General features: G+C 71.2%; 101 protein-coding genes, 9 tRNA genes and 1 other RNA gene. 77 read left to right on the plus strand and 34 right to left on the minus strand.

Features of this window, described 5'->3' with window-relative positions:
• Positions 1-147 precede the first annotated feature (147 nt).
• From CSC64_RS02540 to CSC64_RS02560, 5 genes are all read right to left on the minus strand, one after another.
• Positions 148-233, minus strand: a tRNA-Leu gene (locus tag CSC64_RS02540).
• A 64-nt stretch (positions 234-297) separates the two neighbouring features.
• Positions 298-373 (minus strand) — tRNA-Lys (locus CSC64_RS02545).
• Positions 374-448: 75 nt separating this feature from the next.
• Positions 449-525: transfer RNA gene (locus CSC64_RS02550), tRNA-His, on the minus strand.
• 33 nt (positions 526-558) lie between these two features.
• Positions 559-635 (minus strand) — tRNA-Arg (locus CSC64_RS02555).
• 37 nt (positions 636-672) lie between these two features.
• A tRNA-Pro gene (locus tag CSC64_RS02560) sits at positions 673-749 on the minus strand.
• Positions 750-1,014: 265 nt separating this feature from the next.
• Here CSC64_RS02560 and tig point away from each other — a divergent pair.
• The 8 genes from tig to CSC64_RS02600 all read left to right on the plus strand — a co-directional run bounded on the left by tig (position 1,015) and on the right by CSC64_RS02600 (position 10,032).
• Positions 1,015-2,310, plus strand: coding sequence for a trigger factor (tig, locus tag CSC64_RS02565; protein ID WP_162433768.1), 1,296 nt, complete (start codon positions 1,015-1,017; stop codon positions 2,308-2,310).
• A gap of 117 nt (positions 2,311-2,427) precedes the next feature.
• Positions 2,428-3,051 carry an ATP-dependent Clp endopeptidase proteolytic subunit ClpP gene (clpP, locus tag CSC64_RS02570; RefSeq protein WP_425501656.1) on the plus strand — a complete coding sequence of 208 codons (624 nt, stop codon included), beginning with the start codon at positions 2,428-2,430 and terminating at the stop codon, positions 3,049-3,051.
• A gap of 163 nt (positions 3,052-3,214) precedes the next feature.
• Complete coding sequence (gene clpX / locus CSC64_RS02575) at positions 3,215-4,501, plus strand: ATP-dependent Clp protease ATP-binding subunit ClpX (RefSeq protein WP_162433770.1); 1,287 nt, start codon at positions 3,215-3,217, stop codon at positions 4,499-4,501.
• A 169-nt stretch (positions 4,502-4,670) separates the two neighbouring features.
• Positions 4,671-7,151: an endopeptidase La gene (gene lon, locus CSC64_RS02580; RefSeq protein ID WP_162433771.1), complete on the plus strand. Its 2,481-nt coding sequence runs from the start codon at positions 4,671-4,673 to the stop codon at positions 7,149-7,151.
• Positions 7,152-7,179: 28 nt separating this feature from the next.
• Positions 7,180-7,641 (plus strand): HU family DNA-binding protein, encoded by a 462-nt coding sequence (locus tag CSC64_RS14010; RefSeq protein ID WP_274381616.1) that lies wholly within the window; start codon positions 7,180-7,182, stop codon positions 7,639-7,641.
• A gap of 34 nt (positions 7,642-7,675) precedes the next feature.
• Positions 7,676-7,750: transfer RNA gene (locus CSC64_RS02590), tRNA-Val, on the plus strand.
• 73 nt (positions 7,751-7,823) lie between these two features.
• Positions 7,824-7,900 (plus strand) — tRNA-Asp (locus CSC64_RS02595).
• A 155-nt stretch (positions 7,901-8,055) separates the two neighbouring features.
• Complete coding sequence (locus CSC64_RS02600) at positions 8,056-10,032, plus strand: peptidyl-prolyl cis-trans isomerase (RefSeq protein ID WP_162433773.1); 1,977 nt, start codon at positions 8,056-8,058, stop codon at positions 10,030-10,032.
• 86 nt (positions 10,033-10,118) lie between these two features.
• On the opposite strand, the gene CSC64_RS02605 is transcribed toward CSC64_RS02600, so the two are convergent.
• Together CSC64_RS02605 and gloB are read right to left on the minus strand one after the other, a co-directional pair.
• The gene (locus CSC64_RS02605; RefSeq protein WP_162433774.1) at positions 10,119-11,339 is read right to left on the minus strand and encodes a lytic transglycosylase domain-containing protein; all 1,221 of its coding nucleotides are present in this window, start codon (positions 11,337-11,339) and stop codon (positions 10,119-10,121) included.
• The gene (gloB, locus tag CSC64_RS02610; protein WP_162433775.1) at positions 11,336-12,097 is read right to left on the minus strand and encodes a hydroxyacylglutathione hydrolase; all 762 of its coding nucleotides are present in this window, start codon (positions 12,095-12,097) and stop codon (positions 11,336-11,338) included. Before gloB ends, CSC64_RS02605 begins: the two co-directional genes overlap by 4 nt.
• A 12-nt stretch (positions 12,098-12,109) precedes the next feature.
• On the opposite strand from gloB, the gene CSC64_RS02615 reads away from it, so the two are divergent.
• The 3 genes from CSC64_RS02615 to dnaQ all read left to right on the plus strand — a co-directional run bounded on the left by CSC64_RS02615 (position 12,110) and on the right by dnaQ (position 14,046).
• Positions 12,110-12,751, plus strand: coding sequence for a hypothetical protein (locus CSC64_RS02615; protein WP_238389725.1), 642 nt, complete (start codon positions 12,110-12,112; stop codon positions 12,749-12,751).
• 85 nt (positions 12,752-12,836) lie between these two features.
• On the plus strand, positions 12,837-13,289 hold the full coding sequence (gene rnhA, locus CSC64_RS02620; RefSeq protein WP_162433776.1) for a ribonuclease HI: 453 nt from the start codon (positions 12,837-12,839) through the stop codon (positions 13,287-13,289).
• Between the two features lie 7 nt (positions 13,290-13,296).
• Entirely contained in the window at positions 13,297-14,046 is a 750-nt protein-coding gene (dnaQ, locus tag CSC64_RS02625) for a DNA polymerase III subunit epsilon (RefSeq protein WP_162433777.1), read from the plus strand.
• 30 nt (positions 14,047-14,076) lie between these two features.
• Here dnaQ and CSC64_RS02630 read toward each other — a convergent pair whose 3' ends face one another.
• Positions 14,077-14,781, minus strand: coding sequence for a PP2C family protein-serine/threonine phosphatase (locus tag CSC64_RS02630; RefSeq protein WP_162433778.1), 705 nt, complete (start codon positions 14,779-14,781; stop codon positions 14,077-14,079).
• A 174-nt stretch (positions 14,782-14,955) separates the two neighbouring features.
• On the opposite strand from CSC64_RS02630, the gene CSC64_RS02635 reads away from it, so the two are divergent.
• A tRNA-Ser gene (locus CSC64_RS02635) sits at positions 14,956-15,046 on the plus strand.
• 170 nt (positions 15,047-15,216) lie between these two features.
• The gene (locus CSC64_RS02640) at positions 15,217-15,624 is read left to right on the plus strand and encodes a DUF6165 family protein (RefSeq protein WP_162433779.1); all 408 of its coding nucleotides are present in this window, start codon (positions 15,217-15,219) and stop codon (positions 15,622-15,624) included.
• On the opposite strand, the gene CSC64_RS02645 is transcribed toward CSC64_RS02640, so the two are convergent.
• Together CSC64_RS02645 and CSC64_RS02650 are read right to left on the minus strand one after the other, a co-directional pair.
• Complete coding sequence (locus tag CSC64_RS02645; protein ID WP_162433780.1) at positions 15,600-18,755, minus strand: spermine/spermidine synthase domain-containing protein; 3,156 nt, start codon at positions 18,753-18,755, stop codon at positions 15,600-15,602. The genes CSC64_RS02640 and CSC64_RS02645 overlap by 25 nt on opposite strands.
• Before the next feature lie 27 nt (positions 18,756-18,782).
• Positions 18,783-19,823: a glycosyltransferase family 9 protein gene (locus CSC64_RS02650; protein ID WP_162433781.1), complete on the minus strand. Its 1,041-nt coding sequence runs from the start codon at positions 19,821-19,823 to the stop codon at positions 18,783-18,785.
• 29 nt (positions 19,824-19,852) lie between these two features.
• On the opposite strand from CSC64_RS02650, the gene CSC64_RS02655 reads away from it, so the two are divergent.
• The 8 genes from CSC64_RS02655 to CSC64_RS02690 all read left to right on the plus strand — a co-directional run bounded on the left by CSC64_RS02655 (position 19,853) and on the right by CSC64_RS02690 (position 25,439).
• Positions 19,853-20,602 (plus strand): 3-deoxy-D-manno-octulosonic acid kinase, encoded by a 750-nt coding sequence (locus CSC64_RS02655; RefSeq protein WP_162433782.1) that lies wholly within the window; start codon positions 19,853-19,855, stop codon positions 20,600-20,602.
• Positions 20,602-21,360, plus strand: coding sequence for an MBL fold metallo-hydrolase (locus CSC64_RS02660; RefSeq protein WP_162433783.1), 759 nt, complete (start codon positions 20,602-20,604; stop codon positions 21,358-21,360). The genes CSC64_RS02655 and CSC64_RS02660 overlap by 1 nt, the downstream gene beginning before the upstream one ends.
• Before the next feature lie 23 nt (positions 21,361-21,383).
• On the plus strand, positions 21,384-22,406 hold the full coding sequence (moaA, locus tag CSC64_RS02665; protein WP_162433854.1) for a GTP 3',8-cyclase MoaA: 1,023 nt from the start codon (positions 21,384-21,386) through the stop codon (positions 22,404-22,406).
• Positions 22,407-22,907: a cyclic pyranopterin monophosphate synthase MoaC gene (moaC, locus tag CSC64_RS02670; RefSeq protein ID WP_162433784.1), complete on the plus strand. Its 501-nt coding sequence runs from the start codon at positions 22,407-22,409 to the stop codon at positions 22,905-22,907.
• Entirely contained in the window at positions 22,907-23,149 is a 243-nt protein-coding gene (locus tag CSC64_RS02675; protein WP_162433785.1) for a MoaD/ThiS family protein, read from the plus strand. The genes moaC and CSC64_RS02675 overlap by 1 nt, the downstream gene beginning before the upstream one ends.
• A gap of 1 nt (position 23,150) precedes the next feature.
• Complete coding sequence (locus tag CSC64_RS02680) at positions 23,151-23,645, plus strand: molybdenum cofactor biosynthesis protein MoaE (protein WP_238389726.1); 495 nt, start codon at positions 23,151-23,153, stop codon at positions 23,643-23,645.
• Positions 23,645-24,652, plus strand: coding sequence for a Vgb family protein (locus CSC64_RS02685; RefSeq protein WP_238389727.1), 1,008 nt, complete (start codon positions 23,645-23,647; stop codon positions 24,650-24,652). The genes CSC64_RS02680 and CSC64_RS02685 overlap by 1 nt, the downstream gene beginning before the upstream one ends.
• Before the next feature lie 73 nt (positions 24,653-24,725).
• Entirely contained in the window at positions 24,726-25,439 is a 714-nt protein-coding gene (locus tag CSC64_RS02690) for a hypothetical protein (RefSeq protein WP_162433786.1), read from the plus strand.
• A gap of 76 nt (positions 25,440-25,515) precedes the next feature.
• On the opposite strand, the gene ffs is transcribed toward CSC64_RS02690, so the two are convergent.
• Positions 25,516-25,612: signal recognition particle sRNA small type (ffs, locus tag CSC64_RS02695), an RNA gene on the minus strand.
• Positions 25,613-25,841: 229 nt separating this feature from the next.
• On the opposite strand from ffs, the gene CSC64_RS02700 reads away from it, so the two are divergent.
• The 3 genes from CSC64_RS02700 to CSC64_RS02710 all read left to right on the plus strand — a co-directional run bounded on the left by CSC64_RS02700 (position 25,842) and on the right by CSC64_RS02710 (position 27,298).
• On the plus strand, positions 25,842-26,372 hold the full coding sequence (locus tag CSC64_RS02700; RefSeq protein ID WP_162433787.1) for a helix-turn-helix transcriptional regulator: 531 nt from the start codon (positions 25,842-25,844) through the stop codon (positions 26,370-26,372).
• A 170-nt stretch (positions 26,373-26,542) separates the two neighbouring features.
• Entirely contained in the window at positions 26,543-26,806 is a 264-nt protein-coding gene (locus tag CSC64_RS02705) for a type II toxin-antitoxin system TacA family antitoxin (protein WP_162433788.1), read from the plus strand.
• A gap of 3 nt (positions 26,807-26,809) precedes the next feature.
• Positions 26,810-27,298, plus strand: coding sequence for a GNAT family N-acetyltransferase (locus CSC64_RS02710; RefSeq protein ID WP_162433789.1), 489 nt, complete (start codon positions 26,810-26,812; stop codon positions 27,296-27,298).
• A 397-nt stretch (positions 27,299-27,695) separates the two neighbouring features.
• On the opposite strand, the gene CSC64_RS02715 is transcribed toward CSC64_RS02710, so the two are convergent.
• Positions 27,696-27,788 (minus strand) — tRNA-Ser (locus tag CSC64_RS02715).
• Positions 27,789-27,944: 156 nt separating this feature from the next.
• Here CSC64_RS02715 and dnaX point away from each other — a divergent pair.
• From dnaX to CSC64_RS02735, 4 genes are all read left to right on the plus strand, one after another.
• On the plus strand, positions 27,945-29,834 hold the full coding sequence (gene dnaX / locus CSC64_RS02720) for a DNA polymerase III subunit gamma/tau (RefSeq protein ID WP_162433790.1): 1,890 nt from the start codon (positions 27,945-27,947) through the stop codon (positions 29,832-29,834).
• Position 29,835: 1 nt separating this feature from the next.
• Positions 29,836-30,156 carry a YbaB/EbfC family nucleoid-associated protein gene (locus tag CSC64_RS02725; protein ID WP_162433791.1) on the plus strand — a complete coding sequence of 107 codons (321 nt, stop codon included), beginning with the start codon at positions 29,836-29,838 and terminating at the stop codon, positions 30,154-30,156.
• 19 nt (positions 30,157-30,175) lie between these two features.
• Positions 30,176-30,775 carry a recombination mediator RecR gene (recR, locus tag CSC64_RS02730; protein WP_162433792.1) on the plus strand — a complete coding sequence of 200 codons (600 nt, stop codon included), beginning with the start codon at positions 30,176-30,178 and terminating at the stop codon, positions 30,773-30,775.
• A gap of 188 nt (positions 30,776-30,963) precedes the next feature.
• On the plus strand, positions 30,964-31,314 hold the full coding sequence (locus tag CSC64_RS02735; protein WP_162433793.1) for a histidine triad nucleotide-binding protein: 351 nt from the start codon (positions 30,964-30,966) through the stop codon (positions 31,312-31,314).
• Between the two features lie 126 nt (positions 31,315-31,440).
• Here CSC64_RS02735 and CSC64_RS02740 read toward each other — a convergent pair whose 3' ends face one another.
• Genes CSC64_RS02740 through CSC64_RS02755 form a run of 4 tightly spaced genes read right to left on the minus strand, consistent with a single transcriptional unit; the run spans position 31,441 to position 35,866 of the window.
• The gene (locus CSC64_RS02740; protein WP_162433794.1) at positions 31,441-31,977 is read right to left on the minus strand and encodes a Slp family lipoprotein; all 537 of its coding nucleotides are present in this window, start codon (positions 31,975-31,977) and stop codon (positions 31,441-31,443) included.
• Positions 31,978-31,995: 18 nt separating this feature from the next.
• Entirely contained in the window at positions 31,996-33,960 is a 1,965-nt protein-coding gene (locus tag CSC64_RS02745; protein ID WP_162433795.1) for a transglutaminase TgpA family protein, read from the minus strand.
• A complete protein-coding gene (locus CSC64_RS02750; RefSeq protein WP_162433796.1) occupies positions 33,957-34,913 on the minus strand; it encodes a DUF58 domain-containing protein in 957 nt (318 codons plus the stop codon). The genes CSC64_RS02745 and CSC64_RS02750 overlap by 4 nt, the downstream gene beginning before the upstream one ends.
• Positions 34,913-35,866, minus strand: coding sequence for an AAA family ATPase (locus CSC64_RS02755; RefSeq protein WP_162433797.1), 954 nt, complete (start codon positions 35,864-35,866; stop codon positions 34,913-34,915). The genes CSC64_RS02750 and CSC64_RS02755 overlap by 1 nt, the downstream gene beginning before the upstream one ends.
• A 42-nt stretch (positions 35,867-35,908) precedes the next feature.
• Here CSC64_RS02755 and CSC64_RS02760 point away from each other — a divergent pair, with 42 nt between their 5' ends.
• Genes CSC64_RS02760 through CSC64_RS02770 form a run of 3 tightly spaced genes read left to right on the plus strand, consistent with a single transcriptional unit; the run spans position 35,909 to position 40,716 of the window.
• Positions 35,909-37,768, plus strand: coding sequence for an ArnT family glycosyltransferase (locus CSC64_RS02760; RefSeq protein ID WP_162433798.1), 1,860 nt, complete (start codon positions 35,909-35,911; stop codon positions 37,766-37,768).
• 46 nt (positions 37,769-37,814) lie between these two features.
• On the plus strand, positions 37,815-38,864 hold the full coding sequence (locus CSC64_RS02765) for a glycosyltransferase family 2 protein (protein ID WP_162433799.1): 1,050 nt from the start codon (positions 37,815-37,817) through the stop codon (positions 38,862-38,864).
• Positions 38,854-40,716 (plus strand): glycosyltransferase 87 family protein, encoded by a 1,863-nt coding sequence (locus tag CSC64_RS02770; protein WP_238389728.1) that lies wholly within the window; start codon positions 38,854-38,856, stop codon positions 40,714-40,716. Before CSC64_RS02765 ends, CSC64_RS02770 begins: the two co-directional genes overlap by 11 nt.
• A 21-nt stretch (positions 40,717-40,737) precedes the next feature.
• Here the strand turns inward: CSC64_RS02770 and CSC64_RS02775 are convergent, their stop codons facing one another.
• Complete coding sequence (locus CSC64_RS02775; protein ID WP_162433800.1) at positions 40,738-41,304, minus strand: Maf family protein; 567 nt, start codon at positions 41,302-41,304, stop codon at positions 40,738-40,740.
• Between the two features lie 119 nt (positions 41,305-41,423).
• On the opposite strand from CSC64_RS02775, the gene CSC64_RS02780 reads away from it, so the two are divergent.
• The 13 genes from CSC64_RS02780 (at position 41,424) to CSC64_RS02840 (ending at position 53,124) form a co-directional block, all read left to right on the plus strand.
• Positions 41,424-41,945: a YceD family protein gene (locus CSC64_RS02780; protein ID WP_162433801.1), complete on the plus strand. Its 522-nt coding sequence runs from the start codon at positions 41,424-41,426 to the stop codon at positions 41,943-41,945.
• A gap of 112 nt (positions 41,946-42,057) precedes the next feature.
• Positions 42,058-42,252, plus strand: a complete 195-nt coding sequence (rpmF, locus tag CSC64_RS02785; RefSeq protein ID WP_024869578.1) for a 50S ribosomal protein L32 — start codon at positions 42,058-42,060, stop codon at positions 42,250-42,252.
• Between the two features lie 90 nt (positions 42,253-42,342).
• On the plus strand, positions 42,343-43,323 hold the full coding sequence (locus CSC64_RS02790; protein ID WP_162433802.1) for a beta-ketoacyl-ACP synthase III: 981 nt from the start codon (positions 42,343-42,345) through the stop codon (positions 43,321-43,323).
• Between the two features lie 104 nt (positions 43,324-43,427).
• On the plus strand, positions 43,428-44,369 hold the full coding sequence (fabD, locus tag CSC64_RS02795; RefSeq protein ID WP_162433803.1) for an ACP S-malonyltransferase: 942 nt from the start codon (positions 43,428-43,430) through the stop codon (positions 44,367-44,369).
• A gap of 64 nt (positions 44,370-44,433) precedes the next feature.
• Positions 44,434-45,195 (plus strand): 3-oxoacyl-ACP reductase FabG, encoded by a 762-nt coding sequence (gene fabG / locus CSC64_RS02800; RefSeq protein WP_162433804.1) that lies wholly within the window; start codon positions 44,434-44,436, stop codon positions 45,193-45,195.
• A 197-nt stretch (positions 45,196-45,392) separates the two neighbouring features.
• Positions 45,393-45,632 (plus strand): acyl carrier protein, encoded by a 240-nt coding sequence (acpP, locus tag CSC64_RS02805; protein ID WP_162433805.1) that lies wholly within the window; start codon positions 45,393-45,395, stop codon positions 45,630-45,632.
• Positions 45,633-45,768: 136 nt separating this feature from the next.
• Entirely contained in the window at positions 45,769-47,007 is a 1,239-nt protein-coding gene (fabF, locus tag CSC64_RS02810) for a beta-ketoacyl-ACP synthase II (protein ID WP_162433806.1), read from the plus strand.
• A gap of 162 nt (positions 47,008-47,169) precedes the next feature.
• Positions 47,170-48,525, plus strand: a complete 1,356-nt coding sequence (locus CSC64_RS02815; RefSeq protein WP_162433807.1) for an aminodeoxychorismate synthase component I — start codon at positions 47,170-47,172, stop codon at positions 48,523-48,525.
• A 247-nt stretch (positions 48,526-48,772) separates the two neighbouring features.
• Positions 48,773-49,909 carry an endolytic transglycosylase MltG gene (mltG, locus tag CSC64_RS02820; RefSeq protein ID WP_162433808.1) on the plus strand — a complete coding sequence of 379 codons (1,137 nt, stop codon included), beginning with the start codon at positions 48,773-48,775 and terminating at the stop codon, positions 49,907-49,909.
• Positions 49,906-50,595 carry a dTMP kinase gene (tmk, locus tag CSC64_RS02825; protein ID WP_162433809.1) on the plus strand — a complete coding sequence of 230 codons (690 nt, stop codon included), beginning with the start codon at positions 49,906-49,908 and terminating at the stop codon, positions 50,593-50,595. The genes mltG and tmk overlap by 4 nt, the downstream gene beginning before the upstream one ends.
• Positions 50,592-51,650, plus strand: coding sequence for a DNA polymerase III subunit delta' (locus CSC64_RS02830; RefSeq protein ID WP_162433810.1), 1,059 nt, complete (start codon positions 50,592-50,594; stop codon positions 51,648-51,650). Before tmk ends, CSC64_RS02830 begins: the two co-directional genes overlap by 4 nt.
• Positions 51,647-52,000 carry a PilZ domain-containing protein gene (locus tag CSC64_RS02835; protein ID WP_162433811.1) on the plus strand — a complete coding sequence of 118 codons (354 nt, stop codon included), beginning with the start codon at positions 51,647-51,649 and terminating at the stop codon, positions 51,998-52,000. The genes CSC64_RS02830 and CSC64_RS02835 overlap by 4 nt, the downstream gene beginning before the upstream one ends.
• Before the next feature lie 62 nt (positions 52,001-52,062).
• Positions 52,063-53,124, plus strand: a complete 1,062-nt coding sequence (locus CSC64_RS02840) for a DUF4380 domain-containing protein (RefSeq protein WP_162433812.1) — start codon at positions 52,063-52,065, stop codon at positions 53,122-53,124.
• A gap of 31 nt (positions 53,125-53,155) precedes the next feature.
• On the opposite strand, the gene CSC64_RS02845 is transcribed toward CSC64_RS02840, so the two are convergent.
• Positions 53,156-55,231 carry a 3-hydroxyacyl-CoA dehydrogenase NAD-binding domain-containing protein gene (locus CSC64_RS02845; protein ID WP_162433813.1) on the minus strand — a complete coding sequence of 692 codons (2,076 nt, stop codon included), beginning with the start codon at positions 55,229-55,231 and terminating at the stop codon, positions 53,156-53,158.
• A gap of 298 nt (positions 55,232-55,529) precedes the next feature.
• Between CSC64_RS02845 and rpoE the strand changes: the two genes are divergently transcribed.
• The 11 genes from rpoE to CSC64_RS02900 all read left to right on the plus strand — a co-directional run bounded on the left by rpoE (position 55,530) and on the right by CSC64_RS02900 (position 66,173).
• Positions 55,530-56,159: an RNA polymerase sigma factor RpoE gene (gene rpoE / locus CSC64_RS02850; protein ID WP_162433814.1), complete on the plus strand. Its 630-nt coding sequence runs from the start codon at positions 55,530-55,532 to the stop codon at positions 56,157-56,159.
• Positions 56,160-56,164: 5 nt separating this feature from the next.
• Positions 56,165-57,088, plus strand: coding sequence for a sigma-E factor negative regulatory protein (locus CSC64_RS02855; protein ID WP_162433815.1), 924 nt, complete (start codon positions 56,165-56,167; stop codon positions 57,086-57,088).
• Positions 57,089-57,225: 137 nt separating this feature from the next.
• Positions 57,226-58,770 (plus strand): DegQ family serine endoprotease, encoded by a 1,545-nt coding sequence (locus tag CSC64_RS02860; RefSeq protein WP_162433816.1) that lies wholly within the window; start codon positions 57,226-57,228, stop codon positions 58,768-58,770.
• A 223-nt stretch (positions 58,771-58,993) separates the two neighbouring features.
• Complete coding sequence (lepA, locus tag CSC64_RS02865) at positions 58,994-60,787, plus strand: translation elongation factor 4 (protein ID WP_162433817.1); 1,794 nt, start codon at positions 58,994-58,996, stop codon at positions 60,785-60,787.
• Positions 60,788-60,896: 109 nt separating this feature from the next.
• On the plus strand, positions 60,897-61,697 hold the full coding sequence (gene lepB / locus CSC64_RS02870) for a signal peptidase I (protein WP_162433818.1): 801 nt from the start codon (positions 60,897-60,899) through the stop codon (positions 61,695-61,697).
• A 64-nt stretch (positions 61,698-61,761) separates the two neighbouring features.
• Positions 61,762-62,142: a DUF4845 domain-containing protein gene (locus tag CSC64_RS02875; RefSeq protein ID WP_162433819.1), complete on the plus strand. Its 381-nt coding sequence runs from the start codon at positions 61,762-61,764 to the stop codon at positions 62,140-62,142.
• A 7-nt stretch (positions 62,143-62,149) separates the two neighbouring features.
• Positions 62,150-62,821, plus strand: a complete 672-nt coding sequence (gene rnc / locus CSC64_RS02880) for a ribonuclease III (protein WP_162433857.1) — start codon at positions 62,150-62,152, stop codon at positions 62,819-62,821.
• Between the two features lie 25 nt (positions 62,822-62,846).
• Positions 62,847-63,764, plus strand: a complete 918-nt coding sequence (gene era / locus CSC64_RS02885) for a GTPase Era (protein WP_162433820.1) — start codon at positions 62,847-62,849, stop codon at positions 63,762-63,764.
• A gap of 17 nt (positions 63,765-63,781) precedes the next feature.
• On the plus strand, positions 63,782-64,513 hold the full coding sequence (gene recO / locus CSC64_RS02890; RefSeq protein WP_162433858.1) for a DNA repair protein RecO: 732 nt from the start codon (positions 63,782-63,784) through the stop codon (positions 64,511-64,513).
• A gap of 173 nt (positions 64,514-64,686) precedes the next feature.
• The gene (locus tag CSC64_RS02895; protein ID WP_162433821.1) at positions 64,687-65,295 is read left to right on the plus strand and encodes a GNAT family N-acetyltransferase; all 609 of its coding nucleotides are present in this window, start codon (positions 64,687-64,689) and stop codon (positions 65,293-65,295) included.
• A complete protein-coding gene (locus CSC64_RS02900; protein ID WP_162433822.1) occupies positions 65,292-66,173 on the plus strand; it encodes a carbon-nitrogen hydrolase family protein in 882 nt (293 codons plus the stop codon). Before CSC64_RS02895 ends, CSC64_RS02900 begins: the two co-directional genes overlap by 4 nt.
• Positions 66,174-66,294: 121 nt before the next feature.
• On the opposite strand, the gene CSC64_RS02905 is transcribed toward CSC64_RS02900, so the two are convergent.
• The 4 genes from CSC64_RS02905 to queG all read right to left on the minus strand — a co-directional run bounded on the left by CSC64_RS02905 (position 66,295) and on the right by queG (position 70,997).
• Complete coding sequence (locus tag CSC64_RS02905; protein WP_162433823.1) at positions 66,295-66,888, minus strand: phosphatase PAP2 family protein; 594 nt, start codon at positions 66,886-66,888, stop codon at positions 66,295-66,297.
• On the minus strand, positions 66,869-68,023 hold the full coding sequence (locus tag CSC64_RS02910) for a glycosyltransferase family 4 protein (RefSeq protein ID WP_162433824.1): 1,155 nt from the start codon (positions 68,021-68,023) through the stop codon (positions 66,869-66,871). Before CSC64_RS02910 ends, CSC64_RS02905 begins: the two co-directional genes overlap by 20 nt.
• A gap of 276 nt (positions 68,024-68,299) precedes the next feature.
• A complete protein-coding gene (xseA, locus tag CSC64_RS02915; RefSeq protein ID WP_162433825.1) occupies positions 68,300-69,655 on the minus strand; it encodes an exodeoxyribonuclease VII large subunit in 1,356 nt (451 codons plus the stop codon).
• A gap of 235 nt (positions 69,656-69,890) precedes the next feature.
• Positions 69,891-70,997, minus strand: coding sequence for a tRNA epoxyqueuosine(34) reductase QueG (queG, locus tag CSC64_RS02920; protein ID WP_162433826.1), 1,107 nt, complete (start codon positions 70,995-70,997; stop codon positions 69,891-69,893).
• Positions 70,998-71,113: 116 nt separating this feature from the next.
• Between queG and CSC64_RS02925 the strand changes: the two genes are divergently transcribed.
• The 6 genes from CSC64_RS02925 to CSC64_RS02950 all read left to right on the plus strand — a co-directional run bounded on the left by CSC64_RS02925 (position 71,114) and on the right by CSC64_RS02950 (position 78,692).
• Positions 71,114-72,598 carry an NAD(P)H-hydrate dehydratase gene (locus CSC64_RS02925; RefSeq protein WP_162433827.1) on the plus strand — a complete coding sequence of 495 codons (1,485 nt, stop codon included), beginning with the start codon at positions 71,114-71,116 and terminating at the stop codon, positions 72,596-72,598.
• Positions 72,598-73,074 (plus strand): tRNA (adenosine(37)-N6)-threonylcarbamoyltransferase complex ATPase subunit type 1 TsaE, encoded by a 477-nt coding sequence (gene tsaE, locus CSC64_RS02930; protein WP_202922302.1) that lies wholly within the window; start codon positions 72,598-72,600, stop codon positions 73,072-73,074. The genes CSC64_RS02925 and tsaE overlap by 1 nt, the downstream gene beginning before the upstream one ends.
• Before the next feature lie 81 nt (positions 73,075-73,155).
• A complete protein-coding gene (locus tag CSC64_RS02935; protein WP_162433828.1) occupies positions 73,156-74,808 on the plus strand; it encodes an N-acetylmuramoyl-L-alanine amidase in 1,653 nt (550 codons plus the stop codon).
• 118 nt (positions 74,809-74,926) lie between these two features.
• Entirely contained in the window at positions 74,927-76,762 is a 1,836-nt protein-coding gene (gene mutL / locus CSC64_RS02940; RefSeq protein WP_162433860.1) for a DNA mismatch repair endonuclease MutL, read from the plus strand.
• Positions 76,759-77,715, plus strand: coding sequence for a DUF1684 domain-containing protein (locus CSC64_RS02945; protein WP_162433829.1), 957 nt, complete (start codon positions 76,759-76,761; stop codon positions 77,713-77,715). The genes mutL and CSC64_RS02945 overlap by 4 nt, the downstream gene beginning before the upstream one ends.
• A 68-nt stretch (positions 77,716-77,783) precedes the next feature.
• Positions 77,784-78,692, plus strand: a complete 909-nt coding sequence (locus CSC64_RS02950; RefSeq protein WP_162433830.1) for a TraB/GumN family protein — start codon at positions 77,784-77,786, stop codon at positions 78,690-78,692.
• 141 nt (positions 78,693-78,833) lie between these two features.
• Here CSC64_RS02950 and rnfB read toward each other — a convergent pair whose 3' ends face one another.
• From rnfB to CSC64_RS02965, 3 genes are all read right to left on the minus strand, one after another.
• Positions 78,834-79,265, minus strand: coding sequence for an Rnf electron transport complex subunit RnfB (rnfB, locus tag CSC64_RS02955; protein WP_162433831.1), 432 nt, complete (start codon positions 79,263-79,265; stop codon positions 78,834-78,836).
• 38 nt (positions 79,266-79,303) lie between these two features.
• Positions 79,304-81,469 (minus strand): methionine--tRNA ligase, encoded by a 2,166-nt coding sequence (gene metG, locus CSC64_RS02960; protein WP_162433832.1) that lies wholly within the window; start codon positions 81,467-81,469, stop codon positions 79,304-79,306.
• A 95-nt stretch (positions 81,470-81,564) separates the two neighbouring features.
• Positions 81,565-82,017 (minus strand): DUF2147 domain-containing protein, encoded by a 453-nt coding sequence (locus CSC64_RS02965; protein WP_238389730.1) that lies wholly within the window; start codon positions 82,015-82,017, stop codon positions 81,565-81,567.
• 148 nt (positions 82,018-82,165) lie between these two features.
• On the opposite strand from CSC64_RS02965, the gene CSC64_RS02970 reads away from it, so the two are divergent.
• On the plus strand, positions 82,166-83,740 hold the full coding sequence (locus tag CSC64_RS02970; RefSeq protein ID WP_162433833.1) for a tetratricopeptide repeat-containing sulfotransferase family protein: 1,575 nt from the start codon (positions 82,166-82,168) through the stop codon (positions 83,738-83,740).
• Between the two features lie 117 nt (positions 83,741-83,857).
• Here CSC64_RS02970 and CSC64_RS02975 read toward each other — a convergent pair whose 3' ends face one another.
• On the minus strand, positions 83,858-87,028 hold the full coding sequence (locus CSC64_RS02975) for a TonB-dependent receptor plug domain-containing protein (RefSeq protein ID WP_162433834.1): 3,171 nt from the start codon (positions 87,026-87,028) through the stop codon (positions 83,858-83,860).
• Positions 87,029-87,246: 218 nt separating this feature from the next.
• Between CSC64_RS02975 and apbC the strand changes: the two genes are divergently transcribed.
• Together apbC and dcd are read left to right on the plus strand one after the other, a co-directional pair.
• The gene (gene apbC / locus CSC64_RS02980) at positions 87,247-88,260 is read left to right on the plus strand and encodes an iron-sulfur cluster carrier protein ApbC (protein ID WP_238389734.1); all 1,014 of its coding nucleotides are present in this window, start codon (positions 87,247-87,249) and stop codon (positions 88,258-88,260) included.
• 162 nt (positions 88,261-88,422) lie between these two features.
• The gene (dcd, locus tag CSC64_RS02985; RefSeq protein WP_162377256.1) at positions 88,423-88,998 is read left to right on the plus strand and encodes a dCTP deaminase; all 576 of its coding nucleotides are present in this window, start codon (positions 88,423-88,425) and stop codon (positions 88,996-88,998) included.
• A gap of 80 nt (positions 88,999-89,078) precedes the next feature.
• Here dcd and CSC64_RS13865 read toward each other — a convergent pair whose 3' ends face one another.
• Genes CSC64_RS13865 through CSC64_RS02995 form a run of 3 tightly spaced genes read right to left on the minus strand, consistent with a single transcriptional unit; the run spans position 89,079 to position 90,380 of the window.
• Positions 89,079-89,243 (minus strand): LiaI-LiaF-like domain-containing protein, encoded by a 165-nt coding sequence (locus tag CSC64_RS13865; protein ID WP_202922303.1) that lies wholly within the window; start codon positions 89,241-89,243, stop codon positions 89,079-89,081.
• Between the two features lie 31 nt (positions 89,244-89,274).
• Complete coding sequence (locus CSC64_RS02990; RefSeq protein ID WP_162433835.1) at positions 89,275-89,685, minus strand: HIT family protein; 411 nt, start codon at positions 89,683-89,685, stop codon at positions 89,275-89,277.
• Complete coding sequence (locus tag CSC64_RS02995; RefSeq protein ID WP_162433863.1) at positions 89,682-90,380, minus strand: dienelactone hydrolase family protein; 699 nt, start codon at positions 90,378-90,380, stop codon at positions 89,682-89,684. Before CSC64_RS02995 ends, CSC64_RS02990 begins: the two co-directional genes overlap by 4 nt.
• 227 nt (positions 90,381-90,607) lie before the next feature.
• On the opposite strand from CSC64_RS02995, the gene rimO reads away from it, so the two are divergent.
• Positions 90,608-91,978 carry a 30S ribosomal protein S12 methylthiotransferase RimO gene (gene rimO / locus CSC64_RS03000; protein ID WP_162433836.1) on the plus strand — a complete coding sequence of 457 codons (1,371 nt, stop codon included), beginning with the start codon at positions 90,608-90,610 and terminating at the stop codon, positions 91,976-91,978.
• Positions 91,979-92,139: 161 nt separating this feature from the next.
• Here the strand turns inward: rimO and greB are convergent, their stop codons facing one another.
• Both greB and CSC64_RS03010 read right to left on the minus strand, forming a co-directional pair.
• The gene (gene greB, locus CSC64_RS03005) at positions 92,140-92,649 is read right to left on the minus strand and encodes a transcription elongation factor GreB (RefSeq protein ID WP_162433837.1); all 510 of its coding nucleotides are present in this window, start codon (positions 92,647-92,649) and stop codon (positions 92,140-92,142) included.
• An 8-nt stretch (positions 92,650-92,657) separates the two neighbouring features.
• The gene (locus tag CSC64_RS03010) at positions 92,658-94,181 is read right to left on the minus strand and encodes a helicase HerA-like domain-containing protein (protein WP_162433838.1); all 1,524 of its coding nucleotides are present in this window, start codon (positions 94,179-94,181) and stop codon (positions 92,658-92,660) included.
• Between the two features lie 135 nt (positions 94,182-94,316).
• Here CSC64_RS03010 and CSC64_RS03015 point away from each other — a divergent pair, with 135 nt between their 5' ends.
• A complete protein-coding gene (locus tag CSC64_RS03015) occupies positions 94,317-95,858 on the plus strand; it encodes a transglycosylase SLT domain-containing protein (protein ID WP_162433839.1) in 1,542 nt (513 codons plus the stop codon).
• 719 nt (positions 95,859-96,577) lie between these two features.
• On the opposite strand, the gene asd is transcribed toward CSC64_RS03015, so the two are convergent.
• Together asd and CSC64_RS03025 are read right to left on the minus strand one after the other, a co-directional pair.
• Positions 96,578-97,426 carry an archaetidylserine decarboxylase gene (gene asd / locus CSC64_RS03020; protein WP_162433840.1) on the minus strand — a complete coding sequence of 283 codons (849 nt, stop codon included), beginning with the start codon at positions 97,424-97,426 and terminating at the stop codon, positions 96,578-96,580.
• The gene (locus CSC64_RS03025; RefSeq protein ID WP_162433864.1) at positions 97,423-98,076 is read right to left on the minus strand and encodes an SCO family protein; all 654 of its coding nucleotides are present in this window, start codon (positions 98,074-98,076) and stop codon (positions 97,423-97,425) included. The genes asd and CSC64_RS03025 overlap by 4 nt, the downstream gene beginning before the upstream one ends.
• 183 nt (positions 98,077-98,259) lie before the next feature.
• Between CSC64_RS03025 and prmB the strand changes: the two genes are divergently transcribed.
• The 9 genes from prmB (at position 98,260) to CSC64_RS03070 (ending at position 108,733) form a co-directional block, all read left to right on the plus strand.
• Positions 98,260-99,189: a 50S ribosomal protein L3 N(5)-glutamine methyltransferase gene (prmB, locus tag CSC64_RS03030; protein WP_162433841.1), complete on the plus strand. Its 930-nt coding sequence runs from the start codon at positions 98,260-98,262 to the stop codon at positions 99,187-99,189.
• Positions 99,190-99,313: 124 nt separating this feature from the next.
• Entirely contained in the window at positions 99,314-100,453 is a 1,140-nt protein-coding gene (gene aroC, locus CSC64_RS03035) for a chorismate synthase (protein ID WP_162433842.1), read from the plus strand.
• Positions 100,454-100,461: 8 nt separating this feature from the next.
• The gene (locus tag CSC64_RS03040) at positions 100,462-101,538 is read left to right on the plus strand and encodes a 2-hydroxyacid dehydrogenase (protein ID WP_162433843.1); all 1,077 of its coding nucleotides are present in this window, start codon (positions 100,462-100,464) and stop codon (positions 101,536-101,538) included.
• Positions 101,539-101,653: 115 nt separating this feature from the next.
• Positions 101,654-102,679, plus strand: a complete 1,026-nt coding sequence (locus CSC64_RS03045) for an aspartate-semialdehyde dehydrogenase (protein WP_162433844.1) — start codon at positions 101,654-101,656, stop codon at positions 102,677-102,679.
• A gap of 248 nt (positions 102,680-102,927) precedes the next feature.
• Positions 102,928-104,682, plus strand: a complete 1,755-nt coding sequence (locus CSC64_RS03050; RefSeq protein ID WP_162433845.1) for a FimV/HubP family polar landmark protein — start codon at positions 102,928-102,930, stop codon at positions 104,680-104,682.
• Between the two features lie 17 nt (positions 104,683-104,699).
• Complete coding sequence (gene truA, locus CSC64_RS03055) at positions 104,700-105,473, plus strand: tRNA pseudouridine(38-40) synthase TruA (RefSeq protein WP_162433846.1); 774 nt, start codon at positions 104,700-104,702, stop codon at positions 105,471-105,473.
• Positions 105,470-106,123, plus strand: a complete 654-nt coding sequence (locus CSC64_RS03060) for a phosphoribosylanthranilate isomerase (protein WP_162433847.1) — start codon at positions 105,470-105,472, stop codon at positions 106,121-106,123. Before truA ends, CSC64_RS03060 begins: the two co-directional genes overlap by 4 nt.
• A gap of 57 nt (positions 106,124-106,180) precedes the next feature.
• The gene (locus CSC64_RS03065; RefSeq protein WP_162433848.1) at positions 106,181-107,275 is read left to right on the plus strand and encodes a patatin-like phospholipase family protein; all 1,095 of its coding nucleotides are present in this window, start codon (positions 106,181-106,183) and stop codon (positions 107,273-107,275) included.
• A gap of 3 nt (positions 107,276-107,278) precedes the next feature.
• Positions 107,279-108,733: a GntP family permease gene (locus CSC64_RS03070; protein ID WP_162433849.1), complete on the plus strand. Its 1,455-nt coding sequence runs from the start codon at positions 107,279-107,281 to the stop codon at positions 108,731-108,733.
• A gap of 72 nt (positions 108,734-108,805) precedes the next feature.
• Here the strand turns inward: CSC64_RS03070 and CSC64_RS03075 are convergent, their stop codons facing one another.
• Positions 108,806-109,186: a helix-turn-helix transcriptional regulator gene (locus tag CSC64_RS03075; protein WP_162433850.1), complete on the minus strand. Its 381-nt coding sequence runs from the start codon at positions 109,184-109,186 to the stop codon at positions 108,806-108,808.
• A 292-nt stretch (positions 109,187-109,478) separates the two neighbouring features.
• On the opposite strand from CSC64_RS03075, the gene CSC64_RS03080 reads away from it, so the two are divergent.
• Both CSC64_RS03080 and CSC64_RS03085 read left to right on the plus strand, forming a co-directional pair.
• Entirely contained in the window at positions 109,479-110,714 is a 1,236-nt protein-coding gene (locus tag CSC64_RS03080) for an HlyD family secretion protein (RefSeq protein ID WP_162433851.1), read from the plus strand.
• 87 nt (positions 110,715-110,801) lie between these two features.
• Positions 110,802-110,963 (plus strand): hypothetical protein, encoded by a 162-nt coding sequence (locus tag CSC64_RS03085; protein ID WP_162433852.1) that lies wholly within the window; start codon positions 110,802-110,804, stop codon positions 110,961-110,963.
• The last annotated feature ends 157 nt before the right edge of the window (positions 110,964-111,120 follow it).

A 111,120-nucleotide genomic window follows, 5' to 3' on the forward strand; every position in this document is an offset into this window, starting at 1 on the left:
GGGTGGGAGCATCGTGCTTCGGGCGCGCAACCCGCGACGGCCCGTTTGTGGCCGGGAGGGGGGGCGCAGGCAAAACATTCGCGCTTTGGGGGGCGCAACTCGCGACGGCTCGTTCTTCGTGGCCGCGGCTGCCGGGCATTCCCGGCGTGGTGCGAAAGGAGGGACTCGAACCCTCACGGGGGTTACCCGCTGGAACCTAAATCCAGTGCGTCTACCAGTTCCGCCACTTTCGCGATGCGGCGCATTGTAGCGGTGGAAAACGAAAAAGCCCGGCCAGGCCGGGCTTTTTCTTCGGGATGGTGGGCCGTCAAGGATTCGAACCTTGGACCTACTGATTAAGAGTCAGCTGCTCTACCAACTGAGCTAACGGCCCCGAAAACTGAGTTGCGCATTCTAGCGGAATCCGCCGTCCTGGCAACTCCCGCGGCTTGCGCCGCGCTGGAACAGGTGGGGTGGCTGAGGGGATTCGAACCCCCGACCACTGGAATCACAATCCAGTACTCTAACCAACTGAGCTACAGCCACCACATGAAAAACCCATCCGCCGGCCGCCCTGGATGGCGCGCCCGGCAGGACTCGAACCTGCAACCGCCGGCTTAGAAGGCCGGTGCTCTATCCGGTTGAGCTACGGGCGCACAACTCGGTGTCGCTACGGCCGTCCCGGCGTCGGGATGGTCGGGGTAGAGGGATTCGAACCCCCGACATCCTGCTCCCAAAGCAGGCGCGCTACCAGACTGCGCTATACCCCGGTGTGCTGGGTCGGTCCGGCTTCGCCACTGCCTCGAGGCTCGCCGAGCCCGGCTTCCCGATGCCCGAAGGCCTCCGGAAGGCCGGCCATTGTCCGGAACCCGCGCCATGGCTGTCAATGCCGCACCTGTTCCGGGCTGGCGCAGGCACCGCGGATGGGGGAAACTAGCGCGTTCCGTCGGGCCGGGAGGGCCGCCGGTGCCGGAACCCCACCAGACCATCGATTTTCCGCCGTGGCAGGAGCTGCGGCCGCAGGAGCCAGAACACATGCAAGTTTCCGTCGAATCCACCGGCAACCTCGAACGCCGCATGAACTTCAGCCTGCCGGCGGAGCAGCTGGAGTCCGGCGTCAGCGGGCGCCTGCGCGAGATCGCGCGCACCGCGAAGATGAAGGGTTTCCGTCCCGGCAAGATCCCGGCCAAGGTGATCGAGCAGCGCTTCGGCGACCAGGTCAAGGCCGAAGTGCTCGGCGGCCTGGTCCGCCAGACCTTCGATTCGGCCGTGCGCGAGCATGACCTGCGCCTGGCCGGCAACCCGCGCATCGACCGCGCCGGCGAGGGCGAGCTGGACTTCGTCGCCACCTTCGAGGTGGTGCCGGACTTCGGCGACGTCGATGTCGCCAAGCTCACCGTCGTGCGCCACACCGCCGAAGTGACCGACGCCGACATCGACCAGATGATCGAGAACCTGCGCCTGCAGCGCCGCACCTGGAACAAGGTCGAGCGCGCGGCGAAGCAGGGCGACCTGGTCGCGGGCGCGCTGTGGACGCAGGCCGGCGACTTCCGCCAGCCGGCCGAGGGTGCCGAGCAGTTCAACACCGTGATCGGCTCCGGCCAGCTGCTGCCGGCGCTGGAGAACGCGCTGGCCGGCCTCGAGGCGGGCGTGGAGACGGTGCTCGACGTGGCCTTCCCGGAGGGCTGGCGCCAGCCGCAGCTGGCCGGCAAAACCGCGCAGGTGCACGTGACCCTGGCCCAGGTTTCCGAGCCGGTGCTGCCGGAGGTCGACGCTGGCTTCATCCGCAGCTTCGGTGTCAAGAGCGGCGACATGGACAAGTTCCGCGAGGACATCCGCAGCAACCTGGCGCGCGAGCTCAAGGGCGCACTGATGAACCGCCTGCGCCGCGAAGTGGGCGAGCAGCTGACCGCCACCTGGGCCCATGTCGAGCTGCCGCCGCGCCTGGTCGAGAACGAGGCCCGCGGCATGCTTGCCCAGCAGGTCGAGCAGGTCCGCCGCAGCGGCCGCGACCCGGGCCAGCCCCCGGCCGACGCCCACCAGGCGTTCATGGAGCCGGCGCGCAAGCGCGTGCTGGCCGGCCTGCTGGTCGGCGAGGTGGCCCGCCGCCACGACCTGCGCCTGGATCCCAAGCGCGTGAACGAGACCCTGCGCCTGATCGCCTCGACCTACGAGCAGCCCGAGCAGGTCATTGAGATGTACCGCAACGACCCCCAGATGATGCAGGGACTGCAGAACCGGGTGATGGAAGAGCAGGTGATCGACTGGATCGCCGAGCGCGCCCAGCACACCGAGACGCCGCTGTCGTTCCAGGACGCGATCCGGGGATGATGCCGGCGGCGGGTGCGGCACGGTCGCCGCGCCCGCTATGCTGACCAAGGGCGCCCGGACTGCCGGGTGCCCGACCCCGAACGCAGGCACGCACCAGGAGCGCACGCAACGATGAGCATGATCCCGACCAAAGCCCTGAACCTGGTCCCGATGGTGGTCGAGCAGACCAGCCGCGGCGAGCGCGCGTACGACATCTATTCGCGCCTGCTCAAGGAGCGGGTGATCTTCCTGGTCGGCCCGGTCGAGGACCACGTCGCCAACGTGATCATCGCGCAGATGCTGTTCCTCGAGGCCGAGAACCCCGAGAAGGACATCAGTCTCTATATCAATTCGCCTGGTGGCCTGGTCACGGCCGGCATGGCGATCTACGACACCATGCAGTACATCAAGCCGGACGTGAGCACGATCTGCGTCGGCCAGGCCGCCTCGATGGGCGCGGTGCTGCTGGCCGCCGGCGCCGCCGGCAAGCGTTACGCGCTGCCGAATTCGCGGGTGATGATCCACCAGCCGCTGGGCGGCTTCCAGGGCCAGGCCACCGACATCGACATCCACGCCCGCGAGATCCTCAGCATGCGCGCGCGCCTGAACGAGATCCTGGCCCAGCACACCGGCCAGTCGATCGAGACCATCGGCCGCGACACCGAGCGCGACAACTTCAAGAGCGCGGCCGAGGCCAAGGCCTACGGCCTGGTCGACCAGGTCCTGGAGCGCCGTCCGGACGACTCGATCCAGGCCGGCTGACCCCTGCCCGCGAACGCCCCGCGCCGCCCGCGAAAGCAGGCCGGCCCGGGGCCTGCAAGCCCCCGAAAGCCCGGCCCGGCGCGCCTCTGGCGCGGTTCCGGCCCTGTGCTATTCTCGCCCCAAACCCCGCCGCGGCGGGCTGGAACACTGGAAAAAGCAAAGCATGAGCGAAGACCGGCAAGGCCGTTCCGGCGACAGCAACAAGATCCTGTACTGCTCGTTCTGCGGCAAGAGCCAGCACGAGGTGCGCAAGCTGATCGCCGGCCCGAGCGTGTTCATCTGCGATGAATGCGTGGAGCTCTGCAACGACATCATCCGCGAGGAACTGGAGGAGAAGGCCCAGTCCGCGCGCAGCTCGCTGCCCAAGCCGCGCGAGATCCTCGAGGTCCTGGACCAGTACGTGATCGGCCAGCAGCGGGCGAAGAAGACCCTCGCCGTGGCCGTGTACAACCACTACAAGCGGATCGAGAGCCGCCAGCGCAACGAGGACGTGGAGCTGGCCAAGTCCAACATCCTGCTGGTCGGCCCGACCGGTTCGGGCAAGACCCTGCTGGCCGAGACCCTGGCGCGCCTGCTCAACGTCCCGTTCACCATTGCCGATGCGACCACGCTGACCGAGGCCGGCTACGTCGGCGAGGACGTGGAGAACATCATCCAGAAGCTGCTGCAGAAGTGCGACTACGACGTCGACAAGGCGCAGCAGGGCATCGTCTACATCGACGAGATCGACAAGATCTCGCGCAAGAGCGAGAACCCGTCGATCACCCGCGACGTGTCCGGCGAGGGCGTGCAGCAGGCGCTGCTGAAGCTGATCGAAGGCACCGTGGCCAGCGTGCCGCCGCAGGGCGGGCGCAAGCATCCGCAGCAGGAATTCCTGCAGGTGGACACCAAGAACATCCTGTTCATCGTCGGCGGCGCGTTCGCCGGGCTGGACAAGATCATCCAGCAGCGCAGCACCGAGGCCGGCGGCATTGGTTTCGGCGCCAAGGTGAAGAGCAGTTCGCGCAAGGCCGACACCGGCAAGCTGCTGGCCGAGGTCGAGCCGGAGGACCTGATCAAGTTCGGCCTGATCCCGGAGTTCGTCGGCCGCCTGCCGGTGGTGGCGACCCTGGAGGAGCTGGACGAGCCGGCCCTGGTCAAGATCCTGACCGAACCGAAGAACGCCATCACCAAGCAGTTCAAGAAGCTGTTCGAGATGGAGGGCGTGGAGCTGGAGTTCCGCCCCGACGCGCTGGCGGCGATCGCGCGCAAGGCGCTCAAGCGCAAGACCGGCGCCCGCGGCCTGCGCACGATCGTCGAATCGGTGCTGCTGGACACCATGTACGACCTGCCGTCGGCCGAGAACGTCAGCAAGGTGGTGGTGGACGAGTCGGTGATCGACCACAGGACCGAGCCGTACCTGATCTACCAGACCCCGCCGGCGGCGCCGAAGGTGGCCTCCGCCGAGTGATCGCCGGGCGATCGTCCAGCGCGTCAAGGAAGCCCCGGCCGCGTCCGGGGCTTCCTGCATCTGCTTGACCGCAAAGGGGTTTTGCCAGGGTTCTTGCAACACTGAGGGGCAGACCCCATAACGGGGGCAGGACGGCACGAGCCGTCATCCCCGCATCCCCGGAGCCTGCATGTCCCGCACCCGATCCGACGCCCTGGAACTGCCCGTCCTGCCCCTGCGCGACGTGGTCGTGTTCCCGCACATGGTCATCTCGCTGTTCGTCGGCCGGGACAAGTCCATGCGCGCGCTGGAACAGGCGATGGAGGCCGACAAGCAGATCCTGCTGGTCGCGCAGAAGTCCGCCGAGACCGACGACCCCGATGCCGGCGACCTCTACGCCATCGGCACCCTGGCCCAGGTCCTGCAGCTGCTGAAGCTGCCGGACGGCACCATCAAGGTGCTGGTCGAAGGCACCGCGCGCGTGCACGTGGACCGCATCGCCGAGCGCGACGGGGCCCTGCACGGCCGCGGCGAGCTGGTCGAGGCCGGCAGCGGCCGCAGCGAGCGCGAGGTCGAGGCGGTCGCGCGCACCCTGACCAGCCAGTTCGAGCAGTACGTCAAGACCAACCGCAAGCTGCCGCCGGAACTGCTGCAGACGCTGTCGGGCATCGACGACCCCGGCCGCCTGGCCGACACCATCTCCGCGCACATCGGCGTGCGCCTGGCCGACAAGCAGCGGCTGCTGGAAAGTGCCGACGTCGGCGAGCGGCTGGAACTGCTGGTCGGCCTGGTCGAGGGCGAGATCGACGTGCAGCAGATGGAGAAGCGCATCCGCGGCCGGGTCAAGTCGCAGATGGAGCGCAGCCAGCGCGAGTACTACCTCAACGAGCAGATGAAGGCGATCCAGAAGGAGCTGGGCGACCTGGACGATTCGCCCGGCGAGATGGACGAGCTGGTGCGCCGCGTCGCCGAGGCCGGCATGCCCAAGGCAGTGGAGGCCAAGGCCCGCGCGGAACTGAACAAGCTCAAGCAGATGTCGCCGATGTCGGCCGAGGCCGCGGTGGTGCGCAACTACCTGGACTGGCTGCTGGGCGTGCCGTGGAAGAAGCGCAGCAAGGTGCGCAAGGACCTGGCCGCCGCGCAGGAAACGCTCGACGCCGACCACTATGGCCTGGACAAGGTCAAGGAGCGCATCCTCGAATACCTCGCGGTGCAGTCGCGGGTGAAGCAGATGAAGGGCCCGATCCTGTGCCTGGTCGGCCCTCCGGGCGTGGGCAAGACCTCGCTGGGACAGTCGATCGCCAAGGCGACCAACCGCAAGTTCGTGCGCATGTCGCTGGGCGGCGTGCGCGACGAGGCCGAAATCCGCGGCCACCGCCGCACCTACGTCGGCTCGATGCCGGGCCGGATCGTGCAGAACCTCAACAAGGTCGGCACGAAGAACCCGCTGTTCGTGCTCGACGAGATCGACAAGATGTCGATGGACTTCCGCGGCGACCCGTCCTCGGCGCTGCTGGAAGTGCTCGATCCGGAGCAGAACCACTCGTTCAACGACCACTACCTGGAGGTCGACCTGGACCTGTCCGAGGTGATGTTCGTGGCGACCTCCAACTCGCTGCGCATCCCCGGCCCGCTGCTGGACCGCATGGAGGTGATCCGCATCCCCGGCTACACCGAGGACGAGAAGCTCAGCATCGCCCTGCGCTACCTGGTGCCCAAGCAGCTCAAGGCCAATGGCCTCAAGCCCGAGGAACTGGCCATCGCCGAGGACGCGGTGCGCGACATCGTGCGCTATTACACGCGCGAGTCGGGCGTGCGCAACCTGGAGCGCGAGATCGCCAAGATCTGCCGCAAGGTGGTCAAGGAGATCGCCCTGCGCGGCCCGCAGCCGGCGAAGAAGGCGGCCAAGGCCGCAACGAAGAAGGCCGCCGCGCGCAAGCCGAAGTCCGCGCTGGTCAAGGTCGATGCGAAGAACCTGGACAAGTACCTGGGCGTGCGCCGCTTCGACTACGGCCGCGCCGAGGAGCAGAACGAGATCGGCCTGGTCACCGGCCTGGCCTGGACCGAGGTCGGCGGCGACCTGCTGCAGATCGAGGCCACCCTGGTGCCGGGCAAGGGCCAGCTGATCCTCACCGGCCAGCTCGGCGACGTGATGAAGGAATCGGCCTCGGCGGCGCTGTCGGTGGTGCGCGCGCGCGCCGAGGCGCTCGGCATCGAGACCGACTTCCTGCAGAAGCAGGACGTGCACCTGCACGTGCCCGACGGCGCCACGCCCAAGGACGGTCCCAGCGCCGGCATCGCCATGGTCACCGCGCTGGTATCCACCCTGACCAAGGTGCCGGTGCGCGCCGACATCGCCATGACCGGCGAGATCACCCTGCGCGGCAAGGTCACCGCGATCGGCGGGCTCAAGGAGAAGCTCTTGGCCGCGCTGCGCGGCGGCATCCGCACCGTGGTGATCCCGGAGGAGAACCGCAAGGACCTGGCCGACATCCCGGCCAACGTCACCGCCGGGATGAAGATCGTGCCGGTGCGCTGGATCGACGAGGTGCTCGACCTGGCGCTGGAGCGGCCGCTGCGGCCCGCCGCCGCCGACAAGCCCGCCGGCAGCGGGAAGGGCGTGCGCCGGCGCCAGCGCGCCGGCCAGGACACGAACGACGTCAAGCACTGACGCGGCTGCCGACGGGGCGGACAAGGCGATGGCGCGGGTGGCAAACACCCGCGCCATTGCTGCATTTCCGGGTTGCGGCAAGGGGGCGGCGCCCTGTATAACGAGCGCACCCGCCGGCGGCCATGACCGCGTGGCGGAACCGGACCAGGGGACACGCCGGATCAGCGCGGATCCCCACCACTCATTCGCGGCGAGGCCGCACAGGGAGCAATCAAGCATGAACAAAACCGATCTGATCGACGCCGTCGCCAACGAGGCCGAAGTCACCAAGGCCGAGGCCGCCCGCGCCGTCGATGCGGTGGTCAATTCCATCACCAGCGCGCTGAAGAAGGGCGACGCGGTGACCCTCGTGGGCTTCGGCACGTTCCAGGTGCGCAAGCGCGCCGCGCGCACCGGCCGCAACCCGAAGACCGGCGAAACCATCAAGATCAAGGCTTCGAAGAACCCGGCGTTCAAGGCTGGCAAGGCCCTGAAGGACGCTGTAAACTGATCGACCCCGCTGCCAGGGCAGGGTGCATGCACCCGGGTGCTTAGCTCAGCGGTAGAGCGTCGCCCTTACAAGGCGAGGGTCGGGGGTTCGAAACCCTCAGCACCCACCAGCCTGGGCGGCGCGGCAACACGAAACAGCTTGTAGGGCGGATGCGAATCGTCCTACAATGTCCGTCTCGACGCGGAGTGGTAGTTCAGTCGGTTAGAATGCTGGCCTGTCACGCCGGAGGTCGCGGGTTCGAGTCCCGTCCACTCCGCCACTATCCGGAAAGGCCCCTGGGAAACCAGGGGCCTTTTCTTTTCCGGCCTTTGCCCGGCTTCCGCCCGCTGCGCCGTCGCCCGTGCCGCCCCGGGCGCCCGCGACAGGTTAAACTCGCGCGCTAACTTCCGCCGTCAATCGATTGGGCTGGCAACAATGCTGCAGAAACTCCGCGACCGGTCGTCCGGCTGGGTGGCCACGGTCATCATCGGCCTGCTGATGATCCCGTTCCTGTTCGTCGTCGACCAGAGCTACCTCGGTGGCGTGGGCGCCAACAACGTCGCCCAGGTCAAGGCGCCGCCCACCTGGTGGCAGGGCGCGCCGAAATGGTGGCCGGCCTCGATGCTGTGGGAACACCGCGAAGTGGGCGTGGACGAATTCCGCCAGCGGTTCGAGCAGGAGCGCATGCGCCAGCGCGAAGAGCAGGGCGATGCGTTCGATCCGCGCGCCTTCGAGACCCTGGAGAACAAGCGCAAGGTGCTGGAAAGCCTGCTCGACGAGAAGGCGCTGCAGCTGGCCGCCGAGCGCTCCGGCGTGGTCGTCGGCGATGCCGCCGTGCGCGAGTACATCGCGACGATCCCGGCGTTCCAGGTCGACGGCCGTTTCGACGAGAACCGCTACCGGCTGGCGCTGGCGGCGCAGGTGCCGGCGCGCACGCCGGCGCAGTTCGAGGCGCTGGTGCGCGAGTCGCTGCAGCAGTCGCTGATCCCGCTGGCCGTGGGCACTTCCGCGTTCCTCACCGACGCCGAGCTGGACCGCATCCTGCGCCTGTCCGGCGAGACCCGCGACATCGAGATCGCGCTGCTGCCGCTGGCGGCCGAAGACACCGCGCCGGTCGGCGACGACGAGATCGAGGCCTGGTACAAGGCCAATCCGTCCGACTTCGTCCGCCCCGAGGCGGTGACCCTGGAATACATCGAAGTCCTCGGCGCGAACCTGCCGGCACCGGCTCCCGCCGACGAGGCCACGCTGCGCAAGCGCTTCGAGGAAGAGAAGGCGCGCTTCGTCGAACCGGAGCAGCGGCTGGCTTCGCACATCCTGGTCCGGGTCGACGCCGATGCCGACGAGGCCACGCGCAAGGCGGCGCAGGAGAAGGCGCAGCGCCTGGCCGACGAAGCGCGGGCGGCGGGCGCGGATTTCGCCGCGCTGGCGAAGGCCAACTCGGAAGACCCCGGCTCGCGCGACAGCGGCGGCGACCTGGGCTGGGTCGAGCGCGGGATGATGGTCGGTCCGTTCGACGACGCGTTGTTCACGATGCAGGCTGGCGAAGTGCGCGGGCCGGTACAGACCGACTTCGGCTACCACGTGCTGCAGCTGCGCGAGCTCAAGCAGGGCGCGCAGGTCGAGTTCGAGCAGGTGCGCGAGGAACTGGCCCGCGAGCAGGCCCAGGCCGACCGCGAGCGCGGTTTCAGCGACCAGGTCGGGCAACTGACCGACCTGGTCTACCAGAACCCCTCGTCGCTGGCCCCGGCTGCCGAAAAGCTCGGCCTGCAGGTGCGCACGCTGGGTCCGTTCACGCGCGAAGAGACGGTCGGCATTGGTGCGGCGCCGGAAGTGAAGAAGCTGGCCTTCTCCGAGGCGATGATCGAGGACGGCACTGCCAGCGATCCGATCCAGCTCGGGCCGGAGCACAGCGTGGTGATCCGTGTGGTGGAGCACGCGCCCGAACAGCCGCGGCCGCTGGCCGAGGTGCGCGAACAGGTGGTTGCCGCGGTCCGCGCCGATCGCCGCGAGAAGGCCGCGATCGCCGCCGCCGATGCGCTGGTCGAGCGCCTGCGCAAGGGCGAGGCGATCGCCGCGGTGGCCGCGGAGGCCGGTGCCGAGCTGGCGCCGCTCCCGGGCCTGCCGCGTGGCGTGCCGGCGCCTTCGCCGGAGGGCAACCGCGCCATCTTCGCCGTCGCCGCTCCCGCGGAGGGCAAGCCGGCCGCGGGTCGTTTCGAACTGCAGGGCGGTCGCCAGGCCGTGTTCGTGGTCAATGCGGTGCATCCGGGCAAGCCGGAGGAACTGCAGGCCGAGCAGCGCAAGTCGCTGCGCGCGCAGCTCGAGCAGATCGACGGCAGCATCGCCGCCGAGGCCTACGTGGCCGCGATCCGCAAGGGCTTCGACGTGGTGGTCGAGGAAAGCCAGCTGTAGCCACTGGACGGAATTGCCAGGCTCGTACGAAGGAAGGGCGCGGTGGACCACCGCGCCCTTCCTATTTGCGGCACACCTGTTGCAACTCAGTCCAGCCGCAGCACCATGCCGGGCCGGAGCACGCTCTTCGCGTGCAGTCCGTTCAGGTCGAGCAGGCGCTGCGTGCTCACGCCATGTCGCCTGGCGATGGTCGAGGCCGAATCGCCGCGGCGCACGGTGTAGGTCGCCGCGGCGGCATCGGCCTGTGCGACGACCGGCGATGCCGCGGCGGACGCGGTGCCTGCCGTGCCGGCGCCTGTCGCTGGCACCAGCGCCAGTGGCGTGCCGCGGCTGGGCCAGTGGCCGGCCAGCGCCGGGTTGAGCCGGCGCAGCGTCGCCGCGTCCTGGCCGTTGCGCGCGGCCCATTGTTCGAGCGAGCGGGCGTCGTCCAGCGGTTGCGCGCGCAGCGGCGTCACCGGGCGATCCAGGGCTGCACGCCACTGCGGCTGCGTGCCGGCCTGTTCGAGCAGGCAGGCCAGTGCGTGCAGCTTCTCGACGTAGGCGTAGGTGATCTGCGGCAGTCCGCCGACGTTTTGTGGCGCGGCGCTGGCGACCTCGCCGCCGCTGCGCCGCAGTGCCTGCAGCACGCGGAATTCGCCGGCGTTGTAAGCCATGACGGTGAGGCGCCAGTTGCCATCGAAGCGGCGGTACAGGGCTTCCAGGTAGCTCACCGCCGCTCGGGTCGACTCGGCCGGCGACAGGCGCGCGTCGTAGCCCTTCTCGATGCGCAGGCCGTGGCTGCGCCCGGTGATGGTGATGAACTGCCACAGTCCCGCCGGCCCCGACCGGCTGCGCGCGCCCGGTGCGTAGCCGCTTTCGACGAAGGGGATCAGCGCGAACTCGGTGGGCAGGTCGGCCGCGCGCAGCGATTCGACGACGTGGCCGAACAGCGCCAGCGTGTCTCCCCCGGGAGCGCCCAGGCGCTGTGGCGCATGCGCGAAGTGCTTGCGCCAGCGTGGCTCTGCATCGCGGCATTGCGGCTCGGCCAGGCCATCGCGGAAGGATTCGAAGATCGCCAGGCCCGTGGTGGGCGCGGCGACGGGCGTGTCGCTGCCTTCGGCAGGCATCGCCGCCGGAGCCGCGGGTTGCGGCGGCGTGGCCGCCGCCCCGTCCACCTGCGCCCCGTCCACCGGCTCCGCGGCCGCTGGCACGACGGTGGTGGTTTCGTCCGCCTGCACCTGTCCCCGGCCCGTCGTCGGCGAGGTCGCGCACGCGGACAGCGCGAGCACGGCCAGCGGCCAGCAGCGGGCGAGGATGCGGTTGGTCATGCGCGGAACGTGTCCTTCCAGGCGCGGAGCGTGGCGAACGCCTCGACCGCATCGGCCGGTGTGTGGCCGAGCCGGCGACCGACCGAAGAGAGCACTTCCTGCGCGTCGCAGCGCAGGAACGGATTGCAGTCGCGCTCGCTGGCGATGGTGGAGGGCAGGGTGGCTTCGCCGGCGGCGCGCAGCCGCGCCACTTCCGCGCCGCGTGCGGCCAGCGCGGCGTTGCCCGGTTCCACTTCGCGGGCGAAGGCGGCGTTGGCCAGGGTGTATTCGTGGCCGCAGCAGACCCGGGTCTGGCCGGGCAGTGCGGCCAGCCGCTGCAGCGAGTGCAGCATCTGCTCCGGCGTGCCTTCGAACATGCGCCCGCAGCCGAGGCTGAACAGCGTGTCGCCGCAGAACAGGTGGTCCTCGACGACATAGGCGAGGTGGTTGCTGGTGTGCCCGGGCACCGCGAGCACCTGCACGTCACGGTCGAGCAGCCGCAACCGGTCGCCGTCGCCGACCCGCTCGCAGTCCAGTGCGATGCGCGCGTCGTCCGGCGCGAACACCGGCAGCCCGGGCCAGCGCCGCAGCAGTTCCGGGACGCCGCCGACATGGTCGGGGTGGTGGTGGGTGAGCAGGATCGCCGACGGCACCAGGCCGGCGTCGGCGGCCGCCAGCACCGGCGCGGCCTCGCCCGGGTCGACCAGCAACGACCGGTTCGCGTCGCGCAGGACCCAGATGAAGTTGTCCTCGAATGCGGGCAGCGCGCTCAGTCGCATAGAATCGCGACCATGCCCGCCGCCGCGTCCAGCCGTCAACCCGGCGCCCCGCTCCGGTTCAGGAGAGCGGAGGCCGACTGGCTGCTGGCGGAGGAGCGCGCATGGCTGTCGGCGCAACTGGCCGCGCGCCCGGCGCGGCCATGGCTGTGGCTGGCGCCGCCGGCGTCGATGCCGCGCGACTGGCCGCTGCCGCCGCCACGCGGCGTGCTGCTGTGCGCGCAGGGCGACGGCTACACCGGCACCGTGCGCTGCAGCGCCTCGCTGCCCCTGGCCAACGAATGCCTGGGCGACGTGGTGCTGCAGCATCCGGGCCGTGATGCCGGCGCGCTTCTGGCCGAGTGCGAGCGGGTGCTGGTGGAAGGCGGGCGGTTGTGGCTGTTCACGCTCAATCCGTGGAGCCCGTACCGCTGGCGCACGGCCGGTGACCTCCCGGTCGTCGCGCCCGGCAAGTGGCTGCAGCGACTGCGTACGCTGGGGCTGCAGCTGGATGCGCCGCACTACATCGGTCCCTGCTGGCGCATGGGCCATGCCGGTGCGGCCGCGCGGATCGCGCCGCTGCGCGCCAGCTGTGTGTGGGTGGCGGAGAAGCGCGGGCTGGCGCCGGTCGCGCCGCTGCCGGTCGCATGGCGCGGCGGTGCCGCGCCGGCCGCCTGAACGCAAGCAAGGCAGGCCGCCGCCACGGGCCGGCAAGAACGATGACACGGACAACCGACTGGAACGAACGACACGAAGCATGGGGATGAAGAAGATCGAGATCCACACCGACGGCGCCTGCCTCGGCAATCCGGGGCCGGGTGGCTGGGGCGCGCTGCTGCGCTACAACGCGCACGAACGCGAACTGGCGGGCGGCGAGCCCGACAGCACCAACAACCGCATGGAACTGATGGCGGCGATCATGGCCCTGGAAACCCTGAGCGAGCCATGCGAGGTGGTGCTGCACACCGATTCGCAGTACGTCCGCCAGGGCATCACCGAGTGGATGTCCAACTGGGTGCGGCGCGGCTGGAAGACCGCCGGCGGCGACCCGGTCAAGAACCGCGACCTGTGGGAGCGCCTGCACGCCGCCGCCGGCCGCCATCGCGTCGACTGGCGCTGGGTCAAGGGCCACAACGGCGACCCGGACAACGAGCGCGTGGACGTGCTCGCGCGCACCGCCGCGCAGCAGGTTCGCGACAGCGGCAAGGTACACTGAGCGCCGCATGCGCCAGATCATCCTCGATACCGAGACCACCGGCCTGGAGTGGAAGAAGGGCAACCGCGTCGTCGAGATCGGTTGCGTGGAACTGCTCGAGCGCCGGCCCAGCGGCCGCACCTTCCACCGCTACCTCAGGCCCGACTGCCCGTTCGAGCCCGGGGCGCAGGAAGTCACCGGCCTGACCCTGGAGTTCCTCGCCGACAAGCCGGGCTTCGAGGAGGTGGCCGAAGAGTTCCTCGAATTCGTCGACGGCGCCGAACTGGTCATCCACAACGCGGCCTTCGACCTGGGCTTCCTCGACTCCGAACTGTCGCGGCTGGGCGAGCGCTACGGGCGCATGGCCGACCGCACCACCACGGTGGACACCCTGCTGCTGGCGCGCGAACGCTTCCCCGGCCAGCGCAATTCGCTGGACGCGCTGTGCAAGCGGCTGGGCGTGGACAACTCGCACCGGCAGCTGCACGGCGCGTTGCTCGACGCGCAGATCCTTGCCGATGTGTATATCGCCCTGACTTCCGGCCAGGAGGAGATCGGCTTCGGCGACGCGGGGGCGGAGGCGGTGCGCCGGCCGGCCGCGGTGGCCAGCTTCGCGCCGGCCGCCGGCGAACGGCCGCGCATCGGCGTGCTGGCGGAAGAGGAAGTGGCGCACCTGCGCCGCCTGGAAACCCTGCGCAAGAAAGCGGGCCGCGCGCTCTGGGACGAAGTGGCCGGGACCGACGAGGCGGCGCAGGCTCCGGCGGCGGCGACGGCCTGAAGCCCCGCTCCCGCCGGGAGTGGGGGAAAGCTACTGGCAGCGGACCAGGACGGCGGTGACGTTGTCCGAGCCGCCGCCGTCCAGCGCCGCGGCCACCAGGCTGTCCACGCATTCCTGCGCGCTGCAGTCCTGCTCGCCGAGGGTGTCGGCGATGCGGCGGTCTTCCACTTCCTCGGTCAGGCCGTCGCTGCACAGCAGCAACTGCATGCCCGGGCGCAGGTCGCCGGCCATGGTCGACACGTTCAGGTGGTTCGGGTCGGTCACGCCCAGCGCCTGGGTGACGACGTTGCGGTGCGGATGCGAACGGGCCTGTTCCGGGGTGAGGCTGCCCTGCTCGATCAGGTCCTGGACGTAACTGTGGTCCTGGCTGAGCTGGGCCAGATTGCCGTCGCGCCACAGGTAGGCGCGACTGTCGCCGACCCAGGCCACCTCGAAGCGCTGGCCCTGCACGCGCGCGGCGACCACGGTGGTCCCCATGGGCAGGGCATCGTTGCGCCGGCGCGAGACGCGGATGATCTCCTCGTCGGCGATGCGGATGGCCTGGGCCAGGGGGGTGCCGCTGCGGATCTCGCGGACGATGGTCTCGCGGGCCAGGGCGCTGGCCACCTCGCCGCATGCGTGGCCGCCCATGCCGTCGGCCACCAGCCACAGGCCCAGCTCGCTGTCGCCGTAATAGGTGTCTTCGTTGAGCTGGCGGCGCAGGCCGACGTGGGTCAGGTGTCCGAATTCGATCATGGGGTCGGCGCGAGGTGTTGCTCAAGGATGCATACGCAATGATCCGTGCGGACAGGCCAGCGGGCAAGGCGATGGCGGATGGGGCGGGCTGCGGCGCGCGCAGCGCCAGACCCGACTTGTCGCGCAGGGGCCGGGCCCGTATCATTCACCGCCCCGGCCGCGCCGGGGACCGCTGGAGAGGTGGCAGAGCGGTTGAATGTACCTGACTCGAAATCAGGCAGGCGTTTATAGCGCCTCGAGGGTTCGAATCCCTCCCTCTCCGCCAACGAACACACGGGGGCTGCGCCAACAGGCGCAGCCCTTTCGTTTGTGGCCAGAGTAAAAGGGGACGGAGGCAATTGAGCACATGTGCTTAATTGCCTCCGTCCCCTTTTTACGCCCATCGCGCTTGCCGGGGGCGGTAGACTGGCCGCACTCCCTCCGCGTGACCCGACCATGTCCGAAATCCTCGTCCCCGTGTCCTTCGGCGAACTGCTCGACAAGATCGCGATCCTGCAGATCAAGTCCGAACGCATGACCGATCCGGCCAAGCTGGCCAACGTGCGCAAGGAGCTCTCCGCGCTCGAGCACACCTGGCTGCAGCACCCCGCCGCCGGCGGCGACATCACCCACCTGCGCGCGCAGCTCAAGGCGGTGAACGAGCGCCTGTGGGAGATCGAGGACGACATCCGGGTCAAGGAGAAGGCGCAGGAGTTCGACGCGGACTTCGTGCGCCTGGCGCGCAGCGTCTACTTCGAGAACGACGAGCGCGCGCGGGTGAAGAAGGAAATCAACCTGGCGCTGGGCTCGGCCTACGTCGAGGAGAAGTCCTACCAGGACTACCGCGCCGGCGCCGCGCCCTGAGCCACGCCGGGCGCCGGCCGTGATGCCGGTGCCGCGCCTTCCGCCAGTTCCAGTGCGCGGATCCTGGCCATGTGGCGGACCATGCGCAGCCGCGGGCCGTGCGGGATCGCCACGCCGTAGCCCTGGTGCAGCCGCTCCACGTCGCGCGGATCGCCCAGGCCGATCGCGCCGAGCTGGGCGACCAGCAGCGCCTGCTCCTGCACCTCCATCGGCAAGGCCTGCGGCAGCTGCAGCACGGCTTCGCCGCTGGCGCGCATGGCCGCGGGGTCGCGCGCGGCGGCGGCGGCGTAGAGCGCCAGCACCCGCTGCACCGGTTCGGGCTGCAGGGCCGGGTCGATCCAGGCAGGCGCTATCCAGGCGCCCTGCAGGTCCGGCGCCGGCAGGTGGCCGATCGTGGCCATGGCCACTTCCGATGCCGCTTCGATCCACGTGGCCGGGTCGGCGACGGCGCCGTGCGACAGCCCCAGCAGCGCCTGCAACGGTGCTTCGGCCACGGGCAGGTCGGCCGCGCGCCGGCCGAGGCTGCTGGCGTGCGTGCCTTCGCGCAGCGCACGCGCCAGGACCAGGGCGCGCTGCCGGCCCAGCAGCAGGCTGTGGCCTGCCAGCGCGGGCAGGTCGGCCGAAGCCGGCGGCGGCTGCCGGCCTTCGAGCAGGTCCAGCACCGGCAGCCCGTTGTCGGCCAGGCGCTGCAGGGTGTCGGCGCGGTCGGCGCGGAAGCGCGTGCGTGGCCCCTGCAGCGCGACCACCGGATGGAAATCGCTGTGCGGCGGCGCGCGCAGGGCGCGGACGTAGGTGTCCAGCAGCGCGGCGCCGCCGATGCGGCGCAGGTCCAGCGCCGCGTCGCTGGACAGCCCCACGCGCGCGGTCTCGCGCGCCAGCGCCGCGGTGTCGCGCAGCCGCGCGGCATCGTGCGCCGGGCAGCGGCGGCGGCAGGCGACCACGACCAGGTCGTTGTCCTGGGCCAGGTACACCGCCGCATCGGGAAACTGCGTGCGCAGCGCGGCGACGATCCGCGCCAGCAGCGCATCGTCGATCTCGTAGGTCTGCAGCCACTGCACCAGCACGCCGTCGTCGGCCAGGTGCTCGTGCAGGAAGCGGTAGAACTCGGCGGTGAACAGCCCGGCCACGCCGCTGACCCAGGGATTGGACGGCTCGGACACGATCACGTCGTAGCGCCGCCGGCCGCTGGCGTAGAAGCGGCGCGCGTCATCGAAGTGGACCCGTGAACGCGGGTCGTGCAGGGCGCGGTCGATACGCGCGGCGAACAGGCGCGCGCCGGCGGCATGCACCACCGGTTCGATTTCCACCGTCTCCACCCGCCGCACCCGGTCGCTGCCGAGCAGGGTGTGGGTGGACAGGCCCAGGCCCCAGCCGATCACCCCGACCTGGCGCGGCTGCGGATGCAGCGCCAGCGGCAGCGCGCCGAGGCTGACCATGGTCAGTTCGTCGCCGCCTGGAGGACCGTCGACGCTGGCCGCCATCGCCCCGTCGGACTTGCCGTTGGTCAGCAGCGACACGGTGCCGTGCATCGGCGAGCGGGCGACGCCTATCGTCGCGGTCTTGCCGTCGCGCAGGAACGGCACCTCCAGCGACGGATCCAGCCGGGCGAAGCCGGTGCGGAACGCGCCGGACAGCTGCGCGCGCGGATCCGGCCGTCCCCATTCGATGGACACCGCCAGCGCGCCGGTCGCGCCCAGCACCAGCAGCGCCACCCGCAGCGGCGACAGTTCCCCGCGCGCATGCGCCAGCAGCCAGAAGCCGAGCGCGACGTCGCCGGTGGCGGCCAGCAGCAACCCGCCGCGCACGCTGAGCAGCGGCACCAGCACGTGCATCATCAGCAGCACGCCGGCGATCGCGCCGACCGTGTTGGCCGCGTACAGGCGCCCGATCGCCGCCTCGCCGCTGCCGGCTCGGAGCAGGGCCAGGGTGAACAGCGGCAGGGTCATGCCGGCGAAGAACGCGGCCGGCAGCATCACCGCCAGGGCGATGCCGGCGCTGCCGAGCAGGAACAGCCGGTAGCCGCCGTCGGTGCGCGCCAGCGACTGCACCAGCGCGGCGGTCCAGTCGAACGAGTGGGCGAAGGCCAGCAGCGACAGCATCGCCATCACCCCCATCGCCACCTGCGCCAGCGCCGCGGTGCGCAACGGATCCACCAGCCGCGCCGCGCGCCGGTGCACCCACGCGCCGCCGAAGGCCAGGCCCAACAGGAACGCGGCCAGCATCAGCTCGAAGCTGTGCACCGTGGTGCCCAGGGCCTGGTGGAGCAGGCGGATCCAGCCGATCTCGTAGACGAAGGAGCAGGCGCCGGAGAGCAGTGCGATCCAAAGCACGGCGTGCGCCAGCCCGGGATGCGCGTGGTTGGCGGCGGTACCGGTGGCGACGGGCGTCGGGCCCGAGGTCTCCGCCGCGATTCCGCGCGATGGCACCTCGTTCGCGTGCGCGGGCGTGGACGTGGACGACACCACCGGCCGCTCATGCCGCCATGCCAGCCCCCCCGCCGCGGCCGCCACCACCAGGTTCACCACCGCCGCCACCGCCATCGCCCCGGGCATGCCCAGTCGTGGCAGCAGCAGGAAGGTCGCGCCCAGCGCGCCGAAGGCCGCGCCCAGGCTGTTGGCGAAATACAGCCCGCCGAGCACGCGCGCGTCCTGGTCGGGCGCCGCGCGCAGCCAGCCGGCGCTGAGCAGCGGGAAGGTCGCGCCCAGCAGCAGGCAGGCCGGCAGGATCAGCAGCGCGCCACTGAGCCAGGGATAGAGCTGCCCGGCCGCGCCGCCGCCCAGCACCGGCAGCACCGCTTCGGACAGCTGCATGTAGCCGCTGAACAGCGGATGGAACGCCAGCCCGAGCAGGCCGATCGCCGCCTCGGCCAGCGCATACGCACGCAGCAGGCGCCGCCAGCGCAGGCCCATGCGCGCCGCCAGCCAGGCGCCGCCGGCCATGCCGCCCATGAAGATCGCCAGCACCAGGCTCTGCGCATAGGCGGCGTGGCCCAGCACCAGCCCCAGGTAGTGCGACCACAGCGACTGGTAGACCAGCCCGGCGAATCCGGACAGCACGAACAGGAACAGGACCGCGGCGCCGGGCAGGGGCCGGATGCCGGCCCGCGTCGACAGCGGCTCTGCGCCAGTCATGCCACCGGCCGTCGCGCGCGGCGCCGCTCAGCCATCATGCGCGATGCGGTAACGCTCGAAGGCATCGATCGCATCGTCCACCGTGACCAGGTCCATCACCCCGTCGTGCTCGATCTTGGTGCCCCACTTGAGCGCGCTGGCGGGCTTGCCGAGGTAGCGGCGCGCCGCATCGTCGTAGCGGTCCACGCAGTAGCGCCGGTCCGAGTAGGGGCCGCTGCGCGCCGGGTTGCTGGCCGCGTGCAGGCCCAGCACCCTGGTGCCCATCGCGTTGGCGATGTGCATCGGGCCGGAGTCGGGGGTGACCAGCAGGCTGGCGCGTTCGAGCAGGGCCGGCAGCTGCTTGAGCGTGTCCTTGCCGACCAGGTCCAGTGCCGGCGCGCGCATCGCCGCCACGATCGCATCGGCGGTGCTGCGCTCCAGTTCGCGGCGCCCGCCACACAGCACCACCCGCCAGCCACGGCCGGCGGCATGGTCGGCCAGGGCCGCGTAGCGGTCGGGGTACCAGTTGCGGCGCACGTGGCTGGAGCAGGGCGAGACCATCAGCACCGGGGTGCCGTCATCGGGCCACTGCGCCTGCGCCCATTCCCGCGCCTCGTCCGGGACCGGCAGGTCCCAGGCCACCTGGTCCTGGACCAGGCCCAGCGGCTCGCAGAAGCTGCCGATCGCGTCGAGCACGTGGATGCCGGGGCGGTCGGCGATGCGCTCGTTGATGAAGAGGCCGTGCAGGTCCTTCGAACGCGAGCGGTCGTAGCCGATCCGGCGCCGCGCCGGGATGAAGGCCGAGAGCAGGTTGGCGCGGGCGGCGACCTGCATCTGCAGCAGCACCTCGAAGCCGCCGGCGGGCAGTTCGCGCCGCAGCGCGCGCATCCCGGCCAGGCCGCTGCGCTTGTCGTAGACGTGGAAAACCACTCCTTCCAGGCCGTCCAGCAGGCGCCGGCCGGCCGGGTCGATCACCCAGTGCAGCGGCGGTGCGTCCGGCCAGGCGCGCTGCAAGGTGCGCACCAGGGGAACGACGTGGGTCACGTCGCCGAGCGCGGACAGGCGGAGCAGGCAGAGGGGTGGGCGCATCGCTTGCGGCTGTTGTTAGACTCGTGCGGATGGTCGCCTTCGACGCCAGTGAAGCCCTGACGCCGTACCGCGCCGAGCGCGGATACGGGGCCATTCTGTTCGACCGCGAACGGCTGCGGCAAGCCGGCGCCGAACTGTTCTCCCCGGCGGCCTGGGGCGAGCGCGCGCGGCCGGTGGGCTCCGGCGGGCGTGGGGGGGCCTGGTTCGTGGACGCGCCGTCCGGGCCGTGCGTGCTGCGCCACTACCTGCCCGGCGGCATGGCCGCGCGCTTCAGCCGGGACCGCTACCTGTGGCGCGGGGCCTCGCACACGCGCAGCTTTGCCGAGTTCCGGCTGATGCGCGAACTGCTCGGCCGCGGCCTGCCGGTGCCGCGGCCGCTGGCCGCCAGCTATGAGCGCGATGGCGTCGGCTACCGCGCGGCGATCCTGCTGGAGCGGCTGACGGAGGTGCGCTCGCTCGCCGACCGCGCCCTGGTCGCCGGCAACGGTGCGCCCTGGGAGGAAGCGGGGCGGCTGATCGCGCGCTTCCACCGCGAGGGCCTGGACCACGCCGACCTCAACGCGCACAACCTGCTGTTCGACGGCAACGGCCGCGGCTGGATGATCGATTTCGACCGCTGCCGCCTGCGCATCCCCGCTACCCACTGGCGCGAGGGGAACCTGCGCCGGCTGCTGCGCTCGCTGGTCAAGCTGCGCGGCGAGCGCGCGTCGGGCGAGGTCGAAGCCGACTTCGCCCGCCTGCACCGCGCCTACGACCTGGTCTGGAAGCGGGGCTGCTGATGGCCGACTGGTCGCTGCGGCTGCACGGGGTCGGCAACGCGTCGGCGGTGGAGCTGGGCTCGGCCATGGCCAGCATCGAGCGCGACGGCCGGCCGGGGCTGACCATCGACTGCGGCGCCGAGGGACTGACCGCGCACGAGGCGCTCTACGGCGGCCCGCCCGACGCGGTGTTCGTCACCCACGTGCACCTGGACCACGTGGCCGGTTTCGAGCGGCTGTTCGTCTCCACCTATTTCGATCCGCACCGGCGTGGCAAGGTGCGGCTGTACGTGCCGGCGCCGGTGGTGCCGCTGCTGCAGCGGCGGGTCGGCGACTATCCCAACGTGCTGGCCGAGGGCGGGGCCAACTTCTGGGACGCGTTCCAGCTGGTCCCGGTGAGCGACGCGTTCTGGCACGACGGGCTGCGCCTGGAAGTGTTCCCGGTGCGCCACCACTGGCCCGACACCGCCTTCGGCCTGCGCCTGCGCGGCAGCGTGGTCTGGAGCGGCGACACCCGGCCGGTCCCGGAGATGCTGGCCCGGCACGCCGACGCCGGCGAACTGGTCGCCCACGACTGCGCGCTGCACGGCAATCCCTCGCATACCGGGCTGGACGACCTGGAGCGCGAATATCCCGATGCGCTGCGCAAGCGCATGCTGCTGTACCACTACGCCGGCCATGCCGACGCGGCGGCGATGGTCGCCCGCGGCTACCGGGTGGCGCGGCCCGGCGAAGCCTGGCCGCTGGCGGCGCCGACCGCGATGCAGGCAGCGCCATGAGCGCGCACGAGGCAGGTGCCGGGATGGACGCGGTGCAGCCGCTGCCCGCGCTGGCGCAGGACCGCCTCGGACGTCCGTTGCACGACCTGCGGCTGTCGGTGATCGACGCCTGCAATTTCCGCTGCGGCTACTGCATGCCGGCCGACCGCATCCCCGACGACCACGGCCTGGATGCCGCCGGGCGGCTGTCGTTCGACCAGATCGAGACGCTGGTGCGCGGCTTCGCCGCCGTCGGCGTGCGCAAGCTGCGCCTGACCGGTGGCGAACCGCTGCTGCGCAAGCGCCTGCCGGAACTGGTCGCGCGCCTGGCGCGCGTGCCCGGCATCGACGACCTGGCCCTGACCACCAACGCCTCGCTGCTGGCCGCGCAGGCGCGCGCGCTGCGCGAGGCGGGGCTGCGGCGGATCACGGTGAGCCTGGACGCGCTGGACCCGGCGGTGTTCGGCGCGATGTCCGGCGGCCGCGGCGAGGTCGGCACGGTGCTGCGCGGGATCGCCGCCGCGGAGGAGGCCGGCTTCGACGCGCTCAAGATCAACTGCGTGGTCCAGCGCGGCGTCAACGAAGACCAGGTGCTGCCGCTGCTGCAGCACTTCCGCGGCAGCGGGCACGTGGTCCGCTTCATCGAATACATGGATGTGGGCACCTGCAACGGCTGGGCGCCGGCGCAGGTGGTGCCCTCGGCCGAGTTGCGCGCGCGCATCGATGCGCACTGGCCGCTGCGGCCGCTGCAGTCGCAGTACACTGGCGAGGTGGCCGAGCGCCATGCCTTCGTCGACGGTGGTGGCGAAGTCGGCTTCGTCAGTTCGGTCAGCGCGCCGTTCTGCGGCGACTGCCACCGCGCGCGGGTCTCGGCCGACGGCCGCCTCTATACCTGCCTGTTCGCCGCCCATGGCCATGACCTGAAGCCGGCGCTGGCGCATGGCGGCGAGGCGCTGGCCGCCGAAGTGGCCACGCTGTGGTCGCGGCGCAGCGACCGCTACAGCGAGATCCGCGGCAACCCGCGCGCGCCGCGCAAGCACATCGAGATGTACCTGATCGGAGGTTGAGTGGCCACGCGAAAATCCCCCCCCGGCAAGCTGACCCACCTGGATGCCGCCGGCCGCCCGGCGATGGTCGACGTCTCCGCCAAGCAGGTGGGCGCACGCAGCGCCACCGCCGAGTGCCGGGTGAAGTTTCCCGCCGCCGTGGCCGCGCAGCTGCGCGCCAGCGGCCTGCGCGGGCCCAAGGGCGGGATCGTCGAGACCGCGGTGATCGCCGGGACGATGGCGGCCAAGCGCACCCACGAACTGGTCCCGTTCTGCCACGCGCTGGCGCTGGACGGCGTGCGCATCGGCATCGACTGGCACGGCGACCGCGAACTGCGGATCGAATGCACCGCGCGCACCACCGCGCGCACCGGGGTGGAGATGGAAGCACTGACCGGGGCCACGGTGGCCGCGCTGACCGTGTACGACATGAGCAAGGCGCTCTCGCACGCGATCGTGCTGGGCCCGGCGAAACTGCTGGGCAAGCGCGGCGGCAAGCGCGATTTCGGGAAGACGGACTGATGGCACGGGTACGCCTGCTGTATTTCGCCAGCCTGCGCGAGGCGGCCGGGCGCGAAGGCGAGGAGGTGGAGAGCACTGCGGCCGACCTGGCCGGGCTCTACGCCGAGACCGCCGCGCGCCACGGCCTGCAATGGCCGCGCGAACGGCTGCGGGTGGCGGTGGACGGCGCCTTCGCGCGCTGGGACGACGCGCTGCGCGACGGCAGCGAGGTCGCCTTCATCCCGCCGGTGTCGGGAGGCTGAGATGGAACGCGAAGTACAGGACGGCGCCATGGCGCAGCCCGGACCGGCATGTTTCGAACTGGCCGACGCCGCGTTCGCCATCGAGCCGCTGCGCGCGCAGCTGCTGCGCGCCGAAGCCGGCGCCTACGCCAGCTTCGAAGGCTGGGTGCGCGACCACAACGACGGCCGCCCGGTGCTGGGGCTGCACTACGAGGCCTATGCCACGCTGGCGGGCGCCGAGGGCCAGCGCATCGTCGAAGAGGCGATGGCGCGCTTCGCCATCGCCGGCGTGCACTGCGTGCACCGCACCGGCGAGCTGGCGATCGGCGACCTGGCGGTGTGGGTCGGCGTGAGCGCGGCGCACCGCGACGCGGCGTTCGCCGCCTGCCGCTTCGTGATCGACGAGGTCAAGGCGCGGGTGCCGATCTGGAAGCGCGAGCGCTATGCCGACGGCGGCCCGCAGTGGCTGCATCCGGAGCCGGCCGGGGCTGGTGCGGCGCAGCAGGAGGAGCCGTGATGAAACGCATCCATCTCCATGCCGGCCTGGCGCTGGCGTTGCTCGGCGTGCAGGCGCCCGTGGCGGCCGGCGAACTGCTGGTAGGCAACAAGTCCGCCGACACGCTGTGGCGGCTGTCGCTGGAGGACGGGCGCAAGCTCGGCGAGGCGCCTACCGCGCCCGGCCCGCACGAGATCGCGGTGAGCCCCGACGGCACGCTGGCGGTGGTCAGCGAGTACGGACGACAGGCGCCGGGCCACACCCTGGGCGTGTACGGCACGGACACCGGGACCTTGCTGCGCCGGATCGATCTTGGCGTGCACGGCCGCCCGCACGGCATGCGCTTCGAGGCCGACGGCCGCCACCTGCTCGCCACCACCGAGGCCAGCGACGCATTGCTGCGGGTGGACCTGGACGGCAAGGTCGAGCGCGTGTTCGACCTGGGGCCGGGCAAGGGCCATATGGTCGCGCTCTCGGCCGATGGCGCGACCGCTTACGTGAGCAAGGTCGGCGCCGGCACCGTGGTGCGCGTGGACCTGGCCGACGGCGCGGTGCTGGAAAAACCCGCCGGCGCCGGCGCCGAAGGCATCGGCATCGCCCCGGATGGCACGGTGTGGGTGAGCAACCGCGAGGCCGGCACGGTGACCGTGCACGACCCGGCCACGCTGGACGCGCTCGACACCCTGGACAGCGCCGGCTTCCCGATCCGGGTCGGCTTCACTCCCAGCGGCCGGCACGCGCTGGTGACCAACGCGCGTGCGGCGACTCTGGCGGTGTTCGACACGGTCTCGCGCAAGCCGGTGGCGCGGGTCGAACTGGCGCGCCCGGGCGTGGAATACCGCGAAACCATGCCCGGCCGCGCCGCGCTGCCGATCGGTGCCATCGCCGATCCGTCCGGTCAGCGCGTCTACGTCGCCATCAGCGGCGGCAACGAGATCGCCGTGGTCGACACCGCGAGCTGGAAAGTGGTGGAACGCTGGCCGACCGGCGACGAGCCGGATGCGCTGGGGATCGTGCCGTCCCGCTGACCGCCGTGGTGCACTATGTGAAACGGCGTCCCGGAGGGCCGGAACTATGCCGGGGCCGGGACGAGGGATGCGCATGGATTTCCTGAAAATCCTCAAGTCGTTCGAAGAGTTCGTCTACGAAGCGCTGACCTGGCTGGTGCTGCTGCCGCGCACCTTGTGGCGCATCGTCGTCTCGCCAAGGCGGATGACCGGTTATGCCGGCACGCAGCTGGCCTCACAGGACGAGAGCCGCTTCAGCGATGCGATCAGCCCGCCGTTGCTGCTGATCCTGTGCGTGCTGATCTCGCACTTCATCGACCTGGCCATGCGCCATCCGGCCCCGGAAGAGAACGCCGGCCTGGGCGCCGTGGTGCTGTCGTCGGAGCAGAACCTGCTGCTCTACCGGACCATCGCCTTCGGCGTGTGGTCGCTGGCGGGTGCGGTCTACCTGCTTGTACGCACCCGCCGGCCCGTGGACCGGGAGACGTTGCGGGCGCCGTTCTACGAACAGTGCTACCTGGTCGCACCCTTCGCTTTCACCATCTCGGTGTCGCTGACGCTGATGGCGCTGGACCGTCCGTGGCTGGTGCAGATCGCCGCATGCATGTTCCTGGCAGCGACCGGCTGGTTCTGGCTGGTGCAGGCGGCGTGGTTCCGCTCGCGCGCTTCGCTGGGCCTGTGGCGCAGCCTGTTGGCGGCCGCGCTGGTGCTGGTCGTCGGATCCGTCGTCAATGCAGGCGTGGGGCGTGTGCTGAGTGCCAGCGGCCACGCTTCGGCAACGGCGGCCGAAGATCCGGCGTCGCCTTGAGAAGAGCAGGGCTGGTGCGCCGGTATGGCGCCCCTGGCTTTAGGACGTTGATTTTCCGGTGCGCGAAAAGGTGGCGGCCCCGCCGGCTTGCCTCGGCGCCCGCGTCGATCGATACCGTTGCTGCCTTCCGGCCCTGGCGGGATTTTCGATCTAGCGTCGCGAGGGGCCGACGGGGCCACCATGGGACTGGAGCGCGCGGGCGGTCCAGGGTTCCGGCAGGCGGGGCGGGCGGTTGAAGCGGCCGCCGCGCGAGCGGGGAGGCGAATTCTAGCCGATCCGTGCGACGGGCCGCCATGGCGGGGCGTGTCGGGGTGGACCAAAACCGGTTCACTTTACAAGCAGGTTGTCATATGACAACCTGCTTGGTGTCACTGGATTCCTTGGCGTAATCGACAACACTCAATGAGTGAGTACGAATTCACCTTGAAGTTCCGATTGCCGGACGTCGACGCTGATCCGGAGCAGTTCATCGACGCGCTGGCCGAGGCCGGATGCGATGACGCGACTGTGGGTATCGGCCAGCAAGGCCGCATCGCCCTGGACTTTACCCGCGAGGCTGCCGATGCCCTGGAGGCCATCGTTTCGGCGGTGCAGGCGGTCAAGGGTGCGATCCCCGGTGCGGAGCTGATCGAAGCATCGCCGGATTTCGTGGGACTGACGGATGTGGCGGACCTGGTCGGTTGTTCGCGCCAGAACATCCGCAAGCTGATGATCAGTAATCCAGAGACCTTCCCGGCTGCGGTGCATGAGGGCTCACAGGCGTTCTGGCACCTGCGCCCGGTGTTGGTCTGGTTTTCCGAGACCCAGAAGCGGCCGATCGATCGCTCGCTGATCGAGGTTTCCGAAGTGACCATGAAGGTCAACATCGCAAAAGAGACGCGCCGCATGTCCGGCGTGGGGCTCCTCAAAGAGCTCGAAACGCTCTTCGCTTGAGGCGCTGGTTCAGCAGTACTGGCGGGTGGGTTCCGGCGAAGCGCGGGGGTATGGGGCCTCCTGGGGGGGGCGAGACCAGAAGCTTCCGCTTGCCGGGTGCCTGTCCGGCGGGGAGTTGCGATAGCACTCGGAACAGTTGTACGGTATTCTTCCGTACAAGGAGGTCCGCCATGACCAACGCCGCTGCCCGTCTCGACCTGCGCCTGAGCCCTGCGGACAAGGCGCGCATTGCCCGCGCCGCCGACCTGCGCGGCGTGCCGCTGTCCGCATTCGTGCGCGATGCGGTACTGCGCGAAGCCGAAAGCATCATGGCTGCCGAACTGACCGTCACCCTGTCGGTGGAAGAGTCCCGGCGCCTCCTCGAGGCGCTGGATGCTCCCTTCCAGCCCAATGCCAGGCTCAAGAAGGCCCTCGTCCGCGTCACGCAGGCCTGATGCGTGCTCGTTGTCGAGCAACTCAAGCCCAGGCGACATGACCGCGAGGGATTCACTTGCGGTGAGCCGACGCTGGATGCCTACCTGCGCCATCAGGCCGCCCAACACCATCGCGACGGCATAAGCACCGCACATGTCCTGGTGGATGACGCCGATCCGGCCCGCATCCTCGGCTACTACAGCCTGTCCGCTGCCCAGCTTCTGCTGACCGACCTGCAGGAGGCCGATCGCAAGCGCCTGCCCGGCTACCCGGTACCGGCTATCCGGATGGGACGGCTGGCCGTCGCGGCCAGCGAGCAGGGCAAGGGACATGGCGATTACCTGCTGGCGCATGCCGTGGCGCGCAGCCTGGGGCTGCGCGAGCAGCTCGGAGTGCGCGTGTTGCTGGTAGATGCACTGCACGAGACAGCGGCCCGCTTCTATCGCGCCTATGGCTTCCGCGAAGCCACGGCGAACTCACGGACGTTGTATCTGCCGTTGGGGGATGTCTGAGCAGAAGAAGGAATGAGGGTCGGCGAGAAGCGCGGGTCAGAGTGCACTTTCCGGAGTTGGCCCAGGCTGGGTGTCGTCGCGGATCAGCACCCAGGGAAAGTGCACTCTGCCCCCTGTTTCGCTGTTTCGCCGTCCATGAAACGTGAAGGGCCCCTTGCGTGCGCCCTCGCCGAATCAGCTAAAGTGAATCCCGAGCCAAGTCAGACCGCTACTGAAAGCGGGGGGACGTCGGGGCGAGAGGGGGATGCACTGCGGTGCTTCGCGCCTTGCCCCTTCGGGGCGACGGCTTCGCCGTCGTGTCCACCCGCTGCGCGGGTGGTCGAACCTGGGGTTCGAATCAAGCTCACCTCTCTCCGCCAGATACGCAAAAGCCCCCTTGCGGGGGCTTGTGCGTATCTGGCGGAGAGAGGGGGATTCGAACCCCCGAAGCGCGGTTTAGACGCTTACACACTTTCCAGGCGTGCTCCTTCAACCACTCGGACACCTCTCCGGAACCTGCCTGGCGCCCCGTGGGGCCCCTGTCAGGGCCGCGAATTCTAGCGCTCGCGGGCACCTGCCACAAGCGCGGGCGCGGTCCTGGGGCGGGGTTGGGCCGGGGTTCGCGGCGGCCATGGCACAATGCCGGCTCCGGTCGAAACGGTGTCCGATGTCCTATCTCGTCCTGGCCCGAAAGTGGCGCCCGAAGCGGTTTTCCGAGCTGGTCGGGCAGGAGCATGTCGTGCGCGCGCTGGGCAATGCCCTGGATACCGGGCGGGTCCACCACGCCTTCCTGTTCACCGGCACCCGCGGGGTGGGCAAGACCACCATCGCCCGGATCTTCGCCAAGTCGCTGAACTGCGAGAAGGGCACCAGCGCCGAGCCGTGCGGGGTCTGCGCGGCCTGCACCGACATCGATTCGGGCCGCTACATCGACCTGCTGGAGATCGACGCGGCCTCCAACACCGGCGTGGACGACGTCCGCGAGGTGATCGAGAACGCGCAGTACATGCCCTCGCGCGGGCAGTACAAGGTCTACCTGATCGACGAAGTGCACATGCTGTCCAAGGCGGCGTTCAACGCGCTGCTCAAGACCCTGGAGGAACCGCCGGGGCACGTGAAGTTCCTGCTCGCCACCACCGACCCGCAGAAGCTGCCGGTGACGGTGCTGTCGCGCTGCCTGCAGTTCAACCTCAAGCGGCTGGACGAGGGCCAGATCGAAGGCCAGATGACGAAGATCCTGGCCGCCGAGCAGATCGAGGCCGATGCCGGTGCGATCCGCCAGCTGGCCCGCGCCGCCGACGGCAGCCTGCGCGATGGCCTGTCGCTGCTGGACCAGGCGATCGCCTATGCCGGCGGCGCGCTGGGCGAGGACACGGTGCGGGCCATGCTCGGCAGCGTCGACCGCACCCAGGTCGCCGCGCTGCTGGACGCGCTGGCCGATGGCGACGGCGCCCGGCTGCTGGCCACGGTCGACACGGTGGCCGGTTTCGCCCCGGACTGGGGCAACGTGCTGGAGGCGCTGGCCGAAGCGTTGCACCGGATCCAGGTGCGGCAGCTGGTGCCGGGCGCGGCGCGCGAGGACGAAGGCCTGGCCGTGGACGGCTACGCGGAGCGGCTGCGGCCGGAAGTGGTCCAGCTCTGGTACCAGATGGCGGTCAACGGTCGCCGCGACCTGGAGCTGGCGCCGGCGCCGCGGGTGGGCTTCGAGATGAGCGTGCTGCGCATGCTCGCGTTCCGGCCCGAGGCCGACGCTGGCCCGCTGCCGGCGGCAGGGCAGGGGCAGGGTGCCGGCGCTGCGTCGCGTGCGCCCGGGTCGGCGCCGGTTTCCGCCGCGGGCGATGGCGCGATGAAGGACGCGAGGGGTTCCAGCACGGTGCCGCCCGCGGCGCAGCGTTCGCCTGCGCCGGAACCGGCGCGCGCGGTACCGGAGCCTGCTTCGGATGATCCGGCGCCGCCCTGGGCGCAGGACGATGCCCACGCTCCCACGCGGCGGCCGGCCGTCACCGGCGCGGTTGCGCCCGCGGCCGCGGCGACACTGGATCCGGGCATCCTGATGCCGGCCAACACGCCGCCGGCCACCAGCACCACTGCACCGGCTGCGCCCACGCCTCCCACGACGACGGGCGCTGCGCCTGCCGCCTCCGCCGGCACCACCATCCTCGACGCCGAGGACTGGCTGCGCCACGTCGCCGGCTGCGACCTCAAGGGCCCGGCGCGCGAACTGGCTGCGCACACCGCCTTCGTCGGCCATGCCGGCGGCGTGCTGACGCTGGCGCTGGCGCCGGGCTTCGAATACCTGAGCACCTCGATGTCCACCCGCGCGCTGTCCGAAGCGCTGGCGCCCGTGCTCGGCGCCGCGCCGCGGATCGCGATCCAGAGCGGGGCGGGCGGCCAGGTGGCGGCCGAGACGCTCAACGACCGCCGCGACCGCGAGCGCGATTCGCGGCAGAGCGCGGCCGAGGAAACCTTCCTCAACGATCCGGGCGTGCGTCGCCTGATCGAGCAGCACGGCGCCCGCGTGGTGCCCGATTCCATCCGACCTTCAGAAGAGAACTGAGATGCGCGGCAATATCGCCCAGCTGATGCAACAGGCGCAGAAGATGCAGGAGAACCTGCAGCGTGCCCAGGAAGAACTGGCCAAGCTCGAAGTCACCGGCAGCGCCGGCGGCGGCATGGTCAGCGTGACCCTCACCGGGACCAAGGAATGCCGCAAGGTGCGGATCGATCCTTCGGTGCTGTCCGATCCGGAGATGGCCGAGGACCTGGTCGCGGCGGCGTTCAACGATGCCGCCAACAAGGTCGATGCCGAGTCCAAGGCGAAGATGGGTGCCGCGTCCGCCGGCATGCAGCTGCCGCCGGGGATGAAGCTGCCGTTCTGACTGCACGCGCCGCCCTGCCATGAGTTCGCCGCTGCTGGAGCAGCTGATCGAGGCGCTGCGCGTGCTGCCCGGCGTCGGCCGCAAGACCGCCCAGCGCATGGCCTACCACGTGCTCGAGCGCGGGCGCGACGGCGGCCGCCACCTGGCCGAAGTGCTGGCCGAGGCGGTGGCGCGGGTGGGCCACTGCAGCCAGTGCCGCGACTTCAGCGAGGCCGAGGTCTGCGCCACCTGCGCCAGCGCCGGCCGCGACCGCCAGCTGCTGTGCGTGGTGGAATCGCCGGCCGACCGCCTGGCGATCGAGACCGCGACCGGTTATCGCGGCCTGTACTACGTGCTGCAGGGCCGGCTTTCGCCGCTGGACGGCATCGGCCCGCGCGAGCTGGGCCTGGATGCGCTGGCCGCGCGCCTGTCCGCGGGCGAGGTGGCCGAGCTGATCGTGGCCACCAGCGCCACGGTGGAAGGGGAGGCGACCGCACATTACCTGGCGCAGCTGGCGCGCCAGCACGGAGCGCGCCCGAGCCGGCTGGCGCAGGGCCTGCCGCTGGGCGGCGAGCTGGAATACGTCGACCGCGGCACCCTCTCGCACGCCTTCGGCACCCGCGGCGAAATGCCGTTGTAGGAGCCCACTTCAGGGGGCGACCCGAGGCGGTCGGGCGGGGTTGCGCTGAACGCGGCATCTCCAGAAGGGGCGCGTTGAGCGCGGCGTTTCCAGGCGGCATCGGGTCGCCCCCTGAAGTGGGCTCCTACAAAGGGCGGTGGGATCCGGACTAAGCTTCGGGTTCGTTCCCCTACATCCGGAATCCCCCCATGGGCGACACCATCTTCGGAAAGATCATCCGCCGCGAGATCCCGGCCACGATCGTCTACGAGGACGAGGAGATCCTCGGCTTCCGCGATATCGCGCCGCAGGCGCCGGTGCACGTGCTGTTCATCCCCAAGCACCGGCCGATCCCGACCCTGGACGACGCCACTGCCGCCGACGCCGAACTGCTCGGCCGGCTGATGCTGGCCGCGGCCAGGCATGCGCGCGAGGCGGGCCTGGCCGAGGATGGCTACCGGGTGGTGATGAACTGCCGCGAGCATGCCGGGCAGACCGTGTTCCACGTGCACCTGCACCTGCTCGCCGGGGCGCCGCTGGGCCACTTCGGCACGCCCTGAGCGCGGCGCCGGCGCCGCCAAGCGGAACGCCCCCAACAAGCAGAACGCCGCCCGGAGGCGGCGTTCGTGCTTCATGCATTGCAGTGGAACCGGGCAGGCCGGTTCGCGGGTGCTACCGGGGCCGCGCTACCACCAGCCCCACGGCCCCCACGGACCGCCCCACGGGCCCCAGTAGGGACCCCAGTACGGGTAGTAGGGCGTGATCACGTCGACCTCGCGCACTTCCGGCCACAGGTAGACCACGTCGGCGGCGACCAGCGGCAACGGGTAGTCGTAGTCGCCGATGCGCACCGTGTCGGTGCCGCCGATCCTGCCGACGAAGGTGACCTCACGTCCGGCGGTGAACACGGCCGGGTCGTAGAAGCCGGCGCGGCAGGCCAGGAAGCGGCCCTGGGTCATGTCGGCCGAATCGCTGTCGGGGCGGCCGGTCGAGGTCAGCGGCATCGACACCACCTGGAAGCAGGTGTGGTCCTGCTTGGGCTGGGTCTCGATGATGCGGCCGCCCCAGCGCACCGTGGGGCCGGTCTGCGGGTTGCCCACCGACTGCTGCGGGGTGACCGCGGGAAAGGTGCCCTGCAGCGGTTCGGGAGCGGTGGCGCAGGCGCCGAGCACGAGGGCCGCGCAGGCAACGAGGGCGATGCGGAACGGAATGCGGACAGTCATGGCGGCCTCCGGAAAAGTTCAGGGGCGGTGCCGCGCCAGATCGTCCAGCAGCCGGCGCATTCCCCCATGGCCGCGAGCGTAGCGCGCTTCGGCGAAACGGTGGCTGAGCGCGAGCAGGTCGGGGCCGCGGGCCGGGTGCGCGGCGGCCACGCGCCGCGCCCATTCCAGTGCCGGTTCGTGCGCGGCGCGGCCCAGGCCCAGGCGGGCGTAGCGGTGGCCCAGCCGATGCCAGGCGCGCAGCAGCGGGTCGCGCTCGCGTTCGCCGCGCGCCAGCAGCCAGATCATCCCGGCCAGGGCCAGCGCGGCCAGGGCGACGAACATGGCCAGCAATTGCGCCGGTTCCAGCCGTTGCAGCCCCAGCGGGCGCAGCAGCGACTGCTGGCGCTGCGCGTCGAAGCCCAGCACCAGGTCGTTCCAGCCGCGCCGCAGCCAGTCGGTGAGGTTGCCCAGGTTGCCCAGGCGCAGCATCTCCAGCCCGGCCACGCCGCCGGTCGCGGCGCGTTGTTCGAGCGTGTCGTAGATGCGCTCGGGCGCCACCGCCGCGGTCGGGTCGACCCGGACCCAGCCGCGACCGTCCAGCCACACCTCGGTCCAGGCGTGGGCGTCCATCCGTCGCACGATCCAGTAGCCGCCGCCGAACGGATTGCGGACGCCGCCGGTGTAGCCGGTCACCACGCGCGCGGGGATGCCGGCCGAGCGCATCAGCACGGTGAAGGCGGAGCTGAAGTGTTCGCAGAAGCCGGCGCGCTGCTCGAACAGGAATTCGTCCACGGCGTGGCGGCCGGGCAGCGGCGTGTCCAGGGTGTAGGCGAACTCGGCGTGGATCCAGCGCAGCGCGCGGTCGACGATGGCCTGGTCGTCATTGCCGGCTTCCGCGCGCCATTGCCGGCCCAGCGCGCGGGTGCGCGGGTCGTAGCCTTCCGGCAGCGCCAGTGCGCGCTGGCGCAGGATCGCCCGCAGTTCCGGATCGAACGCCTCCGGCGGCGACGACTGCAGTTGCCAGCGGCTGGGCGAGGACAGCGGGCGCAGGGTTTCCAGCGAGAAGTCGTGGCGCATGTGCGCGCCTTCGGGAGTGGCGGTGGGCAGGTCCAGCGCAGGCAGGTCGCGGCGGTCGCTGGCTTCGATCTCCAGCCGGTAGTTCCAGCGCGCGGCCGCGCGGCGCACCTGCGGCTGCGGCAGCGCCTCCAGCCAGCGCGAACGGGTCCAGGTGCGGCCGTCGTAGTCGAGCAGCACCGGGCCGCGCCAGTACATCTCCTGCACCGGCGGCTCGGCGCCGTCGAACTGCGCGCGCATCGCCGGCGCGTCGTCGGCCATCAGGTCCAGCCAGGTGCCCGGGCTCATGGTGTCGGACAGCCCCGGGCGCGCGATCGCCCGTTCCGGCACGCCCCACAGCGGCGTGGCCATGCGCGGGAACAGCCAGAACGCGACCAGCGCCAGCGGCAGCCCGATCGCCACCAGCCGGCCCATCGTGCCCAGCCGCTGGCGCAGCGGCGGCGGTGGCACGCCGGCTTCCAGGTCGGCCAGGCGCTGCAGGGTGAGCAGGCCGGCGAGCACGGCCGCCACCGCGCAGGCCATCACCAGCGGGCCCTGGTCGAGCAGGAACGCGGCGAACGGCGCGAACAGGGCGAAGGCCACCAGGCTGCGCGCATCGCGCAGGCTGCGCAGTTCGCTCGGCTTGATCGCCAGCATCGCCGCCAGCAGCGCGCAGCCGGTATCGCGGCCGAAGCGCGTGCCCATCACCGCCAGCACCGCGGCGACCATGGCCAGGGTCAGCAGCGCGCGCAGCCAGCCGGGCAGGACCTGTTTCCAGGCCAACAAGGCGATCGCCGGCGCGGTGATGGCAAAACCAATCCCCAGCGGCGGCGGCAGGTTGAGCAGCAGCGGCAGCAGCGCCAGCGCGGCGGCGGACAGGGCCCAGGCGCGGCTGCCGGCGTCGAGCAGCACCGGTTCGTCGGCAGCGGTGGCGGGCAGCGTCGCGCTCATTCCCATGGCAACAGCGCCAGCGCGCGCAGGCAGGCGTGGTGGTGCCCGGGGCCGCGGCCCGGGCCCAGTTCCGGTTGCCCCGGCAGGCGCAGGCGGTAGCGGCGGCCGTCGCGCTCGGCCAGGTCGACCCAGGCGGCCAGGCGCGCGATGCGCGGCTCGCGCGGCATGCCGCGCAGCAGCTCCCAGTCCAGGCGCAGGTCCTGCGGCTGCGCGCGCTCGTATTCGCGCACCACCAGGCTGTCGCGGCGCGCGCTGTGCTTCCAGGCGATCGCGCGCGGCGCGTCGCCGGGGCGGTAGGCGCGCAGCTGGTGCGGTTCGTCGCCGAGCGGATGCACGCGGCTGTGCTGGCCGTCGCCGCCGGATTCGGGCAGCGGCGGCGGATTGGCTTCCGCGCGCGGGTAGACCAGCAGCGGCTGCCGCGGCCACAGCCGCGACCAGGCCCGCGCCAGTCCCAGCGGCTGGGTGGTGGAGAGGCGGATCCGCCCGGGGTGCAGCCAGCCGCGGCGACGGGTGGGCAGCGGCAGCGACAGTTCGGCATTGCCGTCGGCACCGGTGCCGGTCCAGCCGATCGCGCCGCCGAGGTCGCCGCGCAGCCCGCGCCGGCGGCGGCCGTCATGGCTGGACAGCGCCAGCCGCAGCCGCAGGGTGTCGCCGGCGGCCACCGGTTCGGCCGAGACCGTGTCCAGCTGCAGGCCCGACAGCTGCAGGTGCGCGGCGATCAGGCTGGCCAGCCCGGCCGCGCCCAGCAGCAGCGCCAGCAGCAGCGCCGGATTGTTGTTGTAGTTCAGCGCGCCCAGCGCCATCGCCGCCACCAGCAGCGCGTAGAACAGGCCGAACGGCGTGGGCAGCACGTAGATGCGGCGGCGGTCGATCCGCACCGGCAGCGCCTCCGGCGCGCGCGGGCGTTCGAAGCGTTGCAGGCGCGCGCGCAGCCCGTGCAGGGCGGCGCGCATCAGTCCACCGGCACCGCGTGCAGCACCGCCTTGGCCAGCGCCGCGCCGCTGCCCGCTTCGGCTTCGCCGACCAGGCGGTGGCCGGCAACCGCGATGAACAGCGCCTGCACGTCCTCCGGCAGCACGTGGCTGCGGCCGAGCAGCAGCGCATACGCGCGCGCGGCGCGCAGCAGCGCCAGGCCGGCGCGCGGCGACAGGCCCACGCGTACGCCCGGCTGCTGCCGGCTGCGCGCCAGCAGCGCCTGCACGTAGCCGACCAGCGCCTCGCTGGCATGCACCTGCTCGGCGGCGCGGCGCAGCGCCTGCACGTCGCCGTCGCCCAGCACCGGCGGCGCCTGCGCGATCAGTTCGCGGCGGTCGGCGCCGGTGAGCAGGGCGCGCTCGGATTCGGCGTTGGGATAGCCCAGCGAGAAGCGCAGCAGGAAGCGGTCCAGCTGCGAATCCGGCAGCGGGAAGGTACCCGACAGGTCCACCGGGTTCTGCGTGGCGATGACGAAGAACGGATCGGGCAGCGGATGGGTGGTGCCGTCCACGGTGACCTGCTGCTCGGCCATCGCTTCCAGCAGCGCGCTCTGGGTGCGCGGCGGGGCGCGGTTGATCTCGTCGGCCAGCAGCACCTGGGCGAACACCGGGCCGGGGTGGAACTGGAACTGGCGCGAACCGGCCTCGTACACCGACACGCCGAGCACGTCGGCCGGCAGCAGGTCGGAGGTGAACTGGATGCGCTGGAAGGCCAGGCCCACGGTCGCGGCGAGCGCGTGCGCCAGCGTGGTCTTGCCCAGCCCGGGCAGGTCCTCGATCAGCACGTGACCACCGGCGAGCAGGGCGACGAAGGCCAGCCGCACTTCCTGCGGCTTGCCCAGGACCAGGCCATTGACCTGGCGTTGCGCCAGCGCGAGCGCATCGCGCAGGGCGTCGGTTAGGATGGAGTCCAGCTCCGCGGTCCGCGTCATCGTCTTCCTGCACCGTGGGATCGGAAAGGAGTGTAGCGGCAGATGGAGGCGGAACTGCGCGCGCGCCGCGCTTTCATCGCATGCTGGATCGCGGCCTGCGTGCTCAAGCTGGTGGTCGCCGCGCGGCTGCCGCTGTTCGTCGACGAAGCGTTCTACTGGCAGGAAGGCCGGCACCTGGCGTCGGCGTACTCCGACCTGCCGGGGATGAGCGCCTGGCTGGCGCGGCTGGGCACCGGGCTGGGCGGCGAACATACGCTGGCCCTGCGCCTGCCGTTCCTGGCGATGGGCGCGCTGCTGCCGTGGTGGGCGGCGCGGATCGGCCGGCGCTGGTTCGGCGCGATCCATGGCTGGCGCGCCGGCACCCTGGCGGTGCTGCTGCCGTTGCTGGGCATGCTCGGGATCCTGGCGCTGCCGGACGTGCCGATGGCGCTGGCCACGGTGCTGTGCCTGCACGCCGGTGCGCGCCTGCTGCACGAGGTCACGCCGCTGGCGGCGCTGGAACTGGCGCTGGGGCTGGCACTGGGTGCGTTGAGCCACTACCGCTTCGCCGGCGTGATTGTGGTCGGCGCGGCGGTGATGCTGTGGCTGCCGCAGGGCCGGCGCCTGCTGCGCGACCCGCGCATGCTGCTCGCGCTGGCGGTCGGTGCGCTGGCCTGGCTGCCGCTGCTGCTGTGGAACCTGGAGAACGGCGAGGCCGGGTTGCGCTTCCAGCTGGTGGAACGGCATCCCTGGGCATTGCATGCCGGCGGCTTGGCCTTCATCCCGTTGCAGGTGCTGCTGGTGACACCGCTGCTGGGCTGGGCGCTGCTGCAGGCGGCGTGGACCACCGGCTGGAAGCGGCGGCCGGCGCGGCCGCAGTGGCGGTTCCTGGCGCTGTTCGGTTCGATCGTGCTGGGCGGGATCTTTTTGCTGGGTTTCTTCACCGACAACCAGCGGGTGAGCTTCCACTGGCCGGTGCCGGCCTACCTGGCGCTGCTGCCGGCGGCGGCCATGCTGCTGGACGGCTGGTCGCGGCCGTGGCGGCGGCTGGCGTGGGCGCTGGCCGGGGCAGGGATGCTGGCGGTGCTGGCGTGGCACCTGGCGGTGGCTTCGCCGGCGTTGCGCGCGCACAGCGCAGGCTCCAAGCACTACCCGCGCAACTTCACCGGCTGGGAGCCGCTGGCCGCGGCGGTACGCGCGGAACTGGCGCAGATGCCGGCGGGTACGCGGGTGCTGGCGGAGGACTTCAAGGTCGGCGCCGAACTGGGTTTCGCCCTGGGCGATCCACGCATCGCGGTGCTGGACCATCCGCTCAACCACGCACACGGCCGTGCACCGCAGTTGAAGCTATGGGGCCTGCAGGCCGACGCCGCGCCCGATGCGCCGACGCTGCTGGTGCTGGCGCCGGGCGACCTGCCTTTCAGGCAGTGGCTGCAGCGCTACCGCGAACTGTGCGCGCGGCTGGGGCCGCTGCCGCCGGCGCGCAGCGTGGCGGTGGACCATGGCAACCAGCGCTTCCTGCTGCTGCGCCTGCAGCCCGGCGCGCAGCCCGTGCCCGGTGCCTGCGTCGCGCCGGCGCTGGCCTGGATCGATGCGCCCGCGCCCGGTTCGAGCGTGCCGCCGAGGTTCGAGGTAAGCGGCTGGGCGTTCAAGGAGGGCGTGGGGCTGTCGCGGGTGGAAGTGCTGCTCGACGATGCGGTGGTGGCGCGGGCCGACTACGGCAGCGAGTTCGACGTGGCAAGCCACTTCCCCGGCTCGGCCGATCCGAACCAGCCGCGGGTCGGGTTCCATGCCGTGGTCGACCTGCCTGCCAGTGTGGCGGGGCGGCGCTGGCTGGGGCTGCGCCTGCACGGCGCCGACGGCAGCGTCGAAGACTGGCTGCAGCAGCCGCTGCGGATCGTCGCCGCGGACCACGACCGGTAACATGCGCGCCGGCCCGGGTGGCCGATGCAGAGGAGCAGGGGAAGCGATGCACAGCCACGACAGTGACGCGCAGGCGCATGGCGCGGGCGGGGACGAAGCCGGGCCGCGGATCGCGCTGCTGGTCCCCTGTCGCAACGAGGCGGCGACCGTGGCCGCGGGGGTGGAAGCATTCCGCGCCAGCCTGCCGTCGGCCACCTGCCACGTGTTCGACAACCTTTCCAGCGACGCCACCGCGGAGCTGGCCCGCGCCGCCGGCGCGGTGGTGCATCGGGTGGGGCTGCGCGGCAAGGGCAACGTCGTCCGCCGTGCCTTCGCCGACATCGAGGCCGACGTCTACGTGATGGTCGACGGCGACGCCACCTACGACGCGGCGGCCGCGCCGGTACTGGTGCGGCGGCTGCTCGACGAAGGCCTGGACATGGTCGTGGGCGCGCGCGTGGACCGCGAGCGCGCCGCCTACCGCGCCGGCCACCGCTTCGGCAACCGCCTGCTGACCCGCTGCGTGGGGGTGCTGTTCGGCGACAGCTTCGAGGACATGCTGTCCGGCTACCGGGTGTTCTCGCGGCGCTACGTGAAGTCGTTCCCGGCGCACGCGTCCGGGTTCGAGATCGAGACCGAACTGGCGGTGCACGCGTTGCAGCTGCGCATGCCGGTGGCCGAGGTGGCCACCGCCTACGGCGCGCGGCCGCAGGGTTCCACCAGCAAGCTCAACACCTGGCGCGACGGCGCGCGCATCCTCGGCACCATCGCGCGGCTGTTCAAGGCCGAGCGGCCGCTGCTGTTCTTCTCCACCGGCGCAGTGGCCAGCACGCTGCTGGCGGTGGTGCTGGCGGTGCCGCTGTTCGTCACCTACGTGGAAACCGGGCTGGTGCCGCGCTTCCCGACCGCGATCCTGTGCTCGGCGCTGGTCCTGCTGGCGGCGGTGCTGCTGGCCTGCGGCCTGATCCTGGACACGGTCACCCGCGGGCGGACCGAGGCCAAGCGCCTGGCCTACCTGGCGATCCCGGCGACCCGCGGGGAACTGCCGCGCGCGCACGGTGCCGCGGCCCCGCGCAGCGCGCCGGAGGGCGCCGGAGCGGCCACCCGTGCCGGCTGAAGCGGGGGCGCGCGCCAGCCTGGCCGCGCGCCTGCGCATGTGCCTGGCGCGTCCGTTGGCGGCGCTGGCGCGGACCTTCGGTTTCGGCACCCGGCGCGGGATCGCCCGTGCCACGGTCGCCGTATCGGTGCTGTGCGCACTGGCCTCGCTGCTGCGCGGCCAGGACGCGAACTGGGACCTGCGCAACTACCACGTCTACAACGCCTGGGCCGTGCTGGAAGGTCGCCTGGGCATCGACCTGGCGCCGGCGCAGATGCAGAGCTATTTCGTGCCGTTGCTGGACGTGCCGTACTTCCTGCTGGTGCAGCACGCACCGGCGCCGCTGGCCGCCGTGCTGCTCGGCCTGCTGCACGGGCTGGCGTTCCTGCCGCTGGCATGGATCGCATGGCGTGCGCTGGAAGACGACGTGCGCCGCGACTGGCTGGCGCCGCTGCTCGGCATCGCCGGGTTGGCCAGCGCGGCGTTCCTGTCCGAACTGGGCAACACCATGGGCGATGCCAGCACTGCGCCACTCGTGCTCGGGGCGCTGGCGCTGTCGCTGCCGGGCACCGATGACCGTTGGTCGGCGCGGCGCCTGGCACTGGCCGGTGTGCTGCTGGGCCTGGCGGTGGCGTTCAAGCTGACCAATGCGATGTATGCCGTCGCGCTGGGCCTGGCGGTGCTGGCCGCACCGTTGCCGTGGCGCGCACGGATCTTCGCCGGGTCCTGGCTGGCCCTGGTCGCGCTGGCGGTGTTCGCGCTGCTGGCGGGGCCGTGGCTGTACGCGGTGTGGTCGACGTTTGGCAACCCGCTGTTCCCGCAGTTCAATGCCTGGTTCCAGGCGCCGCTGGCGCCGCCGCTGACGGTGGGCGACCAGCGTTGGCTGCCGCGCAGCTTCGGCGAGGCGCTGCTGCGCCCGCTGACGTCCACCGCCAACCCCTACCTGGTCAGCGAGATCGCGTTGCTGCAGGTCACCTGGGCGCTGCTCTACGTGGCCGCGATCATCGCGCTGCTGGCATGGATCGCGCGCCGGCTGGGGTGGATGCAGGGCACCGGCGTGGCGCCGGCAGCAGCGGGCGTGCGCCGGATGCCGGGTGTGTTCTTCGTCGCCGGCTACGCCATCTGGCTGGCGATGTTCAGCATCCACCGCTACCTGGTCGTGCTGGAACTGCTGGCGCCGTTGCTGCTGTGGTTGCTGCTGCACTGGCTGCTCAGGCCGCGGCTGGCGGGGCGCGTCGCTACCGTGGCGATCGCGCTCGCGGCGCTGGTGGCGCTGGCGGGCTGGAACAGCTGGGGGCACGCGGGCTGGTCGCAACGCGCGTTCCGGGTCGAGGCGCCGCGCTTGATGCCGCCCACGGTGCTGCTGGTCGGCAATGAGCCGCAGGCGTGGCGACTGCCGTTCCTGCCCGAAGGGCCGGTCTACGCCTCGGTGGGGTCCAACTTCCCCGAATCGGAAGCGTACGTGGCGCGGGTGCGGGCGATGGTGGCCGCCGGCGGCGGCGAAGCCGGCGCGATCGTGCCGGCGGCGGTGGACCGGCGCGCCGAGAGCATCGAGCGGCGCAACCGCTGGGCGGCGTGGCTGCGGCTCGACACCGGGGACTGCCGCCTGTTGCGCTGGCTGGCCGGCCGCAGCCGCAGCGTGGAGCTGGTCGCCGCCGCACAGTCGCCGGACGGACGCTGCCACCTGCGCCCGGCCGCCGCACGCCTGCTGGCCACCGGCGACGCCAACCGCGAGCTGCTGGACGGCGCCGATGTGGTGCTGGCCCGCTATGGCTTCAGGCTGGATGCGGCCAGTTGCGAGGTCCTGGACAGCCGGATCGGCCGGCAGCCGCATCCCTGGCACTGGTGCCGCGTCGTGGCCGCCGGAGACTGAAGGCGAGGGGCTGCGGCCGGCTCAGGGCACGGCGTATCCGGCCTCGCGCAACAGCCCGGACAGGGCGATCAGCGGCAGGCCGACCAGCGCGGTGGGGTCGTGCGACTCGATCGCCTCGAACAGCGAGATGCCCAGGCCCTCGCACTTGAAGCTGCCGGCGCAGTCGAACGGCTGCTCGGCGTCGACGTAGCGTTCGATCTCGGCGGCGGCCAGGGCGCGGAAGCGGACCCGGGTCAGGTCCACCGCGGCCAGGGCATGCTGGCCGCGACGCAGCGCCACGGCGGTATGGAAGTTCACGGTGCGCCCCGACATCGCCGCCAGCTGGGCGACGGCCGCGCCGCGGCCGCCGGGCTTGCCCAGGATGCGGCCGTCCAGGTCCGCGGCCTGGTCCGAGCCGATCACCCACGCCCCGGGGTGGGCCGCGGTCACCGCGCCGGCCTTGGCGTGGGCCAGGCGGCGGACCAGTTCCCCGGGGCTTTCCCCGTCCAGCGGCGTTTCCTCGACCTCCGGGCGGGCGCAGTCGAACGGCAACCGCAGGCGCTGCAGCAGTTCGCGGCGGTAGGGAGAGGTCGAGGCGAGGATCAGCATGGCCGGTCCGTGGCGGGGGCAGGCCAGTGTCGGCGCCCGGCAGCGGCGGGGCAATGCTGTACGGCGGGGCAGGTCCGGGTTTGACAGGCGGCGGCACGGTCCTTAACATTCAGCGGCTTATGTCCGCAGGTGCGCCCGTCGTGCAGGTTCCCGAGACACTGGATGCCTGGAGGATGGTCGCCGCGAGGCGGCAGTTCGAAGGGCGCCTGCCGCTGTCGGCCCTGCCGCGCCTGCGTGGCAGCCTCGCCGATGTCGAGGGCGAATGCGGCTTCACGCTGGAATTCGGCCAGGACACGCTGCAGGTGCCCTACATCGAGCTGTCGATCGACGCGGGCCTGCCGCTGCTCTGCCAGCGCAGCCTGGAGCGGTTCGTGTTCCCGGTGCGGTCGGTGCTGCGGCTGGGCCTGATCCGCGACGAGGCCGACGAGGCCGCGCTGCCGGAGGGGTACGAGCCGCTGCTGGTGCCGGAAGACGGCCTGGTGCGGCCGGCCGAACTGGTCGAGGACGAGCTGGTGCTCGCCCTGCCGGTGGTGCCGCTGGCGCCGGGCAGCGAGCCCATCGACCGGACCTGGTCGGCGGGCGAAGAGGAATTGCAGGCGGCCAGCCCGTTCGCGGCGCTGGCCTCGCTGAAGAAGAAGTAAGGCAAACCAGAGATTCACGGCCGCGCCGCCGCCGAAGGCGCCCTGGAACGGCACCGGCGGGTGGCTTGCAGGTCCCACAAGAAACGCACTACAACGAGTTTGGAGCAATCCCATGGCTGTGCAGAAATCCCGAGTCACTCCGTCCCGCCGCGGCCAGCGCCGTTCCCACGATGCGCTGACGGCCAAGCAGCTGGCGACCGACCCGACCACGGGCGAGACCCACCTGCGCCATCACGTCACCGCCGACGGCTACTACCGCGGCAAGAAGGTCATCGCGACCAAGACCTCGGTCGTCGAAGAAGACTGAGTCTGACCCCTGGCGCGCGTCGTCCGCGCGCGCCAGGACCGTGGTGAACGACGTCCTGGCTCCCCGCGGGAGCCGCAAGCGGGAATACGCATGAGCGAGCGGATCTATTCGCGCATCGCCGGAACCGGCAGCTACCTGCCGGAGAAGGTGGTGACCAACGACGACCTGGCCAAGGTGGTCGACACCAGCGATGAATGGATCCACTCGCGCACCGGCATCCGCGAACGACGCGTGGTCGCCGAAGGGCAGACCAGCAGCGACCTGGGCTACCAGGCCGCGCTGAAGGCGATCGAGGCGGCCGGCATCGCCGCCGACGAGATCGACCTGATCGTGGTCGGCACGACCACGCCCGACTTCATATTCCCGTCCACCGCCTGCCTGATCCAGCAGAAGCTGGGCGTGGCCGGCTGCCCGGCGTTCGATGTCAACGCGGCGTGCTCGGGCTTCGTGTTCGCGCTGAGCGTGGCCGACAAGTTCGTGCGCACCGGCGCGGCGAAGACCGCGCTGGTGATCGGGGTCGAGACGCTGACCCGGATGGTGGACTGGACCGACCGCACCACCTGCGTGCTGTTCGGCGACGGCGCTGGCGCGGTGGTGCTCAGGGCCGACGCCGAAACCGGCATCCTGTCCACGCACCTGCATGCCGACGGCAGCAAGAGGGACCTGCTGCGCTGCCCCGTGGGCGTGTCGGCCGGCTTCAGCGGGAACGAGCACAACGCCGGCGTGCGCATCCAGATGGCCGGCAACGAGGTGTTCAAGCACGCGGTCAAGGCGCTGGACTCGGTGGTCGACGAGACCCTGGAAGCCAATGGCCTGGACAAGCACGACCTGGACTGGCTGATCCCGCACCAGGCCAACCTGCGCATCATCGAGGCCACCGCCAAGCGACTGGACATGCCGATGGAGCGGGTGATCGTCACCGTCGATCGCCACGGCAATACCTCCTCCGCGTCGGTGCCGCTGGCGCTGGACGAGGCGGTGCGCTCGGGCCGCGTGCAGCGCGGCCAGTTGTTGCTGCTGGAAGCCTTCGGCGGCGGCTTCACCTGGGGCTCGGCGCTGCTGCGGTATTGAGGCGGGGCGGGGGCGACATAGCGGTTTCCACATACGCGGTCGTACAGACAATCCCGCGGGATCGCCCGTATCATCGCCGCTCTTTTCTCGACCTTCCCCCGCGCGTGACCGACCAGACGCTCGCTTTCGTTTTCCCCGGACAGGGTTCCCAGTCCGTGGGCATGCTCTCCGAACTGGCGGAACTGCATCCGCAGGTCCGCGCCGCCTTCGCCGAGGCTTCCGAGGGTGCCGGCGTCGACCTGTGGGCGCTCTCGCAGGGCGGTCCGGAGGAGATGCTCAACCGCACCGAATACACCCAGCCGGCGCTGCTGGCCGCGGGCATCGCGGTGTGGCGCGCGTGGCAGGCGCAGGACGGCGCCCGGCCGGCACTGCTCGCCGGCCACAGCCTGGGCGAATACACCGCGCTGGTCGCCGCCGGCGCGCTGTCGCTGCGCGACGGCGCGCACTTGGTGCGCCTGCGCGGCCAGCTGATGCAGGATGCCGCGCCCGCCGGCACCGGCGCGATGGCCGCCGTGCTCGGCGCCGAGGACGCGCTGGTGCACGAGGTCTGCACCCAGGCCTCCACCAGCCAGGTCGTGGTCCCCGCCAACTACAACTCACCCGGGCAGATCGTGATCGGCGGCGATGCGGTTGCGGTGGACCGCGCGCTGGCATTGCTGGCCGAGCGCGGCGTGCGCAAGGCGGTGAAGCGGGCGGTGAGCGTGCCTTCGCACACCCCGCTGATGCGCGAGGCCGCCAACCGCCTGGCCGAGGCGATGGCAGGCATGGCCTGGCAGGCACCGTCGCTGCCGGTGGTGCAGAACGTGGACGCGCAGGCGCATGCCGGCGTCGACGCCATCCGCGACGCGCTGGTGCGCCAGCTCTACCTGCCGGTGCAGTGGACCGGCTGCGTGCAGGCCCTGGCCGCGCGCGGCGCCACCCGGGTGGCCGAGTGCGGCCCGGGCAAGGTCCTGGCCGGGCTGGCCAAGCGCATCGACAAGTCGCTGGATGCGCGCGCGATCGGCGCGGTCGGCGATTTCGAATCGGCGCTGGCCGACTGGCGCTGATACCTTTGCGGCGCGGTCGCGTGCAGTCGCGACCCGCCACCACGAACGAACGACGAGGTCCACGATGACGAACCAGTCCGCAAGCAGCCTGCCCCTTGCCGGCGAGATCGCGCTGGTCACCGGTGCCAGCCGCGGCATCGGCGCGGCGATCGCCGACGAGCTGGCCGCCCGCGGCGCTACCGTGATCGGCACCGCCACCAGCGATGGCGGCGCCGATGCGATCGGCGCGCGCCTGGCTGGCAAGGGCGGCCACGGCCGCAAGCTGGACGTCACCGACGCGGCCGCGGTGGAAGCGCTGATCGAGGGCATCGCCAAGGAGTTCGGCCCGGTCTCGATCCTGGTCAACAACGCCGGCATCACCCGCGACAACCTGCTGATGCGGATGAAGGACGAGGACTGGCAGGCGATCATCGATACCAACCTGACCAGCGTCTACCGCACCTCCAAGGCGGTGATGCGCGGGATGATGAAGGCGCGCAAGGGCCGCATCGTCAACATCGCTTCGGTGATCGGTGCCACCGGCAACGCCGGCCAGGCGAACTACGCCGCGGCCAAGGCCGGGATCATCGCGTTCTCGAAGTCGCTGGCGCGGGAGATCGGCAGCCGCGGCGTGACCGTGAATGTCGTGGCGCCCGGCTTCATCGACACCGACATGACCCGCGAGCTGCCGGAGGACGCGAAGAACGCGATGCTCGGCCAGATCGCGCTGGGCCGGCTCGGCGAGCCGGCCGACATCGCCCGCGCGGTGGCGTTCCTGGCCGGGCCCGATGCCGGCTACATCACCGGCGAGACCCTGCATGTCAACGGTGGCATGTACATGGCCTGAGCCCGCCCGCGGGCAAGCGATGCCAAGAAGAAGGATTTCAAAGGCCTTGTAAGCTTTTGATCCGGCTGCGGTTGCAGGCCAGTGCCAGCGGCCGCGGCTTTTGACTACACTATCCGCCTTGTGGACAGTGACCCCAGTACCGCCGCCGCCCGGCGACGGTCCTAATCGACAACCACTCCGCCTGGAGCAGCAAACCCATGAGCACCATCGAAGAACGCGTCAAGAAAATCGTCATCGAACAGCTTGGCGTCAAGGAAGATGAGGTGACCAACAGCGCCTCGTTCGTCGACGACCTGGGCGCCGACTCGCTCGACACCGTCGAGCTGGTGATGGCCCTCGAGGAAGAGTTCGAGTGCGAGATCCCTGACGAAGAGGCCGAGAAGATCACCTCGGTCCAGCAGGCGATCGACTACATCAAGGCGCACGTCAAGAGCTGATGCGTGCCGTGACCGCGGGCCGCGCTGTGGCCCGCGGTGCAACGCCAAAACCGGGGCCGCTGACTGCGGCCCCGTGCGTGTCTGGCGCCGTGCGTGCCGGGCGCGATCCCGACAAGCAGCACAGCAGGAGCCATCCATGAGCCACCGTCGAGTCGTCGTCACCGGCATGGGCGCGGTCACGCCGCTGGGCAACGACCTGGCCAGCACCTGGGACGGCATCGTCAACGGCCGCTCGGGCATCGGCCCGGTCACCCACTTCGATGCGTCCGCGTTCACCACCCGGATTGCCGGCGAGATCCGCGATTTCGATCCCACCGTCTTCGTGCCGCCCAAGGACGCGAAGAAGATGGAGCCGTTCATCCACTACGGGCTGGCGGCCTCGTTCATGGCCCTGGACGACTCCGGGCTGGCGATCGACGAGTCCAACGCCGAGCGCGTGGGCGCGATCCTCGGTTCGGGCATCGGCGGCATCCTCGGCATCGAGGAGCAGACCGCCAAGTATCTCGAGGGCGGCCCGCGCAAGATTTCGCCGTTCTACGTGCCCAGCACCATCATCAACATGCTGCCGGGGCAGCTGAGCATCATCCGCGGGCTGAAGGGGCCGAACTTCTCGGCCGTGTCCGCCTGCGCGACTTCCAACCATTCCATCGGCACCGCGCTGCGCATGATCCAGCACGGCGACGCCGACGTGATGGTCGCCGGCGGCGCCGAACGCGGCTCCTCGCCGACCTCGATGGGCGGCTTCTGCTCGATGAAGGCGATGTCCACCCGCAACGACGACCCCACCGCCGCCTCGCGGCCGTGGGACGCCGGGCGCGACGGCTTCGTCCTGGGCGACGGCGCCGGCGTGCTGGTGCTGGAGGAGTACGAGCATGCGAAGGCCCGCGGCGCGCGGATCTACGCCGAGCTGGTCGGCTTCGGCGCCAGCGCCGACGCCAGCCACATGACTGCGCCCAGCGAGGACGGCGACGGCGCCGCGCGCTGCATGGCCGCCGCGCTGCGCGACGCGAAGCTCGATCCGTCCGCGGTCGACTACCTCAACGCGCACGGCACCTCCACGCCGCTGGGCGACCTGGCCGAGACCCTGGCGATGAAACGCGCCTTCGGCGAGCACGCCTACCGGATGATGGTCAGCTCGACCAAGTCGATGACCGGGCACCTGCTCGGCGCGGCCGGTGGCGTCGAGGCGATCTTCTCGGTGCTGGCGATCCACCACGGCATCGTCCCGCCGACCATCAACCTGGAGAACCCGGGCGAAGGCTGCGACCTGGATTACGTGCCGAACGTGGCGCGCCAGGCGAAGGTCGACGTGGCCATGTCCAACGGCTTCGGCTTCGGCGGCACCAACGGCACGCTGGTGTTCCGCAGGATCTGAGTCGACGCCGACGGCAGCGCCGGTGGTACCGGCGCGACCGTGACCCGGGGCCGGGCCGTCCCGCGCCGCGCGACTGCGCGCCGCCGGGAAGCGGTGCCGGCCCCGCGCCTTCCCGCAGCGGGCCGCTGCACCGTCGGCCGCGCCGGCCCATCGAAGGACTCCATGCTCCGCACCCATCCGCTCCCCGCCGACACCGATCTGCTCGCGCTGCACCGGTTGGCGCCGGCGCGCTGGCCGCTGCTGCTGGAGTCGGTGGCCTCCGGTACGGTGCACGGGCGCTGGGACCTGCTGCTGCGCACCGAGGGCAGCGGGCTGCGGCTGGATGCGGACGGCGTCACCCGCGACCTGGACGGCGCGTTGCAGGCGGGGAGCTTCCTCGACGCACTCGATACGCGTTGGCGGCAGGCGCGCATCGACGTCGAAGAGCCGCGCTGGCCGTTCCGTGGCGGCTGGGCGCTGCTGCTGGACTACGAACTGGCGATGCAGGTCGAGCCGGTGCTGCGGCTGCCGCTGCGCGCTGGTGGCCGCCCGCAGGCGCTGGCGCTGCGCTGCCCGGCGGCGGTGCTGCGCGACCGCGCGAGCGGCGAATGCGGGGCCCTGGCCGAGGACGGACACGCGCACCTGCTGCCGGCGATCCTCGACGACATCGCCGCATCGCGGACATTGCCGCCGCTGCCGGCGTGGCAGCCGCCACGCGCGGTCGAGGAGGACGAACCGCAGCGCTTCCTCGATGGCGTGGAACGCATCCTCGATTACCTGCGCGCCGGCGACGTGTTCCAGGTCAACCTCTCGCGCGCCTGGCGCGCGCGCTTCGACGCGCCGCTGGATCCGGCCGCGCTGTACGCACGCCTGCGCCAGGCCAACCCGGCGCCGTTCGCGGGCCTGTTCGCCGGCGACGGCTGGGCGGTGGCCAGTTCCTCGCCGGAGCGGCTGGTCTCGGTGCGCGGACGCGTCGCCGAGACCCGGCCGATCGCCGGCACCCGCCCGCGCTTCGAAGGCGACGACGACGCGGCGCGGATCCGCGAGCTGGTCGGCCATCCCAAGGAGCGCGCCGAGCACGTGATGCTGATCGACCTGGAGCGCAACGACCTGGGCCGGGTCTGCGCGCCGGGCAGCGTGCAGGTCGACGAGCTGATGACGGTGGAAAGCTATGCCCACGTCCACCACATCGTCAGCAACGTGCGCGGGATCCTGCGCGCGGACGCCACGCCGGGGCAGGTGATCGCCGCGGTATACCCGGGCGGGACCATCACCGGCTGCCCGAAGGTGCGCTGCATGCAGATCATCGCCGAGCTGGAGAACGTGCCGCGCGGCGCCTACACCGGCGCGATCGGCTGGCTCAACCGCGACGGCGACCTGGACCTGAACATCCTGATCCGCAGCGCGGAGGTGCAGGGCGACGAAGCCGTGTTCCGCACCGGCGCCGGGATCGTCGTCGACTCGGTGCCGGAACGCGAGCTGGACGAAACCCGCGCCAAGGCCCGCGGCCTGCTGCGCGCGCTGGAACGGCCGGCGTGAGCCCCGCACCGCCCCCGTCGCTGCGATGCAGGCCCCCACTGTAGGAGCCCACTTCAGGGGGCGACCCGGAAGCATCCGCACACAGGTGCGTTCAACGCGGCCGATCCGGAGATTCCGCGTTGGGCGCGGCATGACCAGGCGCTTTCGGGTCGCCCCCTGAAGTGGGCTCCTACAATTGCTGGCCATAACATGGCCGCGCGCCGCGGGGACGCGCCTACGGGGCGCAGGACGCCCGCCCCGCCGCGGTATGCTGGGCGGCAACGTATTCGAAGAGGTGGTCGTGGTTGCAGGACACAAGGGCGCATTGCGCCGGGTACTGGTGGCGCTGTGCCTGCTGCTGCTCGCCGCGGCGGTGCTGGCGGGCTGGGGCTGGTCGCGCTACCAGCGCTTCGCCGATGCGCCGCTGGCCAGCGGCGCGACCGCCGACAGCGTGCGGATCGAGCGTGGCGACGGCTTCGCCGGCGTGCTCGGCCGCCTGCGCGCGGCCGGCGTCGATGCCGGCCACGACCTGGAGTGGCGCCTGCTGGCGCGGCAGATGGACGCCGCCGGCCGGCTCAAGGTCGGCGAGTACGCACTGTCACCGGAGCTGACCCCGCGCGAACTGCTGCAGCGCATGCGCGACGGACGCGTGCTCCAGTACCGGGTGACCCTGGTCGAGGGCTGGAACATCCGCCAGTTGCGCGCCGCGCTGGCCGCGGCCGACCCGCTTGAACACGAGACCGGCGACATGGACGACGCGGCGCTGATGGCCGCGCTCGGCCACCCGGGCCAGCACCCGGAAGGCCGCTTCCTGCCCGAGACCTACCTGTACCAGCGCGGCGACAGCGACCTGGACATCCTGCGCCGCGCCCACGCGGCGATGGAGCAGGCGCTGGCCCAGGCCTGGGAGGCGCGCGCGGCCGACGTGCCGTTGAAGTCGCCCGAGGAAGCACTGGTGCTGGCCTCGATCGTGGAGAAGGAAACCGGCCAGGCGCACGAGCGCGCGCAGATCGCCGGCGTGTTCGCCCGCCGCCTGCAGAAGGGCATGCTGCTGCAGACCGACCCGACCGTGATCTACGGCATGGGCAGCGCCTACGCCGGCAACATCCGCAAGCGCGACCTGACCACCGACACCCCGTACAACACCTACACCCGTGCCGGCCTGCCGCCCACGCCCATCGCCATGCCCGGCCGCGACGCGCTGCGCGCGGCGGTGGACCCGGCGCCGGGCGACGCGCTGTACTTCGTCTCGCGCAACGACGGCAGCCACGTGTTCTCGGCCACCTACGCCGAGCACAACGCCGCGGTCGACTGCCACCAGCGCCGGCGCAACTGCCCGCCGGGCATGCAGGCGAAGCCTGCGGCCGCCGCCAGGCGCGACGGCGAAGCGGAGGCACCGCGATGAGCGCCGCGATCCTGGCCCACCCGCGTTTCATCAGCCTGGAAGGCGGCGAGGGCGCCGGCAAGAGCACCGCGATCGCCTCGCTGCGCGACACCCTGCAGCGGCGCGGCCACGAAGTGGTGCTGACCCGCGACCCCGGCGGCACGCCGCTGGCCGAGAAGATCCGCGCGCTGATCCTCGACAACCGCCAGACCCTGCGCGGCGAGGGCGCCGAGGACGAACCGCTGTCGGCCGAGGCCGAGCTGCTGCTGGTGTTCGCCGCGCGCGCCCAACACGTGCGCGAAGTGGTGCGCCCGGCGCTGCAGCGCGGCGCCTTCGTGGTCAGCGACCGCTTCACCGATTCGAGCTACGCCTACCAGGGCGATGGCCGCGGCCTGGATCCGGCCTGGATCGCCGAGCTGGAACGGCGCGCGGTCGGCCTGCGCCCGGGCCTGACCCTGCTGCTGGACCTGGACGTGCGCGAAGGCCGCGCCCGCACCAGCGGCCGCGACCTGGGGCCGGACCGGATCGAAAGCGAGCAGGACGAGTTCTTCGAGCGCGTGCGCGCCGGTTTCCGCCGCCGCGCCGCGGCCGAGCCGGAACGCTTCCGCGTGATCGACGCCGCGCGCCCGCCGGGCGAGGTGGGCGCGGCGGTCGCCGCCGCGCTGGAAGCCTGGCTGGACGCGGCGTGCCGGGAGCCGGCGCGGTGACCACCGTGCTGGCGCCGTGGCAGCAGCGGGTGTTCGAGCAGGCGGTGGCCGCGCTGGATGCCGGCCGCATGGGCCACGCGCTGCTGTTCTGCGGCCCGGCCGGGCTGGGCAAGCGCGCCGTGGCCGAGGCCCTGGCCGGCTATGTCCTGTGCCAGGCGCCGGCGGCACCGGGGCAGCGCTGCGGCCAGTGCCGCAGTTGCCAGTTGTTCGCCGCGCGCTCGCAGCGCGAGCCGCTGGAAACCCGGCCGGACGGTTCGCCGGCCCAGCCGGAGGGCCACAGCGCGCACCCGGACCTGCTGCTGGTCGGCTACGAATGGCGGCTCAGGCCCGGCCCGCCGCGGATGCGCACCGAGATCGTGATCGACCAGATCCGCGAACTGTCCGAACGGCTGGAGATGTCGGCGGAATTCGGCCGGCGCGTGGCCCTGGTCGAGCCGGCCGACGCGGTGAACAACGCCGCCTGGAACGCGGTCCTCAAGACCCTGGAGGAGCCACTGCCGGGGCGCTACCTGTGGCTGGTCGCCTCGCAGCCGGCACGCCTGCCGGCGACCATCCGCAGCCGCTGCCAGCGGCTGGAGTTCCGCCTGCCGCCGCGCGCCGAGGCGCCGGCCTGGCTGCAGGCGCGCGGGCCCGCGGCCGCCGCCGCGGAGGAAGCGCTGGACGCGGCGCGCGGCAACCCCGGCCTGGCCGCGGAATGGCTGCGCGGCGAAGGCCTGGCCCTGCACCGCGAGGTCGCCGCCGACCTGGAGGCGCTCGAGTCCGGCCGCGCCGATCCGCTGGAGGCGGCGCTGCGCTGGGCCGGCGACGAACAGGCCAGCGAGCGCCTGCGCCATGCCGCCGAACATGCGATCGAACGCGCGCGTGCGCTGGCCGGGGCGGCCGGCTTGACCGATCCGGAGCGATTGCACAAGCTGGCGGCCTGGTTCGACGCCGCCAACCGTGCCCGCGAGCTGCTGCGCAGCACGGTGCGCGCCGACCTGGTGATGGCGGACCTCCTGCTGGCCTGGCGCGACGACGCGCGGGCGCAGGTGGCGGGCAAAAGGGAGAACCGATGAGTGCTGCGAGCGGACGCCAGGGCATCCTGTCACTGGCGGTGAAGGACAAGGCGGCGCTGTACAACGCGTACATGCCGTATATCCGCCACGGCGGCATCTTCGTGCCGACGCCCAAGCGCTATTTCCTCGGCGACGAGGTGTTCCTGCTGCTGACCCTGCCCGATTCCAGCGACCGCCTGCCGATCGCCGGCAAGGTGGTGTGGGTGACCCCGGCCGGCGCGCAGGGCAACCGCAACGCCGGCATCGGCGTGCAGTTCCCCGAGGGGGCCGAGGGCGAGATGGTCAAGGGCCGGATCGAGACCCTGCTGGCCGGCACCCTCAACGCCGACAAGCCGACCCAGACCATGTGAGTGCCAATGCCGGCCGCGGCCGGCATGGCAGACTTGGCCCGGACGATTCCGGGAGGGGCGCGATGCGGATTCCGAGCTTGCTGCCCGGCCTGTTGGCCGCGGCGTTCGCCTGCACGGCGGTCGCCGCCGCGCCGCTGGCCGCGAGCGGCGACGTGCCGTCGCGGCTGCGGCTGGAGAGCGCGAAGCTGCAGCTGGAGGTTTCGCCGCGGCTGGGCGGACGCGTGCTGCATTTCTCGCTGCCCGGCGCGCCCAATCTGCTGCGCACCGGCGAGGCGCTGCATTCGCAGCCGGAGCCTGCGGTGGAAGCGGATGGCGCGAACATCGGCTACCTGGGCCACGAGACCTGGGTCGGCCCGCAGTCGGCGTGGTGGAGCGACCAGGCGGTCAACCCGGCGCGACGCAAGGCCGCCGCGCCGTGGCCGCCGGACCCGTGGCTGGCGCACGCGCCGGCGAAGGTGCTCGCGCACGACGGCAGCCGGCTGCTGCTGCAGGGCGCGGCCAGCCCGGTCAGCGGCGTCCAGCTGACCCAGTCCTTCGCGATCGCGCCCGACCGCCCCGGCACCGCCGAGCTGGCGGTGGAGATGCGCAACATCCGCAAGCGGCCGGTATCGCACGACATCTGGTTCAACACCCGGGTCGCGCCGGAGACGCGCGTCTACGTGCCGGTGGCCGCCGATGGCAGCGGGGTGCGGGTGCGTTCGGACACCGGTGACGGCTTCGACGGACTGATCAGCAGCACCGCCGACGGCCTGTTCTCGCTGGAACTGCTGCCGCCGGGCGAGGGCCTGCACGGCCGCCGCGGCAAGGTGTTCATCCAGCCGCGCGCCGGCTGGATCGCCGGCTTCGCCGCCGGGCAGGCGTTCGTGATCCACTTCGAACCCCAGGCGGCGGAGGCGATCCACCCCGAGCACGGCCAGGTGGAGCTGTACCTGGCCTGGCGCCCACGCGAGGCGGACACCGGCGTGCTCGAGCTGGAGGTGCACGCGCCGTACCTGACGCTGGCGCCGGGCGAGGCGGCGACCGCGCGCGAATGGTGGGTGGTGCGCCGCTACGACGGCCCCGACCGGCGCGACGCGCAGGTGGCCTTCCTGCAGCGGATGCTGGCGGAGGCGGGCGTCGAGTAGAGCGGGGTGCCGTTCCGCGGTGGGACGGGGATTACTCCGGCGGCTGGCGCAGCAGCGGGTTGTCCCAGCCCGGGCGCGGGGCGAAGCGGTCGCCGTGTCGGACCTGCAGCGCCTTCAGCCGTTCAAGCAGCGCGTCGGCGCCGGTGGCGCGGATGTGCTGGATCGGGCCGCCGCGGAACGGGGCGAAGCCGGTGCCGAAGATCACCCCGGCATCGAGCAGGTCGGCGTCGGCGACCACGCCGTCGTGCAGGCACGCCACCGCCTCGTTGAGCAGCGGCAGGACCAGGCGGTCCTCCAGGTCGGATGGCGCCTGGTAGCCGGCGGGCGCTTCGGGCTTGACCGGGCGGCTGCCCTTTTCGCCCTGTTCCCACTTGTACAGGCCCTGGCCGTCCTTCTTGCCGCGCTTGCCGGGTTCCACCGAGGCCAGCGCCGCCGGCACCTGCAGGCCCAGGAAGGGCGACAGTTCGGCGCCCACGCCCTGGGCCACGTCCAGGCCGACGGTGTCGATCAGTTCGATCGGGCCCATCGGCATGCCGAACTTCACCGCGGCCTTGTCGATCACCACGCCCGGCACGCCCTCGGCGTACACGGTCGCCGCCTCGAGCATGTACGGGAACAGCACGCGGTTGACCAGGAAGCCGGGGGTGCCGGCGACCGGCACCGGGAACTTGTCCAGCGCCTTGCAGAACGCGGCCAGGCGGCGCACCGCCTCCGGGTCGAGGCGGTCGTGCTGGACGATCTCCACCAGCGGCATCAGCGCCACCGGGTTGAAGTAGTGCAGGCCGGCGAACCGCGCCGGCCGGGCGATGTGCTCGCGCAGTTCGTCCAGCGGGATCGAGGAAGTGTTGCTGGTGAGCAGCGCGTCGTCCTTCAGCCGCGGCTCGACCAGGTGGTAGAGGTCGCGCTTGGCTTCCGGGTTCTCGATGATCGCTTCGATCACCAGGTCCGCTTCGGCCACGCCGGTGCCGGCGAGGTCGCCCTTCAGGCGCGCGGCCACGGCGGGGCGCTTGCCCTCGTCGCGGACCTTCTTCGCGAACAGCTCCTGCGCGCGGCCAAGCGCTCCGTCGATGAAGCGCTGCTCGCGGTCCTGCAGGGTCACCTCGAAGCCCTTGTAGGCCGACCATGCGGCGATGTCGCCGCCCATCACCCCGGCACCGACCACGTGCACGTGGCGGATGCCATGCTCCTTGCCGGCCAGGCCCTTGAGCCGCTCGGTGAGGAAGAAGATCCGGATCAGGTTGCGCGCGGTCGGCGTGCCGGCGAGCTTGACCACCGCGCGGCGCTCGGCGTCCAGCCGCGCCTGGATGCCGGCGCCGCCTGCGCGCTCCCAGGTCGAGACCAGCGCGAACGGGGCAGGGTACTGGTCCTTCTTCGCCTTGCGCGCGACCTGCCTGGCCATCTGCGGGGCGAGGATCTTCCGCGCCAGCCAGGTGTTGGTCGCCCAGCCCATGAAGCGCTGCCGGAAGGGCCGTTGCGTACCCTTCAGCGCGAGCGCGGCGGCCGCGTCCTCCAGCAGCGCCGGCTCGACCACCTTGTCGACCAGGCCGATGCCGCGCGCGGCCGATGCCGACAGCGTGCGCCCGGTCAGCATCATGTCCATCGCCGCCGGCGCGCCGACCAGGCGCGGCAGGCGCGCGCTGCCGCCCCAGCCCGGGAAGATGCCCAGCTTCACCTCGGGCAGGCCGATGCGGGTGGAAGGATCGCTGCTCGCGACCCGATAGTCGCAGGCCAGCGACAGCTCGGTGCCGCCGCCCATGCAGAAGCCGTGGATCGCCGACACCGTGCGGCAGGGCAGTTCGGCCACCTTCTGGAACACGGCCTGGCCGCGGCGGATGGCGTCGTTGACCGTGCCCTTGCGGTCGAATTCCTGGAATTCCTTCAGGTCCGCGCCGGCGATGAAGCCCGACGCCTTGGCCGAACGGAACACCACGCCCTTCGGCGGGTCGATCGCCAGCCGTTCGACGATGTCGCCCAGCTCGATCAGCACGTCCTGGGACAGTGCGTTGACCGGCGCGCCCTGGCGGTCCAGCGCCAGCACCACCACGCCGTCATCGCGCTGCGTGGCTTGCCAGTGGCTGAATCGCAGTCCGTCGAACCCTGGGAGCATGGCCTGACCATCCGGTTGTGTATGGAAGGACCGCTATCATCCCGAGGTTGTTTCCGCGGCGTCAAATCCCATGGAAGGACTCATGGCGGTCGCGGACGGCGGCAGGGCCGACCATACTGGGTACGCGTTAAGGTCCTGCATGGCGCCTGCGGCCTTGCGGAGCCGGCGCCCCGGTGCCGCGGATCCGCCGCCAGCGACGCATCCCGTACAGCGGCGTTCCGCCCGCCGCTGAACTTTCCCGGGCAACGGCGGTCACAAGGGTCCGGAAACACCGGGCCGACATGGAGCAAGGCCCGGCATGGCCGAAGGAACGCCGAAGGATCCGACCCAGGAGCTGGACCTCGAGCTGGTCCGCCGCGTGCAGCGTGGCGACAGCGCGGCCTTCGACCTGCTGGTGCGCAAGTACCAGCACCGGGTCACCGCGCTGATCGGGCGTTATGTCGCCGACTGGAGCGAGTGCCAGGACGTGGCGCAGGAAACGTTCCTGCGCGCGTACCGTGCCCTGGGCAATTTCCGCGGCGATGCCCAGTTCTATACCTGGTTGCACCGGATCGCAGTGAATACCGCCACGAACCACCTGGTCGCCCACAACCGCCGTCCGCCCACGGACGACATCGACGCCAGCGACGCCGAGCAGTACGACCTCGGCGCGCGCCTGCGCGACACCGACACGCCCGAGCGCGAGGCCATGCGCGAAGAGCTCGAACGCACGGTGATGAAGGCGGTGGACGCGCTGCCGGAAGAACTGCGGACCGCCATCACCCTGCGCGAGGTGGACGGCCTGAGCTACGACGAGATCGCGCAGAAGATGGATTGCCCGATCGGAACGGTGCGTTCGCGCATCTTCCGTGCCCGCGAAGCGATCGATGCGGAACTCCGTCCGCTGCTCGATGTCCAAAGTGCGACCCGCGAACGAAACCGTCCATGAGCCACATGAGCCAGGATCCCCGCCAACCCGTGAATCCGTCCTCCGGCGACCCCGCCGGCGACAAGTTCGAACTGCATTACCGGCAGCAGCTGTCGGCCCTGGTCGACGGCGAACTGGCGCCGGACGAGGCGCGCTTCCTGCTGCGCCGGCTGGAGCACGACGGCGAACTGGCCGGCCGGCGCGAGCGCTGGCAGCTGTGCGGCGACGTGCTGCGCGGCCAGGTCCGGCGCGCGGCCGATCCGGCCCTGGCAGGCCGCGTGGCCGCGGCGATCGCCGCGGCGCCCGCGCTGGAAGCATCGCAACCGCGCGTGGCCAACGCCGGCCGCAGCCCGTCCTGGATCCGCTGGGGCGGTGGCGGTGCGGCCCTGGCCGCATCGGTGGCGGTGGTGGCCATGCTGGTCGGCCGCCAGGACATCGCCGACCCGGTCCCGGTGCCGGCGGTCGTGCAGCAGCAGGTCCTCCCGGCCACCGAGGCGGTGCTGGCGGCGGCTTCGCCCGTGGCGGCGCCGGCACCGGTCGTCACGTCGCCGGCACCGCGCAGTGCGCCGCGCCAGGTCGCGGTGGCGGCCACCCCCCGGGCCGTGCGCGCGCCGGTGCGCCGCGCCGAAGCGCGCGAGCTCCCCGACGTTGCCCAGATCCACGCCGCGTCGCTGGCCGATGCCGCCAGCGCCGTGCCCGCCGCGGCCGTCGACACCGATCCGTTCGCGTCCTCCCATCCGCTGCAGGCGCGCCCCTGGCCGCGCGCGGTGCTGCCGGGCACGTCCGCCGGCGGTTACGCCGCCAGCCTGGGCAGCCTGCAGGGCACCGGCGGGCACGCCGCGCAGGCGCAGGAGCCGGTGGGTGCGTTCTACCCGTTCGATCCGCGCCTGCCCGCGCAGGTGTCCGCGCCCGACGGCACCGGCCTGCCCGTACCGCCGGACGGCGACTGACCGTCGCCACCCGGGCCGGATGCCGCGCCTCCCCACGCATTCCCGCGTTGTCGCTGCGTAGTCCGTGTCCCACGGTCCGCTGGACCGTGGCCACTCTTCCACTGCCCCGAAGGCATGAAACCGAAGGCATGAAACCGATGAATTCCCGTGTCCGTCCCAGTCTCCTCGCCGCCCTGGTCCTGACCGCGCCGCTGATGGCCTGCGCGCGCTCGCCCGAGGCCGCCGCCCCGGTCGCGGTGCAGTCCGCGCCCGCCGTGGCCGCGCCCGCGGCGCCGTCGGCCCCGCTCGTGACCGGCCTGCCCGATTTCACCCGCCTGGTCGAACAGGTCGGCCCGGGCGTGGTCAACATCGAGGCCCGCATCGGCAGCCCGCGTGGCGCGGCGCGTGCCCGCGGCGGCATGCCTGACGACGAGCAGATCCCGGAGATTTTCCGCCGCTTCTTCGGCCCGGATTTCCCCGGCATGCCGGGGATGCCCGGCGGCCCTGGCCAGGACGCGCCCTCGGGGCGTTCGGTCGGCTCGGGCTTCATCATCTCGCCCGACGGCTACATCCTCACCAACCACCACGTGGTCGACGGCGCCGAGAGCATCACCGTGCGCCTGTCCGACCGCCGCGAGCTGACCGCCCGGCTGGTGGGCAGCGACGAGACCTACGACGTGGCCCTGCTCAAGGTCGACGGCAAGGGCCTGCCGAGCCTGCGCCAGGGTGGCTCGTCCGCGATCAAGCCCGGCCAGTGGGTGGTGGCGATCGGTTCGCCGCGGGGCCTGGACCAGTCGGTCACCGCCGGCATCGTCAGCGCGGTCGGCCGCACCGGCGGCCCGGGTCAGCAGTACGTGCCCTTCATCCAGACCGACGTGGCGATCAACCGCGGCAACTCCGGTGGCCCGCTGCTCAATACGTCCGGCGAAGTGGTCGGGATCAACTCGCAGATCCTGAGCAACTCCGGCGGCTACATGGGCGTGAGCTTCGCCATCCCGATGGACCTGGCGATGCGCGCGGTGGAGCAGATCAAGAAGACCGGCAAGGTCAGCCGCGGCATGCTCGGCGTGCAGATCCAGGGCCTGGACGCGACCCGCGCCCGCGCCATGGGCCTGCCCGACAGCAACGGCGCGCTGGTCAACAGCGTCGAGCCGGATAGCGCCGCGGAAAAGGGTGGCATCGAGATCGGCGACGTGATCGTCTCGGTCAACGGCCAGGCCGTGGCCACCAGCGCCGACCTGCCGCCGATGGTCGGCATGCTGCCGCCGGGCACCAAGGCGAAGATCGGCGTGATCCGCGACGGCAAGCCGCGCGAGATCGGGGTGACCCTGGGCGAGCTGGCCAGCGACGCGCAGCGCGCCGCCAGCGGCCCGGACGATGGCGGCGCGGCGGCGCCGCCGGCTTCTGCGGTGGCCAGGCTGGGCCTGCGCGTGGCCGAACTGGACGCCGCTACGCGGGGCCGCCTCGGCCTCAAGGCCGGCGAGGGCGTGGCCGTGGCCGGCGTGGACGGCCGCGAGGCACGCGAAGCCGGGCTGCAGCCGGGCATGGCGATCCTGCGCGTGGGCCGCACTCCCGTCGGCAGCGTGGCCGAGCTGGAGCGCCAGCTGCGCGGGGTCGACGACGGCGACGCGGTGATGCTGCTGGTGCGCACCCCCGGCGGCACCACCAGCTTCATCGCCCTGACCGCCGGTTCGCAGGACTGACCGGCCGGCCGGGCGCGGCGCCGCTTGGGCGGCTGCCGCGGCTGGCCGGCCCCCGCCCGGCACCGGTTGAACCCCCGGCTGCCGGTGCGGCCGGGCGGGGGCGGGGCCGATGCCGTGCGCAGCCGGGCCAGTGGCCCCGGAGTGTGGGCCACCCGCGGCGTGCGATAATCCGCCGTTGTCCGACGACGGCGCAGACCGCCGCCCCCCAATGTCCCCAGATTCGATGCGGTTCATCCGCAACTTTTCCATCATCGCCCACGTCGACCACGGCAAGTCGACCCTCGCCGACCGCATCATCCAGCTGTGCGGCGGGCTGGAGGCGCGCGAGATGGAAGCGCAGGTGCTCGACTCCAACCCGATCGAGCGCGAGCGCGGCATCACCATCAAGGCCCAGTCCGTCTCGCTGCCGTACAAGGCAAAGGACGGCAACACCTATTTCCTGAACTTCATCGACACCCCCGGCCACGTCGACTTCTCCTACGAGGTCAGCCGCTCGCTGGCCGCCTGCGAAGGCGCGCTGCTGGTGGTCGACGCCGCCCAGGGCGTGGAGGCGCAGTCGGTCGCCAACTGCTACACCGCGGTGGAGCAGGGCCTGGAAGTGGTGCCGGTGCTGAACAAGATCGACCTGCCCACCGCCGACATCGAGCGGGCCAAGGCCGAGATCGAGGCGGTGATCGGCATCGATGCCGAAGACGCGGTCGCGGTCAGTGCCAAGACCGGGCTGAACGTGGGCGATGTGCTGGAGGCGATCGTCCAGCGCATCCCGCCGCCGGTGCCGCGCGATACCGACAAGCTGCAGGCGCTGATCATCGACTCCTGGTTCGACAACTACCTGGGCGTGGTCTCGCTGGTGCGGGTCATGCAGGGCGAGATCAAGGCCAAGAGCAAGCTCCTGGTGATGTCCACCGGCCGCACCCACGAGGTCGACAAGGTCGGCGTGTTCACCCCCAAGCGCAAGGAAACTGCGGCGCTGCGCGCCGGCGAGGTCGGCTGGATCACCGCCTCGATCAAGGACGTGCACGGCGCGCCGGTGGGCGACACGCTCACCCTGGCCGGCGACCCGGCGCCGAAGCCGCTGCCGGGCTTCCAGGAAATGCAGCCGCGCGTGTTCGCCGGCCTGTTCCCGGTCAACGCCGAGGACTACCCGGACCTGCGCGAGGCGCTGGACAAGCTGCGCCTGAACGACGCGGCGCTGCGCTTCGAGCCGGAGAGTTCCGAGGCGATGGGCTTCGGCTTCCGCTGCGGCTTCCTCGGCATGCTGCACATGGAGATCGTGCAGGAGCGGCTGGAGCGCGAATACGACCTGGACCTGATCAGCACCGCGCCGACCGTGGTCTACGAGGTGCTGAAGACCGACGGCAGCGTGGTGCCGCTGGACAACCCGGCCAAGCTGCCGCAGGCCAACCTGGTGCAGGAAGTGCGCGAGCCGATCATCCGCGCCAACATCCTTACCCCCGAGGCCTACATCGGCGCGATCATCAAGCTGTGCGAGGACAAGCGCGGCGTGCAGATCGGCATCACCTACATGGCCAGCCAGGTGCAGATCAGCTACGAGCTGCCGATGGCCGAGGTGGTGCTGGACTTCTTCGACAAGCTCAAGTCGGTCAGCCGCGGCTACGCCTCGCTGGACTACCACTTCCTGCGCTTCGACGCCGGCCCGTTCGTGCGCGTGGACACGCTGATCAACGGCGACCGGGTCGACGCGCTGTCGATCATCGTCCACCGCAGCCATGCCGACCGCCGCGGCCGCGAGCTGACCGAGAAGATGAAGGAGCTGATCCCGCGGCAGCAGTTCGACGTGGCCATCCAGGCCGCGGTCGGTTCGCAGATCATCGCCCGCACCACGGTCAAGGCGCTGCGCAAGAACGTGCTGGCCAAGTGCTACGGCGGCGACATCTCGCGCAAGAAGAAGCTGCTGGAGAAGCAGAAGGAAGGCAAGAAGCGGATGAAGCAGGTCGGCCGCGTCGAGATCCCGCAGGAAGCCTTCCTCGCCGTGCTGCAGGTGGACAGCAAGTGACCTGTGCCGGCCGCAGCGTGCGTTCTCTTCCGCGCGCCCTGCATGACACCTGCCGCTCCCCCGTGACGTCCCCCGTTGATGCCCCCGTTTCCGTCGCCAAGGATCCCGCATGAAATGGTTTGAACTCGGCCTGGTCGTGCTCACCTTCGCCACCGGCCTGGTCTGGCTGCTCGACCGGCTGTTCCTGGCGAAGCGCCGCGCCGCCCGCGACGGCCTGCTGGCCGAAGAACCGGTGGTGGTGGACTACTCGCGCGCGTTCTTCCCGGTGCTGGCGCTGGTGCTGGTGCTGCGCAGCTTCGTCGCCGAGCCGTACAAGATCCCGTCCAGCTCGATGATGCCGAACCTGCTGATCGGCGATTTCATCCTGGTCAACAAGTTCACCTACGGCCTGCGGCTGCCGGTGAACAACCACAAGTTCCTGGCGCTGGGCGAGCCGCAGCGTGGCGAGGTGGTGGTGTTCAAGCCGCCGCACGCGCCGGACCAGAACTGGATCAAGCGGGTGATCGGCCTGCCGGGCGACACCATCGGTTTCCATGGCGACACCCTGTTCGTCAACGGCGAGGCCGTGCAGTACCAGGAGCTGGGCGAGTTCACCGGCCAGGGCCGCGGCGCGGAGATGAACGGGGCGAGCCTGCTGCTGGAGAAGCTGCCCGGGCGCGAGCACCAGGTGCTGGAATGGGTCGGCCGCGCCAACCCGGCCGGGCAGGGCGAGTGGACGGTCCCGGCCGGCCACTATTTCGTAATGGGCGACAATCGTGATAATAGCGAGGACAGCCGGTTCTGGACCCAGACCCACTTCCTGCCCGAGGAGAACCTGCGGGGCAGGGCGTTCCTGATCTGGCTCAATTGCGAAGGGTGGTTCTGCAAGGGGAGTTTCGATCCTTCGCGGATCGGGACGAAGATCAAGTAACGCGCAGCCGGTTCCGGGTACAAAGGGCCGGGGCGCACGGGCGCAAGTTCATGGGGGATTGGCAATGAAGCGCAAGCAGAGCGGTCTGAGCCTGATCGGGTTCCTGGTGGTGCTGGCGGTGGTCGGCTTCGCCGCGTACGTGGGCATGAAGCTGTTCCCGATGTACCAGGAGTACTACTCGGTCACCTCGGCGATGAAGGGCCTGGCCAACGAGCCGGGCGTGGCGGACATGGACCCGGCCAAGGTCCAGGACCTGTTCTTCCGCCGCCTGTACATCAACTACTCCGAGAACGTGAAGCCGCAGAACGTGAAGTTCGAGCGCACCGACGGCGGCTGGAAGATGCGGGTCAACTACGAGGTGCGCCGCCCGCTGGTCGGCAACCTGGACGTGGTGGGCAAGTTCGACCGCACCCAGGAACTCACCCGGCGTGGCGGTGGCGACTGAGCGCACGATGATGCGCGACCGGATCGGGCACGCCTTCGCCGATCCGTCGCTGCTGGCGCAGGCGCTGACCCATCGCAGCGCCGGCAGCCCGCACAACGAACGCCTGGAATTCCTCGGCGACGGGGTGGTGAACCTGATCGCCGCCGAGGCGCTGTACGCGCGCTGGCCCGGCGCCGACGAGGGCGTGCTCACCCGCGCCCGCGCCGAACTGGTGCGCGAGGCCGCGCTGGCGGTGATCGCGCGCGGGCTGGAACTGGGCGAGCGCCTGACCCTGGGCCCGGGCGAGCTGAAGTCCGGCGGCTTCCGCCGCGATTCGATCCTGGCCGACGCGCTGGAGGCGGTGGTCGCGGCGATCTACCTGGACGCCGGCTACGAGGCCTGCCGCGCCGTGGTCCTGCCCTGGTTCGAGCCGGCCCCGGCCCCGCTGCCGGCCGGCCGGCCGGAGAAGGACGCCAAGACCCGCCTGCAGGAATGGCTGCAGGCGCGGCAGCGGCCGCTGCCGGCGTACGAACTGGTCTCCGAGAGCGGCGAGGAACACGCCAAGGTCTTCCTCTGCCGGTGTACCCTGAGCGAGCCCGCGGTCAGCGCCGAAGGGCAGGGCACCTCGCGCCGGCTGGCCGAACAGGCGGCGGCAGCGGCGGTGCTGGACCGGCTGGAGCCCCCGCTCCGGCATCCATGAGCTTCCCCGCCAGTTTCAGGTCAACGTGAACTCCGAACACTCTGAAGATTCCCATCGCTGCGGCAGCGTTGCGGTGATCGGCCGGCCCAACGTCGGCAAGTCGACCCTGGTCAATGCCATGGTCGGCGCCAAGGTCAGCATCGTTTCCAACCGGCCGCAGACCACCCGCCACCGGCTGCTGGGCATCGCCACGGTCGAGGGTGGGCAGCTGCTGCTGGTCGACACTCCCGGCCTGCACCGCGAACAGGGCCGGTTCAAGGCCTCGGCGATGAGCCGGGTGATGAACCGCGCCGCGCGCGGCGCGGTCGAGGACGTCGACGCGGCGCTGATGGTGGTCGAGGCCGGGCGCTGGGACGAGGAGGACACCCTGGTGTTCAACGTCCTGCGCGACGGCGGCATCCCGGTGGTGCTGGCGGTGAACAAGGTCGACCGGCTCAAGGACAAGAGCGCGCTGCTGCCGTTCCTGGGCCAGGTCAGCGAAGGCCGCGACTTCGCCGCCATCCACCCGGTCTCCGCGCTCAAGCGCAAGGGCCTGGAGGCGCTGGTGCGCGACCTGCTCAAGCTGGTGCCCGAGGCGCCGCCGGCGTACGAGGAAGACGAGATCACCGACCGCAGCCAGCGCTTCCTCGCCGGCGAGCTGGTCCGCGAGCAGCTGATGCGCCAGCTCGGCGACGAACTGCCGTACGCGACCACGGTGGAGATCGAGCGCTTCGCCGAGGATGGCGAGCTGCTGCGCATTGGCGCGGTGATCTGGGTCGAGCGCGAAGGCCAGAAGCCGATCGTGATCGGCAAGGCCGGCACGCGCCTGCGCGACATCGGCAGCAAGGCGCGCCAGCACATGGAGCGGCTGTTCGGGCGCAAGGTGTTCCTGGAGACCTGGGTGCGCGTGCGCGAAGGCTGGTCCGACGACGAAGCGGCGCTGAAGGCCTTCGGCTACGACTGAGGGGCGTGGGCCAACCCATGCGCATCGAAGGCGAGACCGGTTTCGTCCTGCACGCGCGGCCCTGGCGCGAGACCAGCCTGCTGGTGGAGGTGCTGAGCGCCGGCCATGGCCGCATCGGCCTGGTCGCGCGCGGGGTGCAGTCGCCGAAGCGGCAGGTGCTGCGCGCGGCGCTGCAGCCGCTGCAGCACATCCGCTTCGACGCGGTACTGGCCGGCGAGCTGGCGCAGCTGCGTGCGGCCGAGGCGCTGGACGCGGCGCCGCAGCTGGCCGGCGAGGCGCTGCTGGCCGCGTTCTACCTCAACGAACTGGTGCTGCGCCTGGCGCCGCGCCAGGACCCGCTGCCCGAACTCGACGCGGCCTATGCGCGCACTCGCGAGCGGTTGCGCGGCGGCGAGGCGCTGGCGTGGACGCTGCGGCGCTTCGAGCGCGACCTGCTCGACGCGCTGGGCGTGGGCTTCGAACTGCACTGCGACGGCGACGGCACGCCGCTCGATCCGGCCGCGCGCTACCTGCTCGATCCCGAACACGGCCCGCGCCGGCTGCTGAGCGACCGCGGCCAGGCCGAGCGCGGTGCCGCGGCCACCGGGCGCGCACTGCTCGCGCTGGCCGCCGACGCGCGTCCCGACGCGGCCGACCTGGCCAGCCTGCGCCTGCCGCTGCGCGCGGTGCTGGCGCACCATCTCGGTCCGCGCGGGCTGAAGTCGTGGGAAATGGCCGCGTCCCTGTCGCGCCTCTCCACCCCCCGCTGACCTGCTTCTTGTAGGAGCCCACTTCAGGGGGCGACCCGATTGCGCTGGCCGCAGCTTCGTTCAACGCGGCTCATCCGGAAGCGACGCGTTGAACGTGATGTCTTGGTCGCCCCCTGAAGTGGGCTCCTACAGGGGGTCACGTGGCGCCGGAAGGCGCCGGATACAATGCGCCCATGCCCGCCACGCCCGAGATCCGCCAGTTCCGCGGCCGCGACATCGCGCCCTGGCTCGACGACGTCGCACGCCTGCGCATCGCCGTGTTCCGCGCCTGGCCGTACCTCTACGAAGGCGATGCCGGCTACGAACGCGACTACCTGTCCGCCTATGCACGCTCGCCCGACAGCGTGTTCGTGCTGGCGCTGGACGGCGACCAGGTCGTCGGCGCCTCCACCGGCCTGCCGCTGGCCGACGACCAGCCGGCCTTCTCCGCGCCGTTCCGCAACGCGGGCCTGCCGGTGGCGCAGGTGTTCTACTTCGGCGAGTCGGTGCTGCTGCCGCAGTATCGCGGGCTGGGCGTGGGCCATGCCTTCTTCGACCGGCGCGAGGCGCATGCGCGCGCGCTCGGCCGCTTCCGCTGGACCGCGTTCTGCGCGGTCGACCGCGACGGCGACGATCCACGCAGGCCATCCGGCCACCGCGACAACGACGCGTTCTGGCGCGGACGTGGCTACACGCGTCAGCCGGGCATGGCGATGCAGCTGGACTGGAACGAGGCGGGCCGCGGCGAGGTCGGGCACGCGCTGACCTTCTGGCTGCGCGACTGGCAGGAGGGCGGGGCATGAAGGTGGCAGCATGCAGGTACCCGGTCGGAAGGCCGGCGGATTTCGCGGAGTTCGCGGCCCGGCAACGCGCCCTGCTCGGCGAGGCCGCCGCCCGCGGCGCGCGCCTGGCAGTGCTGCCGGAGTACCTGTCGCTGGAACTGGCGGCGATGTTCCCGCCGGCGGTGCAGGGCGACCTGCATGCCTCGCTGGCCGCGATCCAGCCGTTGCGTGCGGCGTGGCTGCAGCTGTTCGCCGACCTGGCGCGCGAGACCGGCATGTTCGTGCTCGCCGGCAGTTTCCTGCTGGCCGATGGTGCCGACCGCCATCGCAACCGCAGCGACCTGTTCGCACCCGGTGGCGGCCATTTCTGGCAGGACAAGCTGCAGCTCACCGGCTTCGAGAAGGCCACCGGCGTGATCGCCCCCGGCGATGCGCTGAAGGTGGTGGAGATCGAAGGCGTGCGTACCGGCATCGCGGTCTGCTACGACAGCGAATTCCCGCTGCCGGTGCGCGCGCAGTACGAGGCCGGCGCGCGCCTGCTGCTGGTGCCCAGCTGCACCGATACCGCCGCCGGTGCCACCCGGGTCCAGGTCGGTTGCCTGGCGCGCGCACTGGAGAACCGCATCTTCGTCGCCCAGGCGGTCACCGCGGGGCAGGCGCCGTGGAGCCCGGCGCTGGACGAGAACACTGGCGAGGCCACGCTCTACGCGCCGATGGACGCCGGCTTCCCCGCCGACGGCATCCTCGCCCGCACCCGCGACGGCGAAGTCTGGGCGGTGGCCGAACTGGACTTCGCGCTGCTGGAAGGCACCCGCGGCCGCGCCCAGGTGGCCAACGACCGCGACTGGCCGGCGCAGCACGCCCCCGCCATCACCCGCGCCCGCCTGGAACCCCTGTAGGAGCCCACTTCAGGGGGCGACCCGATTCCGTTGGAAAGCGCTGCGTTCAACGCGTCGCTTCCGGAGCGTCCGCGTTGAACGCGGCTGCGGCCAGTGCCGGGTCGCCCCCTGAAGTGGGCTCCTACAACAGCACGGTTGCGAGGGCGAGGGAGATGGAGGCGAGCAGGGCGCCGATGCCGGTGGCGGCGAGCACGTCGCTGGGATAGTGCAGGCCCAGCACCACCCGCGACACCGCCACCGAGGCGGTGAACGGCACCAGCAGCAAAGCCAGCCACGGATACCAGGCCAGCGCCACGATGGTGAACGACACCGCGTGCAGCGTATGCCCCGACGGGAAGCTGAACTCGTCCAGCGGCGCAACCCAGGCCCGGATGCGGCCGTCGGCGGCGAACGGTCGCGGCCGCTTCGTCCAGTGCTTCAGCCGTTTGTACAGCAGCAGCGCGACCACGCCGGTGGCGGCCATGTGCGCCGAGGCGGCCAGTCCCCGCATGCCGTCGAGCAGCACCAGCATGCCCATCAGCGCATACCAGAACACGCCATCGCCGAGGCGGCTGATCGCGGCGAAGTAGCGCCGCACCCGCTCGCGCGTGGCCCAGCGGTTGGCGCGCACGCACCAGCCGCGGTCGCGGGCGCGCAGGCGCGCGGCGCGGCGCGTGCGCCGCGGCCGGGGGATCGATGGCGTGGCCAGGAACCGGTCAGGCGGCGAGGGCTGCATCGCGTTCTCCACGGCGGGCCAGTCCCGCCAGCAGGGCATCGAAATCGGCGGCCACCTGTTCCGGGCGCAAGCGGATCACTGCGGCGCGCGCGGCGGCGCCCGCCGCGCGCAGCATCGCGTCGTCGCCTGCAAGGCGCACGGCGGCCGCGATGAAGCCCGCGTCGTCGGCGACCCGCGCGCCGTGCTCGCCGTTGCGCAGGTGCTCGCGCGCGGCGCCGGAATCGAAGGCGACCGTGGCCAGGCCGCTGGCCATCGCCTCCAGGGTCACGTTGCCGAAGGTCTCGCTGCGGCTCGGGAACAGGAACAGGTCGCCGCTCGCGAAATGCCGCGCCAGTTGCTCGCCGCGCTGCACGCCGCAGAACACGAAGTCGGGGTTGTCGCGCGCGAGCTCTCCACGGGATGGGCCGTCGCCGACCCAGACGAAGCGTGCGTCCGGGCGCCGTGCCTGGAGCGCGCGGAAGGCGCGCACGGCCAGGTCCAGGTTCTTCTCCGGCGCGATGCGGCCGACATGGATCGCGACCATGGCATTGGCGTCCACGCCCCAGCCCGCGCGCAGCGACGGATCGCGCAGCGACGGCGACAGCTGCACCGTATCCACCGCGCGTGCCAGCCGCACCACCCGCCGGAAGCCGCGCGCCTGCAGCAGTTCCTGCAGTTCGCGGGTCGGCACCAGGGTGGCGTCGGCGCGGTTGTGGAAACGCCGCATCCAGGCCAGCGCCGTCCCTTCCAGCCACGGCATGCCGTAGTCGTGCATGTAGTGGTCGAAGCGGGTGTGGAAGCCGGAGGCGACCGGAACCCCGAGCTTCGCCGCGGCGCGCAGCGCCGACCAGCCCAGCGGGCCTTCGGTGGCGATGTAGACCGCGTCGGGCGGCGCCTGGCGCCAGTGCTTCAGCAGCTGGCCGGCCGCCGGCAGGCCGAAGCGCAGGCCCGGGTAGCGGGGCAGGCCGGCGCCGCGCATGAGCAGGGTCGCGATCGCATCTTCGGCGGTGTCGCCCGCGTCATCGGCCGCCTGCCGCGGACGCACCACCTCGACCGCATGGCCGCGTGCAGACAGGCCGCGGGCCAGGCCCTGCACGGTGAGGGCGACACCGTTGACCTCCGGCGGCCAGGTTTCGGTGACGAGGGCGTAGCGCATGCGCAGGCTCCGGGTTTTGCCCATCCTGCGCCGCGCCGGTGCAAGCGCGATGACCACGCCGTGACCGCGCGATGACGTCGCACGCTCCTTCGCTCCGCCCCGCTTACACCTCCGCTCGGCCCCCCTTCCGCCACCGCTCCGCCCCCTGTAGGAGCCCACTTCAGGGGGCGACCCCGCGGCGTTGGACCGCAGCGGCGTTCAACGCGCCCACTCCGGAGGCTGCGCGTTGAACGCGGCGTGTCCTGGCGGCGTCGGGTCGCCCCCTGAAGTGGGCTCCTACAACGGCTTTTCGCTAGGGGACACCGCGTCGACGGTGAGCGACAGCACGCCATCGCGCACGCGCGCCTGCAGGCGGTCCCCGGGCGCGGCCTGCGCGGTCGACTGCACCAGCCTGCCGTCATCGGCGCGGCTGAGGATCGAATATCCGCGCGCCACCGTGGCCAGCGGGCTGCACGCCTCCAGCGAGCGTGCCAGCGCGCGCAGCTGCAGCCGGTCGCGCTGCAGTACGCGCGTGATCGCCACCTGCGGGCGCGCCTGCACCCGCTGCAAGCGCGCCTGCAACTGCTGCAGCCGCCGCGCCGGGTGGTGCGCGCGCAGCACCGCCGCGGCATGGCGCAGCTGCGCCTGCCGCTGCTGCAGGCGTTCGCGCCATTGCCCCTGCAGCCGGCGCAGCAGCGCGTCCTGGCGTTGCCGCAGCAGCCGCAGCCGTGCCTGCGGCGATTGCGCCTGCAGCCGCAGCGCGGCGCGGTCGGCGCGCTGCATCGCCTGGACCAGGCGCTGGCGCTGCAGCGATCCGGCGCGCGCCTGCAGCGTGCGCAGCCGCGCCTGCAGGTCGCGGCGGTCGGGCACCAGCAGTTCGGCGGCCACCGACGGCGTCGGCGCGCGCACGTCGGCGACGAAATCGGCCAGGGTGAAGTCGGTCTCGTGCCCCACCGCGGACACCACCGGCACCGGCGAGGCGGCGATCGCGCGCACCAGGCGCTCGTCGTTGAACGCCCACAGGTCTTCCAGCGAGCCGCCGCCACGGGCCAGCAGCACTGCGTCGTAGCGACCGCTGGCGCCGGCGCGGCGCAGCAGGTCGGCGATCTGCGCGGCGGCGGTTTCGCCCTGGACCAGGCTGGGCAGCACGTCCACGTCGAGCAGAGGCAACCGCCGCGCCAGCACGCTGAGCACGTCGCGCACGGCCGCGCCGTTGGGCGAGGTGATCACCGCCAGCCGGCGCACGTAGGCCGGCAGCGCGCGCTTGCGGCCCGGATCGAACAGGCCTTCGGCTTCGAGCCTGGCCTTGAGCGCTTCGAACGCGCGGCGCAGGGCGCCTTCGCCGGCTTCCTCGAGGTGGTCGAAGACGAGCTGATAGTCGCCGCGGGCTTCGTACAGGGTCAGGCGCCCGCGGCCGAGCACCTTCAGGCCTTCGCGCGGGACGAACTTCAGCCACTGGCTCTTGGGCTTGAACATGGCGCAGCGCACCTGGGCGCGCGCGTCCTTCAGGGTGAAGTACAGGTGCCCGGAGCCGGGGCGGGTGATGTTGCCCAGCTCGCCTTCGACCCAGACCAGCGGGAATGCGCTTTCCAGCAGGTCGCGCGCCAGGGTGTTGAGCTGGCTCGGGGTCAGGACGGGATTCTGCTCTGGCATCGTGGCGCGGCAGGCGGCGGGACAGGATAGCGCGGCAGGGAAGGGTGCGTTCGCCGGCCCCGCTTCCTGTAGGAGCCCACTTCAGGGGGCGACCTGGCGAGGTCGGAACGTGGGCGTGTTCAACGCGGCCGCTCCGGGGAGGGGGCGTGGTATCGCGTCGTGGTTTCCGGCGCCGTCGGGCCGCCCCCTGAAGTGGGCTCCTACAGAAAAGCTGCTCGCCGGGGTGCTGCTTTTCTCAACCGCGAGCGCAGGAAAGGCGCGAGTCGTGTTGCGCCAGCGCCCAGGCCACGTGTTCGCGCACCACCGGCGAGGGATGGTCGCGGCGAGATGCCAGTGCAGTCAGGACCGCGGGCGAGGACGGCGCGTTGCCCAGCGCCACGGCGATGTTGCGCAGCCAGCGTTCGTGGCCGCTGCGGCGGATCGGGCTGCCCTCGGTGCGGCGCAGGAACTCGTCCTCGTCCCAGGCGAACAGCTGCGGCAGCGTCGCGGTATCCAGGTCGTTGCGTGCGCGGAAATCAGGTTCGTCGGTGCGCTGCGCGAACTTGTTCCATGGGCACACCAGCTGGCAGTCGTCGCAACCGAAGATCCGGTTGCCGATCGCCGGGCGCAGTTCCTCCGGGATCGCGCCCTCGTGCTCGATGGTCAGGTAGGAAATGCAACGCCGCGCGTCCAGCCGGTAGGGCGCGACGATCGCCTGCGTCGGGCAGACCTCGATGCAGCGCACGCAGGTGCCGCAGTGCGCACTGGCCGGCGGGTCCACCGGCAGCGGCAGGTCGACGTAGATCTCGCCGAGGAAGAACCACGAGCCGCCGTCGCGGTCGATCAGGCAGGTGTGCTTGCCGATCCAGCCCAGCCCGGCGTTGCGCGCCAGCGCCCGCTCCAGCACCGGCGCCGAATCGACGAACACCCGGTGGCCGAACGGGCCGATCTCTTCCTGCACGCGCTCGGCCAGCTTCTGCAGGCGGTTGCGCATCAGCTTGTGGTAGTCGCGGCCCAGCGCATAGCGCGCCACGTAGGCGCGTTCGCGGTCGGCGAGCGTGCGCCAGGCTTCGCCGCCATCGTCGCGGCCGTAGTCCAGGCCGACCGAGATCACCCGCAGCGTGCCGGGAACCAGCTCGCGCGGCCGGCTGCGCTTGTCGCCATGGCGCGCCATCCATTCCATGGTCCCGTACAGGCCCCGCGCCAGCCAGTCGCGCAGGTGGTCCTCGTCCTCGCCCAGTTCCACCCCGGAGATGCCGCAGCGCTGGAAGCCGGATTCGCGCGCCAGTTCGCGCACGCGCCGCGCCACCGCCGCGGGATTGGCGCAGCCGTGGGAGGCGACGGTGGGCGGGACATCGGACATGGCGGAATTATAGGCAGGGGCGCCCTTGCCGCCCCGGCCGACGGGCGCGGACGGACGTGGAGACCGGCGAATGCGCCCTGCCGCTTTCCCGCGACCGCGAACGCTAGAATCGCCATGTGCCCGCCACCTTCGCCCTCCACGATTCCGCCGCTGCGCGCAGCGTCGACCGGCTCGCCACCGCGGCGCTGGGTGGCGATGGCTACGTGCTGATGCAGCGCGCCGGGCAGGCCGCCTGGCGGGTGCTGCTGCAGCGCTGGCCGCAGGCGCAGCGGATCGTGGTCGCCTGCGGTGGCGGTAACAACGGCGGCGACGGCTACGTGCTGGCGCGGCTGGCGCTGCAGTCCGGGCGCCGGGTGCGGGTAGTGCATCCGGCCGATGGCGGTCCGCGCACGGAGCTGGCGCAGCGGGCCTGCACCGCGTACCTGGCCGCCGGCGGGCATGTCGACCTGTTCCCCTGCGCGCTGGACGATGCGGACGTGCTGGTCGATGCGCTGTGCGGGATCGGCCTGGAGCAGGCGCCGCGCGCGGACCTGGCCGTGCTCATCCAGGCACTCGACCGCGCATCGGCACCGGTGTTCGCGCTCGACGTGCCCAGCGGCATCGATGCCGACCGCGGCAGTGCGCCGGGCGCGGCAGTGCACGCGCAATGCACGCTGCAGTTCATCGTCGCGCACGCGGGCCTGCGTACCGGCGCCGCGCTCGACCATGGCGGCGAACGGCTGCTGGACACGCTGGACGTGGATGCGGCGGCCTACGCCGGCGAGGCGCCGCCAAGGGCGCAGCTGCTCGTGGCGCCGGCGCTGCGGCGCTGGCTGCCGCCGCGCCGGCGCGACACGCACAAGGGCGCCTCGGGGCGCGCGCTCTGCATCGGCGGCGACCACGGCGGCGGTGGCGCGATCGTGCTCTGCGCCGAAGCCGCGCTGCGTGCCGGCGCCGGCCTGGTGAGCGTGGCCACGCGCGCCGTGCACGGGCCGGCACTGCTGGCGCGCCGCCCCGAAGCGATGGTGCATGCGCTCGAGGACGAAGCCGCGCTGGCGCCGCTGCTGGACGCAGCGAGCGTCATTGCCTGCGGTCCGGGGCTTGGACGCGCCGCGTGGGGCGAACGGCTGTACCGCCGCGCGCTCGCTGCCGGCAAGCCACTGGGGCTCGACGCCGACGCATTGAACCTGCTCGCCTCCACACCCGGCAGGCCCGCCGAAGCCATCCTCCCCCCGCATCCGGGCGAAGCCGCGCGCCTGCTCGGCTGCGATACCGCCGCCATCCAGCACGACCGCCTCGCCGCCGCCGCGGCGCTGGCCGACCGCTACCGCTGCGCCGTCGTGCTGAAGGGCGCCGGCACGATCGTGGCCGCACCCGGGCGCATCTCCTGCGTGCTCGCCGCGGGCAATCCCGGCATGGCCACCGGCGGCATGGGCGACCTGCTCACCGGCACCATCGCGGCGATGCGCGCGCAGGGCCTGGAAGCGTTCGATGCCGCCTGCGCCGGCGCGCTGCTGCATTCGCTGGCCGGCGACGCCGCCGCGCGCGACGGCCAGCGCGGCATGCTGCCGTCGGACCTGCTGCCGTGGCTGCGCCGACTTGCCAACCCGGAATCCGACTGATGCGCATCGCACTGCCCGACAGCGAGGCCACCGAAGCGCTCGGCCGCGCGCTCGCATCCACGCGGCCGCAGCCCGCGGTGGTGCACCTGCAGGGCGATCTGGGCGCCGGCAAGTCCACGCTCGCCCGCGCGCTGCTGCGCGAGCTCGGCGTGCAGGGGCCGGTCCGCAGCCCGACCTACACCCTGGTCGAACGCTATCCGGTGCCCGGCGGCGAAGCCTGGCATCTGGACCTGTACCGGATCGGCGACGCCGGCGAGCTGGATTTCCTCGGCCTGGACGGCGACGAGGCGACCCTGTGGCTGGTGGAATGGCCCGAACGTGGCGCCAAGTCGCTTCCCGCGGCCGACCTGCGGGTCGCGCTGGCCCAGGACGGCAGCGGGCGCCTGGCCGGACTGGAGGCGGGCACCCCGGCCGGTGCCGCCTGGCTGGCCGCCCTGGCCGACAGTGTCCGTTTGCGGGGCCTTTCTCCCGAGTGACCCTAGGAAGGTCTCCCAGGCCGCGGATTATTAAAGGAAAAGTTCTTGCATTCCCCGGGGCATGGTGCTTGAATCCCGGCCATGCGCCAAGGGATTGCCCGGTTCGATCGATGGGGGGTGGGCTTCGTGCTCGCCGCGCTTGCGTTCGCCGGCAGCGCCTGGGCCGGCGAGGTGGGGTCGGTCAGCCTGGAACAGGGCGCCACCGGCACCCGTGCCGAAGTCCGCCTGTCCGGCGCCGGCGAGTACCGGACCCTGTTCCTGGCCGAGCCGCACCGCCTGGTGTTGGACCTGCCCGACTCGCATGCCGCACGCGGCCTGAAGCTGCCGGCGCCCGCCGGCGTGGTCGCGGCGGTGCGCACCGGCCAGCCGGTGCCCGGCACGCTGCGCATCGTCTTCGAACTGGCTGCCCCGGTGGCGGCGCTGCCGTTGCGCGTGCAGCCGTCGCGTGACGGTGCGCGCCTGCTGATCGAATGGCCGGGCGACGGTCCGGTCGCGGCGGTGGCCGCGACGGGTTCGCTGCCGGGCGCGAACGGTGCCGCGCCTGCGACGACGCAAGCTGCGACCCATGCGGCGGCAACCCCGTCGCCGGCAGTGGCTGCGCCTGTTCCGTCTCCGCCCGCGTCCCTTGCCGTCGCGCCTGGTTCGCCACCGGCCACGCCCGCGCTGGATCCGCGCGCCGAAGCGGCACGCGCCACCGCCCTGCTCACCGCCCGGACCGCGCAGGCGGCGGCGCAGGGCACGGGCGCAGCGGCATCGCCGGCCTCCGTTTCGCCGCGGGAAATCCTCGAAGGCCGCAACCCGGCCGCCGCCGTGGTGGCCACCAGCACGCCGGGCCCGGCCACGGGCATCGCGCAGGGCGTGCAGTCGTCGATCGCGACTCCGCCCGGCGCCGTGGCGACCGCCACCGCGCCGCCTGCCCCCGCGGTGGTGCCGACCCCGGCTCCGGTGCGTCCGGCGTTCTCCACCGCCGGCACGCGCACCCTGGTCGTGGCCATCGATGCCGGCCACGGCGGCCAGGACCCGGGCGCGATCGGCCCCACCGGCAAGCGCGAGAAGGACGTGACCCTGGCCATGGCCCGCGAGCTGGCCCGGCAGGTCAACGCCATTCCCGGCCTGAAGGCGTTCCTGGTCCGCGACTCGGACGTGTTCATCCCGCTGCCGATGCGCGCCCAGCGCGCGCGCGCGGCCAAGGCCGACATCTTCGTCTCGCTGCACGCCGACGCGGCCGAGAACCGCAGCGCGCGCGGCTCCTCGGTGTACGTGCTTTCGACCAAGGGCGCGTCCTCGCAGCGCGCGCGCTGGCTGGCCGACAAGGAGAACGCCGCGGACCTGGTCGGCGGCGTGCGCCTGCAGCAGACCGAGAACATCCTCGCCGGCGTGCTGCTGGACCTGGCCCAGAGCGGGCACATGCGCGCTTCCGAGGATGCGGCCAACCACGTGCTCGGCGGGCTCAAGCGCGTCGGCAACAACCACAAGCCGAACATCGAGCGCGCCAACTTCGCCGTGCTGCGCACCTCGGACATGCCGGCGATGCTGGTGGAGACGGCCTTCATCTCCAACGCCGAGGAAGAGAAGCGCCTGGTCGACCCGGCCTACCAGCGCAAGGTCGCCGGCGCGGTGGTCGATGGGATCAACACCTACTTCACCCGGCAGCCGCCGCCGGGCACGCTGTTCGCCGCGCGCGCCGAGGCCGAGACCGTGGCCATGGCCGGCGGCGCCGGCGGCACGCCCTGATCCTGGCGTCGCCGGCGCGTTCGCGCGCCGGCGGAACCCCCGGCAGCGGCCCCTTTCACGCGTCCCCGCGGCTATCATGGCCACTGTCTTCCATGCCGGCGCCCGCCGCCGAGACGCCGTGCCGATCCGACCGCTTCCGGACACCCTGATCAACCAGATCGCCGCGGGCGAAGTCGTGGAACGCCCGGCTTCCGTGGTCAAGGAACTGGTCGAGAACGCGCTGGACGCCGGCGCGCGCCGGGTCGACATCGACCTGGAAGAGGGCGGCATCCGCCTGATCCGGATCCGCGACGATGGCGGCGGCATCGCGCCGGAGGAGCTGCCGCTGGCGGTGTCGCGGCATGCGACCAGCAAGATCGCCTCGCTCGACGACCTGGAAGCGGTGGCCACGCTGGGCTTCCGCGGCGAGGCGCTGCCTTCGATCGCCTCGGTCAGCCGTTTCCAGCTGTCCTCGCGCCGGCCCGGCGACGAGCACGGCGCGGCGCTGCAGGTCGATGGCGGCCGGGTCGGCGAGGTCGCGCCGAAGGCGCACGCGCCCGGCACCACGGTGGAAGTGCGCGACCTGTTCTTCAACGTACCGGCGCGGCGTAAGTTCCTGCGCGCCGAACGCACCGAGCTGGGCCACATCGAGGAATGGCTGCGTTCGCTGGCCCTGGCGCGTCCGGACGTGGAGCTTCGGGTGAGCCACAACGGCAAGCCCTCGCGCCGTTACCGGCCCGGCGACAGCGAGGCCGGCCTGCGCCTGGGCGAAACCCTGGGCGAGGAGTTCGCGCGCAACGCGCTGCGCGTGGACCACGCCGGCGCCGGCCTGCGCCTGCATGGCTGGATCGCGCAGCCGCACTATTCGCGCGCCAGCGCCGACCAGCAGTACCTGTACGTCAACGGCCGCGCGGTGCGCGACCGCAACATCGCCCACGGGGTGAAGCTGGCCTACCAGGACGTGCTGTTCCACGGCCGCCAGCCAGCCTACGTGCTGTTCCTGGAAATCGACCCGGCGCGGGTCGACGTCAACGTGCACCCGGCCAAGCACGAGGTGCGCTTCCGCGATTCGCGCCTGGTCCACGATTTCGTCTACCGCACCCTGCAGGAAGCGCTGGCGCATACCCGTGCCGGCACCGACGTGGCTGCGGCAGGCACGCACGCCGGCATGGGCGCGATGGCGCCGCCGCAGGCAGGCTCCGGCGCGGGCGCGATGCCGGCATGGACGCCGCGCCCGCAGTCGCTGGGCCTGCGCATGGACGAGGCTGCCGGTGCCTACGCCGCGCTGTATGCGCAACCGCAGGCGATGTCCGCCGGCCAGGCTGGTACCGCACCGGCCTTCGGCGCGCTGCCGCGCCAGGACGTCCCGCTGCCCGCCAGTGACGGCGACGTGCCGCCGCTGGGTTTCGCCATCGCCCAGCTGCACGGCATCTACGTGCTGGCCGAGAACGCCGAAGGCCTGGTGGTGGTGGACATGCACGCCGCCCACGAACGCATCGGCTACGAGAAGTTGAAGAACGCCCACGACGGCATCGGCCTGCGCGCGCAGCCGCTGCTGGTGCCGCTGGCGCTGGCGGTGGGCGAGCGTGACGCCGACGTTGCCGAGCAGGAAGCGCAGACCCTGGCCGAACTCGGCTTCGACGTGACCCGCAGCGGCCCGCAGACGCTGGCCGTGCGCAGCGTGCCGGCGCTGCTGGCGCACGCCGAACCCGAAGGCCTGCTGCGCGACGTGCTGGCCGACCTGCGCGAGCACGGCGCCAGCCGCCGCGTCGCCGCCGCGCGCGACGAGCTGCTGTCGACCATGGCCTGCCACGGCGCGGTGCGCGCGAACCGGCGGCTGACGCTGCCGGAAATGAACGCGCTGCTGCGCGACATGGAAGCCACCGAACGTTCGGGGCAATGCAACCACGGGCGCCCGACCTGGGCGCGTTTCAGTCTGGGGGAGATCGATCGATGGTTCCTGCGGGGAAGATGAGATTCGCCGGCGTCGCCATGGGGATGGCGCTGCTGGGCGTGGCGTCGTTGCTGGCCGGCTGCGGCAAGGACGGCAGCGATGCGCAGGACGCGGGCAAGGCCAGGGTCGACCCGGCGTTCGTGGCCGAACAGCAGGCCTGGCGCGTGCGGCGCGTGGAAGACCTGCTGCGCGCCGACGGCTGGACCAGCCTGGTCGGGCTGCACTGGCTGGAGCTCAAGGCGCATTACGTGGGCAGCGGCGAGCGCATCGGCAATGGCGTGCGCTTTGCCTTCGGCCCGGAGAAGATGGGCATGATCTCGCGCGACGCGGCCGGTCACTGGTGGCTCACTCCGGAAAGCGGGGTCGCGCTCAGCTACAACGGCGAGCCGCTGAAGGGCCGGGTGGCACTGCACAGCGACCAGGATCCGGAGCCGAGCGTGATCGGTTTCGACGAGGGCAAGGGCCAGCTCACCCTGCTGCGCCGCGGCGACCGCAGCGCGCTGCGGGTCAAGCATGCCGATGCGCCGACCCGGTTGCAGTTCGCCGGCGTGCAGTACTGGCCGACCGATCCGGCGTGGCGGGTCACCGGGCGCTTCATCGCCCATCCGGCCGGCAAGACCCTGCCGATCGGCGACATCGTCGGCACCCAGAGCGATTCGCCCAACTCCGGCGTGGTCGAGTTCGAGAAGGACGGCCGCAGCTTCCGCCTGGAAGCGCTGGGCGAACCGGGCCGCGACCTGTTCTTCGTCTTCGCCGACCGCACCAGCGGCCACGGCAGCTACCCGGCCGGCCGCTTCCTCGAAGCGTCGTGGCCGGGCGAGGACGGCAAGGTCGTGCTCGACTTCAACCAGGCCTACAACCCGCCGTGCGCGTTCACCCTGTTCGCGACCTGCCCGTTGCCGCCGCCGGAGAACCGCATCGACCTGGCGGTGGATGCCGGCGAGAAGAACTACGTTTCGCCGGTGAAGCACTGAAGCCGGCGCAGTCGGTCCGCGCACGCCCGGGGCTCGCCCCCGGGATTCCACTCCGAAGGAAAATCCCGATGTCGCGTCCGTTCCCCCTGCTTGCCGCCGCGCTGCTCGCCATTGCCGCCGTGGTGTCTGCGGCCGCGCACGCCGCGCCGCCGGTGCCGCTGCTGTGGAAGGTCTCCGACGCGGACAATTCGGTCTACCTGCTCGGCTCGTTCCACCTGCTGGGCAAGGACGACTATCCGCTGTCGAAGGACGTCGAGGCCGCCTTCGCCGATGCCGAGGCGCTGATGTTCGAACTGGCGCCGGAGGAGGCCAATTCGCCGGCGCTGCTGGCGCAGATGATGCAGGCCGCGCAGCGTACCCGCCCCGGCAGCCTGCAGCAGGACCTCGGTCCGGCGCTGTGGACCGAGCTGGATGCGTATGCCACCCGCAATGGCCTGCCGCTGGCGCAGCTGGCGACGGTGGAGCCCTGGTTCGTCGGCCTCACCGTCGGCCTGCTCGAAATGGGCAAGCAGGGGCTGGACCCGGCGCTGGGCCTGGACCGGCACTTCATGGACGCCGCCGGCCGCGCCGGCAAGCCCGCGGCCGGGCTGGAGCGGGCCAGCGAACAGATCGGCGTGCTCGCCGGGATGAGCCTGGACGAGCAGCGGCAGATGCTGGCCGAAGCGCTGGAAGAGGCGCGCGAAGGCCCGTCGAAGACGCGCGAGCTGCACGCGGCCTGGCGTGCCGGCGACGTCGCCCGGCTGCGCGACGGGATGGCCGCGGAGATGAAGCGCGAGTACCCGGCGCTGTACCGGCGCATCAACGTCGAGCGCAACAAGGCCTGGCTGCCCAGGCTCGAGGCGCGGCTGGCGGACAAGGACGACGACACCCTGGTCGTGGTCGGCGCCCTGCACCTGCTCGGCGAGGACGGCGTGGTCGAGCAGCTGCGCAAGAAGGGCTACCGCGTCGAGCGCATCTGCTCCGCCTGCACCCCCTGACCCGCGCCTCCTGTAGGAGCCCACTTCAGGGGGCGACCCGGATGCGCCAGGATGCAGCCGCGTTCAACGCGCCCGGTCCGGAGGCGTCGCGTTGAACGCGGTGTCTTCCAGCGGGATCGGGTCGCCCCCTGAAGTGGGCTCCTACAGGTGCGTCGGCGCGGGCTCCATCACGATGCAGTCCACCGGGCAGGCGGGGACGCACAGTTCGCAGCCGGTGCACAGCGGGTCGATGACCACGTGCATCAGCTTGCTGGCGCCGACGATGGCGTCCACCGGGCAGGCCTGGATGCATTTGGTGCAGCCGATGCAGTCGGCCTCCACCACCACGGCGACCAGCGCCGGCTTGTGGCTGCCGCGGCTGCGGTCGTAGGGCAGCGGCGCCACCTGCAGCAGCCGCGCCAGCGCCAGTGCGCCCTCGTCGCCGCCCGGCGGGCAGTGGTCAGTCTTGGCCTCGCCGCGCGCCATCGCCTCGGCGTAAGGGCGGCAGCCGGCATAACCGCACTGGCCGCACTGGGTCTGCGGCAGCAGGCGGTCGAGGCGTTCGACCAGGTCGGCGGAGAGTGTGTCGGGCATGGTGGCAGGTGCGCGCGGCCCGCCATTATCGCCAGCCGTCAACGGACCGGCATGCCCGGCTGCGCGCTGCTGTCGGCGTCCAAGAGCGCCAGCGCGCCGCCGTCGAAACCGGCGGAGAGGATCATCCCTTCGCTCACGCCGAAGCGCATCTTGCGCGGGGCGAGGTTGGCGATGAAGACGACGCTGCGGCCGAGCAGCTTCTCCGGTTCGCCGTAGCTGGCGCGGATGCCGGAGAAGATCTGGCGCTGGCCGAGTTCACCGGCGTCGAGCAGGAAGCGCAGCAGCTTGTCGGAGCCGTCAACGAAGCCGCACTCGAGCACCTTGCCGATGCGCAGGTCCAGCTTCGAGAAGTCCTCGATGCCGATGTGCGGCGAGGCCGCGGCGGTGGCCTGTGCGGTCGCGGTGCCCGTCGTGGGTGCCGCCTTGTCCCCGGCCGGCGTACCGGCGTCGGCCTTCTTGGCTTCGGCCGGCTTCGTGGCGGCCGGCGCGGCGGCGAGGGTGTCCTTGGAGGCTTCGGTCATGGCGTCGATGAGCTTGGGGTCGATGCGGGTGAACAGTGGCGAGTAGCCCGCGGGCAGGGTGCGGCCGTCGAGGTCGATGCGGCGGTCCAACTGCAGCGCCACGCCCAGCCAGGCCTCGGCCCTGGCCACCGTGGCCGGCACGATCGGCTTGAGCACGCCGGCGATGTCGGCGAAGGCCTGCAGCGCGGTACTTAGCACGATGTGCAGTTCCTCGCGCCGCGCCGGGTCCTTGGCCAGCGCCCACGGCGCGGTGCGGGCGATGTATTCGTTGACCTGGTCGGCGGCGGCCATGGCGTTGCGTGCGACCGCGGCGAAGTTGTCCTCGGCGTACAGCGCCGCGGCCAGTTCGTGCGTGTGTGCAGCGACGCTGCCCAGCAGCGCGACCCGCTCGCGCCAGGCGTCGCCCAGGGCTTCGGCATCGGCGGCGAGCGCCGGCGGCGTCCACAGCACGTTGCCGAAATGCGTCTCCAGCAGCTTCGCGCAGCGGCTGGCGATGTTGACGAACTTGCCGACCAGGTCGCTGTTCACCCGGGCGACGAAGTCGGACAGGTTCAGGTCCAGGTCGTCCACGCCGCCGGAGGACTTGCAGGCGAAGTAGTAGCGCAGCGCATCCGGTTCCAGGCCCACGTCCAGGTAGGTGCGGGCCATGATGAAGGTGCCGCGCGACTTGGACATCTTGGCGCCGTCCACGGTCAGGTAGCCGTTGACGTGCAGGCGGTCGGGCTTGCGCAGGCCGTTGCCTTCCAGCACCGCCGGCCAGAACAGGCCGTGGAAGTTGACGATGTCCTTGCCGATGAAGTGGTGCAGCTCGGCGTGGTCGCCCGGCTTGAGCAGGGCCTCCATCGCGGCTTCGTCGAAACCGGCCTTTTCGCCGCTGCGGGCCAGCGCCAGCAGGCTGGAGAAGTAGCCGATCGGCGCGTCCAGCCAGACGTAGAAATACTTGCCCGGGTGTCCGGGGATCTCGAAGCCGAAGTAGGGCGCGTCGCGGGAAATGTCCCAGTCGCGCAGGCCGCCTTCGCCGTCGATCCACTCCGCCAGCTTGGCCTTGACTCCCGGCAGGGCCACGTCGCCGGCCAGCCACTGGCGCAGCACGTCCGAATACTGGCCGAGCTTGAAGAAGAAATGCTCGGAAGCACGCAGCTCGGGCGTCGCCCCGGACACCGCCGAGCGCGGGTCGATCAGGTCGGTCGGGCCGTAGGTTGCGCCGCAGACCTCGCAGTTGTCGCCGTACTGGTCCGGCGACTTGCACTTGGGGCAGGTGCCCTTGACGTAGCGGTCGGGCAGGAACATCGCCCTGGCCGGGTCGTAGAGCTGCTCGATCGAGCGGCGCTCGATGCTGCCGCGCGCGTCCAGCGCCGCGTAGAAGCGTTCGGTGAGGGCGCGGTTCTCGTCCGAATGGGTCGAGTGGTACCAGTCGAAGTCGACGCCGAAGTCCTGGAAGTCGCGTTCGTGGCTGGCCTGGGTCGCGGCGATGAAGGCCTCCGGGGAGACCCTGGCCTTCTCCGCGGCAAGCATGATCGGGGTGCCGTGGGTGTCGTCGGCGCAGACGTAGTGCACGGTGTCGCCGCGCATGCGCCGCGCCCGCACCCAGATGTCGGCCTGGATGTAGCCGACCAGGTGGCCCAGGTGCAGCGGGCCGTTGGCGTAGGGCAGGGCGTTGGTGACGAGCGCGGAGCGGGACATGGGCGGCGTGCGGCTGGGGGGCGGGGATTATCGCATGGGCCAAAAGCAGCGACCCGGCCAGGGCCGGGTCGCGGGGTACGGCGGGCGTGGGGCGGTTACTGCCGCAACCAGGTCTGCGACTTGCAGAGGAAGGCGATGCAGCCGGACACCTCCAGCTTCTTGCCGCCCTCGACCAGCTCCATCTTCGACTTGTAGACCTTGCCCTCGTCCGGCTTGAGGATGGTGCCGCCGGAATACTCGCCACCGCCGTCAGCCTTCATCCCGCGGATGATCTCCATGCCGGTGATCGGCTTGCCCTTGCGGTCGTCCTTGCACTTGTCGCAGAGCGGGTTGGGCTTGCTCGGATTCAGCAGCTCGACGATGTGGCCGCTGATGACGCCGTTGGGCGCCTGGGTGATCTCGACGATGGACTTGGGCTTGCCGGTGTCGCTGTCGATGGTCTTCCAGCGGCCGACGACCGAGTCGGCCGCGCTGGCCTGGGGCGAGGTCAGCGCCAGCGGCAGGGCGAGCAACGAGCAAAGCATGGTGTGGCGTAGGCAGTCGCGCATTGCGGTCTCTCCGGACTTTCGGGTCGAAGCGGCGGGGTGTCCGTCTTTATACCGGCATCCGCAGGCGTACGGAAGCAGTGCCGCCGCACGACGATGGGCGGAGTTCATGCGTTTCAGCATCGCCGGTCGCCCGTTCCATAATAAGCCGATGACTGATCCTTCCCGTATCTATGCCCAGGCCGTCGATGCCCTCAACCAGGGGCGCTGGCAGCAGGCGCTGGCATTGGCAGATTCGCTGCTTTCCGTCGCCGCGGGGCACGCGGGGGTGCATTTCGTCGCCGGCGTGGCCGCCTTGCAGATGGGCGCGATGCCTCGTGCGCTCGGCCACCTGGAGACGGCGGTGCGCCTGAATCCGTCGCGCCCGGACTACGCGGCGCAATGGGCGCGGGCGCTGTCCTCGGCGGCGATGGCGCGCGAAGCGCTGGAAGTCGCCCGGCGCGCGCTGGCCCAGGATCCGAAGGATCCGATGACGCTGGACACCTTGGGCGTCGTGTTCACCCTGGTCAATGCCCACGAAGAAGCGGCCAGGGCCTTCCGGGACGTGGTGGCCCTGCGGCCGGAGATAGCCAGCTATCGCTTCAACCTGGGGACATCGCTGAGCATCCTCGGCGACATGGATGGGGCCGAACGCGAGCACGAAGCCTGTCTCGCGCGGGATCCACGGTACTGGAAGGCGCACCTGGCGCTGGCCCAACTGCGTCGACAGAACGGGCAGTCGAACCACGTCGAGCGCCTGTCGCAGCTTCTGGAACAGGCGCGCGGCGATCGCAACGGGCGCATGTACCTGCACCTGGCGTTGGCCAAGGAACTGGAGGACCTGGGTCGCGAACCGGAGTCGTTCGAGCACCTCCGCCTTGGCAAGCAGGCGGGTGGGGAAGGGCGTAGCTACGACTTCGAGCGCGATCGCGCGATGTTCGACGCGATCATCGGCGCATTCCCCGACGTGATCGACGTCTCGCACGGCCACGACAGCGCGGAGCCGATCTTCGTGATCGGCATGCCGCGGTCGGGGACCACGCTCGTCGAACGGATCCTCAGCAGTCATCTGCACGTCCACTCGGCCGGTGAGCTGCCGAACTTCGGGTTCTTGCTGAAGCGGATGTCCGGCAGCCGGACGCCGGCCCTGCTGGACGCGGATACCCTGCGGGGCGCGGCTTCCATCGCGCCGGCGGACCTGGGGCGGGCCTATGTCGAAAGCACGCGGCCCGGGACCGGGCAGTCGCCGCGCTTCATCGACAAGCTGCCCCACAATTTCCTCTATGCCGGTCATATCGCCCGCGCGCTGCCGAACGCGCGCATCGTCTGCCTGCGCCGCGACCCCGTCGATACGGTCCTGAGCAACTTCCGTCAGCTGTTCTCGCAGGGCTCGCAGCAATATGATTATTCATTCGACCTGCTCGACAGCGGGCGCTATTACCTGCAGTTCGAGCGGCTGATGGCGCACTGGCGCCAGGTGCTGCCCAACCGGATCCTGGAAATCGGCTACGAGGAGATCGTCGACGATCAGGAATCATGCACGCGCCGCCTGTTGGCCTTCTGCGGCCTGCCCTGGGACGACGCATGCCTGGCCTTCGAGCGGAACGCGGCACCCGTCGCCACCGCCAGCCTGGCGCAGGTACGTTCGCCGCTCTACCGGACATCGATGCTGCGCTGGAAGCGCTACGAGGCGCAGCTCGCCGAACTGTTGTCGCTGTTGCGTGAAGGCGGCATCGCGGTCGATTGAGCGCGTCCGGCCGGTTCCGCACGGCAGTGCCGGTCGATTCGACCGGGGACGAAAGAAAGGGGCCCCGCCGAAGCGGGGCCCCTGGAGTTGCTCGGGCCGGTTCGCGGGCCCTTGCAGTTACTGGCCGAACATGTAACGCACTTCGAAATAGACCGCACGGCCGTACACGCTGTAGTTGAAGCTGTTGTACGGCGCACCGGTCGTGCCCGGATAGCTGTCGTCCTCGGGAGGCATCTCGTTGGTCAGGTTGGTGACCAGCGCCGACAGTTCCAGGTTGTCGAGAGCCTGGTAGGTCAGGCTGGCGTTGAAGGTCGTGAAAGCATCCAGCTTCCCGGCACCCGGAGCGTCGAAGCCCGTGCTGCTGATCGAGGCGCGGTAGTTCGGCGTCTCGCCCATCCAGTTCATGTACAGCGTGGTCGACCAGTCGTTCTTCCGCCAGGTACCAGACAGGGTCGCGCGATCCTGCGGATCGGTGCTGTAGTACGGATCGTCGAGGTAGTCGTTGGTCGGGTCGCCTTCGTAGATAGTGCGGTCGTGCTTCAGGATCCGCGTGTAGTTGCCGTCGAAGGCGAACGTGCCCCAGCTGGCCGTATCCAGTACGTAGTTGAAGGTGCCCGTCACCGCCTCCATCTGCCGCTCGGAGACGTTGATCTTCGGGGTGTAGATCTCGGACACGAAGTTGTTGCTGGCCTGGCGGGTGACCTGCGACAGCGCCTGCACGCAGGTCGGCGAGTTGATGTCGTCGATGCCGGCGCGGCAGCGGTACTCCTGGTACATCAGGCCGTTGGCGCTCTGCTGGGTGACCTCGTTGTCGATGTCCCAGCTGTAGTAGTCGGCCGTGAACGACAACGAGTTCGTCGGGGCCCACACCAGGCCGACGTTCCACACGTCCGCGTTGATCGGCTCGAGGTTGACGTTGCCGGACTGGGTGCCGAACACCTGCCTGCTCGAGAGCTGCGACGGGCACTGGTCGATCTGGGCCGGATCCTGCGGATCGTAGCCGGCCTGGCTGCACAGGTAGTAGTCGGTGACGAAGGTGTAGAAGCCGCTGACGCCCTGGAACTGGTCGGACAGTGTCGGCGCGCGGAACGCGGTGCCGTACTTGCCGCGGAACATCAGGGACTCGATCGGACGGAACTCCATGCCGATGCTGTAAGTCGACTTGTCGAGCGTGTCGCCGCCCTCCGGGCTGAACGAGTCGTAGCGACCCGAACCGGTGATGGTCAGCGTGTCGAGCACCGGCATGCGCAGCTCGGCCGTCGCGGCATAACGGTCGCGTTCGCCACCGCCGGCCACCGATGTGGTGCCCCAGATGGAACCGTCGAAGTAGCGCGGGTCCGGGGTGTAGTCCCACGTCTGCTGACCCCATTCCAGCGCGACCGCGAGGCCGGCGTCGCCGCCCGGCAGCGAGAACAGCGTGGAGTTGGTCACCTGGGCGCGGAGCATGGTGTCCGAGGTCTCGGAATTGCTGGTCGCGTAGCCGGTGAAGCTCTGGAAGTCCTGGCGACCCGAACCGGTGATGGTCAGCGTGTCGAGCACCGGCATGCGCAGCTCGGCCGTCGCGGCATAACGGTCGCGTTCGCCACCGCCGGCCACCGATGTGGTGCCCCAGATGGAACCGTCGAAGTAGCGCGGGTCCGGGGTGTAGTCCCACGTCTGCTGACCCCATTCCAGCGCGACCGCGAGGCCGGCGTCGCCGCCCGGCAGCGAGAACAGCGTGGAGTTGGTCACCTGGGCGCGGAGCATGGTGTCCGAGGTCTCGGAATTGCTGGTCGCGTAGCCGGTGAAGCTCTGGAAGTCCTGCTGCGTGATCGGCTGGTAGAACGCAGCGTAGTCTGGCGTGAACACCGGGTAGTTGCCGAAGTACGGGTCCCAGCCCTGTTGCGGACCCAGCACCCTGTTCTGGAAGAAGTCGTTGATCGCGTCGGCCCAGCGGACGAAGCCGCGCTCTTCCAGCTCGTAGCGGGTGTAGGTGCCGCCGAAGTCGTAGCTCCAGTCGGACTCGCCGAAGTAGCCCTTCACGCCCAGTGCGGTCTGGTAGGCATCGCTGACGTCGAAGGCCATCGAATTGCGGAAGCCCTCCCGACCCATGTCCTCCGGAGCGAAGGCGCGCTGCAGGTTGATCAGTCCGTCGACGTCCGGATCGTAGAAGTAGCCCCACTTCACGCCGGTGCCCCACCAGGTGTAGTTGGAGCCGACGTGGTAGCCGACCTTCTCGTGGCTGTACAGCAGGTCGGCGTACAACTGGGTGCTGTCGTTGAAGTCGTAGGTGACGTGGCCCATGAACTGGGTCGCGTCCTTCTCGTTCATGAGGGTGCGGTAGCCGGGCGTGAAGAACGAGCCGCAGTACTCGCCGAAGCTGGCGCCGGGCCGCACCTGCTTGTCCACGGTGCCGTCGAACAGGTGGTCGACGTTGGCGCAGTCGGCCGCCTCGGGCGGCAGGCTCACATAGCCGAAATTACCGAGGCCTGCGTTGCCGATGTCCTTGTAGCCGTACACCAAGAAGTCGCGGCTGGCGACCGGCGGCGAGGTGCCGTTGGGGTTGAACTGCTTGGTGAGGTCGCGCTGGAAGCCCCAGATCGGGCTGCGCGTTTCGTACTGCAGGCCGGCCACGCCGTTGAGGCGGCCGTCGAAGGCGGAGAAGCCGTCGGCGATGCTCACGCGAAGGCTGTTGCCGCCGCCTTCGGTGTAGGTGCCGCCGCGGATGTTCAGCATCGCGCCGTCCATCTGCTTCTTCAGCTTGATGTTGATGACGCCGGCGATCGCGTCCGAGCCGTACAGCGAGGACTGGCCGCCCGGCAGGATCTCGATGGATTCGACCAGGTCGATCGGAATGTTGCTGATGTTGTTGAACGTGTCGCTGCCGTTGTAGAGGGCCGGGTAGTTGGCCATCGGGCGACCGTCGATCAGGTACTTGGTGTAGCCCGGGTCGAGGCCGAACATGCCGATGGTTTCGGCGCCCTGGGTGAACGATGCCGAGGTCTGCGAGCCCTGGACACCGCCCGTGGACACGGAGGCATGCTGCAGCACGTCGGCGACCGAGGTGAAGCCGCGCGAGCGGATGTCCTCGGCGGAGATGGTCATCACCGGCGAGAAGGTCTCCAACTGGGTCTGCGGAATCAGCGAACCGGTCACGACCACCTTGTCGAGGGTCCTGGTGTCGGTGTCGGGTGCTTCCCCAGTGGCCTCCTGGGCCAGCGCAGGCGCCATCATGGGCAGGGTCAGCGCGGAGAGCAGTGCGATGCTCAAACGGTTGCGTTTGCAACGTGACACGGGGGTATTGGTCATGAGGATTCCCTATGGCATTGTTTTTTTTAAGGCGACCCGCCCAAGGGCGAAAGCTGAATAGGACCATGACAGCGGGGTCCTGTCCCGAAGTTAACACGCTATTAATTCCACGTGCATCCATTTGACACAATGGTCCCGTCGTCAGCTGGCCGTCCAACCGAATGAAATCCGTTTTTGACCCGATTCCCGAACTGCAGCGCCTGCCTCTGCCGCAGGGCATGCCGCTGGCTCCCCCCTTGGCGCGCTGGGAGGTGCAGGCCGTGGCGGGCGGGTGCCGGGTGGCCGTGCAACTTGGTTTTCCTGCCGGGATGGAGCTGGATGGGTGGCTGCGCGAGTCCGTGGCCAGGGTGGTCGGTGCGCACGGCCTGGCCCTGGCCGGTCTTGACGTCAGCAGCCGGGTCGCGGCGCACGCGGTGCAGCCCGGCCTTTCGCCGGCACCGCGGATCCGCAATGTCATCGCCGTGGGCTCGGGCAAGGGCGGGGTCGGCAAGTCCACCACCGCCGTGAACCTGGCCCTGGCCCTGCAGCGGCTGGGGGCGAAGGTCGGCGTGCTCGACGCGGACGTCTACGGCCCCAGCGTGCCGGCCATGCTCGGCCTGTCCGGGCGCCCGGAGAGCCCGGACGACAAGTCGATCGAGCCGATGCGCGCGTTCGGGGTGGAGGCGATGTCGATCGGCCTGCTGGTGGACACCGACACGCCGATGATCTGGCGCGGGCCAATGGCCACCTCGGCGCTGACCCAGCTGTTCAGCGACACCCGCTGGGGCGACCTGGACTACCTGCTGATCGACCTGCCGCCGGGCACCGGCGACATCCAGCTGACCCTGGCGCAGAAGATCCCGGTGGCCGGCGCGGTGATCGTGACCACGCCGCAGGAGATCGCCACGCTCGATGCGCGCAAGGCACTGAAGATGTTCGAGAAGGTCAACGTGCCGGTGCTGGGCATCGTCGAGAATATGGCGGTGCACGTGTGCAGCAACTGCGGCCATGCCGAGCACCTGTTCGGCGAGGGCGGGGGGCGGGCGATGGCCGCGCGCTACGGCGTGCCGCTGCTGGGCTCGCTGCCGCTGGACCTGCGCATCCGCGAGCAGGGCGACGCCGGCATGCCGGTGGTGGCCGCGGCGCCGGATTCGGCGCCGGCGCAGGCCTACCTGGCCGCGGCGCAGGCGATGGCCGCGCAGCTGGCCGCACGGCCGCGGGCCTCGATCCCGATCGCCTCCAGCCTGGCTTGATTCCCTTGTAGGAGCGGGCATGGCCGCGACACGGGCGTCCGGACCATATGGGCCGTCGCCTGTGCCGACGGCGTCGTGTCGCGGCCATGCCCGCTCCTACAAGGGAAGCGGGCTCGGCTAGAATCGGCGGTTCCCGGGCCGTCGCGCCCCCGGGAACACCGCATGAGCATCAAGAGCGACCGCTGGATCCGGCGCATGGCCGAGCAGCACGGGATGATCGAGCCGTTCGAGCCGGGGCAGGTCAAGCATGCCGCCGACGGCAACCGCATCGTCAGCTACGGCACCTCCAGCTACGGCTACGACGTGCGCTGCTCGCGCGAGTTCAAGGTGTTCACCAACATCAACTCCACGATCGTCGACCCCAAGCACTTCGACCCGAAGAGCTTCGTCGACATCGAGGCCGACGAGTGCATCATCCCGCCGAACTCGTTCGCACTGGCGCGCACGGTGGAGTTCTTCCGCATCCCGCGCGACACCCTGGTGGTGTGCCTGGGCAAGAGCACCTACGCGCGCTGCGGGATCATCGTCAACGTGACCCCGCTGGAGCCCGAATGGGAAGGGCACGTGACCCTGGAGTTCAGCAACACCACGCCGCTGCCGGCGCGGATCTACGCCAACGAGGGCGTGGCGCAGATGCTGTTCTTCCAGTCCGACGCGGACGATGTCTGCGAGACCTCGTACAAGGACCGCGGCGGCAAGTACCAGGGCCAGACCGGCGTCACCCTGCCGCGCACCTGAGCGCGGCCACCTGGCCCCCCACCAACAAAAGGGGACGGAGGCAATTAATCGGGATTAATTGCCTCCGTCCCCTTTTGTCTTCACTTGCGCTTGAGCAGCAGGCCCACGCCGACCGCGACCAGGATCGCCGGCCACCACGTGGCCAACAGGCTGCCCAGCCCGCTATCGATCCATCCCAGGTTGCGGGCGAGGAGGAGCAGGCCGAGGATGATCAGGATGAGCGCGGAGACGACGTTGGAGCCCATGGCGTTCGGATTCGTGATTGCGGACGGGCGCCTATCCTAGCCGCGAACGCCACGCCGCGGTGAGCGCGGCGAGCGCATCGGCTTCGTGGCGCACCGCCGCGCCGCTGCCCCAGACCGGGCCGGGCCAGGCCGCGTCGCCGGCATGGCGGCCGACCAGGTGCACGTGCAGCTGGCGCACGATGTTGCCGAGCGCACCGATGTTGAGTTTTTCCACGCCTGCTTCGGCGCGCAGCAGGTGCGAGACCTGGTTGATCTCGGCCAGCAGCAGGCGCTGCTGGCCGCCGTCCAGCTCGATCCACTCGGTGGCGCCGGATACGCGCGGCACCAGCAGCAGCCAGGGGAAGCGGGTGTCGTCCATCAGCCGCACCTGGGAGAGCGGGCCGTCGGCGATGAACACGCTGTCGGCGGCCAGGCGCGGATCGAGTTCGAAGGCCCCGCTCATTGCAGGTGCTCCGCGAGGAAGGCCACGCTGCGTTCGCGCGCCAGCCGTGCGCTGTCCTTGTCGTAGGCCTTCGGGTCGACGTCGCGGTTGAAGGCGTGGCCGGCCGGGTAGGTGAACACCGGCATGGAGGGCAGGCGCTGCCGGTGGGCCTCGACGGCCTCGGGCGCGATCGAGGAATCGTGTTCGCCGAAGTGGAACATCACCGGCGCCTTCGGTGAGGCCACCCGCGCCGGATCGTCGAGGCAGGGCAGGTTGCGCGCGCCGTAGTAGCTGACCGAGGGCAGGCCCAGCTCCAGCGCCGAGAGCATCGCCACGGTGCCGCCCCAGCAGTAGCCGACCGTGCCCACCGCGGTGTTCGCCTGCAGCGCAGCCAGGTGCGTGCGCAGGCGTGCCGCGGCGGATTCGACGATCGCCAGCGCACGATCCATGCCCAGTTGCCCGACCAGTTCGCGGCCGCGGGCGAAGCCGGCCTCGTCGTAGCCCAGCTCCACGCCGCGTTCGACCGGGTCGAAGAACGCCGGCGCCAGGACCGCGTAGCCTTCGGCGGCATAGCCGTCGGCCACCTCGCGGATGTGCGGATTGACGCCGAAGATCTCCTGGACCACGACCAGGCCGGCTTTCGGCGCGCCGGGCGGGTCGGCCTGCCAGGCGGCGATGCTGCCGGCGGGGGTGTCGAGCTGGATCCACTGGCCCATGGCCTGCTCCCTGGTTCGGTCGGGCCCCATTATGGGCTCCGTCTTTGCAGGGCCGGACGTGCCGGCTGCCCCGCCGGCTTGCCGATGGGGGCAGGGCAGCGGGGACGCCCCATCCCATGAAGGCGGCGGCGGGGCGGTGGTCCGGGGCGGTACAGGCGCGGCCGGTATAATTCCGCGCCCCGGCGGTGCCGGGCCCGCCACCCTCCCGGCAGCCAGTCCAACGCCCCATGTCCCTGCAGAACCCCAAAGTCGGCTTCGTCAGCCTCGGCTGCCCGAAGGCGCTGGTCGATTCCGAACGCATCCTCACCCAGCTGCGGGTGGAAGGCTACGACCTGGTCCCCAGCTACGACGACGCCGACGTGGTGGTGGTCAACACCTGCGGCTTCATCGACTCGGCGGTGGCCGAATCGCTGGATGCCATCGGCGAGGCGATGAACGAGAACGGCAAGGTCATCGTCACCGGCTGCCTGGGCAAGCGCTCGGAACTGATCCGCGAGCAGTACCCGGACGTACTCTCGGTCTCCGGCCCGCAGGACTACGGCAGCGTGATGGAAGCGGTGCACAAGGCGCTGCCGCCCAGACACGACCCGTTCGTCGACCTGGTGCCGGACTACGGGATCAAGCTGACCCCGCACCACTACGCCTACCTGAAGATTTCCGAAGGCTGCAACCATCGCTGCAGCTTCTGCATCATCCCGTCGATGCGCGGCGACCTGGTGTCGCGCCCGGTCGACGAGGTGCTGCGCGAGGCCGAGCGGCTGGTGAAGGGCGGCGTGCGCGAACTGCTGGTGGTGTCGCAGGACACCTCGGCCTACGGCGTGGACCTGAAGTACGCCGCGCGCAGCTGGCGCGGCCGCGAGTACCAGACCCGGATGAAGGCGCTGTGTGAGGGCCTGTCCGAGCTCGATGCCTGGACCCGCCTGCATTACGTCTATCCGTATCCGCACGTGGACGACGTGGTGCCGCTGATGGCGGAGGGGAAGATCCTTCCGTACCTGGACATCCCGTTCCAGCACGCCAGCCCGCGCGTGCTCAGGCTGATGAAGCGTCCCGGCGCGGTCGACAAGACCCTGGAGCGCGTCCAGCGCTGGCGCGCGATGTGCCCTGAGCTGACCCTGCGCTCGACCTTCATCGTCGGCTTCCCCGGCGAGACCGAGGCCGAGTTCGAGGAGCTGCTCGACTTCCTCGATGAGGCGCAGCTGGACCGCGTCGGCGCCTTCGCCTACTCGCCGGTGGACGGCGCAGCGGCCAACGCGCTGCCCGATCCGGTGCCGGAAGAGGTGAAGCAGGAGCGCCTGGCGCGTTTCATGGAGCGCCAGGGCGAGATCTCGGCCGCGCGGCTGGAGGCCAAGGTCGGCAGCGTGCAGCGTTGCCTGGTCGACGTGCTGGACGGCGAGCTGGCGATCGCCCGCTCGATGGCTGACGCGCCAGAGATCGACGGCGTGGTCCAGATCCAGGACGGCCGCGATGCCGGCCTGCAGGTCGGCGAATTCGTCGACGTGCGGATCATGGGCAGCGACGAGCACGACCTGTACGGCGAGGTGGAATACGCCGGAACCGCCGGCGACGCCTCGCCGCTGGGCCTGCGCCTGGTCTGACCTCCACGACCGGCGTCCCCTGTAGGAGCCCACTTCAGGGGGCGACCCGATTCCACCGGATTGTGCCGCGTACAACGCGCAGCCGCCGGATCGGTCGCTTTGTACGTGGCTGTGATCCTGGTCCGTCGGGTCGCCCCCTGAAGTGGGCTCCTACAGGGGGGTCACGAGGGGTCCGGGTACTCGACGGCGACGATGGCGAACCGCGCCGGGCCGCCGGGCAGCTGCGCTTCGACCTCGTCGTCGATGCGCTTCTTCAGCAGCGCCCGCGCCAGCGGCGAATCGATGCTGATCCAGCCGGCCTGGGCGTCGGTCTCGTCCGGGCCGACGATGCGGTAGCGCGCCAGCGCGCCGCTGTCCACGCGTTCAAGCTCCACCCAGGCGCCGAAGAACACCGCATCCGGATCCGAGGGCGCCTGCTCGACCACCTTCAGCGCCGGCACCCGCTTGCCCAGGTAGCGCACGCGCCGGTCGATCTCGCCGAGCTGCTTCTTGCGGTAGGTGTACTCGGCATTCTCCGAGCGGTCGCCTTCGGCGGCGGCCGCGGCCAGCGCCTTCACCACTTCCGGCCGCTTCACCCGCCACAGCTCGTCGAGCTCGGCCTTGAGCCGGTCGTGGCCGGCGCGGGTGATCAGCGCGGTGCTCTTCTCGGGTGGCGGACGCCAGCGGGACATGTCGGGTTTCAGCGTTTCTTGCCGCCGAAGATGCCGCCTAGGATGCCGCGCACGATCTGGTTGGTGATGGTGCGCGCGGCCTGCTTGCTGGAAGCCTCGATCACGCCTTGGCGGCGGCCGGTGCCGAACAGGACGTCGCTGACCGCCTTGCCGAAGCCGCCTTCCTCCTGTTGCGGCTGCGCGCGCCCGCCACGCGCCGCGCCACCACCGGTGCCGCGCGCCGGCGGCGCCTGCGCGGCATCGCTCGCGGCCTGGGCGCGGGCGGCCAGTTTTTCGGCCGCCGATTCGCGGTCCACCGCCTGGTCGTACTTCGCCCCGACCGGGCTGCCGGCACGCACCCCGGCGCGCTCGGCGTCGGTGATCGCACCCATCCGGCAACGCGGCGGCGCGATCTTCGTCTGCTGCACGGGCGAGGGCACGCCCTTTTCCTGCAGGGTGGAAACGAGCGCCTCGCCGGTGCCCAGCTGCGACAGGGTCGCGGCGACATCCAGCTTCGGGTTCGGCACGAAGGTCTCGGCCGCGGTCTTCACCGCCTTCTGGTCGCGCGGCGTATAGGCGCGCAGCGCGTGCTGCACGCGGTTGCCGAGCTGGCCGAGGATGTTGTCGGGCACGTCGTCCGGGAACTGCGAGCAGAAGTACACACCCACGCCCTTGGAACGGATCAGCCGCACCACCTGCTCGATGCGCTGCTGCAGCGCCGCCGGCGCATCGTCGAACAGCAGGTGCGCCTCATCGAAGATGAAGGCCAGCTTCGGCTTCTCCAGGTCGCCGACTTCGGGCAGGTTCTCGAACAGCTCCGACAGCAGCCACAGCAGGAAGGTCGCGTATAGCCGCGGCTTCAGCACCAGCTGGTCGGCGGCGAGGATGCCGATCACGCCGCGGCCGTCGTGGTTGACCCGCATGATGTCGGCCAGCTCCAGGGCCGGCTCGCCGAAGAAGCCTTCGCCGCCATCCTGCGACAGCCGCAGCAGCGCGCGCTGGATCGCCGCCACCGACTGCGCGCTGACCAGGCCGTATTCGGTGGAAACGTCCTTGCGCTCCTCGGCGACCAGGTTGAGCAGGGCGCGCAGGTCGTCTATGTCCAGCAGCAGCAGGCCGCGGTCGTCGGCCAGCTTGAACACGATGTCCAGGATCCCGGCCTGGGTGTCGTTCAGCTCCAGGATGCGCGAGAGCAGGGTCGGGCCCATCTCGCTGACCGTGGTCCGCACCGGATGGCCGAGCCTGCCGTACAGGTCCCAGAACAGCACCGGGCTGGCCGCAGGCGCATAGCCTTCCACGCCCAGCTCGGCCGCGCGCTGCAGCAGCTTCTCGTTGCCGTCGCCGGCCACCGCCAGCCCGGCCACGTCGCCCTTCACGTCGGCCATGAACACCGGCACGCCGATCCGTGAGAAGCCCTCGGCCAGGGTCATCAGGGTCACGGTCTTGCCGGTGCCGGTGGCGCCGGCGACCAGGCCGTGGCGGTTGCCGTATTTCGGCAGCAGGTGGACCGGGATGTCGTCGGTGATGCCCTTGCCCAGCAGGATCGGATCCATTGATCGCCTCGTGGCGGCAGTCGGCCGCGGTTGCAGGGGATTCTAGCGGGGTGGGCCGGTGGCAGGGCGCGGCTTGCCGCCCGGTGCCGGCGGCGGCTACCCTGCCCAACGTTCCTGCTGCTGATGTCGTGTCCGATGTTCTCCGTTTTCGTGCGTTATCGCCGGCCGCTGGCCGCGCTCCTGTTCCTGCTCTGCCTGTCCCCGTCCGCGCTGGCGCAACGGGTGTCCGCGAAGGACAAGGCCGCCGCCGACGTACTAGTCCAGCGCATGTCCGCCGCCGAGCAGCGTTACCGCGACGCCCTGGTCCTGGCCGGCAACGGCGATCCCCGCGGCATGGACGAGGGCAACGCCGCGCTGGAGGACATGGAGGACGTGGTCGCCGCCTGCACGAAGCAGAAGGGCTGCCCGATGTCGGACCTGCTCGCGGCCTGGAAGCGGTTGCTCAAGGCCGAGGTCGATGCGGCCGACGATGAAGACCCGGGCGAGGACGAACTGCTCGAGGCCGACACCGCGCTGGCCGCCGACATCCCCGAGGCCGCGCGCACCCTCACCCTGCTGGGCGACGACCGCCGCCACGCCTTCGACCGCATGGTCGAGTACAACCCGGCGATCCAGGCCGGCATCCGCCGCTGGCTGACCGACATGCGCCCGGCGCTGATGAACAGCTACGAGAACTACCAGTACATGCGCCACCTGATGTGGCCGGAGTTCGAGCGCCGCGGCCTGCCCGAGGCGCTGCTGTTCGGGATCATGGCCAAGGAATCCAACGGCCGCGTGCACGCCACTTCGCGCGCCGGCGCCGCCGGCCCGCTGCAGTTCATGCCGGCCACCGGCCGCCGCTTCGGCCTGGGCCCGGACGGCACCGGCTTCGACAGCCGCTACGACCCGCGCAGCGCGGCGATGGCCAGCGCCGCCTACCTCAACGAGCGCCTGCAGCAGCTCAACAACGACCTGGAACTGTCGCTGGCCGGCTACAACGGCGGCGAGGGCAGGGCGCTGCGCGTGCACCGCGCCAGCGGCGGCAGCGGTTTCTGGAACGCCTCGGTCTACGACCAGTTCCCGGCCGAGACCCGCGACTACGTGCCGATGGTGGTCGCCGCGGCATGGATCTTCCTGCACCCGCGCCAGTACGGGGTGGTGTTCCCGAAGGTCGACGCGCATCCGGCGACGTTCAAGCTGTCGCGCGCGGCGAGCATCTACGAGCTGACGATCTGCCTGGGCAACAGCGGCACGCGCGACGGCTACATGCGCACGCTGCGCAACCTAAACCCGCGCTACGAGGCCGAGGTCTGGATCCCGGCGGGGACCACGCTCAACGCGACCACCCGGATCGCGGGCCTGTACCACCGGCATTGCGCCAGTGGTGCGCGCGCGAACCTGGCGCGTGCGCTGGTCAACGCCGACGTCAACACGGCGATCGTGCGCGACGGGCCGGCGGGCAACGTGGCGGTGGGCGACGTGACCCAGTTGCCGAGCGAGGTCGCGCCGCAGCCGGCGCCAGCGGCGAAGAAGCCGAAGGCCCGCAACCACAAGGTGGCCAAGGGCGACACCCTCAACCGGATCGCGCAGCGCTACGGCTGCGACCTGAAATCCCTGGCCCGCGCCAACGCGCTCAAGGCCCCCGGCTACAGCGTGCGCGTGGGCCAGCAGCTGAAGCTGGAAGGCTGCAGCGGCTAGGACGGACTGCAACCTGCAACCGCAGGTACGCAGGTACGCAGGTACGCAGGCAGGCGGGAAGGCAACGCAAGGCAAGGCGAAATCGAGACAAAGGCGGCGGGTGTCGTTGGCTCCGGACGGAGTCCGCCGGCGCATGGGGGCATGGCCAACCCCTCGGGACGACATCCTGTCTTTACGAGGGGCCGTGGCACATCCATGTGCCACTTGGTCCATGCCCCCATGCGCCGACGGCCTTCAGGCGCGTTCGGGTTCGCGCCTGCGGTTCGGGAACAGACAAATCCCGTTCCCGACCCGATCGCCTTTACTTCCTGTAGGAGCCCACTTCAGGGGGCGACCCGGAAGCGCTGGATCGCAGAAGCATTTGACGCGGGCATTCCGGAGATTGCGCGTTGACCGTGGCGTCTCCAGGTAGCGTCGGGTCGCCCCCTGAAGTGGGCTCCTACAGAAGAGCGCAACGAGTGCTGGCGATTCCGCTGTTGCTTGCAGCGCAGGTCGAACCGCACGGCGCATGCCCCAACGTGCCCGAAGGCCGTCGTTGCAGTGGGGTATGGCCCAAGTGGCACATGGATGTGCCACGGCCCTGAGTAAAGACAGGATGTCGTCCCGAAGGGTGGGCCATACCCCGCTGCAACGGCGGACTCCCCCCGAAGCACGCGAGCCAGGCCTTTGCAGTTGCAGTTGCCCTTGCGACGACACCCGCCCCCGCTACGACACCCGCGTCAGCCTCTGCGGTAGGCCAGCGCCTGCCCCAGTTTCACCGGCGATTCCGCGTCCAGCCCCGGTGCCAGCGTCGCCGCGCCCGGGGGCAGCAGCACGATCACCGTGGAGCCGTAGTTGAAGCGCGCCATCTCGGCGAAGCGCTCCAGCACGATGCCCTTGCCCCGCCAGTCCTTGCGCACGACCTCGTCGGCGTAGTCGGGGATCTCGACCCCGCTCCACACCGTTTCCACCCCCGACACCAGCAGCGCCCCGACCATCACCGACGCCATCGGCCCGAAATCGGTGTCGAAGTGGCACACCAGCCGCTCGTTGCGCGCGAACAGGCCGGACACGCCACGCACCGCCGCCGTGCCCACGCTGAACAGCCGTCCCGGCACGTGCACGGTCTCGCGCAGCGTGCCGGTCCACGGCATGTGCACGCGGTGGTAGTCGCGCGGCGACAGGTACACGGTGGCGAAACTGCCGCCGGCGAACACGCGCGCCGCCTGCATGTCGCCCAGCAGCTGGGCGGCGGTGAACGAGCGGCCCTTGGCCTGGAAGATGCGCCCGTCGGCCTCGATCGCGCCGAGCTGGCTGATGTGGCCGTCGGCCGGCATCAGCAGCGCGCGCGGATCCGGATCGGGCGTGCGCGCGCCGGGCTTCAGCGCGCGGGTGAAGAATGCATTGAAGGTCGGGTAGGCGGTCGCATCCGGCTGTGCCGCCTCCGCCAGGTCCACGCCGAATCGGCGCACCACGGTGTCGATCAGCGCCTGCTTCAGCCACGGGTCCTGCGAATACGCCGCGCTGCGCGCGATCGACGACAGCATGCGGTGCGGCAGCACCCGGGTCAGCGCGGTCACCAGGCTCAAGGTGCGCGCTCCGCTGCGGTCAGCCGGGCCAGGTCGTCAGCAATCGCCTGCGGCTGGAATGGCGGGCGGATCAGTCCGGCCAGGCGGCCCTGCGGGTCGAGCAGGGCGATGTTGGCCGAGTGATCGACGCTGTAGTCCTGCGGGTTCCGGTCGAAGTTCCTCCCGGGCACCTTCATGAACACGAAGCCGATCGAGGTGGCGAACTTCTCCAGCGCCGGCACGTCCGCTGTCGCGGCCAGGGTGTCCGGATGGAACGCGTGCGCGTACTCGCCGGCCTTGCCCGGAGTGTCGCGCTCGGGGTCCACCGACACGAACAGCACGCGCGGGCGGGTCGATTCAGGCAGGGACTGCCACTGCTTCTGCGCCTGCGCCAGTTCGGACAGGGTGGTCGGGCACACGTCCGGGCAGAAGGTGAAGCCGAGGAACGCCAGGGTCCAGTGCCCGGCCAGTTCGCCCGCGACCAGCGGCGTGCCGTCGGACTGGCGCAGGTTGAAGGCCGGCAGCTCGCGCGGCTGCGGCAGCAGGGTGACGGTCTGCAGCGCAGGCGCGGCGGGCGCGTTGTCCGCGCCGAGGAACCGGTAGGCGGCCAGCAGCCCGAGGCCGGCGAACAGCGCGGCGACCAGGATGTAGACGGAAGTGCGGTTGAACATGCGCGGGTGGTCCGGGGCGGCGTCGTGGCCGGCCATGATACCGGCCCGGGCGCGGCCGGCCGGTGAGCGGGATGCGCAACGCGGGGAACGGCACGGCCCTGGAGCGGCCCGGAACGTGGCCACGCACCGCCTGGCCTATAATTCCCGCCCCTTCCGACCCAGCCGCCCGTGCGGCGCCGCGCCATGACCGCCGACCCGGCCGCCGAGCTGCACACGATCATCGACCTGATCCGCTACGGCGGCAGCCGCTTCAACCAGGCCGGGCTGACCTTCGGCCACAGCTACGACAACGCCATGGACGAGGCGACCCAGCTGGTCCTGCACGCGCTGCACCTGCCGCACGACCTCAGCCCGGTCTACGGGCAGTCGCGGCTGACCACCGCGGAGAAGCGCGCCATCCTGGCCCTGTTCCAGCGCCGCATCGACGAGCGCGTGCCCGCCGCCTACCTGACCGGCGAGGCCTGGTTCGCCGGGCTGAGCTTCAAGTCCGACGCGCGCGCGCTGGTGCCGCGTTCGCCGATCGCCGAGCTGATCGAAGGCGGCTTCGAGCCGTGGCTGGGCGGGCGCGAAGTGCGCCGCGCGCTGGACCTGTGCACCGGCTCGGGCTGCATTGCCATTGCCATGGGCCACCACAACCCGGACTGGCAGGTCGACGGCGTGGACATCAGCGACGACGCGCTGGCGCTGGCCGCCGAGAACAAGGCGCGGCTGCATGCCGACAACGTCACCCTGCTCAAGTCCGACCTGTTCGCCGGCCTGACCGGCCGCCACTACGACCTGATCGTCACCAACCCGCCGTACGTCACCGACGACGAAACCGACGCGCTGCCGAAGGAATATTCGTACGAGCCCGAACTGGGCCTGCGCGCCGGCCCGGACGGACTGGACCTGGTGCTGAAGATCCTGCGCGACGCCCCGATCCACCTGTCCGAGGACGGCCTGCTCATCTGCGAGGTCGGCGAATCGGAGCGGCACCTGGTGAAGCTGCTGCCGGAACTGGACCTGGCCTGGATCGAGTTCAAGGTCGGGCAGATGGGCATCTTCGCGGTGGAATGCCGCGACCTGATCGCGCACAACGCGCGCATCGCCGAGCTGGCCGCCGCGCGAGCCTGAGTCCGGCGCGGAGGCCGCAACCGTTACCGCGGCAACATTTCCGGCCCGCCTGCCGCACTGCAGCAGAGCCCGCCGATATGCGATCCTTGCCCGTCCTCCACCGGATCCATGCGCGGGGCGCGCCTTGAGCAGCAACACCTTCGGCAAGCTGTTGTCGGTCACCACCTTCGGCGAATCGCACGGCCCGGCCATCGGCTGCGTGGTCGACGGCTGCCCGCCGGGGCTGGAGATCGCCGCGGAGGAATTCGCCCACGACCTGCAGCGCCGCGCCACCGGCAAGAGCCGCCACACCTCGGCGCGGCGCGAGGCCGACGAGGTCGAGATCCTCTCCGGCGTGTACGAGGGCCGCACCACCGGTACCCCGATCGCGCTGCTGGTGCGCAATACCGACGCGCGCAGCAAGGACTACGCGGACATCGCCGCGCAGTTCCGCCCCGGCCATGCCGACTACACCTACTGGCAGAAGTACGGCATCCGCGACCCGCGTGGCGGCGGCCGCAGTTCGGCGCGCGAGACCACCATGCGCGTGGCCGCGGCGGTGATCGCGAAGAAGTGGTTGTGGCAGCGCCATGGCGTCAGCGTGCGTGGCTTCCTCGCCCAGCTCGGCGAAGTGAAGCCAGCCGGCTTCGACTGGAGCGCGGTCGAGGACAACCCGTTCTTCTGGCCGCACGCGCCGCAGGTGCCGGAGCTGGAGGCGTACATGGACGCGCTGCGCAAGTCCGGCGACTCGGTCGGCGCGCGCGTCACCGTCGTGGCCGACGGCGTGCCGCCGGGCTGGGGCGAGCCGATCTACGGCAAGCTCGACGGCGAACTGGCCGCGGCGCTGATGGGCATCAATGCGGTCAAGGGCGTGGAGATCGGCGACGGCTTCGATGTCGTGGCGCAGAAGGGCACCCGGCACCGCGACCTGATCGCACCCGGTGGCTTCGCCAGCAACCATGCCGGCGGCATCCTCGGCGGCATTTCCACCGGGCAACAGGTGCTGGCCTCGATCGCGCTCAAGCCGACCTCCAGCCTGCGCCTGCCGGGCCCGACCGTGGACGTGCATGGCGATCCGGTCGAGGTGATCACCACCGGCCGCCACGATCCCTGCGTCGGCATCCGCGCCACGCCCATCGCCGAGGCGATGGGGGCCCTGGTGCTGATGGACCAGGCGCTGCGCCACCGTGCCCAGTGCGGCGACGTCGGCGAGGTGCCGCCGCGGATCCCCGCCGGCAGCGGCGCGGTCGGCCCGGACCCGGGCGAAAGCGGGCAGGGGGGCTGAGCACGGCGATGGCCGTTCCGCGTCCCCGCGTCTGGGTATCGCAGCCGCTGTTCGACGACATCGTCGACCAGCTCGCGGTGCACTGCGAGGTGGACGCAACCGCACAGGTCACCGCGCACGCGCCGGCCGATGTCGCCGCGCACCTGCGCACGGCGGACGGCGCGCTGGTCACGCTCAACGAACGCATCGGCGCGACCGAGCTGGCCGCAGCGCCGCGGTTGCGCGCGATCGCCAACGTCGGCGTCGGCTACAACAACCTGGACATCCCGGCCCTGGACGCGGCCGGCGTCATCGCCACCAACACGCCCGATGTCCTCACCGAAACCACCGCCGACACCGGCTTCGCCCTGCTGATGGCCGCCGCGCGCCGGATCACCGAATCGGAGCGCTGGCTGCGCGAAGGGCAGTGGGGCCAGTGGTCGTTCTCGACCATGCTCGGCAACGACATCCACGGCAGCACCCTGGGCATCCTCGGCATGGGCCGGATCGGCCAGGCCATCGCCCGCCGCGGCCACCACGGCTTCGGCATGCAGGTGCTGTACCACAACCGCTCGCGTCTGCCGGAAGACGTCGAGCGCCGGCACGGCGCCCGCCATGTCGACTTCGACACGCTGCTCGCGCAGGCCGACCACCTGGTGCTGGTGCTGCCGTACTCGCAGGCCAGCCACCACATCATCGACGCCGCGGCGCTGGCGAAGATGAAGCCCACCGCCACGCTGGTGAACATCGCCCGCGGCGGCCTGGTCGACGAGCCCGCGCTGGCCGACGCACTCGCCAACGGCCGCCTGGCCGCCGCCGGCCTGGACGTGTACGAAGGCGAGCCTGCCGTGCGCCCGGAACTGCTGGCGCTGCGCAACGTCGTGCTGACCCCGCACATCGGCAGCGCCTCGCTGGCCACGCGCCGGGCGATGGTGCAGCTGGCGGTGGACAACCTGCGGGCCGCGCTGGGCTTCGGCCCGGACGCCGGCCACCCGCCGACTCCGGTGACCGCGAAGACCACCACCGGCAAAGCCGGCATCGCTGCCATTACCGGCGCCGGTGCGGGCAACACCGCGGCCGGCAAACGCCAGGGAACCTCCGCCTGACCCGACGCAGCATCCGGGTCCGCACAGGCAGGAAGGTTCCCCGAACCCGGACCGCACGCGCGCAACGCGCGACCCGCAAGCCATCGCACCGAATCCCCGAGAAGAAGACACCCCCATGAGCACTGCAGAACGTCGTTTCACCGTCGCCGTCGTCGGCGCCACCGGCGCGGTCGGCGAGACCATGCTGTCGATCCTGGCCGAGCGCCAGTTCCCGGTCGGCGAACTCGTCGCCCTGGCCTCCGAGCGCTCCGCCGGCGGCGAGGTCGAGTTCGGCAACCGCAAGGTGCCGGTCCGCGACCTGGCCACGTTCGACCCCAAGGGCGTGGACATCGCCCTGTTCTCCGCCGGTGGCAGCGTGTCGAAGGAGTACGCACCGAAGTTCGCCGCCGCCGGCGCGGTGGTGATCGACAACTCCTCGGCCTTCCGCTACGACGACGACGTGCCGCTGGTGGTGTCGGAGGTGAACCCGGAAGCGGCGAAGCAGCGCCCGCGCGGCATCATCGCCAACCCGAACTGCTCGACCATGCAGATGCTGGTCGCGCTGGCGCCGCTGCACCGCGAATACGGCATCGAGCGGATCAACGTGGCCACCTACCAGTCGGTCTCCGGCGCCGGCCGTTCGGCGCTGGAGGAACTGGGCCGGCAGACCGGCTCGCTGCTCAACTTCCAGGACGCCGACCCGCAGCGCTTCCCGGTGCAGATCGCCTTCAACCTGATCCCGCACATCGACGACTTCCTCGACAACGGCTTCACCAAGGAAGAGATGAAGCTGGTCTGGGAGACGCGCAAGATCCTCGGCGACGACAGCATCCAGGTGAACCCGACCGCGGTGCGCGTGCCGGTGTTCTTCGGCCATTCCGAGGCGGTGGCGATCGAGACGAAGAAGAAGGTCACCCCCGAGGCCGCGCGCGAACTGCTCGAGCGCTCGCCGGGCGTGGAAGTGGTCGACGAGCGCAGGGCCGGCGGCTACCCGACCCCGGTCACCCACGCCTCCGGCAACGATCCGGTGTACGTCGGCCGCATCCGCGAGGACTTCTCGCACCCGCGTGGCCTGAACCTGTGGATCGTCTCCGACAACATCCGCAAGGGTGCCGCGCTCAACGCCGTGCAGGTGGCAGAGCTGGTGGCGCGGGAAGGCTGAGTCGCCCGCACCTGCCGCCCCGGCTTTGGCCGGCGGCAGGTGCATCCCGCTCGACTCGCCGCGCTCAGCCGTGCGTACCCCCCTGTAGGAGCCCACTTCAGGGGGCGACCCGGAAGCATCGGCCCACAGCCCCGCTCAACGCGACCCACCCGGAGGATTCGCGTTGACCGCGCCGTCCTCCAACGGCGTCGCGTCGCCCCCTGAAGTGGGCTCCTACAATGGCGGGGCGTTCCGTTATAGTGCGGCGCATGGAAAAGAGGGGACGGGGCGCCAGGCGCCCGTGGCACTGGTTGCTTGCGATCGGCCTGTCGCTGCTCAGCGGCGGCGCGATGGCGCTTGGCCTTGGCCAGATCCGGGTGCTGTCGGCCCCGGGTCAGCCGCTGCTCGCTGAGATCCCGATCATCTCCAACGAGCCGGGCGAGCTGGAAAACGCGCGCGCGCGCCTGGCCTCGCCCGAGACCTTCGCCCGGGTCGGCCTGCAGCCGCCGACCGGGCTGGTCAACGACCTGCAGTTCGAGATCACCGCCGACGCCCAGGGCAGGGCGGTGGTGCGCGTCACCAGCAGCGCGCCGGTCGACGTGCCGGCGCTGGCCTTTCTGGTCGAGGTCGACTGGGGCCAGGGCCGGCTGGTGCGCGAGTACTCGGCGCTGGTCGCCGCGCCGCAGACCGCCGCGGCGATCGAACAGCCGGTGATCGAAGCGCCGCAGGCGCTGCCTTCCGACGCCATCATCCGCGAGCCGGCCCCGGTGCCGGCACCGCCCGCCGCAGCCGCGCAGGTGGACACCGTGCCACCCGCGCCGGCGCCGCAGCCACCCGCTCCGGCACCCGCGCCGCGCCCGGCGCCCGCCATCGCCGCGCCGGGCGAGGCCCTGGTTCGGGTCGAGCGCGGCCAGACCCTGTCGCAGATCGCCGCCGGCATGGACCGCGGCGGCCACAGTTTCGACCAGGCCATGGTGGCGCTGCTGCGCGCCAATCCCGAGGCCTTCATCGGCGGCAACATCCACCGCCTGCGCAGCGGTGCGGTGCTGCGCATGCCGGCGACAGCCGATTTCGAACAGGGCGATGCGGCCAGCGCCTCGGCGCTGGTGCGCGAGCAGACCGCGCAGTGGCGGCAGGCGGCGCGCCCGATCGTGCAGCCCGCCGACAGCGGCACCACGCCGGCGCCCGCGGCCACCGCTGCGGCACCTGCACCGGCGCCGGCCGCGCCGACCGCACCTGCCGCAACGGCAGGCGCGCGGCTGGAAATCGCACCGGCGGTCGCGGCCGCCGGTACCCAGGCGACTGAATCCGGACTTGGCGCCGGTGGCGAGGGCGACATGCTGGCAAACGAACAACTGCGCCAGGCCCGGGAAGACCTGGCCACGCGCGACTCGGAACTGCAGGAACTGCGCAGCCGGGTCGAGGAGATGGAGAAGCTGCAGCAGCAGCAGCTCAAGCTGATCGAGATGAAGGACAGCGAGCTGGCCGCCGCGCAGCAGGCGCTGGCGCGCAGCAACACCGCCACCGCCGCGACGCCGGCGGGCGATGCGTCTACGCCGGCCTGGCTGTGGGGCGGCGCTGGCCTGCTGCTGCTCGCCGGGCTGGCCTGGTGGCTGGCGCGCCGGCCCAAGCCGATGCCGATCCCGGTCGCCCGCGGGCGCGGCTTCGATGCCGCCGAACTGGCCGCCGCGCTGCCGCAGGCGGCCGCGCCGGTGGTCGACGATGAAGACGATGACGACGACGCGCCCGTTCCCGCGCACGACCCGCGCGACGAAGCGGCCACCTATCCGGCCGAGCAGCACCCGGACGACGCATCCGCGGTGCCGGCCTGGCACACCGGCGCCGCGATCGGCCTGGCGCCGCTGAACCCGGCACCGGCCGGCCGCGAGCGCCTGGAGCTGGCGATCGCCTACCTGGACCTGGGCGACGTGGACACCGCGCGCAGCCTGCTGCACGAAGTCGCCGCCGGCCAGGACCCGTCCGCGCGCGACGAAGCGGCCCAGCTGCTGCGCGAGATCGGCTGAGCGGACGAGCGGCGGCCATGCGTTACGCCCTGGGCGTCGAATACGACGGCGGCGGCTTCCAGGGCTGGCAGGGACTGGGCCCGTCGGGCCCGCCGACCGTGCAGGCTGCGCTGGAACGCGCGCTGTCCTCGGTCGCCGACCAGGCCATCACCGTCACCTGCGCCGGCCGCACCGACGCCGGTGTCCACGCCGAATGCCAGGTGGTGCATTTCGACAGCACCGCCGAACGCGATCCGCGTGCCTGGACCCTGGGCACCAGCGGCCGCCTGCCGCCGGCGGTGTGCGTGCGCTGGTGCGTGCCGGTGCCGCTGGAGTTCAACGCGCGCTTCTCCGCGCGCGCGCGCCGCTACCGCTACCGCCTGGTCAACCGCCAGGTGCGCCCGGCGCTGTACCGCTCGCTGCTGGCCTGGGAACGTCGTCCGCTGGACGCAGGGGCCATGCACCGCGCCGCGCAGGCGCTGCTGGGCGAGAACGACTTCAATGCCTTCCGCACCGTGCACTGCCAGGCACCACACGCACGCCGCGACCTGCAGGAGATCGTGGTGCGCCGGGTCGGCGAGGTGGTGGAGATCGAGGTCCAGGCCAATGCATTCCTCCATCACATGGTCCGCAATATCGTCGGCTCGCTGCTCGAGGTCGGCGCGGGAGCGCAGCCGGAAGGGTGGATCGGGGAACTGCTGGCCGGCCGCGACCGCACCCTGGCCGGACCGACGGCACCGCCGCAGGGGCTGGTCTTCCTGCGTCCGCTGTATCCGCCAGAATGGGGCCTGCCCGCGGAGGTGACCCTGTGAACCGCACCCTCTACCGCACCCGGATCAAGTTCTGCGGCATGACCCGCCCGGGCGACGTGCGCCTGGCCGGCGAGCTGGGCGTGGACGCGGTCGGCTTCGTGTTCGCAGACGGCAGTCCGCGCCGGATCACGCCGGCCGAGGGGCGGCAGTTGCGCCTGGCGCTGGCGCCGATGGTCGGCGTGGTGGCGCTGTTCCGCGACAACACCGCCGCCGACGTGCGCGAGGTGGTGCGCCAGGTGCGCCCGGCGCTGCTGCAGTTCCATGGCGACGAGGACGACGCGTTCTGCCGCGGTTTCCGCGTGCCGTGGATGAAGGCCATCCCGATGGGCGGCGGCGAGGCGTGGGACGCGCGCGCCTTGCAGCAGCGCTGGCCCAATGCCGACGGTTTCCTGTTCGATTCGCATGGCAAGGGGGGCGCCGGCGGCACCGGGCATGCGTTCGACTGGAGCCGGATCCCGACCGGGCTGCACCGGCCGTTCGTGCTGGCCGGAGGCATCACCCCGGACAACGTCCACGACGCGATCCTGGCCACGTTGCCGTGGGCGGTGGACGTGGCCAGCGGGATCGAGGCGGCACCGGGGATCAAGGACGGCGAGAAGATGCGGCGCTTCGTGGCTGAAGTGCGCAAGGCCGACTGCGCGGCCGATTAGCCCCTCCAGGCGTGGCCTGGCGGATGCGTTCGAACCCTTCGCCCTGGAATCCGCCTCATGCCTGTTCCGCTGAGCAAGCGTCCCGCCAGAAAAGCAGCGAAATCCAGTGTCCGTGCGAAGGCGACCTCGCGCGCGCGGCGCGCGCCGCTGCGGGTCGACCTGGCGTTGCAGGGCGGCGGCGCGCACGGCGCCTTCACCTGGGGCGTGCTCGACCGCCTGCTGGAAGAGGAGTGGCTGCAGATCGATGGCATCTCCGGCACCTCGGCCGGAGCGATGAACGCGGCGGTGCTGGTGGATGGACTGGACCGGGGCGGGCGCGAGGGCGCGCGGCAGGCATTGGCCGCGTTCTGGCGCGCGGTGTCGGATGCGGCGCGCTTCAGCCCGCTGCAACGCGGGCCGCTGGACGTGCTGCTGGGCCGCTGGAGCCTGGAGGGCTCGCCGCTGTTCGTGGGCATGGACCTGGCTTCGCGGCTGTGGTCGCCGTACGACCTCAATCCGTTCGGGATCAATCCGCTGCGCGACATCCTGGAGCGCTCGATCGATTTCGAGGCGCTGGCGAACTCGAAGACGCGGCTGTTCATCACCGCCACCAACGTGCGTACCGGCCGTGGCCGGGTGTTCCGCAACGCCGAGCTGACCCCGGACGTGCTGCTGGCCTCGGCCTGCCTGCCGAACATGTTCCAGGCGGTGGAGCTGGACGGCGAGTACTGGTGGGACGGCGGCTATTCCGGCAATCCGACCATCACCCCGCTGGTGCGCGATTGCGACTCCAACGACACGATCCTGGTGGCGATCAATCCGGTCGAGCGCGAAGGGCGGCCGACCACCGCGCGCGAGATCCTCAACCGGATCAACGAGGTCTCGTTCAACGCCGGCCTGCTCAAGGAGCTGCGCATGATCGCGATGCTGCGCCAGGTGGTGGACGCGGGCAATTGCGAGGGCGCGCGCTGGGCGCGGATGCGCATCCACCTGGTGCGCAACGAGCTGGCCGCCGAGCTGGATTCCTCGTCGAAGATGAATGCCGAATGGGCGTTCCTGACCATGCTGCACGCCGAGGGCCGGCGCGCGGCGGAGGCGTTCCTGGAGCGCGACGGCGGCAACCTGGGCAAGCGTTCGTCGGTGGACCTCGACGTGCTGCTGGACGGAGTCTGAGCCATGGGGCTGCTCGGCATCCTCGTCGGCCTTGGCCTGCTGGTGTTCCTGTCCTATCGCGGCTGGAGCGTGCTGCTGCTGGCGCCGGCGGCGGCGCTGCTGGTGGCGCTGTTCTCGGGCGAGCCGCTGCTGGCGCACTGGACGATCACCTTCATGTCCAGCGCCGCCGGTTTCATCGCCCAGTTCTTCCCGATCTTCCTGCTCGGTGCGCTGTTCGGGAAGCTGATGGAGGACAGCGGCTCGGTGTCGGCCATCGCCGCTTTCATGACCGAAAAGCTGGGCACGCGGCGGGCGATGCTGGCGGTGGTGCTGGCCGGTGCGCTGGTGACCTACGGCGGGGTCAGCCTGTTCGTGGCGTTCTTCGTGCTGGCGCCGATGGCCGCGGCGCTGTTCCGCAGCGCCGGCATCCCGCGGCGGCTGATGCCGGCGGCGCTGATGCTGGGCACCGCCACCTTCACCATGTCGGCGATGCCGGGCACGCCGGCGATCCAGAACGCGATCCCGATGCCGTTCTTCGGCACCACGCCGTTCGCCGCGCCGGGCATCGGCGTGATCGCCTCGGCGATCATGCTCGGCTTCGGGCTGTGGTGGCTGGGGCGGGCCGAAGCGCGCGCACGCGCGGCGGGCGAGGGTTTCGGCGACGCCTTGCCGCTGGCGTCCGATGCGGTCGCCAGCGACGGGCTGGTGCGCGAGCGCGCTTCGGTGGCGCAGGCCTTCGATCCGGCCGAGGTGGGCCGGGGTGCGCCGGAGGCGGGACGGCCGGCGCCGCTGGCGGCGTTTGCGCCGCTGGTGGTGGTGATCGCGGTGAACCTGCTGATGTCGCTGTTCGTGCTGCCGCGGATGGACGTTGCGTTCCTGGCCGAGCCGCGTTTCGGCCCGACCACGCTGCCGGCGGTGGGCGGGGTGTGGTCGGTCTCGGTGGCGCTGGCCGCGGCGATCGTCGCGGTGGTCGCGCTCAATTTCCGCCGCTTCCCCGCGCTGCGTTCCACCGTGGACGCCGGCGCCAACGCTTCGGTGCTGCCGATCCTGGCAGTCGCCAGCCTGGTCGGCTTCGGTGCCGTGGTCGCGGCGATGCCGGCGTTCGCGCTGGTGCGCGACTGGGTGCTGGGCGTCGGCGGCGGGCCGCTGGTCTCGCTGGCGCTGGCGACCAACGTGCTGGCCGGGCTCACCGGCTCGGCCTCGGGCGGCCTGACCATCGCGCTCGATGCGCTGGGGCCGACGTTCATGGAGCTGGCCGAGTACACCGGCCTGTCGCCGGAGCTGATGCACCGGGTGGCGGTGATCGCCGCCGGCACGCTGGACAGCCTGCCGCACAACGGCGCGGTGATCACGCTGCTGGCGGTGTGTGGCTGCACCCATCGCGAGAGCTATCGCGACCTGGCCATGGCCGCCATCGTCGGGCCGATCCTGGCGCTGGTGGCGGTGATCGTGCTGGGGACGTTGTTCGGTTCGTTCTGAGGTGCGCGGCCGAGGCCCGGCGCCGCGTGAAGCGGGGTGCGCGGCAGGGCAGCCGCCGCATGGCACGTGGATTCAGGCGCTGCGCTTGCCCGACGTCGTCGGAAACTGCGCCTCCACCAGGTTCAGCAGCAGGCGCCGGGTCTGCTTGCCGCCGAGACGGTAGGCCATCAGCAGGCGGCGTTCGTCCGGGTCGTGGACCAGTTCGGCGTCCACCGCCGGGACGTCTTCGACCTCGGCCAGGAAGGCGACCGGGCCGCGGCCGGTCGCCAGCCATTCGAAGCACACCCCGGTGACCTGGGCCAGCCGCTCCAGCCGCGAACTGGCCGGCAGCGCGCCCACCGAGCATTCCCAGTTGGCCACCGCGCCGCGGGTCACGCCCAGGCGCGCGGCAAGCGCCTCCTGCGACAAGCGCGCACGCTGGCGGGCAACGCGGATCCGCATCGAGATCTTCATGGGTTCCCCCGCACGTCCCCTGTGCAGTACGGAGAGGGTATCGCTCCGTATGGTTGCGCCGCAATGGGACAAAGGGACGCAAGCGATACTGGCGCAAGGCCGTACACGTGCGCTTGCATGCGCTCGCCCAGCCCTGTCCCGCGTGGGTGCTGCGGCGGGATGCAAGTGATATTGGCTGCATCCACCCCCGTGCATGGCTTGATGGATGCGCTGCCCGTGGCGAGCATCGGAGCGCCCCCTGCTTCGGAATCGAAGCGTGGACGGGTGATCGCCAGGGAACGGGAAGGAAACGATGCAGGAGCTGTTCCGCAAGGAAGCGCTGGAGGCGCGCGGCACGAGTTGGCTCGGCGCGATATCGCTGGCCCAGCCGTTGCGGCTGTGGCTGTTGACCCTGCTCGCGGCACTGGCGGCGCTGGCCGTCGCCGCTTTCCTGGCCCTGGGGACCTACACCCGTCGCTCCACCGTGGTCGGCCAGCTGGTGCCCGTGCAAGGCCTGGCTACCGTGCTCGCGCCCGCCACGGGCGTCGTCGGCCGCCTCGATGTCCGCGAAGGCCAGCGCGTGGATGCCGGCCAGGCCTTGGCCATCGTGGCGATGCCGCGTGCGACCCCCGCGGCGGGAGATACCCAGGCGGCGCTGGAGACGCGCCTGGCCCAGCGCCAGGCCGGCCTGCAGTCGGCGCAGGACGCCCAGCAAGAACAACTGCAGGCCCAGGCCGACGGCCTGCGCCGGCAACTGGTTTCGGCACGCCGCGAACTGGCCCAGACCGAAGCCGAAGTCTCGACCCGCCAGGCGCAGGCGCGGATTGCCGCCCAAACCCTGCAACGCCTGCACCAGCTGCGCGACAGCCGCTACGTGAGCCTGCTGCAGATCGAGCAGCAGCAATCGGCCGCGCTGGATTACGCCGGCCAGGTGCAGGCCCTGCAGCGCCAGGCCAGCGCCGCGCACCGCGCCATCGCCCAGTTGGAGCAGGCGCTGCGCGAACTGCCCGGGCAGCAACAGGTCGTGGCCGCAACCCTGCAGCGCGACCTCGCCTCGCTGGAGCAGGAGCGCGTACAGACCCAGGCCCAGGGTGTGCTGGCGGTGAGCGCTCCGGTGGATGGCGTGGTGGCGACCCAACTGGTCAAGCCGGGCCAAGCGGTGCAGGCCGGCCAGCCGCTGCTGAGCCTGCTGCCGGGCGACGGCAGGCTGGAAGCGGAGCTGCTGGCGCCCAGCCGGGCCATTGGCTTCATCGCGCCGGGCGACCGCGTGCTGCTGCGCTACCAGGCCTATCCGTACCAGAAGTTCGGCCACCACGCCGGCACGGTAGCGCGGATCAGCCGCAGCGCGCTGGGCGGCGGCGAAGCAGGCGAACCGTACTACCGCGTCACCGTGGCCCTGGCCGAGCAGGCGGTGACCGCCTACGGCCGGCCCGAACCGCTCAGGCCTGGAATGCTGCTGGACGCGGACATCCTGGGCGAGGAGCGGCGGCTGATCGAATGGGTGTTCGAGCCGCTTTATTCGCTTAGGGGCAAGGTGGGGGGTGTTTGATCCTCACTGCAGCGACGAGATTGCCGGGTGTTTTCCCGGTCCCATGGCGCAGGGTGTGCGCGAATCCATGATCAAGGAGGAAGGGATATGCGTGAATTGAGCATTGATGACCTGCATGCAGTGAGTGGTGGACTTGAAAAATGCGAGATGTCGACTGCCACGAAAGTGGAGCTCACTGTCATCACGGTGATCAGTCCACTGATCGGGCTGGCGGCAATCGCTGCCTACTATGCAAACAGGGACTGCTGATGAATTATTTTCGAGTAGAGCAAAGGAGTTCGACGTCCCCCCGGTTTTGAGTAGCACGGCGAACTGGAGTCCAATTCCCCAAAGCGAGGAGATTGGACGTGAAGAAGCGCTTTTCCGAAGAGCAGATCATCGGCTTCCTGCGTGAGGCCGAGGCCGG

Origin of the sequence: Pseudoxanthomonas koreensis, from assembly GCF_010093225.1 — a bacterium.
Classification (GTDB): Bacteria; Pseudomonadota; Gammaproteobacteria; order Xanthomonadales; family Xanthomonadaceae; genus Pseudoxanthomonas; species Pseudoxanthomonas koreensis.

Coding starts and splice junctions, on each gene's coding strand:
- rimO (WP_162433836.1), top strand. CDS start 90,608: ATGTCCCTGCAGAACCCCAAAGTCGGCTTCGTCAGCCTCGGCTGCCCG.
- CSC64_RS03040 (WP_162433843.1), top strand. CDS start 100,462: ATGGCCGTTCCGCGTCCCCGCGTCTGGGTATCGCAGCCGCTGTTCGAC.
- CSC64_RS02740 (WP_162433794.1), bottom strand. CDS start 31,977: ATGACTGTCCGCATTCCGTTCCGCATCGCCCTCGTTGCCTGCGCGGCC.
- CSC64_RS02605 (WP_162433774.1), bottom strand. CDS start 11,339: ATGACCAACCGCATCCTCGCCCGCTGCTGGCCGCTGGCCGTGCTCGCG.
- CSC64_RS03010 (WP_162433838.1), bottom strand. CDS start 94,181: ATGGATCCGATCCTGCTGGGCAAGGGCATCACCGACGACATCCCGGTC.
- mltG (WP_162433808.1), top strand. CDS start 48,773: ATGCTGGGCGGCAACGTATTCGAAGAGGTGGTCGTGGTTGCAGGACAC.
- xseA (WP_162433825.1), bottom strand. CDS start 69,655: ATGCCAGAGCAGAATCCCGTCCTGACCCCGAGCCAGCTCAACACCCTG.
- CSC64_RS02755 (WP_162433797.1), bottom strand. CDS start 35,866: ATGACGCGGACCGCGGAGCTGGACTCCATCCTAACCGACGCCCTGCGC.
- lon (WP_162433771.1), top strand. CDS start 4,671: ATGTCCCGCACCCGATCCGACGCCCTGGAACTGCCCGTCCTGCCCCTG.
- rpmF (WP_024869578.1), top strand. CDS start 42,058: ATGGCTGTGCAGAAATCCCGAGTCACTCCGTCCCGCCGCGGCCAGCGC.
- CSC64_RS02835 (WP_162433811.1), top strand. CDS start 51,647: ATGAGTGCTGCGAGCGGACGCCAGGGCATCCTGTCACTGGCGGTGAAG.
- rnfB (WP_162433831.1), bottom strand. CDS start 79,265: ATGCCCGACACACTCTCCGCCGACCTGGTCGAACGCCTCGACCGCCTG.
- CSC64_RS02905 (WP_162433823.1), bottom strand. CDS start 66,888: ATGCAGCCCTCGCCGCCTGACCGGTTCCTGGCCACGCCATCGATCCCC.
- CSC64_RS02745 (WP_162433795.1), bottom strand. CDS start 33,960: ATGAGCGCGACGCTGCCCGCCACCGCTGCCGACGAACCGGTGCTGCTC.
- CSC64_RS02630 (WP_162433778.1), bottom strand. CDS start 14,781: ATGATCGAATTCGGACACCTGACCCACGTCGGCCTGCGCCGCCAGCTC.
- dnaX (WP_162433790.1), top strand. CDS start 27,945: ATGTCCTATCTCGTCCTGGCCCGAAAGTGGCGCCCGAAGCGGTTTTCC.
- CSC64_RS03045 (WP_162433844.1), top strand. CDS start 101,654: ATGAGCACTGCAGAACGTCGTTTCACCGTCGCCGTCGTCGGCGCCACC.
- CSC64_RS02780 (WP_162433801.1), top strand. CDS start 41,424: ATGTCCGCAGGTGCGCCCGTCGTGCAGGTTCCCGAGACACTGGATGCC.
- gloB (WP_162433775.1), bottom strand. CDS start 12,097: ATGCGACTGAGCGCGCTGCCCGCATTCGAGGACAACTTCATCTGGGTC.
- CSC64_RS13865 (WP_202922303.1), bottom strand. CDS start 89,243: ATGGGCTCCAACGTCGTCTCCGCGCTCATCCTGATCATCCTCGGCCTG.
- metG (WP_162433832.1), bottom strand. CDS start 81,469: ATGTCCCGCTCCGCGCTCGTCACCAACGCCCTGCCCTACGCCAACGGC.
- CSC64_RS02685 (WP_238389727.1), top strand. CDS start 23,645: ATGAAACGCATCCATCTCCATGCCGGCCTGGCGCTGGCGTTGCTCGGC.
- recR (WP_162433792.1), top strand. CDS start 30,176: ATGAGTTCGCCGCTGCTGGAGCAGCTGATCGAGGCGCTGCGCGTGCTG.
- CSC64_RS03025 (WP_162433864.1), bottom strand. CDS start 98,076: ATGTTCAACCGCACTTCCGTCTACATCCTGGTCGCCGCGCTGTTCGCC.
- dnaQ (WP_162433777.1), top strand. CDS start 13,297: ATGCGCCAGATCATCCTCGATACCGAGACCACCGGCCTGGAGTGGAAG.
- CSC64_RS02900 (WP_162433822.1), top strand. CDS start 65,292: ATGAAGGTGGCAGCATGCAGGTACCCGGTCGGAAGGCCGGCGGATTTC.
- CSC64_RS02875 (WP_162433819.1), top strand. CDS start 61,762: ATGAAGCGCAAGCAGAGCGGTCTGAGCCTGATCGGGTTCCTGGTGGTG.
- CSC64_RS02995 (WP_162433863.1), bottom strand. CDS start 90,380: ATGGGCCAGTGGATCCAGCTCGACACCCCCGCCGGCAGCATCGCCGCC.
- CSC64_RS03075 (WP_162433850.1), bottom strand. CDS start 109,186: ATGAAGATCTCGATGCGGATCCGCGTTGCCCGCCAGCGTGCGCGCTTG.
- CSC64_RS03080 (WP_162433851.1), top strand. CDS start 109,479: ATGCAGGAGCTGTTCCGCAAGGAAGCGCTGGAGGCGCGCGGCACGAGT.
- CSC64_RS02600 (WP_162433773.1), top strand. CDS start 8,056: ATGCTGCAGAAACTCCGCGACCGGTCGTCCGGCTGGGTGGCCACGGTC.
- CSC64_RS02970 (WP_162433833.1), top strand. CDS start 82,166: ATGACTGATCCTTCCCGTATCTATGCCCAGGCCGTCGATGCCCTCAAC.
- lepA (WP_162433817.1), top strand. CDS start 58,994: ATGCGGTTCATCCGCAACTTTTCCATCATCGCCCACGTCGACCACGGC.
- CSC64_RS02860 (WP_162433816.1), top strand. CDS start 57,226: ATGAATTCCCGTGTCCGTCCCAGTCTCCTCGCCGCCCTGGTCCTGACC.
- CSC64_RS02845 (WP_162433813.1), bottom strand. CDS start 55,231: ATGCTCCCAGGGTTCGACGGACTGCGATTCAGCCACTGGCAAGCCACG.
- CSC64_RS14010 (WP_274381616.1), top strand. CDS start 7,180: ATGGCGCGGGTGGCAAACACCCGCGCCATTGCTGCATTTCCGGGTTGC.
- CSC64_RS02965 (WP_238389730.1), bottom strand. CDS start 82,017: ATGCGCGACTGCCTACGCCACACCATGCTTTGCTCGTTGCTCGCCCTG.
- CSC64_RS02705 (WP_162433788.1), top strand. CDS start 26,543: ATGACCAACGCCGCTGCCCGTCTCGACCTGCGCCTGAGCCCTGCGGAC.
- acpP (WP_162433805.1), top strand. CDS start 45,393: ATGAGCACCATCGAAGAACGCGTCAAGAAAATCGTCATCGAACAGCTT.
- CSC64_RS02750 (WP_162433796.1), bottom strand. CDS start 34,913: ATGCGCGCCGCCCTGCACGGGCTGCGCGCGCGCCTGCAACGCTTCGAA.
- CSC64_RS02690 (WP_162433786.1), top strand. CDS start 24,726: ATGGATTTCCTGAAAATCCTCAAGTCGTTCGAAGAGTTCGTCTACGAA.
- tmk (WP_162433809.1), top strand. CDS start 49,906: ATGAGCGCCGCGATCCTGGCCCACCCGCGTTTCATCAGCCTGGAAGGC.
- CSC64_RS02615 (WP_238389725.1), top strand. CDS start 12,110: ATGCCCGCCGCCGCGTCCAGCCGTCAACCCGGCGCCCCGCTCCGGTTC.
- queG (WP_162433826.1), bottom strand. CDS start 70,997: ATGTCCGATGTCCCGCCCACCGTCGCCTCCCACGGCTGCGCCAATCCC.
- CSC64_RS02735 (WP_162433793.1), top strand. CDS start 30,964: ATGGGCGACACCATCTTCGGAAAGATCATCCGCCGCGAGATCCCGGCC.
- truA (WP_162433846.1), top strand. CDS start 104,700: ATGCGTTACGCCCTGGGCGTCGAATACGACGGCGGCGGCTTCCAGGGC.
- CSC64_RS02775 (WP_162433800.1), bottom strand. CDS start 41,304: ATGCTGATCCTCGCCTCGACCTCTCCCTACCGCCGCGAACTGCTGCAG.
- CSC64_RS02680 (WP_238389726.1), top strand. CDS start 23,151: ATGGAACGCGAAGTACAGGACGGCGCCATGGCGCAGCCCGGACCGGCA.
- CSC64_RS02840 (WP_162433812.1), top strand. CDS start 52,063: ATGCGGATTCCGAGCTTGCTGCCCGGCCTGTTGGCCGCGGCGTTCGCC.
- CSC64_RS03065 (WP_162433848.1), top strand. CDS start 106,181: ATGCCTGTTCCGCTGAGCAAGCGTCCCGCCAGAAAAGCAGCGAAATCC.
- CSC64_RS02640 (WP_162433779.1), top strand. CDS start 15,217: ATGTCCGAAATCCTCGTCCCCGTGTCCTTCGGCGAACTGCTCGACAAG.
- CSC64_RS02760 (WP_162433798.1), top strand. CDS start 35,909: ATGGAGGCGGAACTGCGCGCGCGCCGCGCTTTCATCGCATGCTGGATC.
- clpP (WP_425501656.1), top strand. CDS start 2,428: ATGATCCCGACCAAAGCCCTGAACCTGGTCCCGATGGTGGTCGAGCAG.
- CSC64_RS02990 (WP_162433835.1), bottom strand. CDS start 89,685: ATGAGCGGGGCCTTCGAACTCGATCCGCGCCTGGCCGCCGACAGCGTG.
- CSC64_RS03085 (WP_162433852.1), top strand. CDS start 110,802: ATGCGTGAATTGAGCATTGATGACCTGCATGCAGTGAGTGGTGGACTT.
- CSC64_RS02725 (WP_162433791.1), top strand. CDS start 29,836: ATGCGCGGCAATATCGCCCAGCTGATGCAACAGGCGCAGAAGATGCAG.
- fabF (WP_162433806.1), top strand. CDS start 45,769: ATGAGCCACCGTCGAGTCGTCGTCACCGGCATGGGCGCGGTCACGCCG.
- recO (WP_162433858.1), top strand. CDS start 63,782: ATGCGCATCGAAGGCGAGACCGGTTTCGTCCTGCACGCGCGGCCCTGG.
- CSC64_RS02815 (WP_162433807.1), top strand. CDS start 47,170: ATGCTCCGCACCCATCCGCTCCCCGCCGACACCGATCTGCTCGCGCTG.
- CSC64_RS02790 (WP_162433802.1), top strand. CDS start 42,343: ATGAGCGAGCGGATCTATTCGCGCATCGCCGGAACCGGCAGCTACCTG.
- rnc (WP_162433857.1), top strand. CDS start 62,150: ATGATGCGCGACCGGATCGGGCACGCCTTCGCCGATCCGTCGCTGCTG.
- CSC64_RS02935 (WP_162433828.1), top strand. CDS start 73,156: ATGCGCCAAGGGATTGCCCGGTTCGATCGATGGGGGGTGGGCTTCGTG.
- CSC64_RS03050 (WP_162433845.1), top strand. CDS start 102,928: ATGGAAAAGAGGGGACGGGGCGCCAGGCGCCCGTGGCACTGGTTGCTT.
- CSC64_RS02910 (WP_162433824.1), bottom strand. CDS start 68,023: ATGCGCTACGCCCTCGTCACCGAAACCTGGCCGCCGGAGGTCAACGGT.
- greB (WP_162433837.1), bottom strand. CDS start 92,649: ATGTCCCGCTGGCGTCCGCCACCCGAGAAGAGCACCGCGCTGATCACC.
- CSC64_RS02645 (WP_162433780.1), bottom strand. CDS start 18,755: ATGACTGGCGCAGAGCCGCTGTCGACGCGGGCCGGCATCCGGCCCCTG.
- rpoE (WP_162433814.1), top strand. CDS start 55,530: ATGGCCGAAGGAACGCCGAAGGATCCGACCCAGGAGCTGGACCTCGAG.
- CSC64_RS02655 (WP_162433782.1), top strand. CDS start 19,853: ATGGTCGCCTTCGACGCCAGTGAAGCCCTGACGCCGTACCGCGCCGAG.
- CSC64_RS02675 (WP_162433785.1), top strand. CDS start 22,907: ATGGCACGGGTACGCCTGCTGTATTTCGCCAGCCTGCGCGAGGCGGCC.
- moaA (WP_162433854.1), top strand. CDS start 21,384: ATGGACGCGGTGCAGCCGCTGCCCGCGCTGGCGCAGGACCGCCTCGGA.
- CSC64_RS03070 (WP_162433849.1), top strand. CDS start 107,279: ATGGGGCTGCTCGGCATCCTCGTCGGCCTTGGCCTGCTGGTGTTCCTG.
- rnhA (WP_162433776.1), top strand. CDS start 12,837: ATGAAGAAGATCGAGATCCACACCGACGGCGCCTGCCTCGGCAATCCG.
- CSC64_RS02650 (WP_162433781.1), bottom strand. CDS start 19,823: ATGCGCCCACCCCTCTGCCTGCTCCGCCTGTCCGCGCTCGGCGACGTG.
- dcd (WP_162377256.1), top strand. CDS start 88,423: ATGAGCATCAAGAGCGACCGCTGGATCCGGCGCATGGCCGAGCAGCAC.
- clpX (WP_162433770.1), top strand. CDS start 3,215: ATGAGCGAAGACCGGCAAGGCCGTTCCGGCGACAGCAACAAGATCCTG.
- CSC64_RS02855 (WP_162433815.1), top strand. CDS start 56,165: ATGAGCCAGGATCCCCGCCAACCCGTGAATCCGTCCTCCGGCGACCCC.
- CSC64_RS03015 (WP_162433839.1), top strand. CDS start 94,317: ATGTTCTCCGTTTTCGTGCGTTATCGCCGGCCGCTGGCCGCGCTCCTG.
- CSC64_RS02975 (WP_162433834.1), bottom strand. CDS start 87,028: ATGACCAATACCCCCGTGTCACGTTGCAAACGCAACCGTTTGAGCATC.
- CSC64_RS02950 (WP_162433830.1), top strand. CDS start 77,784: ATGTCGCGTCCGTTCCCCCTGCTTGCCGCCGCGCTGCTCGCCATTGCC.
- fabG (WP_162433804.1), top strand. CDS start 44,434: ATGACGAACCAGTCCGCAAGCAGCCTGCCCCTTGCCGGCGAGATCGCG.
- lepB (WP_162433818.1), top strand. CDS start 60,897: ATGAAATGGTTTGAACTCGGCCTGGTCGTGCTCACCTTCGCCACCGGC.
- CSC64_RS02945 (WP_162433829.1), top strand. CDS start 76,759: ATGAGATTCGCCGGCGTCGCCATGGGGATGGCGCTGCTGGGCGTGGCG.
- CSC64_RS02660 (WP_162433783.1), top strand. CDS start 20,602: ATGGCCGACTGGTCGCTGCGGCTGCACGGGGTCGGCAACGCGTCGGCG.
- prmB (WP_162433841.1), top strand. CDS start 98,260: ATGACCGCCGACCCGGCCGCCGAGCTGCACACGATCATCGACCTGATC.
- CSC64_RS02765 (WP_162433799.1), top strand. CDS start 37,815: ATGCACAGCCACGACAGTGACGCGCAGGCGCATGGCGCGGGCGGGGAC.
- tsaE (WP_202922302.1), top strand. CDS start 72,598: ATGCGCATCGCACTGCCCGACAGCGAGGCCACCGAAGCGCTCGGCCGC.
- CSC64_RS02895 (WP_162433821.1), top strand. CDS start 64,687: ATGCCCGCCACGCCCGAGATCCGCCAGTTCCGCGGCCGCGACATCGCG.
- apbC (WP_238389734.1), top strand. CDS start 87,247: ATGCCGCTGGCTCCCCCCTTGGCGCGCTGGGAGGTGCAGGCCGTGGCG.
- CSC64_RS02700 (WP_162433787.1), top strand. CDS start 25,842: ATGAGTGAGTACGAATTCACCTTGAAGTTCCGATTGCCGGACGTCGAC.
- tig (WP_162433768.1), top strand. CDS start 1,015: ATGCAAGTTTCCGTCGAATCCACCGGCAACCTCGAACGCCGCATGAAC.